This window comes from Vibrio sp. D420a, from assembly GCF_030248625.1.
GTDB classification, from domain to species: Bacteria; Pseudomonadota; Gammaproteobacteria; order Enterobacterales; family Vibrionaceae; genus Vibrio; species Vibrio fortis_A.
Map to the genome: position 1 here is coordinate 173015 of NZ_JAHGAN010000017.1, position 82845 is coordinate 255859.

Genomic DNA, 82845 nt, shown 5'->3' on the forward strand with positions numbered 1-82845 from the left:
CGTATCAATAAAGCAATTGAGAAGAAGGAGTTTGAACCCTTCTACCAACCAATCATCGACCTAGAGACAGGCACAACCATTGGTGCAGAAGCACTGGCTCGTTGGGTAACGGAGCAAGGTGTCATCGCACCGTTGGAGTTTATCCCATTGGCAGAAGAGACAGGCCTTATCAGTGATATTGGCCAACAGATTCTGCACAAATCCTGTCGTGATACCGCGATCGCGATTGAAACCGGCATGTGGGCACCTGATTTCTCAATCCACGTTAACTTAGCCGTTGATCAGCTGAGCCAAGCAGGCTTTGTTGATCAGGTTAAAACCACGCTGCGCGATACTAAGCTCCCTGCTCGTAATCTCACCTTGGAGATCACCGAGTCGCGCATCGTCGATAACGACCCAACCATCATTGAGAATATGTTGGCCCTTAAGGCTCTGGGGATCTCAATTGCGATTGATGACTTTGGTACCGGCTACTCTTCTTTGGCCTACCTGCAAAAGCTGCCATTTGATTGCTTGAAGATCGATCGCAGCTTCGTCAACAAACTAGAGAAAGAAAGCCTTGATAGTTCAATCGTGGCCGCGATTGTGAACATTACACGTGGTTTTAAGGTGAACTTGGTGGCTGAAGGCGTGGAAACCCAGCAGCAGGCTGATTTACTTAAACAGCTGAAATGCCCACAAGCACAAGGCTTCCTTTACAGTCGCCCGGTGCCATTCGATGAGTGGCCGCATCAGCAGAATTAGCAGCAGTATTGCTCGTGATAAGATAAAAAATGCCAGCATCTCAATGCTGGCATTTTTGTTAGAAAAACAGATATTGTAAAAACAGAGCTCGCTTAGATAACGCGAGAGAACTGCTGCTGACGCGCTTTGGCACGCAGGTACTTATCGAAACACATACAGATGTTACGAATCAGTAGTCGACCACGCAGGGTTACACGGATCTCTTTGTCATCCACTTCAACCAGCTCATCGTTAATGAAGGTTTGCAGTAGCTCTAAATCTTCTTTGAAGTAGCGATTAAAGTTCACTGAGAACTCAGACTCAATCTGGGTCTTATCCAGTTTAAAGTTGCAGATCAGCTGCTTAATCACTTCACGACGCAATAGGTCGTCGTTATCCAGAGCCACACCCTTCCATAGAGCATGACGCAGTTCGTTCACTTGAGCGTAGTACTTCTTCAACTCTTTCTGGTTCTGAGCGTAAGCGTCGCCCACCATAGAGATAGCCGATACACCAAAACCAATCAGGTCACACTCACCTTGTGTAGTGTAGCCTTGGAAGTTACGGTGAAGGATACCCTCACGCTGTGCTACCGCTAGCTCATCTTCAGGCAGCGCGAAGTGGTCCATACCGATAAACTGGTAGCCTGCGCCTGTTAGCGTCGCGATGGTATCTTGCAGAATCGCCATCTTCTCTTCTGCTTTTGGTAGATCTTCGTCTTTAATCTTGCGCTGAGCCGCAAACAGTTGAGGCATGTGAGCGTAGTTAAATACCGATAGACGACCCGGCTTCATTTCTAGCACTTGCTTCAATGTTTCAGCAAATAGCGCTTGAGTCTGCTTTGGCAGGCCGTAGATAAGGTCCAGGTTAGTTGAGCGGAAACCAAGGTCTTTGGCACGCTGCACCATAGCAATGATGAACTCTTCATCTTGCTCACGGTTAACCAGTTTCTGTACTTCTTTGTTGAAGTCTTGAACACCGATACTCAGACGGTTAAAGCCTTCACTGCGCAGGTGGTCAAGCATATCTAGCTCAATCTCACGTGGGTCAACCTCGATACTGATCTCAGCATCTTGAGTAAAGTTGAACTCATCACGCAGGATCATCATCAAGCGAGTGATTTGTGCTTTGCTCAAGAAGGTTGGTGTACCACCACCAAAGTGCAGTTGTGTCACTTCACGCCCTTGCAGTAGTGCAGCGCGCTGGCGGATCTCATGCTCAATGACATCCAGATACTCATCGGCCTTATGCGAGTGACGAGTGATCACCTTGTTACAACCACAGTAGTAACAAAGCTTGTGACAGAACGGGATATGTACGTAAAGAGAAAGCGGGCGTTCAGGGTACTGAGTACACGCCATGTCATAATCAGAGACCGTGAAAGCTTCATGGAACTCCAACGCAGTTGGATAAGAGGTGTAACGCGGACCAGAATAGTTGTACTTGTCTAAGATGGCTTGATCCCAAACGATTTGCTGGCTCGTTACTGCTGGCTTGCTCGACATGATGGTATTTCCAATTTAGATCCGCGAATACTGATGTACTCTCAAATCATTTTACATACATTAAAATATAGACGGGTTATTTTGCCACACGACTTGTAAGGACGTTTGACAGCTATTCGCTTTTTGAACACCAATGCTCAAAATTGATAGCTTGATCACTAACCGACTTAGGGGATGTAAGATAACACAAAGGTAAGAGGGCTTATTTGATGTGACACCACACCACATAAGCCCTTTTTATTAGATCATCTGAATGTTGATTTGGTTATTAAGCGGTTTTACTTTCTTCTGTAACTGCTTCAACTCTTCAATGATGGATTCGTTCAAGCGTGACTCTGCTTTTTGTCGAGTCAGGTTCTGCTTCATACGCTCTCGCTTCGGAAGATTTTGTCGATCTTCACCACGCGCCATGTCTTTAACCACATGATACAACTCAGAGGTCGCAGGGTATTCGGCGTCGAAATCGACACGTTCATCGCCCTGAACAAAGTCCATGATGTTGTACACGCGGATACTAATCTCTGACAAATCACACTGACCTTGAATGCCGGCAAGACATAGGGTGTTCACATTGTCGAAGATGTTCGCGTTACGCTTCTCGATGGCTAGAGCTTTATGCTGCTTTTGCAACTCCGTCTGCTTCTTCACTTGAAGTAGAAGGTAACCTGCGTAACAGCCCAAGCCGAGAACGATAATTCCGCCAGCAATTGCTAATAAGGTTACATTCATAGGTTCTTAGCCTTTAAAGTTATCGAGATCGATGTCTTCAAACTGCGACAGTAGGTCTTCATCTGAAGAGGCTTTCTTAGATACAGACTCAGGAAGGTCATCAAACACTTCTTCCTCTTCTGGCTCAAGTAGTCCTAGACGATCCATTAGGAACTCAATGCGATCTAGCTTCTCGTCTACCAGTTTCTGTAGACCTGCACCCAAGTTTTCGCCCGCTTCTAGACGGTCAAGCAAGGTGTTAAGCTGTGCATCGTTCTCAAGCATCTCTAGCTCTTGTTCAAACGACAACTTACGCTCTTGTTTGGTCGGCTTCTTAACCGGTTCGATCACCAATGGAATCTTTTTCTTGCTGCCTAGACGTGGGTCGCGGTTTTGTGCAGCTTTACGCTGTTTCGCTTCGCCACCGTCTGAGTGACGGCTACCTGATTTTAAACCTTTACGTTTCTTCAGGCGCTTACGCTCACGTCCCTCAACATCCGATTCGCTACGGTTGCGAGTTACGATCACTTCAGGAGCACCGTAAGCTCCTGGCTTTCTTGATTTTTTGCTACGGCTCATTACTGGGTCTTCCTCAGTAAAATTACATCATTTCCAACAAATTCGAGTTCGAGCTTATCCCGCTCAGCCAAAAACTGGAATGTTTGGCGGCTAAAAAAGACCACATGCGTCGGATCATTTTTATAGTGCCAACCAGCAAACGCGTCCACGTCAATTACTAGCTTGGTCATGAGACCAATCCAGCCCTCTGGCTTAACTAAATTCAACCATTGCTGCCACACCTTATCGGGTTCATAAAGATGTTCAATCACCTCGGTGGCAGTCATAAAGTCGTACGTCTTATCGAGAACGGCGCGTTCTGGGTGATAGTAGATGTCGTACAACTCCATGGTGTGTCCAGCTTCTTCTAACATGATAGATAGCGTAGGGCCTGGGCCACAACCAAAATCTAACCCGTGTGAGTTAGATGAAATTCTGTCTGTTAATGGGTCGGCAATGCGCGACAAGAACTTACGATAGCCAGCATCACTGGGATCATTCTCATGCAGATCGTAGTGTGCTTTCTCTTCGCTTGCTTCTAACCTTTGGTTAGGTTTTACAAATACCAACTCACATTGCTGACACTGCAGATACTCTCTGCGTTTGTCTTCAAAGTAGTGATGCACATCGTGATGATGGCATAAGGGACAAGTATACATAGCACATCCTTAAACAGGGATGCGAAACATACCAGAAAGTGCGTTTAGAGTGGAGAGATATTGGGTGTTTTTTCATCAAATCAATAAAAAAAGCGATAGGAAAACCCATCGCTCTCTAAATCTGCCTATATTGGCCAAAATTTGCATACTCAACTTGGTACACAAATCTCCATTTGTTATTGGTGCTTTCCTTGCCAAATTTGTTTTTTGTTCATCACCCTGATGAATTTTGGCTATCCGTTTCTAACACCTTGTCGCTGGGCTATCCTAGCCTGATCCTTTTCTGTCTATACCGTTAGACTAGACGATCATCCATATCGATTTCAGCTCCAAGCTGATGGCGCATACTTTACTCACTTATCAAAAAACGACAAGAGCGCGACTTCACACTTTTTGTACAGCTATTGAACACCCATAAAGAATGCCAATTTGATCACACCATACATAATGTAAGGCTATATAAAAGACAACGCCCCAGCCAATCATGGCCAGGGCGCATCCTAAATCTTGCTCGAACGTACATTTCTTTGCTCTTAATTAAGAGCGAGAAACCGACAAATTAGTGTAAACCACCAACGTACTTCGATAAGGTTTCAATATCTGCGTCTGTTAGCTTTTTAGCTACATCACGCATCATCGCGTTCATGTCGTTGTTACGGCTACCATCGCGGAATTTCTCAAGCTGTGCTTTGATGTATTCTGCATGCTGACCAGAAATCTTAGGGAAACCAGATAGCTCTGTACCGTTACCACGAGGGCCGTGACAAGCAATACACGCCGTTACGCCGCGTTCAGCGTCACCCGCTGTGTATAGAACCTTACCCTCTTCTACTACGTTTTCTGGCGTAGAGTTGTTAGAGATAGGCAGAGATGCGTAATATGCAGCTAGGTCAGCCATGTCTTGTTCAGACAGAGGCATCGCCATTGCACCCATTACAGGTTCATTACGACCTTGTTTACCACCACTAGTCATACCTAACTTGAGATCTTTTAACTGCTTCTCAAGGTATTTCTCATGTTGACCAGCCAGTTTAGGGTACTGTGTGATCAGACTGTTGCCGTCAGCACCGTGGCAGGCAACACATGTTTGTGATTTGGCTTTACCAGCTTCAATACTACCTTGAGCCCATACTGAGCAGCTGGCTAATAGACTCAAAATTAGCGCTAATTTCTTCATGACATTCCATTATAATTATCAAGCTTCCAGTACCACTCTATGTTGCCACTCATGGTACAATAGGCGACCTTATGCCGAGCACGGTTATTTTACACAAATTCACAAAAAAGTAATCAATCGACTACACAAAGTCGAGATGGAGTTAACAGTGAGCGTAAAAATTCATTATCAAAACACGCATTTCATTACCAGTGCACCTGATATTCGTCACTTACCAGAAGACGAAGGGATCGAAATTGCGTTCGCAGGACGCTCCAATGCTGGTAAATCTAGCGCACTAAATCGCGTGACAAACCAAAAAAGTCTAGCGAAAACCAGTAAGACCCCAGGTCGTACTCAACTGATCAACCTGTTCAAGGTGACTGACGGTTGTCATATTGTCGATTTACCAGGGTACGGTTTCGCGCAAGTACCACTAGAAATGAAGAAAAAGTGGCAGAAGTCACTAGGTGAATACCTTCAAAAGCGTGAATCGTTAAAAGGTTTGGTGGTATTGATGGATATCCGCCACCCAATGAAGGACCTTGACCAACAGATGATCTACTGGGCTATCGATAGCCGCATTCCAGTACAAGTTCTGCTAACTAAGGCCGACAAGCTAAAACAAGGCGCACGTAAAGCACAGCTACTCAAGATTCGTAAAGATGCGCAATCTTTTGGTGGTGATGTTGCTGTTGACGTGTTCTCTTCACTAAAAGGCATCGGCGTTGACCAACTGCGCAGCAAGATGGACGAGTGGTTCGCACCTGCGCTTGCTGAGCAAATGATCGATGAGCTTGCAGAAGAAGAGCGCAACGACGAAGCTTAAAATAGACACATTCGTTAGCTTTGATGAATAAAAGACTTACCCTGCTTATATAAGCGGGGTATTTTTTTACCTAATTTTAATCGGTTAGCGCTCTGAAGTGAGCCATACTGAAAGTCAGAAATAGAATAAATAGATGATAACAATGGTTAGATCGCTGTTATCTAACTTAATAATGGGAAAGGAAGGCTCATGTTAAAAAAATGGACACCACTGCGACTTTTGGCCCTTGTCAGTTTGCTGATACCGTTGCTGTTAATGCCACTATCGCTGCATGCTGAAGAGACCCAGGCTCCGCCGCCAGCTCTAATGAATGTCGACATGACACTCGACCTCGATGGTATGGAGAAATACGCAAAGGAAGCCAGCCAGTCGCTACAGGTCATCTCAGAGTCACTGCAGTCGATCGTTAATAACCCGAATCTGAGTGAAGACCAACAACAGGCGCTCAATGAAACAATTGCCAGCATTAACCAATTGAGCGCATCCACAACCCAATCGATCAATCACCTTCCTGAAGTGTTTGAACACTCACGAATGACCTTCCAACAGACCAGCCAAAACTTACTTGACGATATCCAAAGCAAAATCTTGATTGCCTTAATCGCTATCGTTGGCGTCATCATCTTGGCTTTGATTGCTATCTATCTACTGATTCTAAAACCGATGCAGCACACCCTCGTCCAAGCCACCAGCAATATCTCGGCGATGGCGCAATCCATTCAGATCACCGCAGAAGCGTTGAAATACAGCACCGACAAACAACAATACTTAATGGAAGCCATTGATCAGAAAAACGATGCTAAGGAAGAGTTAACGACTGAAGAGCAGAACAAATAAAGTAGCAACAATAACGAAATTGCGGCACACCCCAGACTTAACAAGGTTATTTTCTCAGATAAAACAAGACTGAGTGGCTTTGATGAAAAGTTACATTTTGATCGCTTTATTCCACAAACATCAAATCATAGCGTATTTCTCAATGTGACTGTTCGGGATCAGATAGACAAGCGAAAGGTGAGTTAGGACACGAAATATCGGCGAGAAAGGAGGGGTTGGAAAATTTTCTTTCGCACAAGAAAAAACGCCCCAGTCAAATACTGACTGGGGCGGCTGAATCAGCCTAATCCAATAACGTGAAACAAAAGGTCTGAAAGATAGAACATCTTACCTCTGTACCCTACGAGATTTAATGTACAACAATTGCTCAGAAATGAAAACAATTTTTGTAGTTTTTTTTCATGAATGTTTTATTAAAACACTTCGAACGCTTGAAGTAGCTAGCTTTATTCATGACAAAAAAAAGCCAGTGTTTGTGCACTGGCTCATACTAATTTCGCAAATAAGGTTAAAAAGTGATTAGTGGGCCTGATCCCAGTTGTCACCATGGCCAGCTTCCGCAACCAGTGGGACATCTAGCTCAGCGGCTGATTCCATCAATTCTTGTACTTTACTTTCAATTTCAGCTAATGCTGACTCTTCCACTTCAAACACCAGTTCATCGTGCACTTGCATTAGTAGCTTCACACGACCTGCGCCTTCAGCTTGAATCCACTCGTCTACCAATAGCATCGCTTTCTTGATGATGTCAGCTGCAGTACCTTGCATTGGTGCGTTAATCGCCGCACGCTCCGCTGCCTTACGACGCATACCGTTACGAGACTTAATTTCTGGTAGGTGTAGACGACGACCGTAAATCGTCTCAACAAAGCCCTGCTCGGAAGCCGCACTGCGGGTATCTTCCATGTACTGCATTACGCCAGGGTAACGCTCAAAGTAAGTGTCCATGTAGTGCTGTGCTTCGCCACGAGGAATACCTAGCTGCTTCGCAAGGCCAAAGGCACTCATACCGTAGATAAGACCAAAGTTAACCGCTTTCGCGCGACGACGCTGCTCTGACGTCACATCATCAATGCTTACGCCGATGATCTCAGCTGCCGTTGCTGCGTGGATATCTTTGCCTTGTTGGAAGGCTTCAAGTAGCGCTTTATCGCCAGATAGATGCGCCATGATACGCAGTTCAATCTGAGAGTAATCGACAGCAAGAATCTTCCAACCGTGAGGCGCTACAAATGCCTGACGGATACGACGGCCTTCTTCGTTACGAATTGGAATGTTCTGTAGGTTTGGATCTGTCGAAGATAGACGACCTGTCGCCGTTACCGCTTGATGGTAAGAAGTGTGTACGCGACCTGTCTCTGCATTAATCATCTTCGGTAGCTTGTCTGTGTAAGTCGACTTCAGTTTAGCTAAACCACGGTATTCCAGAATCAGCTTCGGCAGTGGGTAGTCCAGAGCCAGCTCTTGAAGTACTTCTTCATTGGTTGATGGTGCACCCGATGGCGTCTTCTTCACCACAGGTAGACCCATCTTCTCGAATAGAATCGCTTGCAGCTGTTTTGGTGAGTTCATGTTGAACTCTTGCTCAGCAATTTCGTAAGCCTTCTGTTCAAGCTCATCAAGACGCGCGGCAATTTCTTGCGACTGTGCGCCTAGCAGCATGTCATCAACAAAGACACCGGTGCGTTCGATACGAGAAATCACCGGCACCAATGGCACTTCGATCTCTTCGTAAATCGCTTTTAGCTTCTCATCTTGCTCGATGTTTTGCATCAAGCGGTTGTGCAGACGTAGGGTTACATCCGCGTCTTCAGCTGCGTATGGAGACGCCTCGCCTAGTTCGATTTGGTTGAACGTCAGTTGCTTCTTGCCCTTGCCCGCGATCTGCTCGAATGAGATGCAGCTGTGTTGTAGGAAACGCAGCGCAAGGCTATCCATGTCGTGCTTACCACCTACGCTGTTGAAAACGTAAGATGCCAGCATGGTGTCATGCTTAATGCCCTTCATCTCAATGCCGTAGCGCGCAAGCACAGACGCATCGTACTTAAGGTTCTGACCCACTTTGGCTTGACTATCGTCTTCTAAAATCGGCTTCAGCTGTTCTAGTACCCAATCACGATCCAGCTGTGCTGGCGCATCTAGGTAGTCATGTGCCACAGGTACGTAAGCGGCAACACCCTCTTCTGTCGCGAATGATAAACCGACTAGGTTCGCTACCATGTAGTCAAGGCTGTCAGTCTCTGTATCAAAGGCAAACACTTCGGCTGCTTTTAGCTTTTCTAGCCACGCATTGAAGTCTTCTTCGTTCAGAATCGTTTCGTACTTGCTGCGATCAATGTTGACTGCAGAGGTGTCCATTTCAACGCTTGATGACGTCGATGCAGCCGCAGAGCGCGTAGCACCCGCTGCGCCAGAATTTTCATCGGCTTCAACCACACCTGTGCCGCCTTCTAGCAGCTCATTGAGCCATGATTTGAAGACTAACTGGCCGTAAAGCTTGATCAGCTCGTCTGTGTTTGGCGTTGCTTTAACTAAGGATTCAGGTGTCTCTTCTAGTTCGACATCCAGCTTGATGGTCGCTAGTTCATAAGAAAGTTTGGCATTCTCTTCGTTATCAACCAGCTTTTTAGCCATGGTTTTCGAGCCACGGAACCCAAGCGCTGCAATATCGTCTAGGTTCTGGTATAGCTTTTCGATACTACCGATGCCCTGAAGCAATGCAGTCGCCGTTTTATCACCGACACCCGGTACACCAGGGATGTTATCCACTTTATCGCCCATCAGTGCCAAGTAATCGATGATCAGCTCAGGTGGAATACCAAACTTCTCAATAACACCTTCACGATCCATCACAACATTCGTCATGGTGTTGATCAGCGTAATGTTATCATCAACCAGCTGAGCCATATCTTTATCACCAGTACTGATCAGCACAGGCATGCCCGCTTTTGATGCTTGTGACGCAAGCGTACCGATAACATCATCTGCTTCCACGCCCGGGATCGAGATCAATGGCAGACCCATTGCACGAATCACATTATGTAAAGGCTCAATCTGACAACGCAGATCATCCGGCATTGGAGGACGGTTCGCCTTATATTCTGGATACATGTCATCACGGAACGTTTTGCCTTTTGCATCGAAAATAACGGCAATACGATCGGAGGCGAATTGACGCATCATGCTACGCAACATGTTCACCACACCATAGATGGCATTGGTAGGAATATCACCATTACTCATGGTGCCCGGGTAAGCATGGAACGCGCGATATAAGTAAGAAGAGCCATCAATCAGAATCAATGGATTATCAGGAATACGAGCCATAATGTTTGTGTATCCAGTAATAAGTACAGAAATGATGAGGTAAGCATGCCACGTATAGTGACGGGATTCCACGTTGTCGATCTGTATCCGTAGAATGGGTTGTGTTTGTTATAAACAGAATCTTGTTATTTTTTGTTCCACAAGCCGCCCCATCTGTGGATAACTCTGTTTATATTATTTATCCACCCTGTTGAGAAGTTGGCAAAATGAAACAAAAATACACCGTAAACTATTGAAATTAATAAATAAAAATAGAGATCGAACATATGATCAACGATCTTTTTTCGATCTTGCGTTGTGGAAAAGAATATTGATGAGGATTTATGCATGCACCTTTATGGTGCTATATATGCATCTTGTTGAAATTGAGATAGAAAAAAAGCGACACCCGAGGATGTCGCCTAGCAAAAAGCGGTGAAGCTATTCAATTGAATACCACAGCTTAACCAAAAAGCTATAAATTACACTGGAAGCAATGTGAGCAATGTCGTGTCAAAAAGAACTTAGTTTAAGTTCGCGAGAATTCTGTTGGTAACTCAGCGGAGCGCTTAGTTACTAAACATCCTTGTGAACATTTCCTCATTCCCTAAGACGCAGTTAATAATAATGATTCTCATTTGATAGTCAACAATTAAATGATAATAAATCTCATTTAATTGTAATTGTCATCAAACCTTCATCTCACATCTGCTTCACAAAGTGCAGTCTATTCTCTTTAATGTCTTCTTTTTGTTCGAAATTTTCTATCATGTAGCCATTTCTCAATAACAATCTCAACATCGAAGAAAATTGGTTCCTAGACTTCACTTTTAGCTGTTTATAGCCCTGATCTCGTACCCATTGCTCCTGAACATTTAATTGAAGCTGCGCGACGCCTTTGTTTCGAGCCAAAGGAGAGACGCCACCAAACCAGCTATAAAAAGTTTGCTCATCTAACTGATAACCAATTTTAAAGCCGAGCAGCTGCCCATCCTCTTCAGCAACGAGTACCAACTGTTTTTTGTCTTGTAGGCGCGCTGAAAGAGATTCAACACTCTCTTTGTGGCTGAACTCATCGATCTGTTCAACCACGGTCACACACTCTTCTAGCGTGCCTTCGCGTACAATAACCGCCATTTTTCTTTCTCCCACAAACGAACAAAGGCCAGCTGTGTGGCTGGCCTTTTAAGATTTGTCTCGACGATTATTTGTTTCTTAGAAACTGTGCTGCTTGAGCATCGTCTTCTGCTAGCCACTCAGCCACATCTTTAGCGAAGTAAGTTAGGATGCCATCAGCACCAGCGCGCTTAAAGCACAACAGAGATTCTAGTACTGTTTCGCGCTCTTTTAGCCAGCCATTTTGAATCGCAGCTTTGTGCATCGCGTACTCACCAGACACTTGATATGCAAATGTTGGTGCTTGCAGTTCATGCTTCACACGACGAACAATGTCTAGATAAGGCATGCCTGGTTTCACCATTACCATATCTGCACCTTCGTTAAGGTCCATCGCCACTTCGTGAATCGCTTCATCACTGTTAGCCGGATCCATCTGGTAGTTTTTCTTATCACCACCTTTCAGGTTAGATGCACTGCCGACAGCATCACGGAATGGGCCGTAGTAGCATGATGCATACTTAGCTGAATACGCCATGATTTGAGTGTGAATGTGACCCGCTTCTTCTAAAGCTTCACGGATCTTACCGATACGACCGTCCATCATATCTGATGGTGCGACAACATCAGCACCCGCTTCTGCGTGTGACAGAGCTTGCTTGATCAGAACCTCGGTTGTTTCATCGTTCATCACATAGCCATCTTCATCGATGATGCCGTCTTGGCCATGAGTCGTGAATGGGTCTAGTGCTACGTCGGTAATCACACCAATGTTTGGCACATGCTCTTTCAATGCGCGTACAGCACGCTGAACCAAACCTTCTGAGTTGTGCGCTTCTGCTGCACATAGACTTTTCGCGTCTTGGTTAACAACAGGGAACAGTGCAATCGCAGGCACCCCAAGTTGAGAAAGGTATTCTGCTTCTTCCAACATCAAGTCAATTGAAAGGCGCTCAATGCCCGGCATAGACTCAACCGTTTCACGACGGTCCTTACCCATAAGAATGAACATTGGGTAGATTAAGTCATTAACTGATAACTGGTTTTCTGCCATTAAGCGGCGGCTGAAGTCGTGTTTACGCATACGACGCATACGACGACCTGGGAACTGACCTTGAATAGATACAGACACGTGATTCTCCTTGCCTAGCCTAGGTAAACAACTACCTAGATTATAAAAAGTGCAAAATAGTTGGCAAAAGCATATCACCGCTAGCTAAAGACGCTAGCAGTAAAACCTAAATCCCCCGTAAAAACCGGGATAAATGGCAAAAAATGACCTTCTCCTCACACTGCCGTATACTCTTGGCAACTCGTTTCTTCAGCTTTTCAGGACACAACCATGATCGATACTCATGCCCATATCTACGCTAGTGAATTTGATAACGACCGCGAGCAAGTAGTCCAACGTGCGCTAGCCCAAGGCATTGATCGTATTTTACTGCCTAATATCGACCTTGACTCCATTGAACCTATGCTCGCAACAGAACGTCAATTCCCAGAGGTTTGCCGTTCAATGATGGGACTTCACCCTTGCTATGTTGATGGAAATATTGAAGAAACACTGAAGACTATCCGCGCTTGGTTCGACAAACACAACTTTATCGCCGTGGGTGAGATTGGTATCGACCTCTACTGGGATAAGACCTACAAAGCGGAACAAGAGTATGCCTTTGTGACTCAGCTGCAGTGGGCCAAAGAACTCGACCTACCGGTTGTTATCCATACCCGAGATTCAATTGAAGAGACCTTGGCCCTGTTAAAGCAACAGCAAGATGGCAGCCTTCGTGGCGTGTTCCACTGCTTTGGTAGCAGTTTAGAAGAAGCTCAAGCGATCAATGCGCTCGGTTTCCACCTCGGTTTGGGTGGCGTTTCGACATTCAAGAACTCTGGGATGGACAAGGTGATTCCACATCTAGATATGGATCTAGTGATCCTAGAAACTGATTGCCCTTACCTAGCACCAACGCCGAACCGCGGCAAGCGCAATGAACCAGCTTATACAGAACTTGTCGCAAAACGAATTGCCGATTTGCGAGGTATTACATTGGAAGAAGTCGATGCGATCACAACAAAGAATGCCAAACAGCTGTTTAAATTATAGCCTAACATACTGTTAAAAAATGATATAAAGTTACAATTTCTATTTGAGTTAGCAGCTCAATCGATCTAATATCACCCGTCTGCATATGGAGGTGGTTGATTATGTGTGATCATGCACAAAGCTTACAACGTCAACATCGAACCTTTTGGCATAAACTTATTGGTATCAAAGAGATTTACGTCTGTCAGAAATGTGGCTACCAGCTAAAAATTCGATAAAAATAAAACAAAAAAAGCGGCCCGATGGCCGCTTTTTTTGTTTAAAGATTCGACAATTGAGTCTTTAAACACTAGTTGCGTAAAAAGCTCACGACTCTACTTCGTCTTCTTCATCTTTGCGTACATAGAAACGAGCAAAGAATAAGCCCACTTCGAACAGAATACACATCGGAATCGCTAGTAGAGTCTGAGAAATCATATCTGGTGGTGTCAGCATCATACCGATAACAAACGCGCCAACCACAATGTATGGACGTTTCTCTGAAAGAGATTTTGGATTCGTTGCTCCAGTCCAACACAATAGGATGATCGCTACAGGTACCTCAAAAGCGATACCAAAGGCTAAAAACAACGCCAGTACGAAATCTAGATAGCTAGAGATATCCGTTGCGAACTCGACCTGCCCCAAAGAGATAGTGGTGAAGAAGGTAAACACCAACGGAAATACCACAAAGTACGCAAAGGCAACACCGCAGTAGAACAGCAGTGAGCTCGATGCCATTAGCGGCATGATCAGTCGCTTCTCATGTTTATACAAGCCCGGCGCAACGAAGGCCCAAACCTGATACAAGATAAATGGAACGGCGACAAAAATAGAGGCAACAAGCGTTAGCTTCAACGGCGTAAAGAACGGCGAAGCAACATCGGTTGCGATCATAGTAGCCCCTTCAGGTAAACGCTCTACCAAAGGAGCCGAGACAAACTCATAGATGTCATTGGCAAAATAAATCAGCCCTAGAAACACCACCAATACGGCAACAATGGCACGCAATAGGCGATTACGAAGCTCTAGTAAGTGACTGATTAAAGGCTGTGTCTGCTCAGTCGAAGACATGTCAAACCTCTTAATAAGGACGATCGAAAAGGAGCCGCACGTATACTTATCAGTTCAAGTACTTCGCGACTCCTCCTTGCGAGACTATTCGGCTTTTTTATCTGGCGTAGCTGATGCCTCACTGTTGATCTGAAGTGATTCATGATCCGCAGTCTCAGTGTGACTCGTTTGAGCCTCACTTGGCTTATCAGACTCAGGCTTAGCGTATGGACGTTGAACTTCAGCAGCTGCCTGCTTCAATTCATCCACCGACTTTTTCAGCTCAGGAGAGAGATCTTCCATCCCCATTTGCTCAGCCTTACGCAGGTTTTCTTGCAGTTCTTGCACCTTAAGTTCATGTGAAAGCTCATCTTTCACACTGTTCGCCATGCTCTTCGCCGACCCAATAAACTTGGAGACACTACGAATTGCCACAGGCAAACGCTCAGGTCCTAAAACAACTAACCCGACGACAGATATTAATACCAGTTCCCAAAAACCGATATCAAACACGACTTACGCCTGCTCTTTGTCTTTCTTAGTTTCAGCAGTTGCGTCAGTCTTCTGCTGTTCAATGTTTTTTTGTTCAAAGTCTGCATCTTTCTTTGCAGGCTCTTCATCATTCATTGCTTTCTTGAAGCCTTTTACTGCTGAACCTAGGTCACCACCCATACCGCGTAGTTTCTTCGTTCCAAACAGCAAGATTACGATTACAGCAATGATTAGAAGTTGCCAAATACTGATTCCACCCATTGTCATTGTCCTCGGGTCTGTCTACAAAAAAATTATTAAGGAAGTCTACCGCTTAACGGCGGTAAGCTCGCCAACTTAGCAGCCAAAATGTGACACCTGCGATGCCACAGCCCATAGATAGCTGCTCGTAAGGGCTTGAAACTAATATTGCGGAGCATACGACTAAAGTTGCTCCAACGCCAAACAAAAATTTACCTGTCGCTTGCTGACGCTTACTTTCTCTATAACCTTGATAAAGCTGGTCCATTCGATGGTTCATCGCTTTACCTTGGCGCAAGCTGTCGTAGAGTAGCTCAGGCAATTCCGGCAGTTTCTCTGCCCAGAAAGGCGCTCGGTCTTTAACAGCGTTAATCACTGCCTGTGGACCCACTTGGTTCATCATCCAAGTTTCTAGGAAAGGCTTCGCTGTCTCCCACAGATCCAACTGCGGGTAGAGCTGACGCCCCAATCCTTCAATGTACAACAAGGTCTTCTGTAGCAGGACCAGCTGTGGCTGAACCTCCATATCAAAACGCCTTGCTGTATTAAATAAGTTTAGCAATACATGGCCAAACGAGATCTCACCCAACGGTTTAGCGAAGATCGGTTCACATACCATGCGAATCGCGAACTCAAAATCATCAACATTGGTGTCGCGTGGCACCCAGCCCGAATCGACGTGCAGCTCAGCCACTTTGCGATAGTCGCGGTTGAAGAAAGCCAATAAGTTCTCAGCCAAGTAGCGCTTATCTTCGCCATTTAGCGTGCCAACAATGCCGCAATCAAGACCTATCCATTGTGGATTGTCTGGATTCTCTGGGTTTACGAATACGTTGCCCGGATGCATGTCAGCATGGAAGAAGCTGTCACGAAACACTTGGGTAAAGAACACGGAAACACCGCGCTCTGCCAACAACTTCATGTTGGTGCCGTTGGCTTCTAGCATTGGGATATCCGATACTTGGATACCGTAGATGCGTTCAGAGACCATCAAGGTTTCACTGCTCAGATCCGGCAGTACCTCCGGAACATACAGCTCTTCACTGCCTTCAAAATTACGACGCAGCTGAATTGCGTTAGCCGCTTCACGTCTTAGGTCGAGTTCATCGAGTAGCGTTTTCTCGTACTCTTTAACCACCTCAACCGGTTTTAAACGACGTGCTTCAGGAAGCGACTTGGCGACTATACGCGCCATTCGGTGCATCAGTTTTAGATCTGCATCAATCACAGGGCGAATATCAGGGCGAATTACCTTAAGTACGACCTCGCGACCGGAATCTTTGAGCTTTGCCGTATGCACCTGTGCGATGGATGCGGATGCCAACGGCTTAATGTCAAAGTCGGTAAACCAGTTATCTAAACTGCCACCCAGTGCCTTTTCCATATCGCGCTTAGCCAACTCACCGTCAAACGGCGCTACTTGGTCTTGCAGCAGGGCTAACTGATCAGCAATGTGCGGAGGAAACAGATCACGTCGTGTCGACATCATCTGACCAAACTTAATCCACACCGGGCCAAGCTCTTGCAATGCTAAACGCAGGCGGTGGCCCAATTCTTTATCTTGATGGCGATTTTTGAGCCAAAAAAGAGACTTTCTTACCAGCAACGGCGCTTTGGTCAACTGGTGCTCAGGCATCAGTTCGTCAAGGCCGTACTCCAACTGTACCTTAATAATATGATAAAGACGTTTCAGTTCTGTTGGAGTCATGCTTTCTCCAATAGAGCGTTCAATTTAGCTTCAAGGCGAGCGGCTGCGCTTTTTACATCATCAACCTGATCACAGAAGTGTGCGACTTCTAACGGTGCCGGCGCGATCTTCCACTCTTCAGTCAATACTTGTGCGAAATGGTTCTGGTGTTTGTTGGCTTGAGACGCGACAAAGCCGCCAACGTTCTTCACACCTTGCACTAACGTGTGCGCCACAACATCACCAGTGACGCGCGATAGCCACTCTTCAAGATCTGGCTTGCAGTCTGTCATCAATTGCGCAAACTTCTGCGCCAACTGAATATCACCTTCAAGAATCAACTTATCTTGCTTGATTAGCTTAGTGATGTTCGATTGTTCACGTAATTCTGGAAGTACTGATAAGTTCAAAGAGAGGTAACAGTCTGGCTGCCCTTCGTAATCCGCTAATACGTCTATCTGTTGGCTAAACACAAATGTCAGAGTCTTATTGAGCTCTTTGAGATTCACCTGAATGATCTGGCCCTTTAAACGCGATAAACGACGAACCAAATCTGGGTCGTCGTTGACGAGAGTATTCAAAGAGGTTTCGATAACCGCCGTTACTAGTGGGTCAAATGGCATGACTGTCCTTACCTTTGAAAACGGATAAGCCGAAACCTATCCGTTGTATCTTATTATTCGTTGTCGATTTTACCTGGGTTCTGTCTTAGAACTTGTAACCGCGGTGCAGCGCAACAATGCCGCCGGTTAGGTTGTAGTACTTAGTATTTTCGAAACCCGCTTCTTGCATCATGCCTTCCAGCGTTTCTTGGTCTGGGTGCATACGAATCGACTCAGCAAGGTAGCGGTAGCTGTCTGCATCATTCGCGATAATCTCACCCATTTTTGGTAGCAGGTGGAATGAGTAGGCGTCGTACACTTTTGAAAGTGGCTCAAGCACTGGCTTAGAAAACTCCAATACCAACAGACGGCCGCCCGGCTTCAAAACGCGAAACATTGAGCGCAGAGCCTTATCCTTATCTGTCACGTTACGTAGACAGAAGCTGATAGTGATGCAGTCGAAGTAGTTATCTGGGAATGGCAGTTCTTCTGCATTCGCTTGAACGTAGTGAACGTTGCCAACAATACCGCTATCACGCAGCTTGTCGCGACCTACATTCAGCATCGAGTTGTTGATGTCAGCAAGGATGACGTGACCGTTTTCACCCACAATGCGTGAAAATTTTGCGGTTAGGTCGCCGGTACCGCCGCCAAGGTCTAGAATGCGTTGACCAGGGCGAACGCCACTGCAATCAATCGTAAAGCGCTTCCATAGACGGTGAACACCACCCGACATCAGGTCATTCATAATGTCGTACTTCGCGGCTACAGAGTGAAAAACCTCTGCAACTTTCGCAACTTTCTCTTCTTTTGCGACTGTTTCAAAACCAAAGTGTGTGGTTTCTGATTCTACTGCTGTATTTGTTTGCACACTGGTGTCCGTCATGCTGTTCTCTACCCTGGTAAGTCCTCAACGACAGCGCAATAAGCCTTTGAGCGCGCTGCGGTCGATTAGTTTACTTTATCCTCAGCGGGTTGTCTTTCTACTAACGAGGCATTTTCTGAAAAAGCCTCGTTTTGCGCGAGCTCTGTCAGGCTAACGGCGATCGGCTTCTTCACTTCAACCCCTAGCTGTTTAAAGCTCTCGGCCTGGCGAATTACGTTACCTCGCCCAGTTGCCAGCTTATTCATTGCCCCTTGATAGCTTTGGTTTGCTTTATCAAGCGCCCCACCAAGGCCTTCCATATCATCTACGAACAAGCGCAGCTTATCGTACAATTTACTTGCACGTTCAGCGATAATTTGTGCATTTTGGTTCTGGCGTTCATTGCGCCACAGGTTATCAATGGTACGCAGCGCCACCAACAGAGTGGTTGGGCTAACAAGAATGATATTTTGCTCCATCGCATCTTTGACTAGGCTCGGATCAGCCTGAATCGCCACTTGGAATGCAGGCTCTACCGGAATAAACATCAGCACATAGTCGAGGCTCTGAATGCCTTTCAGTTGATGGTAATCTTTCTGACTCAGGCCTTTAATGTGCGCGCGCAGTGAAACTAAGTGGTCACGCAGTGCGACATCACGCTCAGCATCGGTTTCAGCATTGAAGTAGCGCTCATACGCCACTAGCGCCATTTTCGAATCGACCACCACTTGTTTGTCTTGAGGTAGGTGAACAATCACATCTGGCTGATAGCGCTTGCCCGCTTCATTTTGTAGATTGACCTGAGTTTGATATTCGTGCCCTTCTCGCAAGCCAGATTCCGCTAACACGCGAGCCAGTACCACTTCGCCCCAGTTACCTTGCTGTTTGTTATCACCTTTAAGTGCTTGAGTCAGGTTAACCGCTTCTCGCGTCATGCTTTCATTGAGGCGCTGCAAGTTTTTTAGCTCATGGACTAAGGTGTGACGCTCTTTGGCTTCTTGACTAAAGCTGTCATTGACCTGTTTCTTGAAGCCCTCAAGTTGTTCTTTGAGTGGTGATAGTAGGCCCTCTAAGCTCTGCTTGTTTTGCTGATCGACTTTTGCAGTTTTCGCTTCAAAAAGTTGGTTAGCAAGATGTTCAAACTGTTGCTTCAAACGCGTTTCGGCTTGCTCCAGAAGCTGTAGCTTTTCGTGGTTAGCAAGGTTCTCTTGGTCGTGGCGTGCTTCTTGCTCACGTAGCTCAGCTTCAAGTTCAGACTTTTGATCTTTGAGAATATTTATCTCATCAAAGTATTGCTGACGCTCTTGTTTGACTGCTTCGAAATAGCGCAACTTCTCCATTGCAGCCATGACCTTACCGTGAGCTTGTTTAAGCTCAAACGCGGCTTTATCACGCTCATCATCGAGCTCATCCAGCTCTTGCTGTGCCTCGGACAAGGACGTTTTAAGCTGCGTTGTTTGCGACTCATGCAACTGACGATCAGACTCCAACTGCTGCTCTAATAGCTGCTGTTGAAATGAGAGTTTCTGTTTAATCCACCAACCGACGAGGCCCCCGCTGATCACCGCGGTTGAAGCGGCTGCGATAAGGGTCGTTTGGTGCTCGATAATCCATTGCATGGTAGTAACTTAGCCTAATTGGAAATAACTCATTAAATGGTATTTTGATACTGGATAAATGTCCAGTTTGCCGTATTAAATTTCGACAGATAGACTAGGCGTCCGTATTCTATCCTATTCAACTTGATGAGCTTTTATGAACGAACGTCGCGCCCTCGGCTTTGGCCTTTCCGCGGTACTACTCTGGTCAACGGTAGCCACGGCCTTTAAGCTAACCTTAGCTGAGTTTTCACCGATTCAAATGCTGACCATTGCCAGCGTTGTCTCTTCGATTGCTCTGATCGTTATCTGTTACTTCCAAGGTAAGCTTTCTCAGCTCTCTACCACCTTTTTTGCTAACCCTTGGTATTACTTGCTACTCGGCCTCGTCAATCCGCTGGCTTATTACCTGATTCTATTCAAAGCTTACGATCTGCTCCCAGCTTCTCAAGCTCAAGCCATCAACTACAGCTGGGCGATTACCTTGACCTTAATGGCTGCTGTTTTCTTGGGGCAGAAAATTCGCAAGCAAGACTGGGTGGCTTGTACCTTTAGCTACTTAGGTGTGGTTGTGATCGCGACCAAGGGCGATGTATTAGGAATGCAGTTTGATAGCCCACTTGGTGTTGGCTTAGCGCTGTTATCGACACTACTTTGGGCAGGTTACTGGATCTTAAACACCAAAAACAAAGCCGATCCTGTGGTTGGTGTGTTACTCGGCTTTTTAGTCGCACTGCCATTTGCGATTGGTTTAACCCTTTATGAAGGGCAAGGCTTTAGTCAGATCACCGCTAAAGGTTGGATGGCAGTCACTTATGTTGGCCTGTTTGAGATGGGGATTACCTTTGTGTTGTGGCTATCAGCACTCAAATCCACCAATAACACCGCGCGTATCAGTAACCTAATTTTTGCATCACCATTTATCTCATTGATGCTACTCGCAACCATCATTGGTGAAGAAATTCATCCATCCACTTTATTCGGTTTGGTGCTAATCATTACTGGTTTAGTGATTCAACAACTCAAGCTATCTAAGGGTAAAAGCGCCTAAATAGCTCGAACAGTCGTGATTTGATAGAAATGACAAAGAAAGGCCCTCGTTATGAGGGCCTTTTGACAAGTGGGGACAGGAGTTAACAATCAGTATTTTGCTATGATGTCCGCGATCTCTTTATTGGTGTTCGCAGCGATGATGGCATCAATATCATCATCATTTTGGAACAGCTCAGAGAGCGCCATGATTGTCTGAATGTGGCTATCTGAATCCATCGCCGCCAGAGTAATAGAGAAGTACACCTCACCATTATCTTCCGACTCCAGATCAACGCCATTTTTAAATACGGTTACCTGCAGACAAGCTTCATTCACACCGTCTTCTGGACGCGCGTGTGGCATCGCAATCTTTGGTGCCAACACATAGTATGCGCCAATGTCTTTGTGTTTCTGTTGAATCGCTTCTAGGTAAGATTGCTCTACCTTGCCACTTTCAATGAGCTTTGAACAAGTGATCTCTAGTGCGGCATCAACCGATAAGTTCTGCTCTGTTGAGATAACGATGTTATCGCCCGTTAGTTTTAAAATACTCATGACACAATCCAACCTAGAATCAGACCAACAACACCGAAGTCGAAGTCAGCAAACGTTGTTGCTTCAAGACCCATACCACCTAGTACTGGAAGCAGTAGCATTGGTAGGAACGAAATACACAGACCTTGCGTAAAGGCACCTAGCACCGCACCGCGTAGACCACCCGTCGCGTTACCGTAAACACCTGCAGCACCACCGACGAAGAAGTGAGGAACCACACCCGCTACAATGATTGTCCAATCGAACATGCCTTGGATGCCCATTGCAATCAGACCTGCAGCGAATGAAGACAAGAAGCCAATCAATACCGCGTTAGGGGCAACAGGGAATACCATCGGACAGTCTAGCGCTGGACGTGCACCGGGAACCAGTTTGTCAGAGATGCCTTTAAATGCAGGAACAATCTCAGCAATCAACATCTTCACGCCTTGCAGTACGATGTATACACCACCAGCAAACACAAGCGACTGCATGAAGGTAAATACAATCCAGTTTTGACCGCCCGATACCGACTCAACAAAGGTTGGGCCTGCAAAGATAGACGCGAACATGAAGAAGATCGCCATGGTTGTTGCCACTGCTACTGGCGTATCGCGAAGGAACATCAAACTCTTAGGCACGTTGATGTCTTCCGTCGACTTCGATGTGTCACCAAACTTGCTACCGATATAACCAGATACTAGGTAAGAGAAGGTAGAAAAGTGACCCATCGCCAACTGATCGGTACCCATCACCTTCTCAGTGTATTTCTGAGCAAGTGCAGGCATGATCACCATCAGAGAGCCCACAATCACAGAGCCCATCGCAACCAGTAGCGTGCCTTGAATGCCGCCCGTAGACAGGATCACAGCCACTAGCATCGACATGAACATGGTGTGGTGACCGGTTAAGAAAATAAACTTAAGCGGAGTAAAACGAGCCAGTAGAATATTCACAACGAAAGCGAAAAACATAATCAATGCCATTTCATAACCGAAGGCTTCTTGCGCCAATGCAACAATTGCTTCGTTATTTGGAATAACACCACTTACGCCGAAAGCTTCGGTAAATACCACTGAAAAATTATTTAGTGCGCCAACAAGAGCACCAGCACCAAAACCTAAAATTAGGAAACCCATAACGGTTTTAATGGTGCCTTTTAATATGGTTGAGACATCTGCCTTTTGTGCAACTAAGCCAATAAAAGCAATTAACCCGACCATGATTGCTGGCTCTTTTAATAAGCCAAGCATGAACTCAAAGAAATTAGCCATTATTTACTTCCTTACATGAAAGTTTTTAGTTGCTCTTCAATTGAAGCTTTATCAAAGATATTTGCTAGGCTTACAATGTTTGTTTTACCTGCTTCAGATAATTGATTTGCCACATCCGTTGCTGCTACCCAAATATCAGCCGTGCTTGACGCTGAAGAAGATAAATCCTCATGATCAACTTCAGCTTCCAAACCAATTTTACCCGCAACTTCTTTAACCGCCATCTCCATCATTAAAGAAGTACCAAGACCATTTCCGCACACAACCATAATCTTTTTCATAATATAAATCTCTGTAGGGTTTTAATAGGAAACTATATTGTCTCCGTTTATTTGTTGATAAGAATAGTATCGAAAAGCCCCAAAAACAGAATAGATCACCATCACAAAACCAAAATGACCTTGTGATGCAGATCTCATTAAAATAAAGAAAAAGACGATTTAATCGTCGATACTACTTAAGAGTGAGGAGGTGATTTTATATAAACCTGAGGAATAATATAAGATGAAATATAAAGTGTGACCTGAGTATATGATAGGAGTTCAGTATTAAATTTGAGGTTATTTTCCGTAATCGGTAAGCATTTTTTTAAGCAGGCTATTAACGTCTTTAGTCTTTTTATTTCTTTTAGTCAGAGCGCTTAAAGAAGTTGGCATTTCAGGCTGTTCTTTATCAGAAATATCCTCTTCTTCACGGTCTCGCATTTTTTGTACTGCAGCAAGCAGCATGCGAACTTCTTCACCTTCTCTATTTTCCATTACCACGATATTTCCAGATTCTACCGCTGTAATCGTTAGAATACCGTGCTTAGGAGATTGAATGGTCTCTCCTACTAATGTAGATTGAGGTGGGACAGATCGATCTGATAATTGACCACTACGTAACTTCGCAGCTGTAATAGCACGAATATTACCTGTATTTTCAAACGCAACGATAACAGTATGGGTATTGTAGTATTCGATAACGGTGACGTAACCATGATTTTTCGTATCAAATCTAGCACCTATTTGCATATCGAGCGGTGCGTCCATTTTCTTAATTTGCATTCAGCAATACCTATTACGTCCGTTTGTTAACTCAATAAATTATATACGCCATTATCGCCATATTAAATCATATTTCGTCTGTTCTAAGTCAAATGTCTCACATTAACTCTCCCCAGAAATTGAAATACTTATTATTAAATAATGAGTTGCGCTGATTATTCGATGACCGAAACCTATTGTTCGAGGAATGAAGAAGAGAGTATGGGAGCTAAACAGATGAGCAAAAAACCTTTCCATCGGCTTTGCCCATCACTTCAACTGGTTGGCAAGTGTCAGTTGGAGCCTGCGATTAGACCGCTATACCCACTGTCCTGCTGCGAAACCAGAACTCCAGCACCATTGGAAGTTATAACCTCCCAACCAACCGGTAACATCCATCACTTCACCAACAAAGTACAAGCCTGATACGGTCTTACACTCCATGGTTTTTGATGATAGATGATCGGTATCGACCCCACCCAATGTTACCTCAGCAGTGCGGTAGCCTTCAGTGCCATTCGGCGCGATCTTCCAGTTTTCTAGATGCTCTGTAATCGCGGCCAGTTGCTTTTCATTGAATTGCTTGAGTGGCTTGTCTTGCAGCTCTTCACGCTCGATTAGAGCTTCAACCAAGCGCTTTGGTAGTGCTTTCGCCAGCGTATTCTTAAGGCTTTGATTTGGATGTTTTTCACGTGAGCGCTCAAGCAGTTCAGCCACATCCGCTTCAGGAACTAGGTTAATCGAAACCGCTTGACCTGCTTTCCAGAAAGACGAAATTTGCAGAACAGAAGGGCCCGACAGACCACGATGGGTAAACAGCAGCGCTTCTTTGAACAGAGTGCCATCTTGCGCGGTGATTTCTGCAGGGATCGCAATACCAGACAGCTCAGCGAAGTCCTCTTTATCCTCTTTATGCAGAGTAAAAGGCACCAGACCGGCACACGTTGGGATTACAGACAAACCAAACTGTTCCGCGATTTTATAACCAAATGGCGTCGCACCCAGTTTCGGCATCGACAAGCCACCGGTGGCAACGACCAAAGATTCACACTCAACTTGCTCGGTATTCAGGTGCAGCTGAAAACCTGCTTCGGTTTTTTCTATCGAGTGAACATCACAGCGGTAGCGCTGTTGAACACCAGCCTCATCACACTCTGCGAGCAGCATGCTGACGATATCTTTCGCAGTATGGTCATTCACACAGAACAACTGTCCATGGTCGCGCTCTTCAAACTCAATGCCGTATTTACTCACCATAGAGATGAAGTCCCAGTTGGTGTACTGAGAAAGCGCTGATTTAACGAAATGACGGTTATTACATAGGTAGTTATTAGCAGACACGTCGTAGTTAGTGAAATTGCAGCGACCGCCACCCGAGATCAGAATTTTTCGACCTGGCTTTTTGGCATGATCGACCACCAGCACGCGTCGACCTCGTTTGCCCGCTTCGGCGGCACACATTAGGCCAGCGGCACCTGCGCCAATTACGATGACATCAAATTTTTCACTCATTGTGTTCTGCTTTATCTTACCCAGTCATCACTCAGTACTTCCTATACCAGTGACGTTACCAATAAAAAAGGATGTGCGTTATCAGCACATCCTTACTCTTTGCTCGCTATTCTAGCGTCAAATTTTAACTTTGCAATTGCTCACATCGCGCTCAGAGTGGGCGCAATGCCATGCATCTTTTGGGTACTCTAATGTTACATCACTCTGGTTTAAACCAAGAATGCCGCTAGTAACGTTACACCCAACAGAGAGACCGATAAAATGAATAGCTCTCTTACTCTATCGCACTTACCGGTAAACACCGGATCATGGTGATGATGGTACTCTTTACTCTTGATATAGCTGAATAGCCTCACCTGCTTGGTCACGTTGCCATGGGTTGTGAAGAAACCACCACCATCGACTTGTTGATACAAAAGCGGGTGCGCCTCGCGCATAATATAGATGAGTTTTCTGAGTGCCGTAACATAGCGAGCCAAGTTCACGCAGGTTACAACCATCAATGCAAATAGAATAGTATCGCCACTGATCATCCTTTCCTCCCTACACCCTCACAGGACGCTCAAAAGAAAAAGACAATCAGAGCTTTTTCTTACAGCTTATACCGCTGCAGGAGCATCCATAATTGAAGATGAACCATCTTTTGCCAATTGCGCTAGGTCTTTATCAATGAAGAATAGGGCCTTGCCGTCTTCACCAACAAGTTCTAGCTTGTCCAGAATACCTTTGAATAGCTTCTCTTCCTCGTGCTGCTCAGCGACATACCACTGTAGGAAGTTAAAGGTAGAGTAATCTTGTGTACTGAAAGCAACGTGAGCCAGCTTGTTGATCTTCTCAGTGATCATCTGCTCATGTTCGTAAGTCTCGCGGAAAACAGCACCTAGGCTCTCAAACTCATGCTTTGGTGCTTCGATTGCACCTAGAATCGGCATTGCACCCGTTTCACTCACATAAGTGAACAAACGCTGCATATGTTCCATTTCTTCCACTGCATGAGCGCGTAGAAACTCTGCTGCTCCTTCAAATCCTTTGTCTTCACACCAAGCACTCATTTGTAAGTATAGATTGGATGAGAAAAATTCTAGATTAATTTGCTCATTCAGTTGTTCAACCATAGTTGTAGACAGCATTTAAGTCTCCTAGTTACGCCTTCGTTTTCCCTACTATATCACTATTTTATGAATATCTCGCAGGCTATTAGTTAACCGTTGTTTCGCTGTGGTTTTACGCAAGAGGGTGGATATGCGATCACTTCAGCAAAAAAACACCGGCCTTAGTGCTAATCTTTAGTTAGACAATGAGTAAGGAGATAGCGGTATGAGTTACAAACATATTTTGGTCGCCGTCGATTTATCTGACGACAGCAAACTGATCGTAGACAAAGCAGTCGCACTAGCGAAGCCGCTGGATGCCAAAGTCTCTTTTATCCACATCGATATCAACTATGCAGAGCTCTATACCGGGCTGATTGATATCAACATGGCAGAAACCCAACACAATGCCATGGAAGCTTCTCGTATTCAGCTGAGCAATTTTGCTGACCACGCACAGTACCCGATCACCCATACCTTAGTGGGCAGCGGAGATCTCAGTCATGAATTGTGTGACACCATCAAAGAGTACAACGTGGATCTCGTGGTTTGCGGTCACCATCAAGACTTTTGGAGCAAGCTGTTGTCGTCAACTCGTCAACTGATCAACGCTACACCAGTCGATATGCTGGTCATTCCATTGCGGGATTCAGAAGACTAATCCGTTACAGTTGGGTAACATAAGCGCATACTTTCACTACGAATTATTGTTATGCGTTATTTAGTTGGTGTTACCCTTCTATGGGCCTTCTCCTTCAGCCTGATCGGGGTTTATCTCGCGGGTCAGGTTGATTCATGGTTTTCTGTCTGGATGCGTGTTGCGCTTGCCGGATTGGTGTTCCTTCCTTTCTTGAAATTCCGAGGTATTTCAAAAAAACTGATCGCGAAGTTGATGACCATCGGTGGTATTCAGCTTGGCTTGATGTACTGCTTCTACTATCAGTCGTTTTTGCTGCTTTCGGTACCAGAAGTGCTGTTGTTCACCGTCTTCACACCGATATACGTCACCCTGATTTATGACTTCTTAAAAGGTCAGTTCTCGCCTTGGTACTTGGTAACTGCAGCGATCGCAGTGGCGGGGGCGGCTTTCATTAAGTTCGCGGGTGTTAATGACAACTTCCTAATGGGCTTCCTTGTTGTTCAAGGCGCGAACCTCTGTTTTGCCATTGGTCAGGTTGGCTACAAAACCATTATGGAACAAGAGTCGATTGAACTGCCTCAGCATACTATTTTCGGTTACTTTTACTTAGGTGCACTATGCGTGGCATCAGTCGCTTTCTTACTACTGGGCAACCCAGAGAAGCTGCCGACTACGTCCACTCAATGGGGCATCTTGATCTACCTAGGGTTGATCGCCTCTGGTTTGGGCTACTTCTTCTGGAACAAGGGCGCAAGCATGGTCAATGCGGGTGCACTTGCGGTGATGAACAATGCGCTGGTGCCTGCGGGCTTGGTGGTCAATATCCTAATCTGGAACCGCGATGTTGACCTGACAAGGTTATCGATTGGTGGCGCGATTATCTTGTTGTCACTGTGGGTGAATGAGACTTGGGTTAAGAAGCGTGTCGAGCAGAGCCTGAGCCGAGCTTAACTGCCAAAACCAAAAAGAGCGACCTGAGGTCGCTCTTTTTAATTCAATTCTATTTATGTCTGTTGGACTAATGAATATGACTCACTTTGGAGGCGCTATTCAATGGTAAAGCAGCACTATCAACTTGCAGGTTGATGCTCTCCAACTGGCTCTGCAGTTTGCGGCTTTTCTTGTACAGCTTTTGCTGCTTTTTGATCATCTTAGCCAGCTTTTTGTTGTACTTCTTCTGCTTTTTCGCCACTTTCTTCGCGCGTTTTAGCTCGCTCTTATCCAGCAGTTCAGAAGAAGGTGATAACTGCGTATCCATTGCCTGAATCGCTTGTGCTTTCTTAGCCTGTAGCTTTTGAGCTTGTATCTTCTTAACCACCAGTTGCGACTTACTATTTGAGGTGCTCTTAGCTGATGAAGCTAAGTTTAGAGGTTCTTGGCTAAGCGCATTAGCTGGCGCTGAGGTCAGTGTTTCAGCAAGCAGACCACAAGCTACCTTTTCGCTATCTGGCCTGCTTTGGCAACTCGCCGGTGGAATCGCGGCAGGCTTACATAAATTCGCTTTATCGGCAGACGAGCGAGCACACGAACGGCACACAAACTTAGGTTCACTCACCAAGCGGTGAATTTCGCCTAGGTGTTCAGTAATGTCTCGACGATTTAACTTACAAAAGCGTTTAGCCATGCTACAACTCCAGCTAAGAATAATAATAATTCTTAGTTAGATATACATCTCTAACACGGCTATCGCAAGCAAAAAATTCAGTTTTAGCGTATTTCTGACGGAACGATTTTTCTGTCTTCCGCTAAGTCATTGATGCTTTTACATACACATCAAAACGGTTCTTTTTGGTCTCAATCGCCATACTCGGTTTTTGCTCGTCCAACCAAGCCGCATAATCGGGTCTTTTCACCACAACACGTTTCGCGGCAAGCTTCAAAGCAGGCTGTAATAACCCATCCGCATCGAGGTCGGCACCAACAAGAGATTGGAACACGCGCATCTCTTTTTTCACCAGAGCCGACTTTTTCTTGTTCTCTGGGTGTGGATACATAGGGTCAAGATAAACAACATCCGGCTGAGCGAATTCAGGATCGGCGCTCAGTTTATCTAGCGCATCATGGCTTGAGGCATGAATCAGGCTCATACGTTCACTCACCCAAGCACCAATATCCGCATCTTGCTTAGCACGTTGCAGACCATCATCAAGCAGAGCCGCAACCACAGGGTGACGCTCAACCATCTGCACTTTACAACCCAATGATGCCAATACAAATGCATCACGCCCTAGGCCAGCCGTACCATCAAGAATGGTTGGCGTCGCACCTTTGTTCAGACCAGCAGCCTTGGCAATAGCTTGGCCTTTACCGCCACCAAACTTACGCCGGTGTCCTACCGCGCCACCCACTAAGTCGACAAAGATAGCACCAAGTTTTGGCTCATCGACTTTGCGTAATTCAAGTCTTTCGCTGGTGAGCACCAAGGCAAATACACTGTTCTCGTCATGAGAAAGGTGCCAGCGTGCTGCTAGCTCTTTGAGGCGTTCGATTTGGCTTGCGTCTTCGCAAATCAGTTGTAGTTGCAAGGTTGTCTCCAGAAGACTCGATGATTCAAAACAATTGAGGCAACCAGTTTACCTGATTGCCTCACAAATACGTAATGTTGAAATGACTTAATATCTACATGCCGACACAAAATTTATTTGACCAAACGTTCTTGTCTTAGCTCTTCCACCAGCTCAGGTAGCGGCTTCGGACGACCGATAATGTAGCCTTGTGCGTAGTTAACCCCAAGCTCGATGAGCTTATCGATGATCTGAGTGTTCTCAACAAACTCCGCCACCGTATATTTACCCATCTGTTTAGCGAGATCGTTAATCGAGCGCACCATAACATGGTCCATTTCGTTGACATCAATATCACGCACAAACAGGCCATCAATTTTCACGATATCAACCGGTAACTTCTTCAAATAGCCAAATGAAGACAAGCCCGAGCCAAAATCATCCAGAGCGATCATACAACCTAGCTCTTTCAATTGTGTAAACAGCTCGATTGCCTGATTCATATTACTCATCGCCGCAGTCTCAGTGATCTCTAAGCAGATCTTGTCGCACGGCACTGCAGACTGTTCTAGGCTATCAATCAAGAACTCAACAAACTCGCGATTACCCATTGAGTGGCCAGAAAGGTTAATCGAGCACATCCCTAATTCATCAATCACACCATGGTTCTCTTCCAACCAAGCAAGAGTTTGACTCACCACCTGGCGGTCAATCAGATGAGCGATGTTGTAGCGCTCAGATGCCGGCATAAAGATCCCCGGAGAGATGTACTCACCATTGTGATTCTTGATTCGTACTAGTATCTCGAAGTGCATCAAATCGCTTTGTTTATCTAAACCAAGGATTCGCTGGGCAAACAGCTCGATGCGATCATGAGCCAGTGCCTCGTGTACCAAGTTGACACACTCCATCTCTAAATGACGACGACGCAGATCTTCATCGTCTTGATGGTAAAGGTTGTAGCGGTTTCTTCCCTCTTCTTTGGCAGCATGACAGGCCGCATCCGCTTGAGCGTGCACCATCTGTGGAGAAGCCGCCGTATGGTCAATCAAACGAATACCGATCGAACAGGTAAGGTTGAGCTGAATATCATCCCAAAGGAAGGCATTGTCACCCATCATTGCGATAATGCTGCGACACACGTTGACCGCATCTCGCTCAGTACAGTCTTTTAGTAGTACCGCAAATTCATCTCCGCCCATGCGCGCGAGTACCGCATTGTAAGGCAACACGTTCTCAAGCAAGCCGGCACTGAACAGAATCGCCGCATCGCCCGCTTCATGGCCTGCGGTGTCATTGAGCACCTTCAATTGATCTAAGTCGAGGAACAACATAGCGTGAGTGCGCATATGACTTTCAACCTCTTTCAAAGCCTTCTGCAGTTCTTGCTCAAAGTGGTTGCGGTTGAAGGTATGAGTCAATAAGTCGTAACGTGCTTGGTACTCTAACTGCTCTGCCAGTTCGTGGGTTTCGGTGATGTCTTCACCAACAATAAGCAGCTGATTTGAATCCACCAGCGGTCTAATGTTTTCACGAATCCAGATCTTACTGCCATCAGCATGGCGATATTGGATATCACGACGCCATACCCCACGCGACTTATGCTGAGGTTGAAGGAGGATTTGACGCGGAATCATGGCATTTCGGTCGACGTAAAACTCACGCGGGCGATGACCAAGTAGCTCGCTTAACGGGTAACCCAATAGCTCTTCAGCAAATTGGTTGACCTGCTGAATGCGGTTGTTTTCATCCAACGTAATCATCATTACGGGTTGCTTGTCGTAATAGAGCTTAAGGTTCGCCTCACGTTGGAATAGCTTGTTTTCAGCGAGCTTTCTCGAGGTCACATCACGTGCTTCAAACAGGAATTGCAACTCACTGGATTCGCTATCCGGCATTGGCTTAAGTGATATATCGAGTACCAGTACTCCTCTATCGCGGCACCACACCTCAGCTTCGAAACGCAGAGACGTATAAGACTGCGCCTCCATGAAGTACTTTTTAAGAGACTCGCTCGCTGCGTCTTCCCAGTGCTGGTGCTGATAGATAGGCGTGCCGACTTGATAACCTTGATTATAGAACAGCTCATGCAGCTTACTGTTGCTCGAGAGCAGAACCCCATCGCGATCGATGATGCCCATAAACTGTAAGCTCTGGTCGAAGATAGACTCCAGCAGAATCTGACTTTTGCGGCTATCACGCTCGCTCTTTTTTAGACGATTCAGGTAGTAAACCAAGGTTACGATCACGCAGCCCATCGCCAGAAACAACAAACCTAGAGTGCGAATCTCATCTTGGTAACGTTCAAAGAAGGGTTGAGGTTTATTGTAAAAGGTCGCCGACAGGTCGCTATATTCGCCAAGGTCCCAGCGATTAAGTTGCTGGTAATCGAGCTTAATCTCAGCTGCACCCTCAACCACTGGTGGTAACTCCTGATCAGGGTTGGCAAGCATACGACGTAGAGTGAGCCCAGTTTCCCGCCCTTGGCTCAGACCACTCTGTATCACGCCACCAATCGCACCAAAACCTAAGCCAAGGTCATGCACCATATAGATTGGCATCTTGGTCAGTTTGTTCAGCTCACGCCAGTCATCGTCATTGCTGACATTGCCTTTCTCATCTCGATAGTAAACCCAAAACAGTAAGCTTTTGCTCATATCAGCTTGCTGAGCAAAGTTCACCAATTCACGATACGAACGAGGTTGATAGTGTTCAATAAAGGAGGCGTGTTGTGGATACTGTTCCAAATGGCGATCCACCTGTGCACGAACCGCTTCTCCCGTGACTGAGAAATCTGAAACGATATAGATCTTGTTCGCCATCGGCTGTAAGCGCTGGATCAGAGTGATATTGCTATTGAGGTCAATGTCTTCGGTTATCCCTGTCGCATTGAGACCTTCTGTCATCGAGGGTGAATAGTTGTTGATACCACCAAACACGACCGGAGTACCATTGAGCTCTGGGGCGAGTCGTTTCATTAAATTGAGGGCGTTGTTGTCACTGACTATAACAGCGGAGAACTCCTCATTGGCAAGCTTAGTACGGTAGAGCTGATAGAGTTTATCGAAGTACTCTTCGCTTTGAGCGCGCTTACTGTCTAAGTAAACCACGCGGTAGGGAATATCATCACGATCAAGCTCTGTGGCCAGCCCTTTTTGAAAATTATCTGTCCAGAAAAAGCCTTGGTGGTAGGAGTGAACAACCAATACATCTTTTGATTGAGCAGAAACCCAAAAGCTCCAAATCAAAAGAATAAAAAATAACGAAAATCGCACTAAGCTCACCCTAACAACATACTTGCTGCTAATATTATCACCCTTGGCTATGATGTGTACTCTAGCTATTAAACTTTCAACCAATTCACGAGGTTTGCATGCCGACTTCAACCGCTCGTCTTGATGATCTAGATCGCGCCATTCTTAAAACCTTAATGGAAGACGCTCGCACGCCTTATGCCGAAATGGCGAAGCAGTTTGATGTCAGCCCTGCGACGATTCACGTGCGCATTGAGAAGATGAAATCGGCAGAAGTCATTGAAGGTACAGAGGTAGTGGTGAACACCAAAAAGCTTGGCTACGACGTATGCTGCTTTATCGGTATCAACCTCAATGCCGCAAAAGACTACCACTCTGCGATTGCTAAACTAAACGCGCTCGATGAGGTGGTCGAGGCCTACTACACCACAGGCGCTTACAACATCTTTGTAAAACTGATGTGTAAATCCATTGAAGAGCTGCAATACGTGCTGATTGATAAGCTGCAGGCGATTGACGAGGTGCAATCAACCGAGACGCTGATCTCGCTGCAAAACCCAATCAATCGCAATGTGAACCCATAATAGGTTGGTATATAGATACAAAAAGAGCCTCACAAAGAGGCTCTTTTTACATTCTGACCAGCACAATATTAAGCGCTGATACCTGCGTGACGCAGCATCGCATCAATTTGTGGCTCACGACCACGGAAGCGCTTAAATAGCTCCATAGGTTCTTCACTGCCACCCATCTCAAGGATGTTGTTTAGGAAGCGTTTACCCGTTTCAGTATTGAAGATGCCTTCCTCTTCAAATGCAGAGAATGCATCTGATGACAATACTTCAGCCCAAAGATAGCTGTAGTAACCCGCACTGTAACCACCAGCAAAGATATGGCTAAAGCTGTGAGAGAAACGGTTCCACTCTAGGCTTGGCAGTACCGCAACCTTAGACTTCACATCTGCCAGTGTTTCAAGCACACGTGCGCCCACTTCTGGGTCATACGTCGTGTGAAGCGTAAAGTCGAATAGACCGAACTCTAGCTGACGCAGAATGAACATCGCCGATTGGAAGTTCTTCGCCGCTAGCATCTTCTCTAGCATCTCTTTTGGTAGCGCTTCACCTGTCTCGTAGTGACCCGAGATAAAGGCTAGCGCCTCTTCTTCCCAGCACCAGTTTTCTAGGAACTGACTTGGCAGCTCAACCGCATCCCAAGGCACACCGTTGATACCAGAAACCGCACCTGCCTCAACTTGAGTCAGCATGTGGTGAATACCGTGGCCAAATTCGTGGAACAGAGTCACCACTTCATCATGAGTAAACAGTGCTGGCTTATCACCAACTGGTTTGTTGAAGTTACACGTTAGGTAAGCCACTGGGGTTTGCAGTTCGCCAGCTTGAGTAATTCGACGACCACGGCAGTCATCCATCCACGCACCACCGCGTTTGTGCTCACGTGCGTACAAGTCTAAGTAGAAGCTGCCACGCAGTGTTTCATTCGCATCAAATATGTCGAAGAAGCGCACCGACTCATGCCAAGTATCCACGCCTTCACGCTCTTTTACCGTCATACCAAACACACGGCTTAGTACTTCAAATAGACCAGAGACAGCTTTTGATTCTGGGAAGTAAGGGCGCAGCTCTTCATCCGAGATCTCAAATAAATGCTGCTTCTGTTTTTCGCTGTAGTAAGCGATGTCCCACAGTTCGAGTTCAGATACACCAAACTCTTTCTCTGCGAACTGACGTAACTCTTCCACTTCACGCTCACCTTGAGGTTTTGCTTTCACCGCTAGGTCGTTCAAAAAGCCCAGTACCTGATCCGGCGTCTCTGCCATCTTGGTTGCCAGAGATTTCTCGCTGTAGGTACCAAAACCAAGCATACGTGCAATTTCATGACGTAGCTTAAGTTGCTCGGTGATGATCTCACTGTTATCCCATGTACCTGCATTTGGACCACGGTCTGATGCGCGAGTCACGTACGCTTCATATAGCTCTTGGCGCAGTGCTTGATTATCACAGTAGGTCATCACAGGTAGGTAAGATGGAATATCTAGGGTAAGAAGGTAGCCTTCTTGTTCTTTCGCTTCTGCGGCGGCTTTCGCTGCAGCTAATGCAGATTCCGGCATGCCAGCAAGCTCTGCAACGTCAGTGATCTGCTTGCTCCAACCCATGGTCGCATCAAGTACATTGTTTGAGAACTGCGAACCCAGCTCAGACATGCGCTTGCTGATCTCACCGTAACGATGCTGCTCATCAGCTGGTAGGCCAATACCCGACAGTTCGAAATCACGCAGCGCATCGGTAATGGTTTTCTTCTGAGCTTGGCTCAATGATGCAAATTCATCGCTCGCCTTGATCGCTTTATATGCCTCAAACAAGCCTTTGTGTTGACCAACCCAAGTACCGTACTCAGAAAGCAGCGGCAAGCAACTCTCGTAAGCTTCACGCAGTTCATCGCTGTTCACGACAGAGTTCATATGGCTCACTGGTGACCAAATGCGGCTAAGGCGGTCGTCCACCTCTTCAATTGGAGCCACTAGGTTATCCCAGCTTGGTGAGGTATTACCTTCAAGTACTTGTTCTATCTTATTGCGACACTCTTCAATCACTGTCTCTACCGCTGGTTTAACGTGCGCAGGGGTGATCTGTGAAAACGGTGGTAGGTCCGTGAAGGTTAATAGCGGGTTAGACATATAAACATTCCTTTGGCTTGGAGACTTGCGTCTTTAAGTAATTGGGTCGTCTTACAGTATTGAGTTCAATCGAATCATAATTACATGCGAATAGTTATTAAATAGTGTCCATAACCGCAAATTTCAATAGTAGAACCAATAACTAACCGTTCACCCTCACGACGACACACACATTTTGGGAAGAATTTCTTGGCTAGTGCGGTATATAATGGAGACAGAATACCCACCGACACCAACCACACTCTATAGCGAGAGTGTTACGAGAGTTTAATTTGTTAAGTTATCGCCACAGCTTCCACGCGGGTAACCATGCCGATGTGGTTAAGCATATTGTACAAAGCCTTATTCTTAATTCCTTGAAGCAGAAGGACAAACCTTTTGTCTATCACGATACCCACTCTGGTGTTGGTCGCTACGACTTAACTCACGAATGGTCAGAAAAGACCGGCGAATACAAACAAGGTATCGCAAGAGTTTGGGATCAAAAGCAGATTCCAGAAGAGATTCAAAGCTACCTAGACGCTATCGCAACCCTCAACAACGGTGAAAAGCTGCGTTACTACCCAGGTTCACCGCGTGTTGCACGTGCTCACCTACGTCAACAAGATCGTATGGTACTGACTGAGCTTCACCCAGCCGATCACCCACTGCTTGAACAAGAGTTCCACCGCGATCGCCAAGTCTCTATCTACAAAGAAGATGGCTTCAAGCGACTTAAAGGCAGCCTGCCACCAAAAGAGCGTCGTGGTCTGGTTCTAATAGATCCACCTTATGAGCTAGCGAAAGAGTATCGTGACGTCGTAAACGCCATCTTCCAAAGCCATAAACGCTGGGCTACGGGCATTTACGCGATCTGGTACCCAGTGGTGAACCGCTGTGATATCGAAGACATGATCGAAGGGCTAGAAGGTCTTGGCATTCGCAAGATTCTGCAAATTGAACTCGGCGTATCCCCAGACACCAATGAACGCGGTATGACAGCTTCGGGCATGATCGTGATTAACCCGCCTTGGAAACTGGAAAGCCAGATGAAAGAGATTCTACCGTTCCTAAAAGACGCGATTGCGCCAGCAACTGGCCATTGGAAAGTCGACTGGATTGTTCCTGAATAAATCATCTTGAATTTATTCAAATAGAATCAAAACATAAAAGTGCAGCGAACCTCTCGCTGCACTTTTTCTTTATTAAAAGATAACTTTTTTCATCTCAACTTCGTCTTTTCTCACCGACCCTCGTCTTAAGGGTGTAGGTAAACCAATTCTTAGAGTGAGAAAGACCCCATGATTAAAGTTATCAGCTTCAAAATTTGCCCATTTGTTCAACGTGTTACTGCAGCGCTAGAAGCAAAACAGATCCCCTACGAGATTGAATACATCAGCTTGAAAGACAAACCACAATGGTTCCTGGATATCTCGCCAAACGGCCAAGTACCAGTGATGGTGACTGAGTCAGGCACGGCACTGTTTGAGTCAGATGCGATCATTGAGTACATCGAGGATGAATTTGGTCCACTAGAGCAAGGCGTGACTAACGAACAACGCGCATTAGACCGTGCATGGAGCTACCTAGGTTCTAAACACTACTTGGCACAGTGCGGCACCATGAGCAGCAAAAACCAAGCAACGTTTGAAGAGCGTGCAGAGAAGCTGATTAAGGCGTTCCACAAAGCCGAGAATCAACTGTCCGGTAACACCAAGTTCTTCAAATCAGATGAGATGAGCAATGTTGATATGGCGTGGCTACCTCTGCTGCACCGTGCAGCGATCGTGAAAGCACACTCTGGCTACGACTTCTTCTGTGGTTTACCGAAGATGCAGGCGTGGCAGAAGAACGTTCTAGAGTCGGGGTTAGTCGAAAAAACCGTTTCCGAAGATTTCGTTAAGCTGTTTAGCGACTTCTACCTAACCAACACCTATCTCGCTGATGGTAAAGACGTGCAAGCTCAGACCGGATGTGGTTCAAGCAGCTGCTGTGGCTAAATTTCTCATCCAATTCAACAAAGCGGAGCGATGTCTTATTCCGCTTTGTTGCTGTCTCATCGCTATTTGTCATAAGCAATGTCACTTTTTCCCATTTAGTAAATTGCTAGACTCGATTTATGATAGCAGCATAGGATAGATAACAATTCATGTTGATAGCGTTGAGTTCACTCAGACGCACCCCAATGTAATTGTTATCAACAAAATTAATAAGCTCTTGGAGAAAGTAATGGCGACTCATTTTGATTATATCTGTATCGGCGGTGGTTCTGGCGGTATCGCATCAGCAAACCGTGCAGCAATGTACGGCGCAAAGGTTGCACTTATCGAAGCGCAAGACCTAGGCGGCACATGTGTAAACGTTGGCTGTGTTCCTAAAAAGGTGATGTGGCACGGTGCTCAAGTTGCAGAAGCGATGAACCTATACGCAGAAGACTACGGCTTCGATGTAGATGTAAAAGGCTTCGACTGGAGCAAACTGGTTGAGAGCCGCCAAGCTTATATTGGTCGTATCCACCAATCTTACGATCGTGTTCTAGGCAACAACAAAGTCAACGTAATTAAAGGCTTTGCTAAATTTGTTGACGAGAAAACGGTTGAAGTAAACGGTGAACACTACACAGCAGATCACATCCTGATCGCAGTAGGTGGTCGTCCTACGATTCCAAACATTCCAGGCGCTGAATACGGTATTGATTCAAATGGCTTCTTCGAGCTTGCTGAGCAACCAAAACGCGTTGCGGTTATCGGCGCTGGTTACATCGCAGTTGAGATTGCTGGCGTTCTACACGCACTCGGCACAGAAACACACCTATTCTGCCGTAAAGAGTCTCCACTACGTAGCTTTGACCCAATGATCATCGAGACGCTAGTAGAGGTGATGGACGCAGAAGGCCCAACGCTACACACTCACTCTGTACCAAAAGAAGTGGTTAAAGAGGCAGATGGTAGCCTAACTCTGCACCTAGAAAACGGTGAGAGCCAAAATGTTGATACCCTAATCTGGGCTATCGGTCGTCACCCAGCAACTGACGCTATCAACCTAGCATCAACGGGCGTTGAAACGAACGATCGCGGCTACATCAAGGTAGACGAGTACCAAACAACTAACGTTCCTGGCATCTACTGTGTAGGTGACATCATGGAAGGTGGTATCGAGCTAACGCCAGTGGCCGTTAAAGCGGGTCGTCAACTTTCTGAGCGCCTATTCAACGGTAAAACCAACGCGAAGATGGACTACGATCTTGTTCCTACTGTTGTATTCAGCCACCCACCAATCGGCACCATTGGTCTAACGACTCAAGAAGCTGAAGAGAAGTACGGCAAAGACAACATCAAGGTTTACACGTCTGGCTTCACTGCAATGTACACAGCAGTAACCAAACACCGTCAACCTTGTAAGATGAAGCTAGTATGTGCTGGCGAAGAAGAAACTGTAGTTGGTCTACACGGCATCGGTTTCACTGTTGACGAGATGATTCAAGGCTTCGGCGTAGCAATGAAGATGGGCGCAACCAAAGCAGACTTCGACTCTGTTGTGGCTATACACCCTACTGGTTCGGAAGAGTTCGTTACTATGACAGGTTAGTGTAGAAAGCATACCCCTACACATTTGACCCTCTGGAAATAACGATCAATACTGGTCAGGCATACTTGTGTGCATGACCAGTTTTTTATTTTCAGGAGTAACTAAATGGCCCAACTAGTTTATTCAGACGATGTTTATACAGAAACAGAGATTGAGTGGAATAAAGATGGTCAACCTGTATATACACCAAAAGGCAAAAACTTAGGGTCATTACCCACGCTCTTCAACAGCGAGGGTAAATTTGTTGAGGTGGTAAACAGCTACTTCTTTGATCTGAAAGCCGTCAAAAAATTAAAAGACACTAATTCAAACTCTCGCGCACTATTAAAATACTGGTCTTTCTTAGAGGAAACGAACCTGAATTGGGATCATTTTCCTCCAATCAAACGCTTAAAACCAACCTACCTTTTTCGCAGTTACTTACTCACAGAGGTACAAGAAAGCCGCCTGAGTCAAAGTACCGCCAATACCTACATCAATCATGTGAAAAGCTTCTATCTCTGGGCTATGCATGAGGGCATCCTACGTATTGAAAACGAAAAACAAGCACCGTTCAAAATTGAGATAGTTCAAGTACAAAACACAGGCATGTTAGCTCACATCAAGCCAACTTTCTCTGTTGATACCAGCGACTTGCGCATACGGGTTGCCAAGGATAGTCAAAGTAAGAATGTACGCCCACTTTCTCCATTAAGTAGGGAGTCTCTGACATTGGTTGCTAGCCATCTACCAAAGGTGTCTGAGGAATTTAAATTACAATGCCTATTGGCCGCTCAAGCAGGACTTCGTATTCAAGAAGTCAGTACATTCACCGTTAAAGCGCTAAATTCAGCCACTCCTATTGCAGAAAGCTCACATCGTTATGAAGTTCCCATTGGGCCATCAACGGGGGTTGATACTAAATACGGGAAAGAGCGGTACGTAGAGATATCGATTGAGCTTCTTACTTCACTTCAAAACTACCTCATAAGTGAACGCCGACTAAAACGGCTGAATAAACTTAATGACAATCTGGTCGCGATAGAGAATGGCGAACTCATACTCAAAAAGGAAAAACTCAACGCATTTAAGCGTTGTGAGCGTTTTGAACCATTCTTTATTAGTGAGCAAGGCAATCCCGTCGATAAAACAGTCATTGGCGCAAGATGGACGGATTTACGTAATCTTATTCGCACTCAAGACCTTACTTTCAATCACCGCTTTCACGACTTGAGAGCCACTTATGGCACTTATCGGCTCAATGACCTACTGGAAGCTGGGTTACAAGCCTGTGAAGCACTAGAGTTGCTTATGGGCTGGATGGGTCACAATAACGAAAGTACGACATGGAAATACCTCCGCTACCTCAAGCGTAAAGAGGTATTCAAAGAAAAGTTTGCCTTGCTCGATTCCATTATGCACGAAGTGCTAGGGGGTATTGATGAGTAATATTCAGTACCTCCACGGCTGGGAAAAAGACTTATGCCTCACACTAGATTCAGGCAGAAACTGTGATTTCAATCGTTTGCTGTATTTAGCCGTTCCTAGCACCAAAGCTCTTCAGTCGGGTAAGTTCACGCCATCTGCTGAGCGCGATGACTTCGTTATCCAACTAAAGACGCGTTTTGATGAAAAAATAAGCGAGGGAGATAGCCAAGAAACCTTACTCGACCTCTTTCAAAAAACTCGCCATTACCTTGAATGGTGTGACGAGCAACATTGTAAGGCTTTCAATCAGGCCTCATTGGAAGGATATACCAAACACCTTCATCAACGGACAATGCGCAGGGAGACAAAAAACACTCACTATGCATCCATTCGTTCAGGGTTAACCAGAGTATTTAATCTACTTGACCTTCCCACCCAGTGGTTTCATAACGTTGTCAGTCTACCAAAAAATGACAGTGAACCATTCGAAGCCTACAGCCAGAGTGATTTAAAGCAGTTGCTTCCCTTTTTACGAGCACTCTTCAAACAAACATCGGCTCAATTCTTAGCTACACCGAAAAAGCATATGGAGGCTCATCAAGCTTCCCCAACCATGAGTTTTCATTGGCAAGGGCAAACCTATCAGCTATGTGGTGCAGTCAGTAAAATGATGGCTAGCGCCACGTATTTGCTTTCTTATTACACCTATTCAAATGCCAGTGTGCTGTTTAGTTTACCTCGCCCCAACACCGTCAGCACCACCACTCAAGATGTGTGGTATACCATGCCAGCATTTAAGCGCAGGGCGTTTAAGTTAATTCACATTGAAATGGGTAAACACACACTCGATATCCCCAAATATTCCATGCAATTTTTCGATACCTTGCTGGCAGTATCAAGGGAAATCGACAACTCTGATGACTCGCTATTATTACAGACATGCGTTTTCAACAAGGCAAGCCCTATAAGTTCTAGATTGCTTGTTGATTTTCATTCAAAGTGGCTTGCTAAACACTTTTCATTTATTGACCAACGAGGCAGAAAGCTACGCCCTGTCATTTCTCGCTTTAGAGAAACAGGCAGCCAACTTACGCGGCACTTTCAGGGTGATATTGCACAAAATATCACGCTTGATAACAGTGAGTCTGTTCGTAGAAGACACTACTCAACAGGCAATCGACATGAGAATCAAGGCATGACCCAAGATGCTGCACTCTTAAGGCAGCAACAGGCAACAGATAAGAGTTCTGCTAAAGACGCACAAAAAGCATTGCAAATAGAAGTACTGACGATAGAGCTGTCACAAAAAGCCGATATACCTCAACTCAGTCGAACACCGAACGGGGGGAGCTGTGCTGATCCATTCGGTGAGAAATCTAAAAAATTCAACCGAAAAGCCAGTCAGCACAAGTTATCACATGGAGAAAAACTAGCCTGTGCAGAGCTGCTGGAATGCTTTGGCTGCCCTGCACAGGTTATTGTGCAATCGGTTACTGATATCTGGTGTTTGCTGTCGTTTAAAGAGTCCATAGAGGAATCACTCTATCTACACCTTGATGCTCATCATTACCGACAGAACTTTGAGAACACTGTCCAGTTTATCGAAGCTAACATTCTTCCTCGATTAAATAAATCCATTGTCAAACAAGCAGAGAATCGACTCAATGAAGAAGGGCGTCATCCTGCATGGCAGGAAGCTGAGTCGATTATCCCGTTAGTAAAAGCCAATAAGGATATATCACAATGAGTCAATCTATTCAGTACCCATCAGATTATCCTGAAGCTGCAAAAACACAGACTGTAGATGTGGTGGCATTGGTCGAAAGTGGCGATTGGAACACGCTAAATAAAGTTGTTATTTGCCAAGACCGTGACAGCAACGTTGTTGCTAGATTTGGTGATATGCACTGGGATATGTCCCCTTACAAACGGAAAGAAAGTGATAGAGCTAGCTTTGACTTTGAAGCCTTTTCATCATCCCCATCTCTGCTATTAGAACTAAAACTAATCGTATACGGTTGGCTTTTCTTCAAATCGAGTCGAACAAGCCAAGCATCAACACTTAGCACATTAACTGTACGTTTAGTTCAGCTAAAAACTGTGTATCACTTTTTAGCTAGCATTAACAAACATTCCCTCTCTGCGCTCAGTGATAGTAAAAAGTGGGCTGCTTTTGAGGATGCGTTAATCCAAAAAGATTACAGCAAAAATAATCTAGAGAAGATTTTTGTTGCAATCAATAGCGTATTGCGCCTCGAACCTTGGCTTAATAAGAGACTGGGTATTGATGAAATAAATTCAGTAACTCTAGCGGCTAAGTTAAGTGACAAGGAAGCCCAACAAACCATAGTTATCCCAGAGCGAATCGGGGATGCAATTTTTGGAAAAGCCATCGAATTAGTTGAGGATGCCTACCCTTATCGTGAAGAAATCGCACATATGGAATACAGCCTACAAACCAATTACCTAGCAGGAAAGAGCGCTGTTGATAAAAAAATCGACTCAGGCAGATTGCAATGGCTTATTGATGCTGAGGGTAACATCACAAACACGGCCAGATACGCTCAAGAAATAAATAAACACGAACCCCAAAAAAAGAGTGACATTATTAAGACTGACCTTGGGGCGATTAACGAACTATCTAGCATACGAAATGGTACTGATTTCAAGCGTTATTACAGTCAATTGATAACCGCTTGTTATATCTGCTGTGGAGCATTTTCAGGGATGCGTGATTCAGAGCTAGGGGAACTAACACCTAAAAGCTATTACCGTGAACACTTTGACAATCGTGACTACCACATGCTGCAATCACGAACCTTCAAACTGGGAGATAAACGTGAAACATGGGTCGCTGCGCCTATTGCAGAAAAAGCTATTGCACTGGCGGCAACGTTAACCAAGCATTGGAGAATTGCCCTTAAAGAAGTAAATATTCTCTATAACAACACGTTGTGGGTGAATCATACTGCTCGATCTAAGCCACCTATCGTAATTGATGACTGGAATGGTCGTCTACAACGCTTTTGTCAGCAGTTTGATATCACTGTGAATGAGTCTGATTATCAAGAATGCGTAGAATCAAATCCTCAGTCTAAAGATAAAATAGAAAAATACATTAAGGTGGGCCAGCCATGGCGTTTAACGACCCATCAATTTCGTCGCTCTTTAGCGTTCTATACGATTAAGCATCGCTTAGGGACAACACTATCGCTCAAACAGCAATTCAAACACCTATATCTATCCATGACCGAGTGGTATACCAATGGTGGAAGACTTGCGAGTTTGAAGCTATTAAAAATAGATAGTGAACTGCAAACAACACTAAATAATGCCAACGATGAGTACACTGCAAATAAGATTTTCAACATGGTGCATTCAGAGCAAAAGCTTTCAGGCTCACACGGGAAAGCTATCGTCAAAATGCGCGATGAGATTCCTCACATCTATAGCTCATGGAACGTGATTTATGCGGCTGTGAAAAATAAGACGCTCACCCTCCATGGCACGGCACATACCTATTGTAAAAATGGATACAACTGCGATATGGACGGTGTGGTAAACCCTGCATTTTGTGTCGATTGCAGTAGTGGCAGTAGCATCATTGATGAAGACAACGCTAAATGGTGGCAGAAAAGACATAAAGCACTCACCACCTACCTTGCCAGAGATATGGACGTATCTCCAAGCGAGTATAGTCATTACATCACGCAAATACGGGCGGCGGAAATAGTTATGAAAGACTTTGGTATGCCGTTCCCCGCATACGAGCACCCAATAGAGGTTGTTGAGCTATGAGTAAAAAAGAAAACACTTTAATCGCCTTAGAAACAGCCTTGGAGCGTATTATTCAAGGCAATCCCAAACGCATCCCGAACACTCGCAAGCTCAGTGTTCGCGCCGTAGAAGAAGAAGCCAACTTAGGTAATGGTAGTGGTTACTACTACCCTGATTTTGTGGTAAAGGTGAAGCAAGCAAAAGCGGATATTGCTAAAGTTCAGGGCAAAACAGTGCGCCCTGATATAGATAGCGTTCGTGAAAAGCTCAATGACCAAAAGCGTATCAAAGAAGGTTACAAAGAAAAAAACGCAGCTTTAAAAAATACCTTATCTCAGTTTGCAACGCAGCAGCATCATTTAAATGATGCTCTAAGAAAGGCTTTAGTTAGAGTTGATGAACTAGAGAATGAAAATGCGGAATTACGAGATGCCCTAGCTAAAGCAAAACGCAGTCAAGTAACAAGCATAAAGTAGAGCTAATTCGGTCTGCTCCGCTATAGAGCCAGTCCTTCTGGCTGGCTCAGTTTCAATTTATAGTACGAAAAGTGTAACTCAAAAACCTTACATCGAATTAACAACAAACGCCTATCAGCTCTAATTCTTTACTATCTGGTTCCAGTTCAAATATCTCAAAAAGATGGTTATTTAACGTAATAACGCAGCTTTTCATATCAAGCAGGCACTTCTAGTACGAACTTACCCTAATAGTATTTACCACCAACACCATGTATGGCCCGACTACAGGAAAAATCACATTAGAAAGTTGCACGATTTCACTGTGAGCATTCTGATCAGAGAGAGGTGAAGAGTTCCAATCTCAAAGTAAGAAGCTGTGTCTAACCTCGTTACTCACCCACAAAAATCCAACTAACCAATTGAAACTAATTGAACATTTATCTACCTAGTAGCATAGTGGCTTGACACGCAATACTCGAAGCAGCTTTCGAAAGATTATGCAAGCTCCTTCAACCCCATTGCCATACATTTCATAAATCGCATTCTCAATAAATTTGAGTAAGGAAACCTAAGTGCTTTGGCCTGATAACGAATCAAAGGTAGACCTACTGAACTATCAATCCATAAGTAACGCAATAGTAAAACTACTTAGTGATCAGCAAAGGCTTCCTGTTTCCATAGGCATTCATGGCGACTGGGGAGCAGGTAAGTCCACTGTTTTATCTATGATCGAGAACTCCTATAAAGAAGATGAAAAAACTGTTTGCGTTAGGTTTAACAGTTGGCTGTATCAAGGGTTAGAGGATGCTCAAACTGCATTGATGCAGCAAATCACTACAGACTTGATAAAGAACAGATCGGCAATAGAAGGATTTAAAGATTCAGCGGATTCTTTCTTAAAGCGAGTTGATTGGTTTAAAACAGCAAAAACCGTTGCTAACTGGGGGGTCACAGCATTTACTGGGATTCCAACACCAGGAACAATGCAGGACTTATCAACTGCAATCGATACCTTAACGGCTAAAGCAGGAAGCCTAAAACAAGAAGATATTACAAAGGGGCTAGCAGAACTCAAAGGGTGTATTGGGAGTCCAAAAAATAATCGAGTTGTCACCGAAATTACAGAGTTTAGAGAAGAATATGAAAAGCTTCTGAAAGCCGCAGACATAGACCGACTTGTAATTCTAGTAGATGATCTTGATCGCTGCTTGCCCGACACGGCTATCGCCACTATGGAAGCGATGAAACTATTTTTGTTTATGCCAAATACTGCGTTCATTGTTGCGGCTGATGAAACTATGATCGAATATTCGGTGCGTCGTCACTTTCCCAACCTTTCCGAAGAAGTTGGCGGTATGGCATACACACGAAACTACTTAGAAAAGCTCATACAGATCCCATTTAGAATTCCCGCTCTTAATGAGAACGAGACATCGATTTATCTGGCTTTGCTAATAGCGGAAAGTCTTTGCAGTCAAGATAGCAATGAGTTTAATAGAGTACTCGATCATGCCCGTTCAATCCTAAAAGAACCTTGGGCAAAAGGAAGCATAACAATTGAACAGTTTGAGAGTTTAACTGGGAAAAGCCTGTCGGAAGAAGACAAGGAGTTATTCTTTATGGCTTCTCAAATTGCGCCAGCTTTAAATTTGGGAACAAAAGGTAATCCGCGTCAAATAAAACGATTTTTGAATGCATTTATGACCAGGCTTCTGGTAGCCGAAAGTGCAGGCTATAAAGAAGCGATCAAAGAAAATGTGTTAATCAAATTGATGCTCCTAGAAAGGTTTAATCCCAATGCTTATGAAATATTAAGACTTGATAGCTTAAGTAATCCTGAAGGAAAGCCACACTCCTTGAAAGCACTAGAAGAACCTGACTCCCATGAAGCCCAAGAAGGTTCAAACGCAGCAGTACCATCAACTCAAAAACTCCTATTTGATGTCGAAAAAGACGATTGGCTAGGCAACTGGGTCAAAATTGAGCCTGCCCTATCCGATATGAAGCTGGCACCATATTTCTTCTTAACACGAGAGAAAGTGAAGTTTATCGGTCTGGCTCAAAGTAGCGAATTAATTGAACGAGCACTGAAGCTTCTGTCAGGAGAAGCTCTAGTAGTAGCTGGTGCACAAAGCACAGTGGAACAACTGTCTTCTGATGATGCAGGTAAGTTAATGGATCTCCTGATTACAAAAATTCAAAGCACTTCTAGCGCACCAAAAGTACCTGAGTACTATCATGGGGCAATTCTATTATGTAAATGTTTCAAAGACCTTCAACTAAAGCTATTGAAAGGCATTACAGAGATTCCCGAACGTAAAATTGGAACTTGGGCTGTTTCAGGTTGGGAGCGAGCAGAATTGACCGAAGAAGCAAGGAAAGAGTTGAATGAACTACTTAAAGACTGGTCTGAAAGTGAAAATAAAATACTCGCCGCAACAGCAAATCAGCAGTTAAAAAAGGATAAATAATGGGTACATCGACACAAAATAAAGGCCCAAATAGTAAAAACCCTCTAGTCCCAACATGGCTTGAAGGTAATGGTGGAGGATCTGAACCTCAACAACAGCAAGGTGATGATGCGTCAGATGTAGTTCCAAAGCCTCAAATTAAGCCAGAGAGTGGACAACGTTTTAGGAGCCCTCGCGGAGAGATGAATCGTTTTTTTCGTACTGGCGATCCAGGTGCTATGAAAAACGGAATCCGTCGGTATGTTAAGAATACTGGAGGTAAAAGTTCCGCAGTAAAAAGAATGGGTAGTTCAACAAAAGCTGCTGGAAACCTACTATCGTTCTTGACCGATGTTGCGCAGCGAGGAACCGATGCTGTTGCAAAAAGCTTTAATCTAACATTAAAGCCAAATGAAACAGCGGATGAACTACTACTTCGTGTATCTGACCAAATCTGCGACGTTTCAACTAGCAATATCCCTGATGCTGTGACGCGAAGTGCCTATATAGAAACTGTCATAGAAATGACAACAACAATAGGTGTCACTGACTTAAATACCATCACACCTGAACAGATTAAAGCAAGCTTAAGCTGTTTTATTGGTAAAAGTGTTACCGAAAGAATCATCAATGATATCGGAAACAATATTGTGGCGGAAAAAGCTAATCCTGAGCAATTGCAAAATACTTTAAGAGAGTTAGGGGGGTACATTGAAGGTTGTGCTAGTGACGCAGTATCAAACCTGACTTCTGATGGCTTAGATATTATGGATACGGCATTGGTTGGTAAAATTGATGAAATATACACAAACGTATTTGAAATTCTAGAATCAGTTGGTGGTGAATAATGAAAAGATGTTCCGTTGTCGGTTTGATCGACTCCAATGACCAAGTATCCCTTGTAGATAACGATAGCATAGTAATTTCAGTAGAGTTACCTGAGGATCAATCAAAAACCAGATATGGTGTGGGTGCATTTATCAAGAGAGCTAAGCAACATTTAGTTTCCCCTAATTTATATGCTTCGGAATTATTGAATCTCTCTGCACTTATATACGCAGCAGATACACGCATTAGTCGGGATGACTACTCGCAAGATGGGTGGACTCGTGAGTTTGATATCTACTTCCCAGTTAACGAAGTAGGTATATGGCAACCTTTAAAAGGAAAAATAGAAGAATTACTTTCATTTATCACTGGCGATTTCTGGAGCTTACACTTTCGAGAAAGAGAAGCAAAGCATCACTTAGAAGTTATCGAAGGTTCGGATACCGCTATACCAGTTAAAGCTGTTTCTCTTCTCTCTGGAGGGTTAGATAGTTTCATCGGTGCTATTGACTTGCTAAGCACCAATATCGACACCTTGTTTGTTGGACATTATGCAAAAGATGGTACACAAAACTACCAAAATCAGGTCGAGCACGCGTTAAAAGGGCATTACCCAGAATACTTTAAAGGGTATGTAAAGGGTTGTTTGATTTTCGACAAGAGCGTATTTAAAAGTGGCAACCAAGAAATAAACTCGGAGAACAGCCAAAGGTCACGTTCTTTTATGTTTTTATCTATGGCAGCGTATTTAGCATCTAGCATGGGTGAATCATGTAAATTGATAGTGCCTGAAAATGGATTTATCGCCCTAAATGTACCGTTAGATCCACTTAGATTAGGTGCGAATAGTACAAAAACTGTACACCCTAACTTTATGTGCAAAATGGGAGAAATATTCGATTATCTCGGTTTGAATATCGAGTTGATTAATCCATATCGTCATATGACTAAAGGCGAAATGATGGCGGATTGTAAAAACCAATCACTATTGACTAAACATGCACATGAGACACTGTCATGTGCATCGCAAAGTAAAATGCGATGGGATCAAGGTGGTTTTAAAGCGAATAGACTTGGCGGTTCAGGGGGTAATGGTAACTGCGGATATTGTTATCCTTGCCTCATCCGTAAGGCCTCTTTCCAGAAAGCTTTGATAGCTGATAATACCGAATATGTTGCAATTCCTGATTTCAATACGGCTAAAATCAAGGTAGGGAAAAATGGGAGTGTATATGCCGAGTCTAAAGACATTTTATCTGTTCAGTATGCAGGGTTTCGATTAAAAAAGGGCCTAATCAAGCCAAATATAGAGATTCATAAGTCAGGTACATTACAAGGTGTATATGATGAGTGGGCCGATATTGCTGACATGTATGCTCGTGGACTTAGTGAAGTATACGGGTTGGTTAAAGATGTCACAGTAACTAAATCAAATTAGGAGTGAATTTGATGGTTGGTAACGATATTAAATATATCGACTTTCATTGCCACTGTGATTTGCTTCCAGGCTTTGATAATGGTTCACTTAAGTTAGATCGAGAAGTGGCGGCAATAGCCGTCACAACAACTCCCTTAGCATGGCCTAAGAATGTCGAGGAATCAAAACGCATAACTGGCATGATTCCAGCCTTAGGAATGCATCCTCAACTCATAGGTTCCCGTTTCAACGATCATTACTCATTCAGCAAGTACATACAATATGCTTCAATTGTTGGTGAAATAGGACTAGATGGTTCAACGGCTTTCAAAGAAAGCTTAGCTACTCAAGAAATGGTTCTATCTGAGATCTTAGAATTGTGCGCAGAAAGCTCGAAGACGAAAATACTATCGCTTCATAGTCTTAGAGCAGAGACTAAGCTGATAAGACTCCTACAACAAAAAATAAGCACCAACTCACTTACCCCAGTTATGCATTGGTTTACTGGTTCTGTTACACAAGCCAGTAAACTACTAGATATTGGGGCTAAGTTTTCTTTCAATCATAAAATGATAAGAACAAAAAGTGGACAAAATTTACTTTCTCATATTCCTAAGGAGACCGTACTTATAGAAACTGATTTGCCTTTTACTAGTAAGACCTTTGATTCCGCTCTTCATAAAACGCTGTTGAAAGAAACTACCGTAAAAATTGCAACGCACTTGAATATGCATCATGAAGAATTCTCGGACAGTATTCTTCAAAATTCTACTGAGCTTCTAGCAACAACATTCAAGTAGCTCAGGCTAGTGTTTCCATCATGAGAAGCTTGTCGTTCACGAAGCAATCCTCTAAATTATCAAAGTACAATTTTCTGGAATAACCGTTCTCAGACATCCACTTTTCAGCATTTTCCATAGAAAAAACTCAATTTTCTGGAAAGTGAGCTTGATGCCTTTATTCATAAAGAATTACAGATTATTTCCAGAACTCAGGTGTCGTAGTAGTTCGTTACCATGCGTTAATCGCATAAGCGACATTATCGAATGATTAAGAAAGCAGACTCCGGTCTGCTTTTTTGTGCCCGCTCTGAACTTTGCTCAAAATTTCAACGTAACAGACAAGGATTTCCTCTTAATGAAACATCGGAGTGTGTTATGAACCTACTGATTGAATCTTTTGAAGGCGGCATCTACCTTGCTTATCAAGTCACAGACCATAACCGTAGACTGGTAATGGACAGTGACCATCATCCGAAAAAGTTTATGAGCCTTAACCAAGTGCGTGATCACTTCAACGACCAATCAATCACGTCAGCGACCCTGATTCATAACAGCGCTTACGACGAAATGTGTGGTGAGCAGTGTGGTAGCGATATGCCACTCAGCGTTGACCTAAGATGGTGATTACCTATCCATTGCACAACAATCCAATTGAAAAGAGGACTTGTCAGTAAGTCCTCTTTTTTGCCTACGCTGTTCTCGCTAACGCGCCATACGTCGATTTCTGCGCTTGATGTTGCCCTCACGAACAATGAAATCAAACAGCGGCGCAAACAAATTAGCAAACAGTATTGCGAGCATAATGCCTTCTGGATAGGCCGGATTGAGCACTCGAATTCCTATCGTCATCACCCCGATCAAAATACCGTAGGCCCACTTCCCTTTATTGGTAAAGGCTGCAGATACCGGGTCGGTCGCCATAAAGAAGGTACCAAAGGCCACACCACCAAGTACAAAGTGCCAATAGAAAGGCATAGAGAACATCGCATTGGTTTCTGAGCCGATCAGATTTAACAAACTAGAAGTCGCCACAAGACCAACAATCACTCCTGCGACAATCCGCCATGAAGCTATCTTCATCACGATGAGTGCCAAACCACTGAGCATAATGAGCAACGATGATACTTCCCCCATCGAACCTGGGATATTACCGATAAAAGCATCCATCCAAGAGATTGATTCTCCGGTCATGTTGTTCATCAACGCACTGTTACCGCCCTCATACCATTGGCTCAATGGTGTCGCACCTGAATAACCGTCTGCCGCTACCCATACTAGGCCACCAGACATGTTAGCTGGATAAGCAAAGTAGAGGAAGGCACGCCCCGCAAGAGCTGGGTTGAGGAAGTTACGGCCTGTACCACCAAAGATCTCTTTGGCAACCACAATACCGAAGGTGATACCCAATGCAGCTTGCCAGAGTGGAATCGTTGGCGGCAGTATCAGAGCAAACAGCACCGAACTGACGAAAAAGCCCTCGTTCACCTCATGCTTGCGCACGATGGCAAACAACACCTCCCAAAAGCCCCCTACTACAAATACCGTCGCATAAACAGGCAAGAAATAGAGAGCACCAAGCCACATCTGACTTAACCAACCACTTGATGTGAGAGCTTCTGCGCTACCAAAGGCCCAAGCCAAACGCCAGTTTCCCTCAATCACGGCTAACAGCTCTGCACCAGAGTAGGTCGCACTCAACCCCATGACAGCTTGATGACCGACGTTATACATACCCCAAAACATCGCAGGAAAAGTTGCTAGCCACACCATGATCATAATGCGCTTGAGATCGATACTGTCTCGGACGTGGGTCAGCCCCTTATTCACATGGCCGGGTGTATAGAATATGGTCGCTGCCGCTTCATATAATGGGTACCATTTTTCGTACTTACCACCCGCTTCGAATTGAGGAGAGACCCCCTCTATCCACTTCTTCAATTTCATATCTTTGTAACCTCATTTCAGTGAGTCACTAGCAATACGAAACAAACCGTGTTTGAGAGCAATTTAGATAAACTCTACCAATAATTAAACCCTCATACATTTACCCAACTTCAGCTTTGCGATAGAAAAAGTAAGGCTCAAATTTTGGGGAGAAGATCACACGTTGAAATTTTCACCCTTCTTCTTAAAAATGCGACTCATTAGCTCATTTTTTCATATGTAATTGATAAAAATGTCGAAAAAACATCGAAAACTCTTATAGAATGCTCGCATAATAAAGATATAAAAAAGATCAGTTGTGCAAAAACAAAGCAGTGGCTCCACTGAGGTTTTCTATCACCTCATGGATCTGTCAGATAAAGAAAAAAGTCTTTACTTAGAGCGATTAAAGGCTGAACAACCCGGCTTATACCAACAAGTTCTTCCACTTATTAACGAAGAACCTTCAGAGCAGATCACATCGCTGTTCGGCTTCCACGCACAGCAAGCAACTGAAACAGAGCTCGACCTCACCAATACCTTAGTAGACAAGTACCAGATCTCTCATGAGCTGGGTCGCGGTGGTATGGGAATTGTTTATGCTGCGAGCCGAGCAGACAGAACCTTCGAGCAAGACCTTGCGGTCAAATTCATTCAACCCGCACTCTCACATATCCTAGGTGAACACGCTCTGTTTCAAGAGGCGCAACTGCTGGCTCACCTCAATCACCCTTGTATCGCCAAAGTGTTCGATGGTGGGGTCTATGAGGAGTCGGTCTACATCGTCATGGAGCGTGTAGAGGGAGAGACACTTTCGCTGCACTTGCAGAATCGTTCTTTGAATGAAAAGCAAAAGCTCAACCTATTCAAAGAGATCTGTTCTGCTATCGAGCACGCACACCAAAAGCAGGTACTGCACGCCGATCTCAAACCAGAAAACATCCTAATTGATCCACTAGGCTCACCTAAGATTCTGGATTTCAACCTGACTCAAAAGGTTAAGCAGCCCGTTCCAGACAAAAACACCGACGTATCTCTGCTCACGGCCTATAGCAAGGCTTACGCAAGTCCAGAACAAGCAGCCGGGCAATTTCTGACTCAGCAAAGTGACATCTATTCTCTGGGTAAAATCCTGGCATTGATCTTTGACTCATCTTCCAACTTAGATATCGACCTTATTGTTGAAAAGGCGACGCACCATGAGCCTTATCGACGCTATGCCAGCGTGAGTGAGTTGCGCCAAGATATTGTACGCATGTTGGAGTGCCGACCTATTTCGCTCCGAGAGAAACACCCGCTCCATGCTCTATCTAAGCTACTGAAGCGTCGTCCAGTACAGAGTGCCCTGACTATTCTATTATTGATTTCAGGCGCTACCTTCTCGACTGCAATCTTCAACAAGAACCTGCAACTGCAAAAAGAGAAGCAAGTTGCCGAGGAGATGATGTACGAGGTAACAAGCCTGCTGTTTCATGCTAAGGGCAGTGATGCCGCCAAAATGTCGGTAGGTACCATGCTTGAACTCACAAGGCGTCGAATATTATCGAACCCAGATTTACCCAAAGACGTTAAGCAAAAAATGCTATTGGCGATGCTAACGCCAGCGCCAGAAAAATCCGTGACTAATAAAAATAAACCAAACTCATCTAGTAACTGATTATGAAAAAAGCTCTCTTACCTTTTATTACAACGTGCGCTTTGAGCCTAACCGCGCACGCTGATGATAGCCAATCTCTGACTGGGTACTTTATCGATTCACCAGTTTCGGGCCTCTACTACGAGACCAGCTCAAACCTCTCTGGCACCACAGATAAAGGGGCATTCCAATACAACTCAGGTGATATCGTGAGTTTCTTTATTGGCACCGATAACTCGGGCTACCTACTGACTACCCTATCCGGCCAAGAAGTCATTACGCCAACGTTGTCATCGACCCGCCCAAGTCGCAGCATCAATATGACGCGCCTGTTATTGTCATTAGATGACACGCCGGAGCACCGTGATGAGATCATCTTAGCCAGCAAGGTGTTGTCGGATGTCGAGTTTCAAAAGAAACTTAAAAACCTAGATTTAAGCTACCTAGATGACCAAGACCTTGGGATCGATTTGGTTTCCGTTAAGGAAGCGGCTGAACACCTGAATCAGAGTCAGGAATACATCAAGGATAACTTTGCATCTGAAGAGATCATCTTCTCTCCAAAAGACAAAGTGCTGCACAACGTCATCATCGCCAAAAAGGATTATGCGGGCAGAGCCTGCTTCTACGATCTGGCTCATCAGGCTAACCCAAAATATAAAGGGCCAATTGGCGAGTTAAGCTACCAGATTACCGACACTGAGCTGATTCAGTTCCCTGGAACAGGCGACTACTTCAACGGCTGCAACCTGCGTCCTTACCACACACCTCAAGAGATCATCCGTGAACCATTATCCGTTGGCGATGGTTGGACAGGCTTTACTAGTTGCGCACAAACGGGCTGCACTCGCCACGACCTAAGTGGGTTCTCAATCGAAGACTACAACGATGAAGGAGACTGGAAATATCGAACGGTCGCTTTGGACTTCGATACCGAGACCGAACTCTTGATGGAGAAAACTCAAGGCTTGGGCCAGAAGGAGCATATGCGTCATGCCAACAAGGGCGAGATGATCTGGTTCACCTACACCCATGAGCGTGGTAACAGCATTCCTTATGAAGGTATCTGGCAGCATACCCAATACCAGCACGCGGACATCATCACAGAGTGCCTACTGGTAAAGGATAAACGCATTCTGCTAGGGCCTAGCGAACCTGAAACCTGTCCGACAAACCACCAACAATACACAAAAGATGTGACTGAAAAGTTTGGCGACATGTGGTGGTTGAGTAACCCAGAGCCAACAGCATCCCTTGCTCAGATGAATGTTTCAGTTCGTTGGTACGACTCCATACCTCAACAGCATTTCACGGCGTGGGAATACCTGCCTGCAGGTAAAAACTGGGACCAAGGCATCCTCTACAGATTCAAACAAAAAATTTCGCTAAACCCAGATAAATCCCATAATATCAGCACCCTATCTGTTTCTGAGTTTACTAAAGTGAGGTCTAACAGCTAATGGCAACTGCAACTCCAGATATCACACAGATCATCCACCAATGGCAATCTGGCGACAAAAGCGCCGAAGCAGACTTGTACCAATTCGCGTACTTACAGCTTCGTCAGATCGCGCAACAAGAGCGTACTCGGAGCGCACAGAAGTACGGCACAGATAACCAAGTGCTGAGCGACAGCATGAACAGCACCACCGCGTTAATTCACGATGCCTACCTGAAGATATCGTCTTCAGACCTGCAATCGATCGAGAACAAAAAAGATTTCTTTTTGATGGCGGCTAAGGTGATGCGCCAGATTCTTATCGATAACGCTCGCCACCTTCAGGCACAAAAGCGTCAGCAGATGACCATAATTAGCAACCAAGACGGTGATAAGTTCGAGCAGTTCATGATGATGGACAAAGCCATTGATAACTTTAGCATTCACTATCCCCGTCAATCTCAGGCGCTGAAGCTCAAGTATCTAATGGGCATGCGAAACTATGAGATCAGCGAGCTACTTGAGTGCAGCGCGAGCTTGATAGAGAAAGACCTCAAATTCTCCCGTTGTTGGTTGCAAAGCAAACTGGTTTAACATGAAAAAACGCCTCTGTTTCTTGGTTGTATCTGGCTGTGGAGCCTTCGCTCTGCTTCCACCTTGGCTTGCTTCTGAAGAGGTGAATGCACCCCGTCTAATCGGAGGTGACTCGTTACTCTCAGTCAAACAAACTGCCGCTGTAGGCGCGCAGACCGCCGTGAACGCTCAGCCTACGCAAAATCGTACCTCATCAACAACGCTGATAAAAAGCAAAGCCGAGCCAACCCTGTCAGAAGTTTCATTCCCAGCAGCTACTTTCGAAAGCCAAACAGATCGATTTGAGGACCCAGCTGAGAAATTTTACAGCGATACCGAAACCTTGATTGTCGCTGACGACAAAGACCGCGCCGATCGCAACCAGAAACCACAAGTAAACCCAGCAGTACAGCAAAGTATTCAACACGAAATCAATCAATGGTCTTTTACCGAAAACTCTCCGATTAACTACTCGATTGATGTTACCGGCCTATTTGAAGACCCTGATGGTGACTTGTTGACGACACAGATTGCTGTCAATCACCCGAAGTTTTCGGTTTCAAATCTAGGCGGTCGGACAAGCGTTCAAGGCACCCCGAAAGTCGGAGAATCGCCCACTCAGCTGATTGCTCGCGCTAAAGATGATTATCACGGCTCAGAAGAGAATGCCTGGGTGACCACCAGCTTTTCACTCCCATCCATGTCTTCAGGTTTAGAGGAAGATGGCTTACACCCTTTGATCGGTGAAACTTGGTATCGACTAGAAACCAACCACCAATTTGCTGGTAAGACGTACAACTATGAAAAGGTCTACTGCGAGGCGTTTAAGTTCATTAATGACGAAGTGTTCTTTGCCTCTTCAAGCAACTTAACCACCTGCCCGAACGAGCACGATCTGCGTAAAGTTGGAGGGTATCATGTTGATGGCAATACCTTGGTTGTCTCTAGCAATCAGTCCATTTTTGACACCGACATGCGTTGGAAAATTTTAGAGACCTACCCAAGTCACCCTACGTTCACGACCGCTCATGTGACACAAGTTAAAATGGGCAATGAGTATGAAACCTATACGGTGGCCTCGAAAGCGCAAATAGAACAACGCATAAACACTGTGACAGGATTAGAAGCTCTGCAGCTAACACCACTCAACTATATGTATTTAGCTAACGATGGTCACTACTACCTAGGCTGGTATGGCATGCATATTAGTAACTACCAACTCGGTAACCCAGCTTGGCCTGATGAGATGGATGGCGACTTAAATGTGCAGTCTTACAACACCACAGTGGTTTGCGAAGATTTGCTCGACAAATTTGATCACTTCTCCGTTGGCGGGCAAGGGGTATACGGCGACATCATTGGTCAAACCGTGGGTGAACAACTTGAGCCTATCGAATGTGGATTGCAACCACTAGGCCACCTTCAGTACTCTTATTTTGATGTTGATTTCTTCGAGTTCGATAAGTTCAAACATGGCGAAGTATTTAGCATCATACTCCGCCCCAAGAAAGAGTGGCGTCATAAGGTTGAAGAGATGAAACTCAATGTTCGATATCTAGATCCTAACGCTTAAAAACTCCATAACGCCTGCAAGCCGGTACTGAAAATATAAGTATCGGCTTCAGGTAGTGTGGCGTGCAGCCACACACTATTTCATATCCTACTATTCAATTCCCTTCCATCGTTGCGTCACAAACGCCAATTATTCGAATAAAAATCAAATAAATTTTACGGTTTTTTTCTGCTTTTACGTATGTTGAAAAAGCGATCGATTCTAAGTAAAACATTCACCCAATTAATACAAGCATCAAAGAATGAAACAAATAGGGCTTGGCTAGAGCTCTCTACAAAGGACATGAAATGAAAAAAGTTAGTTTACTAGCAGCGTCAGTGGCTTTCGCTCTAACAGGTTGTGGTGGCTCAGATGGTGATAGCTCTGGTGCTGTACCAGGTGGTGTGGTGATTACCGCTATCGATGGCTACCTACAACATGCTGAGGTATGGGTTGATACAGATGGCAACTTCGAACTTAATGCTTCTGATAAGAAACTAGACGTCGAAACAGATGAAAATGGTCAATTCACTCTACCGAGCGAGCACAAAGACAGTGTTGTATTTATCAAAGCAATCGAAAACAAAACAATCGATAAAACACGCGGTCTAGTTACAGTTCCTGGCGGCTTCGAACTCGCTACAACTGCAGGTTCAACTATCATCAACCCAATGACAAATATGGTTATTGAGCAGCTAGCTGGTGATGACACTCTAACTCAAGAAGATGCGGAAGCGGCAGTAGTTGCATCGGTAACAGATTCAGGTCTAACAGCCTCTCAAGATCTGATCTTTGGTGACTACATTGCTGATGGTTCTGAACAAGCACAAGCACTAAACGCTATCGGTGAAACACTGGTTGATAACTCAGGTTTAACTATCGAACAGCAACTAGAACTGACTGAAGCTGTTGCAGTAGAAGCTCAAGCTATCATTGTCGACCCGTCACAAGAGATTGATGATTTCTCTCCAATTGTTGATGTTCCAGCAGATCCGACTCAGCCAATCACTGTAACTCCTAATTCTCGTCCCGTAGACAACAAGAATGGCGTACTGGAGAGTGTTACTCTTGAACCATCAGGCGTATGGGTAGAACTCGATACATCTATTTACTTCCAAGATGCAGATAACGATGAATTAGCTTTCGAACTCAAAGAGCTCGCTAACGATCTGAACGGGCTAGTGATCGATAGCACTACAAGCATTATCAGTGGCGACCTTACTAAGGCGGGCACTTACGATTACCAAATCTTCGCAAAAGATAAGCATGGTGCATTGTCATACCCGCTGAATCTCAAAGTCATTAAGTTAGCTGAGAACCTAGCACCAGAAGTCGTCGAAGAAGAAAAAGCAAGACTACAAAGTGTCATTGATGGTTGGCAACTTCAAGAAGGTGAAGTCTTCAACCAAACTATCGACTTATCAAGCTTATTCAACGATACCGACGGTGACATCGTTAAATATCGTTCTGGAGGTCTAACTGTTGATGGATTAACAATTACCCCAACGGAAGACACAAGTTCAATCGTTACTATTTCAGGTACACCAAGTAAGTCATACCCAGCAGGACAAACTTTCAATGTCGGTGGCGTTGATAATGATAACGAACCAACCTACGTGACATTTACGTTACCTGAAATCTTAGAAGGTACACCAGTAGAACCACCACAACCAGAACTAGGCTTCACTCAAGCACACTTCGATAAAGGTGGCGTATGGCAAATGGGTAGCTTTGACTACGGTGATGCAGAGGTAGCATTTGCATCTCTACGCGTGAACAACGGCCAGAATGAACTATGTTTTGCGACAGATGACTCAAGTGACTTCTCAACACTTAGTCGTGAAGACTGGTTAAGCACGCTAGACAACATGCAGCACAACTACTGGGATCTTGGTCGTGAGAATCTACTCAAAGATGACGACTGTTTCGCAGTCACATTAAACAATAACGGCACTGTCGATTTACCTGGTGATGCAGGTACAGATACGGCAACAATGCTCTACCAAAATATCACGAAAGATGGTGATTATCAGGTTGTGATGCTTATTGAAGAGTCTACTGGTCATAAAGAGCTGTTTTGGATGGACTCAACAGAAGTAGAAGGTGGTGTTAACTACAACTCGTTCTCTTACCCAAGCCAAAACGACATGACTGTTGATGTAACGCTTGATGAATACCTACTTGTTGATGATGACGGTGGATATAACGACCTTTACCCTTTACTGGATAAGTTTGCTTACTCAATGACGGGTAAGAATGCTGAGAATCTTGCAGAGGGCACGTACACAGCAACACCAATCACCGAACCAGGTGAAAGCTGGTCAGATAATTGGCTTGTTGGTGAAAATGTTGATGATTACGATGAAACGCTGATCAATCCATACCTAGGTCTAGTTGAAGACAACGACGATTGTAACTGTGTTGTAACTCGTCGCTACTTTACTTACCGCGACTTTGGTGAACTAACTATCGGTGTTGGCGATCACAACAAAGGTTATAGTTACGGCCATGATGACAACGGCTTTTTCTTTATCAAATCAAATCAAGAGGAAGCGATCAAACGCATCCATGACGCTTGGGGCAAATAACTAACTCCCCTATCTAATACATAGCCCCGCTCTCGCGGGGCTTTATTTACTCAGCAAATACAAACACCTACAACACATTCACTTCAGAAATCACCCAATATTTCATCCACTTTTTATAAGATTCTTTACGGTTTTTTTCTTATTTTCCGTATCTTGAACCACAGTCTTCTACACGGTAAAACCTTGCCAGTTTTTATATATCACTTCGAATAAGTACAGATTTCACTCGGTAAGGATGAAAAAAATGAAGAAGGTTAGTTTACTAGCAGCGTCAGTGGCAATTGCACTATCAGGTTGTGGCGGTTCAGACGGTGGCTCGTCAGATGGAGCGACTCCGGGTGGCATTGTGATTACTGGCTTTGACGGCTACTTTAAAAATGCAGTTGTATTTGACGATGTAGGTCAATCTGGTGTTTTAGAGGTTGGCACAGATACTATCTTTGGCTTAACCGACAAAGATGGAAAAATCACACTTCCAGCAGATACTGAAATTGATGGAAAACTGGCACTAAAAACACTTCGTCCGGGTGATATGACTAAAGCACTTGCTGAAGAACTTTCAGCGTTAAGCTCCAAAGCCGATAGCTATTCTGATTTCATGGACGTTTACACGACTGACATGGACCATGAAGGCCAGCCAATGGCTAACAGTGTTGTGTTCCGAACTCCTGAAGGTACAGATAAAACTTCATTAGTTATCTCGCCGATTACCGATCTTGTTGCTATCGAAATGCAAAAAAACGATAGCTCAATTGAAGCTGCAACAGCTACTGTCAATAAAGATCTAGGCGGTTCGGTTGAAGAGCCTATCGATCTATTTTCAGACTTTGTAGCTACATCAAAAGACGATCTTGAAAGCGCCCAGCTACACAAAACAGCACAAATTCTTACAGAATCAAAAGCTCAAGATCCTACAGCCTACGCAAACAATGCAAATAGCATTACAGAAACTGCTGTAGAAGCATCTAAAGAGATCGTAACAGAAGAAAACATGGGCTCTGATGAACTTGTGAACGAGAAGCCTGTTATCGATCCAAGCCAACCAGAAACCGCTGTATCTAACTACAAGCTACTCGTTGACTCTAGTGCACAAGCTACCCTTGAATCTGAATTTAAGAAATTAGAAGTCATTGAAGGCCAAGGGTTTACGCATACTATTACTATCCCTGAAAACTTATTCCAAGATAAGTACAGCGCTGAAGGAGCGTATCAAAGCATTGCTACCGCTCGCGCGAAAGTGAATGGTGAACAAGAGATTACTGTTACGCTAGAGGGCGAGATATTAACAATCTCAGCAAAGGAAAGCTTTGTACCAACCCTAAGCAGCTACATTGTTACTCTAACAGCTGATGATCGTGCCACTGCTGGCTCAAAAGTACTGAGTGAACTAAATACTACATTCTCATTCGATGTTTCGCTGGTAAACACTGCACCAAAAGTAGATCCAGAAGCACAATCAGAAATACAGCGCGAGATTACTGACAACTGGGTAATGAAACAGGGTGAAGCGTTCTCAGAAGAACTATCTGTTAGCGGCCTATTTACAGACCGTGAGGACGATACTCTAACTTATGACTCTAACATTAGCTCTGTTGTAAAAGGTCTGACATCAAAATACGATGCTAAATTAGGCAAACTAATTATCTCAGGTCACCCGGAAACGCCAACAGAAGATATCAAACAGTTCAACATCACTGCCGATGATGGACACGCTGCAACATTCATGGTTTCAGAGCCAGCAAGTTTTGATTTACCAGTTATTGCGATCGGTGATATTGCTATCGACAAGGCGGTTGAAGCCGAGCTTCAAAAGACTATCACTAACACCTGGTCACTTAAGGCTGGTGAAGAGTTCTCTGAGCAACTCAATATTAGTGAGTTATTTACCTCAAATGTTTCTGGTGACGTTGAATACTACGCAAACTACGCTGCTCACGACAATGAATCACCAAGCAATCCAATCCCAGGCGTTTCAGTAGATGTAGACGCAAGTGGCTTAGTCACACTGAAAGGTACACCTACATCGGAAACTAATGGTGTCATGCTATATGTGGCAAAAGGGATAAACTTCTCTGGCGGTGAAGAGAATGACATTGAATCTGAAATGGTGACCTTTGCATTGCCAAATGCACAACCAAGTGATGAAGTTGATCCACCAGCGCCAGAACTCGGATTTACAGAAGCACACTTCAATAACCAAGAGTGGAAAATGGGTAGCTTTGCCGACAATGACGGTGAAATCGGCTACGCATCACTTGCTAAAGACGAGCACGGGCTATTGTTCTGCTGGGGCTCGAATAGCGATGAAAACTACTCAGGCAACATGAGTGACGCACTTGATCAATGGGGTAATAATTATGCACCTTTTGCTAAGTTAGCCGAGCTAGATAAGCACAACGATTACATGTCGCACCAGGACAAAGATTGTATGGATGTGACAATAAATGATGGAAAAATGATTGATAAAGAAGGCAGTATCTATGAAATGCTTTATCAACATAAACCAGCAGAAGGCGAATACCAGATCATCTTGAAAGTAAATCAAGACGAACTATTCTGGCTCGATTCAACGTCTTCTACATTTGCACAAACGTCGCCAGCTTCTGAAAAAATCATCTCTGGTTTCACTGACTTCGATCTTACAGTTGAGGCTGGAGAAGAATTCGATCCTGAGCTTGATGGCTACCCGCTAACGTATGCTGCTGGTCAATTTGTATATGCTGAAAACTCATACGACTACAAGTCAATCAAACCTACAGGCTTTGAAACGCCAGGAAACCTGAGCTACGAACTTGATAGCTTTGGCCGTGAAGGAATTGTACTAGAGGAAACAGGGGCTGACTCTGATTACAAGACACGCTACCGCTACATCCAACGTGAGTTTGGTGATTTCTACATTGGGGTAAAATGGAGCGAGGAACCACAATGGAACTACGTATCAGCTCCGGAGTTTGGCCTGTACTCATATGATCAAGAATCAATGGAAAAAGTGATCGATAAGCTTCCACTAATCCAAGACTAAGTTCGACGAACTCAAAACAAAAACCCCAGCACATCGCTGGGGTTTCTTTTATCTGGACCCTTTGGCCTATGGTAACTCAAATACTATTTAAGCTACTTCACACACATCACGTTAAGAAGTGATGAGCCTTTAAGTTGAGTGACATTGCCATTCGTAAACAGGCCTTTCTTCTGTGCGCCCCAGTACGGAAGGTGCATTGGCCAGTCTTTTTGCTCCATTACTTTTGAGTCTAAAATGGTTTGCCAATCATCTTCACTCAACAGCTTCATGCCCAAACCATTACACGTCTTTTGTGCTTGGTCGTAATCTAAGCGACTCCAAGGTTTACCTTGTTCCATGTAAAACTGTTGTTTGCCATCAAGAATGTAAGGAACAGAATAAGACTTACCAGACACAGAAGCGGTTAAACGCACCTCGACCTCTGCATCACTGCTGCTTTTCGAATTGTCCGGCAGAGATTGAATTGCCATAGGCTCAGAAGCAGGCTTGCTTACAGCTTTAGGAGCAAGAGCCTTAGGTGCTGGTGCAGAAGCTTTGGCAACCGCTGCCGTCGCAGGTGCTCTTGCCGCAGTACGCTCAATAGGTTGCGCTTCTACTCGAGCTTTAGGTGCAGCTGCTTTATCCGCTTTTGCAGTCGCGGCCGCCAGTGGTGCTACATTAGTTGATTGAGATTTATCAACCATACGGATGAAGGCTTCTTTGTAGCCCGATACCTTACGAACCTGAAGCAGCTCTTTGCGTGCATCAGCATAATTAGAGTAAGGGCCAATCAAGCAGCGGTAGTTACCTTGCTCTGGTTTCATCCATACATTAGTCGAGATGTTTTTATAGATAGGTTTCGCTTTCTCTAACGGCAGTGGGTCATTGAGTAGCCCACACTGAACCCAGAATAGATTGCTTTCTGAATGGGTTTTGGGTGCTTTACTCCCCCATATTCCTTTGCCGATTGGACAAGAAGCTTCTAGTTGAGGCAGCTGGTCTGTACTAGCTTGAGTCGCATCACAAAGCACCGATTCCGCGTGTACTTGGCCAGACAACGACGCCCCTACCGCGAACAGCGCTAAACCCAACCCCATACGAGAACCACGACATACTGCATTTATTGTCAATTTCATACCCATCACTAAACCCTCAAGGGTAAAATTATTACCGACTTGGTATCGATAAAAAATGAATTCCATTTAAGACATTATTGACTATATCAATAACTCATAGTTCCTAAACTATAAGCAAAAAAAGAGCCGTAATTGCTTACGACTCTTAGTTTAGTGAGCTTTTTTATTAAAAATCAATCGCTCGGGATCAACCTTTATAAATTTTCGGGTTAAATACGTCGCGTAACCAGTCACCAAGCAGGTTAATTACCAGTACCAGCGTTACCAATACCACACCTGGGAAGGCAGTAATCCACCATGCACCCGAGAAGATGTAGTTAAAGCCGATACTGATTAGTGCGCCAAGTGATGGTTGGTCTACCGGAAGGCCAAGGCCTAGGAAAGAAAGTGCCGCTTCAGACATGATGGCATTTGCCACCTGTACCGTAGAGATAACCAGAATTGGGGACAGACAGTTCGGTAGAATGTGGCGGAACATGATGCGAGGTGCCTTAAAGCCCATCACACGTGCCGCTTCCACATACTCTTTCTTCTTCTCTGCCAATACCGATGCACGAATCGTACGCGCATACTGCGGCCATTCAGCAATACCGATGATCACCACCAGCATCACTACTGCGTACTGAGCGTAGAAATCACTACCAAAGCTCGCCTTAAAGATAGCCGAAACAATGATCGCAACCATCATGGTTGAGAAAGAGAGCTGAACATCGGCGAAACGCATTAGGAAGCTATCGATACGACCACCGAAGTAGCCCGCAGACAAACCGATGATGATACCCAGTGTTAGCTGAAGACCTACCGCCAAGAAACCAATCGTTAGTGACAGACGAGAGCCGTAAAGCATGGTCGATAGAATGTCACGACCTTGCTCATCAGTACCCAATAGGAAACGCTCATCACCATCTTCCATCCATGATGGCGGTAGCTCTGAGTCCATGATGTCAATCGACGTCACATCATATGGATCAGTCGGCGCGAGAATTGGTGCAGCCAGAGCCATCACCAAGAATGCGGTAAAAACAGCGAAGCTGAACATCGCCACTTTGTCACGTAAGAAGTAGTACAGAATGTCTGACTGCTTAAAGCGCTCCCAACGAGACGGAGCTGTTGTTGATTGTTCCATGATTATGCTCCTTTCCCTGTAATGTTCACTGTTGGGTTAATGATGCCGTATAGCAAGTCAACAATGGTGTTGGTTACTACGAAAATCAGACCAACGAAAATAACGTACGCGGTAATCAGTGGTGTGTCCACTCGGTTAATCGCTTCAAGGAATAGGAAGCCGGTACCCGGCCACTGGAATACAGTTTCAGTAAGAATGGTGTAAGCCACCATGGTACCAATCTGAACACCACCCACCGTTAGTACAGGCAGCATGGTGTTTTTCAGCGCATGTTGGTAGTAGATCTTGTTCAGTGCTAAGCCTTTCGCTTTACCGAACTTAATGTATTCAGAGCTCAGTACTTCCAGCATCTCAGAGCGTACCAGACGGATGAACAGCGGTAGCATGATAGAAGCGAGCGCAATACTTGGCAGAACTAAGTGTGCAAGGCCATCCAACGTAAAGAAGCCAGACTCCCAGCCAAGCCAATTGGCGGTTTCACCACGTCCATAAGAAGGCAACCAGCCAAGCTCAATAGAGAACACATACATCAGCATAATGGCCGTTAAGAACACCGGGATAGAGATACCGATACTACTGCCCGCCATGACTAGCTTGGTAAAGAAACTTTTTGGGTGAATCGCCGAGTAAACCCCAAGTGGGATCGACAAACAAACAATGATAAGCGATGCTCCAAACACTAACTCAAGTGTGGCCACCAGCTTGTCTAAGATAACGTCCACAGCAGGACGCTTAAAGAAGTACGAAGTACCGAGATCACCCTGTAGAGCAGCGCCTACAAAGCGAGTGTATTTTGTAATGAAGGGATCGTTGAGGCCCAGCTCATCACGCAGCGCTTGACGCTCCGCTTCTGAAACAGACTGACCTACCAACTCACGTAACGGGTCGCCCAGGTTATCCTGAATGGCAAACGCCACCAAACTGATCACAAACATCACTATCAGTGCCTGAAACAGGCGCTTGACCAGAAACGTAAACATTCCTTGCCCCTTATCTATCCATGACTATCTAGTTAAGTCCGTAACTAGACAACAAATATTCAGTCTTAAAAAAGGTATCTAGCCAGACTGAAGGAAGACTAAATACCGAAACTTAATAGAACAACTTAAAAAGCGAGAGCCTGAACCAACAGGCTCTCACATCTAGCAAGCTAGATTACTGTACAACTAGGTCGCCGAAGTAAGGCATAACCATTGGGTTAACGATGTCAGCTGCACCAACGTTAGACTTAGCGCCCCAAGCTTCACTTTGCCAGTGTAGCGGTACGAATGCTGCGTCGTTGTATAGTGTTGCTTCAACGCCTTTCAGCATTTGAGAACGCTTAGCTGGATCAGTTTCAGTGTTAGATGCTTCTACTGTTGCATCCATCTCTGGGTTTGAGTAACCAGAACAGTTGTACTGACCACGACCAGTCTCTTCGTTACGAGTCATAGTTAGGAACTCGTTGAAGTTCGCTGAATCTTCTGTATCTGAGTGCCAGCCGATCATCATCATGTCTGCTGAACATAGGTCGAACTCAGGCCAGTATTGCGCTTTAGGCATTGTTTTCAGATCAACCTTGATGCCGATCTTAGACAGCATTGCTGCAGATGCTTGAGCAACTTTCGCATCGTTCACGTAACGGTTGTTTGGTGCCATCATCGTTAGCGTGAAGCCGTCTGCGTAGCCCGCTTCTTTCATCAGCTCTTTCGCTTTCTTAAGATCGTAACGTGGCACTAGCTCCTCGTTGTGACCAGCGTAGCCTGTTGGGCTTTGCTGACCAGCAGCTGTTGCGAAGCCTTTCATGATCTTCTTAACGATACCTTCGTTGTTGATTGCGTGAACAATCGCCTGACGAACGCGAACATCTTTCAGTGCTTCGTTGCTGTTTTGGTTCATTTGGAACGTGATGATACGAGTACCAGGTAGCGTCACAAGATCGATGCCTTTTGCGTTCTTAACACGTTTGTGATCGTTTGGTGCTACTGGGTGAATCATGTCTACGTCACCAGAAAGAAGTGCCGCTACACGCGTTGCGTCTTCTTTGATTGGTACTAGCGTTAGGTTATCAACGTTACCTTTTGTCTCTGTGTCCCAGTAATCGTTAAAACGTTTGAACTGAACTTTTACGCCCTGCTCACGCTCAGTAACGATGAATGGACCTGTACCAGAAACGTTAGTCGAAGCGAACGAGTTACCGTGCTTCACTAGCTCTGACTTATCTTTACCATCCGCAGTCTTACCAGAGTAGAACTTGCTGTCCATTGGGAAGATGTAAGTCGCTGTTTGTAGTACTAGTGGGTAAGCCGCTTTCGATACTAGCTCAACTGTGTAGTCATCCACTTTTACCATTTTCTCGTATGGCGTGAAGATAGACTTAAAGTCTGGAGACGCTTGTAGACGCTCGAAAGTCCACACAACATCGTCAGCTGTTAGTTCGTTACCAGAGTGGAATTTCACACCCTTGCGTAGGTTAAAGCGGAAAGTCGTTTCATCAACACGCTCCCAGCTAGATGCTAGGCGGCCTTCAAAATCCATCTCTTGAGTGAAACGTACTAGAGGGTCAAACACCATGTGAGACATTTGCAGTGTGCCACCAGACAGCTGCTCGTGCGGGTCAAGTGATACTGGGTCAGCTGCGTAGCCAACGGTAATATCTGCTGCTGCTGCACTAAAGCTTAGGCCAGCTGCCATCAAAGCGACTGCTAATTTGCTTTTCATGGTTTTCATTTGCATAACTCCTTCATGCGGGAATCCAGATCCCTAGTTGTTGTATTTGCGTCTGTTTTATTTTTAAAGCAGGCTCAACCTCACCCGCTTACATTTATACCGCGGCGTTCGCCACTGCTTTTTCTTCTCGTAAGCCTGTAAATTCAGGCATTAAAGAAATCAATTGTTTGCTGTACTCATGCTGAGGTGATTGGAACAACTGCTCGGTCGGCGCAACCTCAAGCAACGTACCCATCTGCATCACACCCACGCGGTCACACATCTGACGAATAACCGGTAAATCGTGGCTGATGAACAGCATGGTTAGGTTTAGCTCATCCTGTAGGTCTTTTAATAGGTTAAGAATTTGCGCTTGAACCGACACATCCAGTGCCGACGTTGGTTCATCACAGATCAGAAGACGAGGACGAGTTGCCAGAGCACGAGCGATAGAGATACGCTGACGCTGGCCACCAGAGAATTCGTGTGGATACTTAACACCAGCCATCTTACCCAAACCTACGTGATCTAAGAGATCGTGTACGATCTGACGCGTTTCATTCTCGTTACGAGTCAGCTTATGGAAACGGATAGGCTCAGCAATGATATCGAATATCTTCATTCGAGGGTTCATTGATGTGTAAGGGTTTTGGAACACCATCTGCATCTGACGACGCATTGGACGGCGCTCTTTTTCAGACTTCAGGCTAGTTAAGTCAACGCCTTCAAACGTTACCTTGCCTGAGTTTGGTGCGTACAGGCCAGCAATCACACGTGCGATTGTTGATTTACCAGAACCAGACTCACCTACAAGACCAAAGGTTTCACCTTCATGCACTTCAAAGCTCACATTGTTTGAAGCTTGAACGTACTCACGACGGCTCTCAAAGAACGAATCTTTAGTGGTAAAACGCAAGTTTACGTTTTCCACATTTAGTAGTGGACCAGTGTATTCACGGTGATCTTGGCTTTGACCCAACCAGTGGTTTTTAACATCCAGAGGTTCCATCTCGTGCGCTTCTTCGATGTAGCTCACTAGAGGGAAGCGATCGAGTTTGCGATCTGAACGTGGAACCGCAGAGATCAAGCTGTGCGTGTATGGGTGCTCAGGAGTACCAAGGACTTGCGCCGTTGGACCAAACTCAACTAAGTCACCACGGTACATTACCGCTACGCGATCAGTTACGTTAGAAACCACACCCATATCGTGAGTTACCAACATACAACCTACGTTCTTCTTGATACACAATTCACGAATCAGACCTAGAATTTGGTCTTGGATCGATACATCTAGTGCTGTGGTTGGTTCATCGGCAATAATAAGATCTGGCTCACCCGCCAGTGCAATTGCGATAACCACACGCTGACGCATACCGCCAGAGAATTGGTGAGGATACTGTTTCAGACGGTTTTCTGGTTGCGGGATACCCACTTGATTCATCAAGTCAAGGGAACGCTCATAAGCTTCTTGCTCAGAAACGTTCATGTTAGCGTGAATCGTCTCTTTCAGTTGCTGCTCAACGGTGAAAAGAGGGTTAAGAGATGTCATCGGGTCTTGGAAGATGAACCCGATCTTTGAACCGCGTACTTTACGCATATCTTCAGGTGATAAACCTGATACTTTCTCACCATCTAAGAAAACTTCACCACTCGCGATGCGGCCTGGAGGGCTCAATAGATCGATAACCGCGTTACCAACCGTTGACTTACCAGCACCAGATTCCCCTACTACACCCACGATCTCTCCGCGCTCAATGTTGAACGAGAGTGATTTCACCGCAGCGTGCACACCATGACGAGATGGGTATTCGATACGAAGGTTTTTTACTTCTAAAAGTGACATTACCAGACCTCTACTGCTTTGGCAGCTTTCTGCCCTGTCTGCAAAATTGAATCCATTCTTACCAGAATAATGTTCTGATATTTTATACGGATGACAATTTGGCAAATAATTCACAGAAAAGCAACAAAAATAGGATAAAAAGTCGACATTAAACGTCAAGCAAGCAAAAACACCATATAATTATTCACTTGATAAGCATATAGTAAGAAGAATTCAGCATTTATTTCGCATTAGAAAAGTCAAGCAAATGCCTTTATACATATACTTGTATAAGATTTTCAAGCCGTTAAAGCACTTTTTTCTTTTAGTCACTTTAGATAAATAATTATTCCACAAAACGATTAACAATATAGAAACATAAACCAATTTTAGTGAAAATAACCGCCACTTAATCCAAATAACATCACAAAATCAGAAGTTTAAACCAAAATTTATTTACAGAATTGATAGTAAGATCTACTCAAAAAAGGCAGTAATATTTCGGGGATAGTAGAGATTTGAAAGGCAAAATCACCGTAGGCAATAGTCTTGCCTTTACCTCAAAAAGGTTAAGTAAAGCTGTCTAATTCATAAAACATCTCCTCAATAAGGTTTGGTGATAAATTACCCACCAACTCCAGAAAAAGAACATTTTCTTAATCAGAAAAATGCCCCAAAAAGGCAAGCACGCTTAATATTAGTACAAAGTTTCATCAACCGCTTCAATGAATTATTCGCCTTAGCACTGAATTAGGGCAAACCCTATCCACTTGATGGTGCTCATATGCTTTTAAGTGCATTAAAACGCCGTAAATAGACAGCGCTGATTGTGTGTTTTTTATAGAGATAGACGGCAAGTGCTAATAGAAACTCTATTTAGGATGACGGGGAAGATATGTGGATCAGACAAGTTTCTGCGGGTTAGTGCTCTGGTCTCTCATATATTTCAGATAAAAAAGACCGCCATTTCTAATGTAGACGGTGCAGAGGGAGGCGATGCGACTGGGCCTTCACCGGGCTGGCGTTCCAGCTCCCACCCCTTAGGTCTAAAAATCTATATTTCAGATGTAAAAAAGCCCCGTCATTTCTGACGAGGCTTTCTTATAGTGGTCGGTGAAGAGGGATTCGAACCCCCGACCCTCTGGTCCCAAACCAGATGCGCTACCAAGCTGCGCTATTCACCGACAAAATTAATGGGGTGGCTAACGAGATTCGAACTCGCGACCACCGGAATCACAATCCAGGGCTCTACCAACTGAGCTATAGCCACCACTAATTTTTTTTATAACCGCCGAAGCGATTATTGAAATAGTGGTCGGTGAAGAGGGATTCGAACCCCCGACCCTCTGGTCCCAAACCAGATGCGCTACCAAGCTGCGCTATTCACCGACTTATGTTTTGTTCCGATTTTATCAGAACTGGGAGCCGAAGCTACCGATATTCTTTAAAAGAAAAATGGGGTGGCTAACGAGATTCGAACTCGCGACCACCGGAATCACAATCCAGGGCTCTACCAACTGAGCTATAGCCACCATTGTTTCTTTCTTGCCAATTTCTCACTTGTTGAAACAAGTGTCCGGATGGCGCGCCTGAAAGGATTCGAACCTTCGGCCTTTGGCTCCGGAGGCCAACGCTCTATCCAGCTGAGCTACAGGCGCATGCCCTGTCGGCGGAGTGGAATAATACGTATATCACCCTAGGTCGTCTAGTACTTTTTTTATTTTTTTTCTCGTTTGCTCTCTTTTTCGACAGTTAATATGTGATAAACCCCTTATTTGAGTACTAGAACCCCCTATTGCCTATAAGTTGTTGTTTATTGCAACAACTTATCGGGATATAATCACCCATTATTTACATTGATTTAACAGTAGCTTTTTGCAACTAAAATCAACACACCCCTCTAACACTATAATTGGTAGGCACGTACTTACCTTGGGAATGTAAAGTGAGTTTAATGGATATGTCTCGTCGAATTTTAAGCCTTGTCATCGCAGCAGTGACTTTTTCAACGACAGCGGTCGCATCAGAACTGAGCCAAGCAGAGCATGACGCTATTGCTGAGCGCATCAAGCCCGTTGGTCAAGTTTACCTAGTTGGTAGCGAACCTGTTGCAGCAGAACCAACTGGTCCTCGTGATGGCGCAACTGTTTATGGTACTTTTTGTATTGCTTGTCACGCATCTGGCGTAAGTGGCGCACCAAAGACTGGTGATGCTGCGGACTGGGCACCTCGTATTGCTCAAGGCCGAGACATCCTAGCGGACCACGCAATCAACGGCTTCAACGCGATGCCAGCGAAAGGTTCATGTATGGACTGTTCAGACGATGAGATCAAAGATGCTATCGAGCACATGATCGCTGGTCTGTAAGCAAACCCAAATTCTAAAAAAGGAGACCACATGGTCTCCTTTTTGTTTTTCTGGCTTACTTCTTATTAAACATCGCTCTGATGTTAGCGATATGCGCTTGGCCTTTCTCCATACGCTCTTCTTGCGACTGAGGTTTCTTCACTGTCTCCCACTCAACATCATCGTGGGGCAATTCATCTAAGAAGCGACTCTGCGTTGGTTTGATCAACTCACCAAATTGGCGACGTTCACGACATTTAGTAAAGGTCAGTTCTTTCTGAGCTCGGGTAATACCCACGTACATCAATCGGCGCTCTTCTTCGACATTACCTTCATCAACACTGGTTTGGTGAGGAAGAATTCCCTCTTCAGCCCCCATCAGATAGACATACGGGAACTCAAGACCTTTAGAGGCGTGCAAAGTCATCAGTTGCACTTGGTCGGCATCATCGTCATCTTCGCCTCGCTCCATCATGTCACGCAGAGTCAGTCGCTGAACCACTTCTCTCAATGTCTTCTCTTCTTTATCGTAGTTGTCACCCTCAAGGTCAGCGACAATCCAGCTATAAAGATCAGAGACGTTCTTCATGCGCATCTCTGCCGCTTTCGGGCTCGCTGACGTTTCGTATAACCAATCTTCGTAGTTAATGTCGCGAACTAAAGAGCGAACGGCATCCACAGTATTACCACGCTCTGCATTATCTGAGATACGCACAATCCAATCGGTGAAGCGGCGTAGGTTCTCTAGCCCTCGACCTGTCAGTGTTTGCTCCAAGCCCATCTCAAAGCTCGCTTCAAACAAGCTCTTTCCACGCATGTTGGCATAGCTACCCAGCTTCTCGAGAGTCACCGGGCCAATCTCACGACGTGGGGTGTTCACAATACGTAGGAAGGCATTATCGTCATCCGGGTTCACCAGCACTCGCAGGTAAGCCATGATGTCTTTAATCTCTGCACGAGCGAAGAATGACGTGCCACCCGAGATCTTGTAAGGAATACGGTTCTGCATCAGCGCTTTTTCAATCAGGCGCGATTGGTGGTTACCACGGTAGAGCACCGCATAATCTTTGTATTCGGTACGATTCAAGAATTTATGAGCAATGATTTCACCGGTAATACGCTCTGCTTCATGGTCTTCATTCTTAGCGTTGAGTACCTTGAGCTTTTCGCCGTCTGGGATCTCAGAGAAAAGCGATTTTTCATACACGTGCGGGTTATTGGCGATCAAGATATTAGCCGCTCGCAGAATACGACTGGTTGAGCGGTAGTTCTGCTCTAGCTTGATCAGACGAAGGTTCGGATAGTCCTCACCTAGTAGAACCAAGTTTTGCGGTTTCGCACCACGCCATGAGTAGATCGATTGGTCATCATCACCTACCACCGTCAAGCGACCTCGTTCACCGACCAACAGACGTACTAACTCATACTGGCTGGTATTGGTATCTTGATACTCATCCACCAGTAGATAACGAATACGAGATTGCCAACGCTCACGCACTTCTTGATTGGTTTTCAGCAGCAATACTGGCATTGCAATCAAATCATCAAAGTCGAGCGCGTTATACGCCTTCATCTGCTTTTGGTACATTTCAAAACAGAAAGCAAAAAGCTGCTCTTGCTCACCTTTGGCGCGCGCTTTTGCTTGATCTGGCGTGAGCATGTCATTTTTCCAGTTTGAGATAGTGCTCAAAAGCTGGCGCAGAAGATCCTTATCACCATCAATCTGCTTTTCCGTTAGCTCTTTGAGTAGAGCAAGCTGGTCTTGATCATCAAACAGGGAAAAGCCCGCTTTTAAGCCAAGTGCCTTATATTCTCGGCGGATGATGTTCAAACCCATGGTGTGGAAGGTCGAAACGATCAGCCCCTTAGATTCATTCTTACCTAATGTCTGTCCAACACGCTCTTTCATTTCACGAGCTGCTTTATTGGTGAAAGTCACAGCCGCAATGTTTCGCGCCTTGTAGCCACACTCCTGAACCAAGTAAGCAATCTTGTTGGTGATAACACGTGTTTTACCCGATCCAGCGCCCGCTAATACTAAGCAGGGGCCCGATACGTACTTCACGGCTTCGTCTTGTCTTGGGTTCAGTCTCATTAGATTCTCGATGTCATCTCAGGGGTCAATTGGAATTCGCGCCTATAATAATGCTGCAATGTTTTGAATGCTACGTTCTCTTATACAAGATTTTTACGCTTTTTGTATAAAACTTACTTGCACAAATGTATGGTTCTTGAGCTATAATGAATGAACGTTCATTCACTAGTGATGAGATTATGACCAATCATACCTCTCAGGATAAGCGCTTACAGATACTCTCTGCCGCCGAAACACTGATTGCTGCGGAAGGTTTTCAAGGCCTTTCAATGCAGAAGTTGGCGAAAGAAGCAGGCGTCGCTGCAGGCACTATATATCGCTATTTTGATGATAAAGAGCACTTAATTGAAGAAGTGCGCATTCAGGTTACACAACGTATAGCAGAAGCGGTTCAGTTCGGGGTAGACGACTCCGCACCGATTAAGCAACGTTACAGAACCATGTGGCTCAACATATGGAACCTGGCTGGCACTAACTTAGCGGCGATCAAAAACCGCGTTCAATATGACTCTTTACCTGTAACAAATAGTAAAACTTTCAGGGAACTAGAAAGAAAAATGTTTGCCCAAGTTGAGCTGTTGTTTAACGAAGGCAAAGAGCAAGGGCTATTTAAACCACTTGATAATGAAGTATTAGGTGGACTGAGCTTAGCGGCAAGTGTGTCACTCGCCCGTAAGCATTCTTTAGGTTTTTACCAACTCGATGATGAGGCTTTAGAAGCGGCTATCGAAGCGAGCTGGGACGCAATAATTAAACACTGATCGGAGTTTTGACCATAATGAAAAAGTGGACTTTCTTCATGTTACTCATTGCTGTGCTTCTTTTTGGCAGCGTTATTGGGTTCAACATGTTCAAACAACAAAAAATTGCTGAATACATGGCAAACCGACCTGAGCCTGAGTTCCCGGTAACGGTAACTGACGTTCAACCGATCGACTGGGTTCCAGTAATCGAAGCTATCGGTTTCATTGAGCCAAACCAAGGTGTAACACTAGCAAACGAAACCAGCGGTGTTATCGATCAAATCTCTTTTGAGTCAGGTACTGAAGTTAAGAGCGACCAACTATTAGTACGTCTAGATTCAGACGTTGAGAAAGCAAACCTGAAGAGCTCTCAAGCGCGACTACCGGCAGCACAAGCTAAGTACAAGCGTTACCAAGGCCTATTCAAAAAAGGTTCTATCTCAAAAGAAGCATACGATGAAGCAGAAGCGAACTACTTCTCCCTATCTGCTGATATTGAGAGCCTAAAAGCTTCGATCGCTCGTCGTGAAATTCGCGCACCATTCGACGGTACTGTAGGTATTCGTAATGTATACCTAGGCCAATACCTTCAATCTGGTACTGATATTGTTCGTCTAGAAGACACCAGTGTGATGCGTCTGCGCTTCACAGTTTCTCAAACAGACATCTCACGAATCAATGTTGGCCAAGCGGTTGATATCTTCGTTGATGCTTACCCAGAGACACCGTTTGAAGGTTCAATCAGCGCTATCGAACCAGCAGTAAGCGTGCAAAGTGGTCTGATTCAAGTTCAAGCAGATATTCCAAACAGTGATGGCAAGCTACGTAGCGGTATGTTCGCTCGTGCCAACATCATTCTACCGACTTTAGAGAACCAAGTTGCGCTGCCTCAAACAGCGATCACTTTCACTCTATACGGTGACAATGTTTACATCTTGACTGAAGAAGATGGCGTGAAACGCGTTACACAACACGTAGTAAAAGTAGGTGAACGTACTACAGACGTCGCGCACATCCTTGAAGGTGTGAAAGCGGGTGATGTAGTCGTGACGTCAGGTCAAGTTCGTCTAAGTAATGGTGCCAAGGTGAAAGTTGTTGAGAGTGATGCAATCACACCACCTTCTGAAACACCTCAGTTATAATTGGAGTCACAATGCGCTTTACTGATGTTTTTATTAAACGTCCAGTTCTAGCGGTATCCATCAGCTTTTTGATAGCGCTGCTTGGTTTACAAGCAATCTTCAAGATGCAGGTGCGTGAATACCCAGAAATGACGAATACCGTAGTAACCGTTACCACGAGTTACTACGGTGCGAGTGCCGATCTTATCCAAGGTTTTATTACTCAACCTCTTGAGCAAGCTGTTGCTCAGGCGGATAACATCGACTATATGACTTCATCTTCGGTTCTTGGTAGCTCTACCATTACTGTAAACATGAAGTTGAACACAGATCCAAACGCAGCTCTGTCTGACATACTGGCCAAGACAAACTCGGTTCGTTCCCAGCTTCCAAAAGAGGCAGAAGATCCAACTGTAACCATGTCTACGGGTTCGACAACGGCGGTACTGTACATTGGCTTTACTAGTGATGAATTGGCTTCGAGCCAGATTACCGACTACCTAGAACGTGTAATCAACCCGCAGCTATTTACGGTAAACGGTGTATCTAAGGTTGACCTATACGGTGGTATGAAATACGCACTTCGCGTATGGCTAGACCCGTCAAAAATGGCGGCAGTTGACCTAACTGCTAGTGATGTGATGACGGTACTGAACGCTAACAACTACCAATCAGCGACGGGCCAAGCGACGGGTGAGTTCGTCCTTTACAACGGTAGTGCTGATACCCAAGTATCCAATGTTGAAGAGTTAGAGAATCTTGTAGTACGAAGCGGCGAAGGCGAAATTATCCGTCTATCTGACATCGCTAAGGTTTCTCTAGAGAAGAGCCACGATGTTTACCGAGCAAGTGCCAACGGTCAGGAAGCGGTTGTTGCAGCGATTAACGCAGCACCAAGTGCAAACCCGATCAACATTGCAGCAGATGTACTTGAGCTTCTTCCTCAGCTAGAGAAGAACCTACCTAGCAACATCTCGATGAACGTGATGTATGACTCGACTATTGCAATCAATGAGTCTATTCAAGAGGTTATTAAAACCATTCTTGAAGCGGCTTTGATCGTACTGGTCGTTATTACACTGTTCCTAGGTTCGTTCCGTGCAGTACTAATTCCAATCGTTACTATTCCACTGTCTCTAATCGGTGTAGCAATGGTAATGCAGGCGATGGGTTTCTCATGGAACCTGATGACGCTACTGGCGATGGTACTCGCTATCGGTCTGGTGGTAGATGATGCGATCGTTGTCCTTGAGAACGTCGACCGTCACATCAAGCTTGGTGAATCGCCATTTCGTGCAGCAATCATCGGTACTCGTGAAATCGCGGTTCCAGTTATTGCAATGACACTGACGCTAGGTGCGGTATATGCGCCAATCGCGATGATGGGCGGTATTACGGGCTCACTATTTAAAGAGTTCGCACTAACACTTGCCGGTTCGGTATTTGTATCGGGTATCGTAGCACTGACACTTTCTCCTATGATGTGTTCAAAAATGCTTAAAGCTCACGCTGAGCCAAGCAAGTTTGAGCAGAAGGTACACAATGTCCTTGATGGCATGACTAACCGTTATGAGCGCATGCTTGGTGCGGTAATGCAGCATCGTCCAGTGTTCATTGGTTTCGCTATCATCGTATTTGCAAGTCTGCCAATGCTGTTCAAATTTATCCCGAGTGAGCTCGCGCCATCTGAGGATAAAGGTGTAATCATGCTTATGGGTACCGCACCATCGAATGCGAACCTAGATTTCATGCAAAACACCATGAACGACGTCAACACGATTCTATCTGATCAACCAGAAGTAGCGTACGCTCAGGTATTTACTGGTGTACCAAACGCAAACCAAGCTTTTGGTATTGCATCTATGGTGCCTTGGAGTGAGCGTGAAGCAAGTCAGTCTGACGTTGCTAACCGTGTAGGTGAGTTAGTTAAAGATGTTCCAGGAATGGCAGTAACAGCGTTCCAAATGCCAGAGCTTCCAGGTGCAGGTTCAGGTCTTCCAATTCAGTTTGTTATTACAACACCAAACAGCTTTGAGAGCCTTTTCCAGATCACAACTGACATTCTGGCAGAAGTATCTTCAAATCCGCTATTCGTTTACTCAGATCTTGATCTGAACTACGACTCAGCGACCATGAAGATCAACATCGATAAAGACAAAGCGGGTGCTTACGGCGTGACAATGCAAGATATCGGTATCACGCTAGGTACTATGATGTCAGATGGTTATGTAAACCGTATCGACCTCAATGGTCGTTCGTACGAAGTTATCCCACAGGTTGAACGTAAGTTCCGTCTAAACCCTGAGTCGATGAACAACTACTACGTACGTGCAGCTGATGGCAGAGCCGTTCCTCTGGGCAGTTTGATTACCATTGATGTGGTGGCAGAGCCTCGTTCTCTTCCTCACTTCAACCAACTGAACTCAGCAACGATTGGTGCCGTACCTGCTCCAGGCGCTGCGATGGGTGATGCGATTGCATGGTTTGAGAACATTGCAGAGACCAAACTACCAAGTGGCTACAACCATGACTACATGGGTGAGGCTCGCCAGTACGTAACAGAAGGTAGCGCGCTATACGCAACATTTGGTCTAGCACTGGCGATCATCTTCCTAGTACTGGCGATTCAGTTCGAGTCAGTGAAGGATCCACTGGTTATCATGGTTTCGGTACCACTGGCGATCTGTGGTGCATTGATTGCCCTTGCATGGGGTGCAGCAACCATGAACATCTACTCGCAAGTAGGTTTGATCACACTGGTTGGTCTGATTACCAAGCACGGTATCTTGATCTGTGAGGTGGCAAAAGAAGAGCAACTGCACAACAAGAAATCACGTATTGAAGCAGTAATGGAAGCGGCGAAGGTTCGTCTTCGTCCTATTCTGATGACCACTGCAGCGATGATCGCAGGTCTTATCCCACTGATGTACGCAAGTGGTGCAGGTGCTGCTCAACGCTTCAGTATCGGTATTGTTATCGTTGCTGGTCTAGCAATTGGTACTATCTTCACTCTGTTCGTGTTGCCTGTTATCTACAGCTACCTAGCAGAGAAACACAAACCACTACCGGTTTTTGTTGAAGATAAAGACTTAGAGAAACTAGCACGTGTCGATGAAGCGAAAGCGGCACACCGAGAGTTAGCGGACAACAACTAACCTCAAGTTTCACGTTAATCGCAAAAAGGTCACTTCGGTGACCTTTTTTTGTACGCCACAGGCGACATCTCCACTGCGATTAAATAGAATAGTAGGAAATAATCAGGAGTTTTAATTGATATGTTTGATCCAAAAAAACTAGAGCAGATTGCGAAACAAATCCATGACTCTATGCCTCAGCCAGTGAAAGAGCTAGGTTCTGATGTGGACCAAAAGGTTCGCCAAGTTATCCAAGGCCAACTAAACAAGCTAGACGTAGTCAGCCGTGAAGAGTTCGATGTTCAAACTCAGGTTCTACTGCGTACACGTCAGAAGCTGACTGAGATGGAACAAAAACTAGCAGATCTAGAAGCGAAACTAGCTGACAAATAAGCGTAAATGCAAAAATACAAAAGGGTTGATGTGTAAGCATCAACCCTTTTTTATACGCTCATATTCTGGAAGGTATACTCCAAGCAATACTCTTCCATTGCTTTAAGGCGTGATAGTTAAGACATACATCGTCCACATATTCAGGAGCAAGTTGGCGAGCTCTGTAAAAACAAAAAGGCTTGGTCAACGGCGACCAAGCCTTTTAATTAGATGTTGTGTTTTTTATTTATGACTCCAATTTTTTTTGGAGTTCTCTAAATTCTTGCGATGCTAATTAGCCGCCTACTGCGATGCGCTTCATGTCGCTCATGTAAGCACGTAGCTCTTCACCGATGTACTCAACTGGGTGGTTACGGATAGCTTCGTTCACTTCGATTAGACGAGCATTGTCTACTTGGTTAGATGATTCACCTAGACCTTTACCAATAACGTCTGTAGATACTGAAGGCATGAACTTCTCACGTAGTAGTGGCGTAGCTACGTTTGCAAAGAGGTAGTTACCGTATTCTGCTGTATCAGAGATTACTACGTTCATTTCGTATAGACGCTTACGAGCAACCGTGTTTGCGATTAGTGGAAGCTCATGCAGAGATTCGTAGTATGCAGACTCATCGATGATGCCAGATGCAGTCATTGCTTCGAACGCTAGCTCAACACCAGCACGAACCATTGCAACCATTAGGATACCGTTGTCGAAGTACTCTTGCTCAGAGATTTCAACATCACCTTCAGGGTAGTTTTCGAATGCAGTTTGACCTGTCTCTTCACGCCAGCCTAGTAGGTTCGCATCGTCGTTTGCCCAGTCAGCCATCATAGTGCTAGAGAAGTGACCTGTGATTACGTCATCCATGTGCTTGTTGTACAGTGGACGCATTAGATCTTTTAGCTCTTCAGAAAGCTCGAACGCTTTGATTTTCGCTGGGTTTGATAGACGGTCCATCATGTGTGTCACACCACCAAACTTTAGTGCTTCCGTAACAGTTTCCCAACCGTACTGTAGAAGCTTACCTGCGTAGCTCGGATCGATACCTTCAGCAACCATCTTCTCGTAAGAAACGATAGAACCTGCTTGTAGCATGCCACATAGAATAGTCTGTTCGCCCACTAGGTCCGATTTCACTTCAGCAACAAATGAAGACTCTAGACAGCCCGCACGGTGACCACCAGTACCAGCAGCCCATGCTTTCGCGATATCCCAACCTTCACCCTTTGGATCGTTCTCTGGGTGAACGGCGATAAGAGTCGGAACACCGAAGCCACGCTTGTACTCTTCACGTACTTCTGTACCTGGACACTTAGGTGCAACCATAACAACCGTTAGGTCTTTACGAATTTGCATGCCTTCTTCAACAATGTTGAAGCCGTGTGAGTAACCTAGTGCAGCACCCTCTTTCATTAGAGGCATTACTGTCTCAACAACGTTTGTATGCTGTTTGTCTGGAGTTAGGTTGATCACTAGATCTGCTTCAGGGATTAGGTTTTCGTAGCTGTCTACTTCAAAACCGTTCTCTTTTGCGTTTTTGTAAGATTGACGCTGCTCGTCAATCGCAGCCTGGCGAAGTGCGTACGCTACGTTCAGGCCAGAGTCACGCATGTTTAGACCTTGGTTCAGGCCTTGAGCACCACAACCAACGATAACGACTTTCTTACCTTTCAGGTAATCCGCTTCAGTTGCAAATTCACTGCGGTCCATGAAACGACAACGACCTAATTGATCTAGCTGCTCGCGTAGGTTTAAAGTATTGAAATAGTTAGCCATCTGGGCGCTCCTTTTAAGAATTTTTCCGTTGAGGTCGGTAGCTTTGTTACCGAATGAGTTCATACTAAAACAGACATGCGGTTGCTTAAAGTGATATATTCACAATTAGTTATTGCAATTAATGCAACGTGGAAACATTCGTAATATATGAACATAAAATCATTACAGTTATTCATACATTTGTGTGACAGCAAAAATTTCAGCAAGACTGCGGCGGCGATGCACGTCAGCCCATCGGCTTTAAGTCGCCAAATACAGAAACTCGAAGATGAAACAGGGCAAGAGCTGCTGATTCGAGATAACCGTAGTGTCGACCTCACTCCAGCAGGAAAACAACTGCTTCCCGTTGCACTCAATATTGTCAGTGAATGGCAACAGTACAACCTTCATTTAAAGGGCGGAGAGCAAGAGCTGAAAGGTGAGATTCGAATCTTCTGTTCCGTGACAGCAAGCTATAGTCATTTGCCTGAGTTAATTACTGAATTTCGAGCTCTCCATCCTTATATTGAATTTAAACTCTCAACGGGCGACCCAGCTCAAGCAATAGATAAGATCCTCAATGACGAAGTCGATATCGCTATTTCCGCAAAGCCAGATATCCTTCCATCACGCCTGGAGTTTGAAACGATTAGTGATATCCCGCTATCTGTTATCTCTCCAGCAGGAGTCAGTAGCTTCAGCCAACAACTACAGTCTGAACACATCGATTGGAATGATCTGCCATTCATCATCCCAGAAGCAGGCACAGCTCGTGAGCGCGCCAATGCCTGGTTTAAGAAGCTGAAAATCAAACCTAATATCTATGCTCAGGTATCTGGACATGAAGCGATCGTTAGTATGGTGGCGCTTGGGTGTGGTATTGGAATTGCCCCAGATGTGGTGATCAATAACAGCCCAGTAAGAGATAAGGTTGAACGCTTAAAGATAGAACCAATTAAACCTTTTGAGCTTGGCGTATGTTGCAAACGGGCGCAACTCGATAACCCACTCATTCGAGCATTCTGGCAGGTTGCAGAAGGGAAATATTTAACGGATTAGCTATCCGAGATGGTTAAATAGAGAGAACGACATGAAAGGGCACGCTAGTGCTCTTTTTTGTTATTTGAATTTCGATACGACAGAAATGAAAAAAGCCCGCTGATTTCTCAGCGGGCTTTTCAATGGTGGTGGAGGGATAGGGATTTGAACCCTAGAACCGCTATTAACGGTTGCCGGTTTTCAAGACCGGTGCTTTCGACCACTCAGCCATCCCTCCAACAAATTGTCATCAACAGATTAGTACACTGTTGAAGTTGTTATTTGCTATGCAAATAACGAAATCAAAGCCTGGCGATGTCCTACTCTCACATGGGGAAGCCCCACACTACCATCGGCGCTATTGCGTTTCACTTCTGAGTTCGGCATGGAATCAGGTGGGTCCACAACGCTATGGTCGCCAAGCAAATTCTTAAAATTCGGAAAGCTGTTTCTGTTCTCTTCAAACTCATTCAAGCGTTTGTATATCTT

The 82845-nt window shown here is 45.0% G+C and carries 65 protein-coding genes, 6 tRNA genes, 1 rRNA gene and 1 pseudogene (1 of these 73 running past the window's edge); 32 read left to right on the forward strand and 41 right to left on the reverse strand.

Features of this window, described 5'->3' with window-relative positions; genetic code table 11:
- Positions 1–744 carry the 3' portion of an EAL domain-containing protein gene (locus KI743_RS13075; protein ID WP_285466757.1) on the forward strand. It extends 1791 nt beyond the left edge of the window, so 744 of the gene's 2535 nt are visible here — the last part of the coding sequence; its start codon lies beyond the left edge, outside the window; its stop codon occupies positions 742–744.
- Positions 745–836: 92 nt separating this feature from the next.
- Here KI743_RS13075 and hemN read toward each other — a convergent pair whose 3' ends face one another.
- The 5 genes from hemN to KI743_RS13100 all read right to left on the reverse strand — a co-directional run bounded on the left by hemN (position 837) and on the right by KI743_RS13100 (position 5330).
- The gene (gene hemN / locus KI743_RS13080) at positions 837–2228 is read right to left on the reverse strand and encodes an oxygen-independent coproporphyrinogen III oxidase (protein ID WP_032551084.1); all 1392 of its coding nucleotides are present in this window, start codon (positions 2226–2228) and stop codon (positions 837–839) included.
- A 240-nt stretch (positions 2229–2468) separates the two neighbouring features.
- On the reverse strand, positions 2469–2957 hold the full coding sequence (locus KI743_RS13085; RefSeq protein WP_150870530.1) for a DUF2489 domain-containing protein: 489 nt from the start codon (positions 2955–2957) through the stop codon (positions 2469–2471).
- Positions 2958–2963: 6 nt separating this feature from the next.
- On the reverse strand, positions 2964–3515 hold the full coding sequence (gene yihI / locus KI743_RS13090) for a Der GTPase-activating protein YihI (protein WP_032551082.1): 552 nt from the start codon (positions 3513–3515) through the stop codon (positions 2964–2966).
- Positions 3515–4153 (reverse strand): class I SAM-dependent methyltransferase, encoded by a 639-nt coding sequence (locus KI743_RS13095; protein ID WP_032551080.1) that lies wholly within the window; start codon positions 4151–4153, stop codon positions 3515–3517. Before KI743_RS13095 ends, yihI begins: the two co-directional genes overlap by 1 nt.
- 559 nt (positions 4154–4712) lie before the next feature.
- Positions 4713–5330, reverse strand: a complete 618-nt coding sequence (locus KI743_RS13100; RefSeq protein ID WP_032551078.1) for a cytochrome c — start codon at positions 5328–5330, stop codon at positions 4713–4715.
- Positions 5331–5478: 148 nt separating this feature from the next.
- Between KI743_RS13100 and yihA the strand changes: the two genes are divergently transcribed.
- On the forward strand, positions 5479–6138 hold the full coding sequence (yihA, locus tag KI743_RS13105) for a ribosome biogenesis GTP-binding protein YihA/YsxC (RefSeq protein ID WP_152467943.1): 660 nt from the start codon (positions 5479–5481) through the stop codon (positions 6136–6138).
- A gap of 189 nt (positions 6139–6327) precedes the next feature.
- Positions 6328–6975 (forward strand): GTP-binding protein, encoded by a 648-nt coding sequence (locus KI743_RS13110; protein ID WP_373417832.1) that lies wholly within the window; start codon positions 6328–6330, stop codon positions 6973–6975.
- Between the two features lie 519 nt (positions 6976–7494).
- On the opposite strand, the gene polA is transcribed toward KI743_RS13110, so the two are convergent.
- From polA to hemB, 3 genes are all read right to left on the reverse strand, one after another.
- Complete coding sequence (gene polA / locus KI743_RS13115) at positions 7495–10302, reverse strand: DNA polymerase I (protein ID WP_285466798.1); 2808 nt, start codon at positions 10300–10302, stop codon at positions 7495–7497.
- Between the two features lie 681 nt (positions 10303–10983).
- Positions 10984–11418, reverse strand: a complete 435-nt coding sequence (locus KI743_RS13120) for a GNAT family N-acetyltransferase (protein ID WP_285466759.1) — start codon at positions 11416–11418, stop codon at positions 10984–10986.
- A gap of 67 nt (positions 11419–11485) precedes the next feature.
- A complete protein-coding gene (hemB, locus tag KI743_RS13125; RefSeq protein ID WP_150870538.1) occupies positions 11486–12529 on the reverse strand; it encodes a porphobilinogen synthase in 1044 nt (347 codons plus the stop codon).
- Positions 12530–12739: 210 nt separating this feature from the next.
- On the opposite strand from hemB, the gene KI743_RS13130 reads away from it, so the two are divergent.
- Positions 12740–13501, forward strand: coding sequence for a TatD family hydrolase (locus KI743_RS13130; protein ID WP_032551071.1), 762 nt, complete (start codon positions 12740–12742; stop codon positions 13499–13501).
- Positions 13502–13807: 306 nt separating this feature from the next.
- Here the strand turns inward: KI743_RS13130 and tatC are convergent, their stop codons facing one another.
- From tatC to rmuC, 7 genes are all read right to left on the reverse strand, one after another.
- Positions 13808–14554 carry a twin-arginine translocase subunit TatC gene (gene tatC / locus KI743_RS13135; protein WP_150870542.1) on the reverse strand — a complete coding sequence of 249 codons (747 nt, stop codon included), beginning with the start codon at positions 14552–14554 and terminating at the stop codon, positions 13808–13810.
- Between the two features lie 84 nt (positions 14555–14638).
- Entirely contained in the window at positions 14639–15046 is a 408-nt protein-coding gene (gene tatB / locus KI743_RS13140) for a Sec-independent protein translocase protein TatB (RefSeq protein WP_032551068.1), read from the reverse strand.
- Between the two features lie 3 nt (positions 15047–15049).
- The gene (tatA, locus tag KI743_RS13145; RefSeq protein WP_032551065.1) at positions 15050–15286 is read right to left on the reverse strand and encodes a Sec-independent protein translocase subunit TatA; all 237 of its coding nucleotides are present in this window, start codon (positions 15284–15286) and stop codon (positions 15050–15052) included.
- Between the two features lie 52 nt (positions 15287–15338).
- Positions 15339–16973: a ubiquinone biosynthesis regulatory protein kinase UbiB gene (gene ubiB, locus KI743_RS13150; protein ID WP_285466763.1), complete on the reverse strand. Its 1635-nt coding sequence runs from the start codon at positions 16971–16973 to the stop codon at positions 15339–15341.
- On the reverse strand, positions 16970–17575 hold the full coding sequence (locus KI743_RS13155) for an SCP2 domain-containing protein (protein ID WP_032551061.1): 606 nt from the start codon (positions 17573–17575) through the stop codon (positions 16970–16972). Before KI743_RS13155 ends, ubiB begins: the two co-directional genes overlap by 4 nt.
- Before the next feature lie 85 nt (positions 17576–17660).
- Positions 17661–18440 carry a bifunctional demethylmenaquinone methyltransferase/2-methoxy-6-polyprenyl-1,4-benzoquinol methylase UbiE gene (ubiE, locus tag KI743_RS13160; protein WP_032551059.1) on the reverse strand — a complete coding sequence of 260 codons (780 nt, stop codon included), beginning with the start codon at positions 18438–18440 and terminating at the stop codon, positions 17661–17663.
- A 65-nt stretch (positions 18441–18505) separates the two neighbouring features.
- Positions 18506–20038, reverse strand: coding sequence for a DNA recombination protein RmuC (gene rmuC / locus KI743_RS13165; RefSeq protein WP_285466765.1), 1533 nt, complete (start codon positions 20036–20038; stop codon positions 18506–18508).
- A gap of 136 nt (positions 20039–20174) precedes the next feature.
- On the opposite strand from rmuC, the gene KI743_RS13170 reads away from it, so the two are divergent.
- Positions 20175–21068, forward strand: coding sequence for a DMT family transporter (locus tag KI743_RS13170; RefSeq protein WP_285466767.1), 894 nt, complete (start codon positions 20175–20177; stop codon positions 21066–21068).
- An 89-nt stretch (positions 21069–21157) separates the two neighbouring features.
- On the opposite strand, the gene KI743_RS13175 is transcribed toward KI743_RS13170, so the two are convergent.
- From KI743_RS13175 to ftnA, 7 genes are all read right to left on the reverse strand, one after another.
- A complete protein-coding gene (locus KI743_RS13175; RefSeq protein ID WP_032551056.1) occupies positions 21158–21604 on the reverse strand; it encodes a PTS sugar transporter subunit IIA in 447 nt (148 codons plus the stop codon).
- A complete protein-coding gene (locus tag KI743_RS13180) occupies positions 21601–22857 on the reverse strand; it encodes a PTS ascorbate transporter subunit IIC (RefSeq protein ID WP_032551054.1) in 1257 nt (418 codons plus the stop codon). Before KI743_RS13180 ends, KI743_RS13175 begins: the two co-directional genes overlap by 4 nt.
- Positions 22858–22868: 11 nt before the next feature.
- On the reverse strand, positions 22869–23138 hold the full coding sequence (locus KI743_RS13185; protein ID WP_285466768.1) for a PTS sugar transporter subunit IIB: 270 nt from the start codon (positions 23136–23138) through the stop codon (positions 22869–22871).
- A gap of 279 nt (positions 23139–23417) precedes the next feature.
- Positions 23418–23888, reverse strand: coding sequence for a hypothetical protein (locus KI743_RS13190; protein ID WP_285466799.1), 471 nt, complete (start codon positions 23886–23888; stop codon positions 23418–23420).
- Between the two features lie 312 nt (positions 23889–24200).
- Entirely contained in the window at positions 24201–25394 is a 1194-nt protein-coding gene (locus tag KI743_RS13195; RefSeq protein ID WP_285466769.1) for an NAD(P)/FAD-dependent oxidoreductase, read from the reverse strand.
- 209 nt (positions 25395–25603) lie between these two features.
- A complete protein-coding gene (uspB, locus tag KI743_RS13200) occupies positions 25604–25927 on the reverse strand; it encodes a universal stress protein UspB (protein WP_032551050.1) in 324 nt (107 codons plus the stop codon).
- Positions 25928–25993: 66 nt separating this feature from the next.
- Positions 25994–26524 carry a non-heme ferritin gene (gene ftnA, locus KI743_RS13205; protein WP_032551049.1) on the reverse strand — a complete coding sequence of 177 codons (531 nt, stop codon included), beginning with the start codon at positions 26522–26524 and terminating at the stop codon, positions 25994–25996.
- Positions 26525–26711: 187 nt separating this feature from the next.
- Here ftnA and uspA point away from each other — a divergent pair, with 187 nt between their 5' ends.
- Positions 26712–27146 carry a universal stress protein UspA gene (gene uspA, locus KI743_RS13210; protein WP_032551048.1) on the forward strand — a complete coding sequence of 145 codons (435 nt, stop codon included), beginning with the start codon at positions 26712–26714 and terminating at the stop codon, positions 27144–27146.
- 51 nt (positions 27147–27197) lie between these two features.
- Complete coding sequence (locus KI743_RS13215) at positions 27198–28076, forward strand: carboxylate/amino acid/amine transporter (protein WP_150870555.1); 879 nt, start codon at positions 27198–27200, stop codon at positions 28074–28076.
- A 67-nt stretch (positions 28077–28143) separates the two neighbouring features.
- Here the strand turns inward: KI743_RS13215 and KI743_RS13220 are convergent, their stop codons facing one another.
- The 3 genes from KI743_RS13220 to KI743_RS13230 form a co-directional block, all read right to left on the reverse strand.
- Positions 28144–28749: a hypothetical protein gene (locus KI743_RS13220; protein WP_285466771.1), complete on the reverse strand. Its 606-nt coding sequence runs from the start codon at positions 28747–28749 to the stop codon at positions 28144–28146.
- 121 nt (positions 28750–28870) lie between these two features.
- Positions 28871–29650 carry a class I SAM-dependent methyltransferase gene (locus KI743_RS13225; RefSeq protein WP_285466773.1) on the reverse strand — a complete coding sequence of 260 codons (780 nt, stop codon included), beginning with the start codon at positions 29648–29650 and terminating at the stop codon, positions 28871–28873.
- Positions 29651–29763: 113 nt separating this feature from the next.
- Positions 29764–32904 (reverse strand): EAL domain-containing protein, encoded by a 3141-nt coding sequence (locus KI743_RS13230; protein WP_373417833.1) that lies wholly within the window; start codon positions 32902–32904, stop codon positions 29764–29766.
- 98 nt (positions 32905–33002) lie between these two features.
- Between KI743_RS13230 and asnC the strand changes: the two genes are divergently transcribed.
- A complete protein-coding gene (asnC, locus tag KI743_RS13235; protein ID WP_032551043.1) occupies positions 33003–33467 on the forward strand; it encodes a transcriptional regulator AsnC in 465 nt (154 codons plus the stop codon).
- 68 nt (positions 33468–33535) lie between these two features.
- Here asnC and prlC read toward each other — a convergent pair whose 3' ends face one another.
- Entirely contained in the window at positions 33536–35578 is a 2043-nt protein-coding gene (gene prlC, locus KI743_RS13240) for an oligopeptidase A (RefSeq protein WP_285466775.1), read from the reverse strand.
- Between the two features lie 272 nt (positions 35579–35850).
- Here prlC and KI743_RS13245 point away from each other — a divergent pair, with 272 nt between their 5' ends.
- From KI743_RS13245 to KI743_RS13300, 12 genes and pseudogenes are all read left to right on the forward strand, one after another.
- Positions 35851–36690 (forward strand): 23S rRNA (adenine(2030)-N(6))-methyltransferase RlmJ, encoded by an 840-nt coding sequence (locus KI743_RS13245; RefSeq protein WP_239842174.1) that lies wholly within the window; start codon positions 35851–35853, stop codon positions 36688–36690.
- Between the two features lie 168 nt (positions 36691–36858).
- The gene (locus KI743_RS13250) at positions 36859–37557 is read left to right on the forward strand and encodes a glutathione S-transferase family protein (protein ID WP_150896059.1); all 699 of its coding nucleotides are present in this window, start codon (positions 36859–36861) and stop codon (positions 37555–37557) included.
- Positions 37558–37786: 229 nt separating this feature from the next.
- Positions 37787–39145, forward strand: coding sequence for a glutathione-disulfide reductase (gene gorA / locus KI743_RS13255; RefSeq protein WP_285466776.1), 1359 nt, complete (start codon positions 37787–37789; stop codon positions 39143–39145).
- A 105-nt stretch (positions 39146–39250) separates the two neighbouring features.
- Positions 39251–40573 carry a site-specific integrase gene (locus KI743_RS13260; protein WP_285466777.1) on the forward strand — a complete coding sequence of 441 codons (1323 nt, stop codon included), beginning with the start codon at positions 39251–39253 and terminating at the stop codon, positions 40571–40573.
- On the forward strand, positions 40566–42299 hold the full coding sequence (locus KI743_RS13265) for a hypothetical protein (RefSeq protein WP_285466778.1): 1734 nt from the start codon (positions 40566–40568) through the stop codon (positions 42297–42299). Before KI743_RS13260 ends, KI743_RS13265 begins: the two co-directional genes overlap by 8 nt.
- Complete coding sequence (locus tag KI743_RS13270) at positions 42296–44350, forward strand: hypothetical protein (protein ID WP_285466779.1); 2055 nt, start codon at positions 42296–42298, stop codon at positions 44348–44350. Before KI743_RS13265 ends, KI743_RS13270 begins: the two co-directional genes overlap by 4 nt.
- Positions 44347–44805 carry a hypothetical protein gene (locus tag KI743_RS13275; protein ID WP_285466780.1) on the forward strand — a complete coding sequence of 153 codons (459 nt, stop codon included), beginning with the start codon at positions 44347–44349 and terminating at the stop codon, positions 44803–44805. The genes KI743_RS13270 and KI743_RS13275 overlap by 4 nt, the downstream gene beginning before the upstream one ends.
- 554 nt (positions 44806–45359) lie before the next feature.
- Positions 45360–47258 (forward strand): Qat anti-phage system ATPase QatA, encoded by a 1899-nt coding sequence (qatA, locus tag KI743_RS13280; RefSeq protein WP_285466781.1) that lies wholly within the window; start codon positions 45360–45362, stop codon positions 47256–47258.
- Entirely contained in the window at positions 47258–48085 is an 828-nt protein-coding gene (gene qatB / locus KI743_RS13285; RefSeq protein ID WP_285466782.1) for a Qat anti-phage system associated protein QatB, read from the forward strand. The genes qatA and qatB overlap by 1 nt, the downstream gene beginning before the upstream one ends.
- Positions 48085–49503 (forward strand): Qat anti-phage system QueC-like protein QatC, encoded by a 1419-nt coding sequence (gene qatC, locus KI743_RS13290; protein ID WP_285466783.1) that lies wholly within the window; start codon positions 48085–48087, stop codon positions 49501–49503. The genes qatB and qatC overlap by 1 nt, the downstream gene beginning before the upstream one ends.
- 11 nt (positions 49504–49514) lie before the next feature.
- Positions 49515–50282 (forward strand): TatD family hydrolase, encoded by a 768-nt coding sequence (locus KI743_RS13295; RefSeq protein WP_285466784.1) that lies wholly within the window; start codon positions 49515–49517, stop codon positions 50280–50282.
- A gap of 348 nt (positions 50283–50630) precedes the next feature.
- Positions 50631–50888, forward strand: a pseudogene (locus tag KI743_RS13300) (DUF6482 family protein); the annotation flags it as partial.
- Positions 50889–50966: 78 nt separating this feature from the next.
- Here KI743_RS13300 and KI743_RS13305 read toward each other — a convergent pair.
- A complete protein-coding gene (locus KI743_RS13305) occupies positions 50967–52208 on the reverse strand; it encodes an NADH:ubiquinone reductase (Na(+)-transporting) subunit B (RefSeq protein ID WP_285466785.1) in 1242 nt (413 codons plus the stop codon).
- Between the two features lie 343 nt (positions 52209–52551).
- On the opposite strand from KI743_RS13305, the gene KI743_RS13310 reads away from it, so the two are divergent.
- The 6 genes from KI743_RS13310 (at position 52552) to KI743_RS13335 (ending at position 62996) form a co-directional block, all read left to right on the forward strand.
- Positions 52552–53844 (forward strand): serine/threonine-protein kinase, encoded by a 1293-nt coding sequence (locus tag KI743_RS13310; RefSeq protein ID WP_285466801.1) that lies wholly within the window; start codon positions 52552–52554, stop codon positions 53842–53844.
- A gap of 2 nt (positions 53845–53846) precedes the next feature.
- Entirely contained in the window at positions 53847–55283 is a 1437-nt protein-coding gene (locus KI743_RS13315; protein WP_285466786.1) for a chromosome partitioning protein ParA, read from the forward strand.
- Positions 55283–55855 (forward strand): ECF-type sigma factor, encoded by a 573-nt coding sequence (locus tag KI743_RS13320; RefSeq protein WP_285466787.1) that lies wholly within the window; start codon positions 55283–55285, stop codon positions 55853–55855. The genes KI743_RS13315 and KI743_RS13320 overlap by 1 nt, the downstream gene beginning before the upstream one ends.
- A 1-nt stretch (position 55856) precedes the next feature.
- Positions 55857–57407 carry a hypothetical protein gene (locus KI743_RS13325; protein ID WP_285466788.1) on the forward strand — a complete coding sequence of 517 codons (1551 nt, stop codon included), beginning with the start codon at positions 55857–55859 and terminating at the stop codon, positions 57405–57407.
- Between the two features lie 287 nt (positions 57408–57694).
- Entirely contained in the window at positions 57695–59974 is a 2280-nt protein-coding gene (locus KI743_RS13330) for a hypothetical protein (RefSeq protein WP_285466789.1), read from the forward strand.
- Positions 59975–60218: 244 nt separating this feature from the next.
- Entirely contained in the window at positions 60219–62996 is a 2778-nt protein-coding gene (locus KI743_RS13335; RefSeq protein WP_285466790.1) for a hypothetical protein, read from the forward strand.
- A 92-nt stretch (positions 62997–63088) separates the two neighbouring features.
- Here the strand turns inward: KI743_RS13335 and KI743_RS13340 are convergent, their stop codons facing one another.
- The 10 genes from KI743_RS13340 to KI743_RS13385 form a co-directional block, all read right to left on the reverse strand.
- Positions 63089–64111, reverse strand: coding sequence for an SPOR domain-containing protein (locus tag KI743_RS13340; RefSeq protein WP_285466791.1), 1023 nt, complete (start codon positions 64109–64111; stop codon positions 63089–63091).
- Between the two features lie 187 nt (positions 64112–64298).
- Positions 64299–65237, reverse strand: a complete 939-nt coding sequence (locus KI743_RS13345) for an ABC transporter permease (protein WP_032551024.1) — start codon at positions 65235–65237, stop codon at positions 64299–64301.
- 2 nt (positions 65238–65239) lie between these two features.
- Complete coding sequence (locus tag KI743_RS13350) at positions 65240–66217, reverse strand: ABC transporter permease (protein ID WP_032551023.1); 978 nt, start codon at positions 66215–66217, stop codon at positions 65240–65242.
- 175 nt (positions 66218–66392) lie between these two features.
- Positions 66393–67946: an ABC transporter substrate-binding protein gene (locus KI743_RS13355; RefSeq protein ID WP_032551021.1), complete on the reverse strand. Its 1554-nt coding sequence runs from the start codon at positions 67944–67946 to the stop codon at positions 66393–66395.
- Positions 67947–68040: 94 nt separating this feature from the next.
- Positions 68041–69768, reverse strand: a complete 1728-nt coding sequence (locus tag KI743_RS13360) for an ABC transporter ATP-binding protein (RefSeq protein WP_285466792.1) — start codon at positions 69766–69768, stop codon at positions 68041–68043.
- Positions 69769–70854: 1086 nt separating this feature from the next.
- Positions 70855–70931, reverse strand: a tRNA-Pro gene (locus KI743_RS13365).
- Between the two features lie 10 nt (positions 70932–70941).
- Positions 70942–71017, reverse strand: a tRNA-His gene (locus KI743_RS13370).
- A gap of 42 nt (positions 71018–71059) precedes the next feature.
- A tRNA-Pro gene (locus KI743_RS13375) sits at positions 71060–71136 on the reverse strand.
- A 67-nt stretch (positions 71137–71203) separates the two neighbouring features.
- Positions 71204–71279 (reverse strand) — tRNA-His (locus KI743_RS13380).
- Between the two features lie 49 nt (positions 71280–71328).
- A tRNA-Arg gene (locus KI743_RS13385) sits at positions 71329–71405 on the reverse strand.
- A gap of 296 nt (positions 71406–71701) precedes the next feature.
- Here KI743_RS13385 and KI743_RS13390 point away from each other — a divergent pair.
- Positions 71702–72115, forward strand: coding sequence for a cytochrome c5 family protein (locus tag KI743_RS13390; protein ID WP_032551017.1), 414 nt, complete (start codon positions 71702–71704; stop codon positions 72113–72115).
- 55 nt (positions 72116–72170) lie between these two features.
- On the opposite strand, the gene rep is transcribed toward KI743_RS13390, so the two are convergent.
- On the reverse strand, positions 72171–74189 hold the full coding sequence (rep, locus tag KI743_RS13395) for a DNA helicase Rep (protein ID WP_032551015.1): 2019 nt from the start codon (positions 74187–74189) through the stop codon (positions 72171–72173).
- 179 nt (positions 74190–74368) lie between these two features.
- On the opposite strand from rep, the gene KI743_RS13400 reads away from it, so the two are divergent.
- The 4 genes from KI743_RS13400 to KI743_RS13415 all read left to right on the forward strand — a co-directional run bounded on the left by KI743_RS13400 (position 74369) and on the right by KI743_RS13415 (position 79580).
- On the forward strand, positions 74369–74950 hold the full coding sequence (locus KI743_RS13400) for a TetR/AcrR family transcriptional regulator (RefSeq protein WP_150870724.1): 582 nt from the start codon (positions 74369–74371) through the stop codon (positions 74948–74950).
- A 17-nt stretch (positions 74951–74967) separates the two neighbouring features.
- Positions 74968–76074, forward strand: a complete 1107-nt coding sequence (locus tag KI743_RS13405; protein WP_150870587.1) for an efflux RND transporter periplasmic adaptor subunit — start codon at positions 74968–74970, stop codon at positions 76072–76074.
- A gap of 11 nt (positions 76075–76085) precedes the next feature.
- A complete protein-coding gene (locus KI743_RS13410) occupies positions 76086–79208 on the forward strand; it encodes a multidrug efflux RND transporter permease subunit (RefSeq protein ID WP_150870588.1) in 3123 nt (1040 codons plus the stop codon).
- A 120-nt stretch (positions 79209–79328) separates the two neighbouring features.
- The gene (locus KI743_RS13415; RefSeq protein ID WP_032551009.1) at positions 79329–79580 is read left to right on the forward strand and encodes an accessory factor UbiK family protein; all 252 of its coding nucleotides are present in this window, start codon (positions 79329–79331) and stop codon (positions 79578–79580) included.
- A 274-nt stretch (positions 79581–79854) separates the two neighbouring features.
- On the opposite strand, the gene ilvC is transcribed toward KI743_RS13415, so the two are convergent.
- Positions 79855–81339 carry a ketol-acid reductoisomerase gene (gene ilvC, locus KI743_RS13420; protein ID WP_285466793.1) on the reverse strand — a complete coding sequence of 495 codons (1485 nt, stop codon included), beginning with the start codon at positions 81337–81339 and terminating at the stop codon, positions 79855–79857.
- Between the two features lie 147 nt (positions 81340–81486).
- On the opposite strand from ilvC, the gene ilvY reads away from it, so the two are divergent.
- Positions 81487–82377 (forward strand): HTH-type transcriptional activator IlvY, encoded by an 891-nt coding sequence (ilvY, locus tag KI743_RS13425; protein WP_150870594.1) that lies wholly within the window; start codon positions 81487–81489, stop codon positions 82375–82377.
- 126 nt (positions 82378–82503) lie between these two features.
- Here the strand turns inward: ilvY and KI743_RS13430 are convergent.
- Positions 82504–82594: transfer RNA gene (locus KI743_RS13430), tRNA-Ser, on the reverse strand.
- A 69-nt stretch (positions 82595–82663) separates the two neighbouring features.
- Positions 82664–82779, reverse strand: a 5S ribosomal RNA gene (gene rrf / locus KI743_RS13435).
- Between the last annotated feature and the right edge of the window lie 66 nt (positions 82780–82845).

What these genes read in the sequence shown, in the direction of transcription:
- KI743_RS13130 (WP_032551071.1), top strand. Translation starts at nt 12,740, where the DNA reads ATGATCGATACTCATGCCCATATCTACGCTAGTGAATTTGATAACGAC.
- KI743_RS13265 (WP_285466778.1), top strand. Translation starts at nt 40,566, where the DNA reads ATGAGTAATATTCAGTACCTCCACGGCTGGGAAAAAGACTTATGCCTC.
- hemN (WP_032551084.1), bottom strand. Translation starts at nt 2,228, where the DNA reads ATGTCGAGCAAGCCAGCAGTAACGAGCCAGCAAATCGTTTGGGATCAA.
- KI743_RS13190 (WP_285466799.1), bottom strand. Translation starts at nt 23,888, where the DNA reads ATGGACGCACCGCTCGATATGCAAATAGGTGCTAGATTTGATACGAAA.
- rmuC (WP_285466765.1), bottom strand. Translation starts at nt 20,038, where the DNA reads ATGCAATGGATTATCGAGCACCAAACGACCCTTATCGCAGCCGCTTCA.
- yihI (WP_032551082.1), bottom strand. Translation starts at nt 3,515, where the DNA reads ATGAGCCGTAGCAAAAAATCAAGAAAGCCAGGAGCTTACGGTGCTCCT.
- KI743_RS13340 (WP_285466791.1), bottom strand. Translation starts at nt 64,111, where the DNA reads ATGAAATTGACAATAAATGCAGTATGTCGTGGTTCTCGTATGGGGTTG.
- KI743_RS13400 (WP_150870724.1), top strand. Translation starts at nt 74,369, where the DNA reads ATGACCAATCATACCTCTCAGGATAAGCGCTTACAGATACTCTCTGCC.
- KI743_RS13185 (WP_285466768.1), bottom strand. Translation starts at nt 23,138, where the DNA reads ATGAAAAAGATTATGGTTGTGTGCGGAAATGGTCTTGGTACTTCTTTA.
- qatC (WP_285466783.1), top strand. Translation starts at nt 48,085, where the DNA reads ATGAAAAGATGTTCCGTTGTCGGTTTGATCGACTCCAATGACCAAGTA.
- ilvY (WP_150870594.1), top strand. Translation starts at nt 81,487, where the DNA reads ATGAACATAAAATCATTACAGTTATTCATACATTTGTGTGACAGCAAA.
- KI743_RS13095 (WP_032551080.1), bottom strand. Translation starts at nt 4,153, where the DNA reads ATGTATACTTGTCCCTTATGCCATCATCACGATGTGCATCACTACTTT.
- KI743_RS13360 (WP_285466792.1), bottom strand. Translation starts at nt 69,768, where the DNA reads ATGTCACTTTTAGAAGTAAAAAACCTTCGTATCGAATACCCATCTCGT.
- KI743_RS13415 (WP_032551009.1), top strand. Translation starts at nt 79,329, where the DNA reads ATGTTTGATCCAAAAAAACTAGAGCAGATTGCGAAACAAATCCATGAC.
- polA (WP_285466798.1), bottom strand. Translation starts at nt 10,302, where the DNA reads ATGGCTCGTATTCCTGATAATCCATTGATTCTGATTGATGGCTCTTCT.
- KI743_RS13175 (WP_032551056.1), bottom strand. Translation starts at nt 21,604, where the DNA reads ATGAGTATTTTAAAACTAACGGGCGATAACATCGTTATCTCAACAGAG.
- asnC (WP_032551043.1), top strand. Translation starts at nt 33,003, where the DNA reads ATGCCGACTTCAACCGCTCGTCTTGATGATCTAGATCGCGCCATTCTT.
- KI743_RS13270 (WP_285466779.1), top strand. Translation starts at nt 42,296, where the DNA reads ATGAGTCAATCTATTCAGTACCCATCAGATTATCCTGAAGCTGCAAAA.
- KI743_RS13155 (WP_032551061.1), bottom strand. Translation starts at nt 17,575, where the DNA reads ATGCCATTTGACCCACTAGTAACGGCGGTTATCGAAACCTCTTTGAAT.
- KI743_RS13390 (WP_032551017.1), top strand. Translation starts at nt 71,702, where the DNA reads ATGGATATGTCTCGTCGAATTTTAAGCCTTGTCATCGCAGCAGTGACT.
- KI743_RS13405 (WP_150870587.1), top strand. Translation starts at nt 74,968, where the DNA reads ATGAAAAAGTGGACTTTCTTCATGTTACTCATTGCTGTGCTTCTTTTT.
- ilvC (WP_285466793.1), bottom strand. Translation starts at nt 81,339, where the DNA reads ATGGCTAACTATTTCAATACTTTAAACCTACGCGAGCAGCTAGATCAA.
- KI743_RS13310 (WP_285466801.1), top strand. Translation starts at nt 52,552, where the DNA reads ATGGATCTGTCAGATAAAGAAAAAAGTCTTTACTTAGAGCGATTAAAG.
- ubiE (WP_032551059.1), bottom strand. Translation starts at nt 18,440, where the DNA reads ATGACGGACACCAGTGTGCAAACAAATACAGCAGTAGAATCAGAAACC.
- KI743_RS13220 (WP_285466771.1), bottom strand. Translation starts at nt 28,749, where the DNA reads ATGGCTAAACGCTTTTGTAAGTTAAATCGTCGAGACATTACTGAACAC.
- uspB (WP_032551050.1), bottom strand. Translation starts at nt 25,927, where the DNA reads ATGATCAGTGGCGATACTATTCTATTTGCATTGATGGTTGTAACCTGC.
- KI743_RS13100 (WP_032551078.1), bottom strand. Translation starts at nt 5,330, where the DNA reads ATGAAGAAATTAGCGCTAATTTTGAGTCTATTAGCCAGCTGCTCAGTA.
- KI743_RS13120 (WP_285466759.1), bottom strand. Translation starts at nt 11,418, where the DNA reads ATGGCGGTTATTGTACGCGAAGGCACGCTAGAAGAGTGTGTGACCGTG.
- KI743_RS13295 (WP_285466784.1), top strand. Translation starts at nt 49,515, where the DNA reads ATGGTTGGTAACGATATTAAATATATCGACTTTCATTGCCACTGTGAT.
- KI743_RS13355 (WP_032551021.1), bottom strand. Translation starts at nt 67,946, where the DNA reads ATGAAAACCATGAAAAGCAAATTAGCAGTCGCTTTGATGGCAGCTGGC.
- qatB (WP_285466782.1), top strand. Translation starts at nt 47,258, where the DNA reads ATGGGTACATCGACACAAAATAAAGGCCCAAATAGTAAAAACCCTCTA.
- KI743_RS13250 (WP_150896059.1), top strand. Translation starts at nt 36,859, where the DNA reads ATGATTAAAGTTATCAGCTTCAAAATTTGCCCATTTGTTCAACGTGTT.
- KI743_RS13320 (WP_285466787.1), top strand. Translation starts at nt 55,283, where the DNA reads ATGGCAACTGCAACTCCAGATATCACACAGATCATCCACCAATGGCAA.
- KI743_RS13335 (WP_285466790.1), top strand. Translation starts at nt 60,219, where the DNA reads ATGAAGAAGGTTAGTTTACTAGCAGCGTCAGTGGCAATTGCACTATCA.
- KI743_RS13315 (WP_285466786.1), top strand. Translation starts at nt 53,847, where the DNA reads ATGAAAAAAGCTCTCTTACCTTTTATTACAACGTGCGCTTTGAGCCTA.
- tatC (WP_150870542.1), bottom strand. Translation starts at nt 14,554, where the DNA reads ATGTCTTCGACTGAGCAGACACAGCCTTTAATCAGTCACTTACTAGAG.
- KI743_RS13350 (WP_032551023.1), bottom strand. Translation starts at nt 66,217, where the DNA reads ATGTTTACGTTTCTGGTCAAGCGCCTGTTTCAGGCACTGATAGTGATG.
- KI743_RS13330 (WP_285466789.1), top strand. Translation starts at nt 57,695, where the DNA reads ATGAAAAAAGTTAGTTTACTAGCAGCGTCAGTGGCTTTCGCTCTAACA.
- uspA (WP_032551048.1), top strand. Translation starts at nt 26,712, where the DNA reads ATGAGTTACAAACATATTTTGGTCGCCGTCGATTTATCTGACGACAGC.
- KI743_RS13345 (WP_032551024.1), bottom strand. Translation starts at nt 65,237, where the DNA reads ATGGAACAATCAACAACAGCTCCGTCTCGTTGGGAGCGCTTTAAGCAG.
- KI743_RS13275 (WP_285466780.1), top strand. Translation starts at nt 44,347, where the DNA reads ATGAGTAAAAAAGAAAACACTTTAATCGCCTTAGAAACAGCCTTGGAG.
- KI743_RS13325 (WP_285466788.1), top strand. Translation starts at nt 55,857, where the DNA reads ATGAAAAAACGCCTCTGTTTCTTGGTTGTATCTGGCTGTGGAGCCTTC.
- KI743_RS13305 (WP_285466785.1), bottom strand. Translation starts at nt 52,208, where the DNA reads ATGAAATTGAAGAAGTGGATAGAGGGGGTCTCTCCTCAATTCGAAGCG.
- prlC (WP_285466775.1), bottom strand. Translation starts at nt 35,578, where the DNA reads ATGTCTAACCCGCTATTAACCTTCACGGACCTACCACCGTTTTCACAG.
- KI743_RS13410 (WP_150870588.1), top strand. Translation starts at nt 76,086, where the DNA reads ATGCGCTTTACTGATGTTTTTATTAAACGTCCAGTTCTAGCGGTATCC.
- ubiB (WP_285466763.1), bottom strand. Translation starts at nt 16,973, where the DNA reads ATGACTCCAACAGAACTGAAACGTCTTTATCATATTATTAAGGTACAG.
- KI743_RS13195 (WP_285466769.1), bottom strand. Translation starts at nt 25,394, where the DNA reads ATGAGTGAAAAATTTGATGTCATCGTAATTGGCGCAGGTGCCGCTGGC.
- tatA (WP_032551065.1), bottom strand. Translation starts at nt 15,286, where the DNA reads ATGGGTGGAATCAGTATTTGGCAACTTCTAATCATTGCTGTAATCGTA.
- KI743_RS13170 (WP_285466767.1), top strand. Translation starts at nt 20,175, where the DNA reads ATGAACGAACGTCGCGCCCTCGGCTTTGGCCTTTCCGCGGTACTACTC.
- KI743_RS13215 (WP_150870555.1), top strand. Translation starts at nt 27,198, where the DNA reads ATGCGTTATTTAGTTGGTGTTACCCTTCTATGGGCCTTCTCCTTCAGC.
- KI743_RS13110 (WP_373417832.1), top strand. Translation starts at nt 6,328, where the DNA reads ATGTTAAAAAAATGGACACCACTGCGACTTTTGGCCCTTGTCAGTTTG.
- KI743_RS13085 (WP_150870530.1), bottom strand. Translation starts at nt 2,957, where the DNA reads ATGAATGTAACCTTATTAGCAATTGCTGGCGGAATTATCGTTCTCGGC.
- ftnA (WP_032551049.1), bottom strand. Translation starts at nt 26,524, where the DNA reads ATGCTGTCTACAACTATGGTTGAACAACTGAATGAGCAAATTAATCTA.
- rep (WP_032551015.1), bottom strand. Translation starts at nt 74,189, where the DNA reads ATGAGACTGAACCCAAGACAAGACGAAGCCGTGAAGTACGTATCGGGC.
- KI743_RS13180 (WP_032551054.1), bottom strand. Translation starts at nt 22,857, where the DNA reads ATGGCTAATTTCTTTGAGTTCATGCTTGGCTTATTAAAAGAGCCAGCA.
- gorA (WP_285466776.1), top strand. Translation starts at nt 37,787, where the DNA reads ATGGCGACTCATTTTGATTATATCTGTATCGGCGGTGGTTCTGGCGGT.
- KI743_RS13260 (WP_285466777.1), top strand. Translation starts at nt 39,251, where the DNA reads ATGGCCCAACTAGTTTATTCAGACGATGTTTATACAGAAACAGAGATT.